This is a genomic window from Pseudarthrobacter cellobiosi (assembly GCF_023913755.1).
Lineage (GTDB): Bacteria > Actinomycetota > Actinomycetes > Actinomycetales > Micrococcaceae > Arthrobacter > Arthrobacter cellobiosi.
Map to the genome: position 1 here is coordinate 1 of NZ_JAMXBJ010000047.1, position 114030 is coordinate 114030.

104 protein-coding genes, 1 tRNA gene, 1 pseudogene and 2 riboswitches (1 of these 108 only partly in view) are annotated in these 114030 nt (G+C 66.0%); of the genes and pseudogenes, 60 read left to right on the forward strand and 46 right to left on the reverse strand.

What is annotated here, in order from left to right:
- Positions 1 to 308 precede the first annotated feature (308 nt).
- The 4 genes from NG696_RS13255 (at position 309) to NG696_RS13270 (ending at position 5417) form a co-directional block, all read left to right on the forward strand.
- Positions 309 to 596, forward strand: a complete 288-nt coding sequence (locus NG696_RS13255) for an HU family DNA-binding protein (RefSeq protein ID WP_056341443.1) — start codon at positions 309 to 311, stop codon at positions 594 to 596.
- Between the two features lie 114 nt (positions 597 to 710).
- A complete protein-coding gene (locus tag NG696_RS13260) occupies positions 711 to 2861 on the forward strand; it encodes a bifunctional copper resistance protein CopD/cytochrome c oxidase assembly protein (protein ID WP_252575751.1) in 2151 nt (716 codons plus the stop codon).
- Entirely contained in the window at positions 2861 to 4897 is a 2037-nt protein-coding gene (locus tag NG696_RS13265; RefSeq protein WP_252575754.1) for an NHL domain-containing thioredoxin family protein, read from the forward strand. The genes NG696_RS13260 and NG696_RS13265 overlap by 1 nt, the downstream gene beginning before the upstream one ends.
- A 214-nt stretch (positions 4898 to 5111) precedes the next feature.
- Positions 5112 to 5417: a hypothetical protein gene (locus tag NG696_RS13270; protein WP_252575755.1), complete on the forward strand. Its 306-nt coding sequence runs from the start codon at positions 5112 to 5114 to the stop codon at positions 5415 to 5417.
- A 494-nt stretch (positions 5418 to 5911) separates the two neighbouring features.
- On the opposite strand, the gene NG696_RS13275 is transcribed toward NG696_RS13270, so the two are convergent.
- The 3 genes from NG696_RS13275 to NG696_RS13285 all read right to left on the reverse strand — a co-directional run bounded on the left by NG696_RS13275 (position 5912) and on the right by NG696_RS13285 (position 8919).
- On the reverse strand, positions 5912 to 6904 hold the full coding sequence (locus tag NG696_RS13275; protein ID WP_252568678.1) for a hypothetical protein: 993 nt from the start codon (positions 6902 to 6904) through the stop codon (positions 5912 to 5914).
- Between the two features lie 130 nt (positions 6905 to 7034).
- Positions 7035 to 8741: a helicase HerA-like domain-containing protein gene (locus NG696_RS13280; RefSeq protein ID WP_252575758.1), complete on the reverse strand. Its 1707-nt coding sequence runs from the start codon at positions 8739 to 8741 to the stop codon at positions 7035 to 7037.
- A 4-nt stretch (positions 8742 to 8745) separates the two neighbouring features.
- Positions 8746 to 8919 (reverse strand): hypothetical protein, encoded by a 174-nt coding sequence (locus NG696_RS13285; RefSeq protein WP_374208698.1) that lies wholly within the window; start codon positions 8917 to 8919, stop codon positions 8746 to 8748.
- A gap of 204 nt (positions 8920 to 9123) precedes the next feature.
- On the opposite strand from NG696_RS13285, the gene NG696_RS13290 reads away from it, so the two are divergent.
- The 9 genes from NG696_RS13290 to NG696_RS13330 all read left to right on the forward strand — a co-directional run bounded on the left by NG696_RS13290 (position 9124) and on the right by NG696_RS13330 (position 23022).
- Complete coding sequence (locus tag NG696_RS13290; protein ID WP_252568676.1) at positions 9124 to 11163, forward strand: PxKF domain-containing protein; 2040 nt, start codon at positions 9124 to 9126, stop codon at positions 11161 to 11163.
- Positions 11164 to 11370: 207 nt separating this feature from the next.
- Positions 11371 to 12360 (forward strand): LLM class flavin-dependent oxidoreductase, encoded by a 990-nt coding sequence (locus NG696_RS13295; protein ID WP_252568675.1) that lies wholly within the window; start codon positions 11371 to 11373, stop codon positions 12358 to 12360.
- Positions 12361 to 12508: 148 nt separating this feature from the next.
- Positions 12509 to 13585: a LacI family DNA-binding transcriptional regulator gene (locus tag NG696_RS13300; protein WP_252568674.1), complete on the forward strand. Its 1077-nt coding sequence runs from the start codon at positions 12509 to 12511 to the stop codon at positions 13583 to 13585.
- A gap of 35 nt (positions 13586 to 13620) precedes the next feature.
- The gene (locus NG696_RS13305) at positions 13621 to 14928 is read left to right on the forward strand and encodes an extracellular solute-binding protein (RefSeq protein ID WP_252568673.1); all 1308 of its coding nucleotides are present in this window, start codon (positions 13621 to 13623) and stop codon (positions 14926 to 14928) included.
- 12 nt (positions 14929 to 14940) lie between these two features.
- Positions 14941 to 15906 carry a carbohydrate ABC transporter permease gene (locus tag NG696_RS13310; RefSeq protein WP_252568672.1) on the forward strand — a complete coding sequence of 322 codons (966 nt, stop codon included), beginning with the start codon at positions 14941 to 14943 and terminating at the stop codon, positions 15904 to 15906.
- 1 nt (position 15907) lies between these two features.
- Positions 15908 to 16840: a carbohydrate ABC transporter permease gene (locus NG696_RS13315; protein ID WP_374208697.1), complete on the forward strand. Its 933-nt coding sequence runs from the start codon at positions 15908 to 15910 to the stop codon at positions 16838 to 16840.
- A gap of 3 nt (positions 16841 to 16843) precedes the next feature.
- Positions 16844 to 17929: a glycoside hydrolase family 130 protein gene (locus NG696_RS13320; RefSeq protein WP_252568671.1), complete on the forward strand. Its 1086-nt coding sequence runs from the start codon at positions 16844 to 16846 to the stop codon at positions 17927 to 17929.
- Positions 17930 to 17934: 5 nt separating this feature from the next.
- Complete coding sequence (locus NG696_RS13325) at positions 17935 to 20049, forward strand: hypothetical protein (protein WP_252575960.1); 2115 nt, start codon at positions 17935 to 17937, stop codon at positions 20047 to 20049.
- A gap of 333 nt (positions 20050 to 20382) precedes the next feature.
- A complete protein-coding gene (locus NG696_RS13330; RefSeq protein WP_252568670.1) occupies positions 20383 to 23022 on the forward strand; it encodes a trehalase-like domain-containing protein in 2640 nt (879 codons plus the stop codon).
- A 211-nt stretch (positions 23023 to 23233) separates the two neighbouring features.
- Here the strand turns inward: NG696_RS13330 and NG696_RS13335 are convergent, their stop codons facing one another.
- The 3 genes from NG696_RS13335 to NG696_RS13345 form a co-directional block, all read right to left on the reverse strand.
- A complete protein-coding gene (locus NG696_RS13335; RefSeq protein WP_252575761.1) occupies positions 23234 to 24160 on the reverse strand; it encodes an AEC family transporter in 927 nt (308 codons plus the stop codon).
- Positions 24161 to 24211: 51 nt separating this feature from the next.
- A complete protein-coding gene (gene panD, locus NG696_RS13340) occupies positions 24212 to 24637 on the reverse strand; it encodes an aspartate 1-decarboxylase (RefSeq protein WP_252568668.1) in 426 nt (141 codons plus the stop codon).
- A 107-nt stretch (positions 24638 to 24744) separates the two neighbouring features.
- On the reverse strand, positions 24745 to 25671 hold the full coding sequence (locus NG696_RS13345) for a LysR substrate-binding domain-containing protein (RefSeq protein ID WP_252568667.1): 927 nt from the start codon (positions 25669 to 25671) through the stop codon (positions 24745 to 24747).
- A gap of 154 nt (positions 25672 to 25825) precedes the next feature.
- Here NG696_RS13345 and NG696_RS13350 point away from each other — a divergent pair, with 154 nt between their 5' ends.
- Together NG696_RS13350 and NG696_RS13355 are read left to right on the forward strand one after the other, a co-directional pair.
- The gene (locus tag NG696_RS13350) at positions 25826 to 27289 is read left to right on the forward strand and encodes an amino acid permease (RefSeq protein WP_252568666.1); all 1464 of its coding nucleotides are present in this window, start codon (positions 25826 to 25828) and stop codon (positions 27287 to 27289) included.
- A 391-nt stretch (positions 27290 to 27680) separates the two neighbouring features.
- Positions 27681 to 31160 carry a proline dehydrogenase family protein gene (locus NG696_RS13355; RefSeq protein ID WP_252568665.1) on the forward strand — a complete coding sequence of 1160 codons (3480 nt, stop codon included), beginning with the start codon at positions 27681 to 27683 and terminating at the stop codon, positions 31158 to 31160.
- A gap of 599 nt (positions 31161 to 31759) precedes the next feature.
- Here NG696_RS13355 and NG696_RS13360 read toward each other — a convergent pair.
- Complete coding sequence (locus tag NG696_RS13360; protein WP_056341377.1) at positions 31760 to 32614, reverse strand: LysR family transcriptional regulator; 855 nt, start codon at positions 32612 to 32614, stop codon at positions 31760 to 31762.
- A 162-nt stretch (positions 32615 to 32776) separates the two neighbouring features.
- Here NG696_RS13360 and NG696_RS13365 point away from each other — a divergent pair, with 162 nt between their 5' ends.
- Positions 32777 to 34165 carry an MFS transporter gene (locus NG696_RS13365; RefSeq protein ID WP_252568664.1) on the forward strand — a complete coding sequence of 463 codons (1389 nt, stop codon included), beginning with the start codon at positions 32777 to 32779 and terminating at the stop codon, positions 34163 to 34165.
- Positions 34166 to 34206: 41 nt separating this feature from the next.
- On the opposite strand, the gene NG696_RS13370 is transcribed toward NG696_RS13365, so the two are convergent.
- Both NG696_RS13370 and NG696_RS13375 read right to left on the reverse strand, forming a co-directional pair.
- A complete protein-coding gene (locus NG696_RS13370) occupies positions 34207 to 35361 on the reverse strand; it encodes a N(5)-(carboxyethyl)ornithine synthase (RefSeq protein WP_252568663.1) in 1155 nt (384 codons plus the stop codon).
- The gene (locus tag NG696_RS13375; protein ID WP_167349828.1) at positions 35358 to 35495 is read right to left on the reverse strand and encodes a hypothetical protein; all 138 of its coding nucleotides are present in this window, start codon (positions 35493 to 35495) and stop codon (positions 35358 to 35360) included. The genes NG696_RS13370 and NG696_RS13375 overlap by 4 nt, the downstream gene beginning before the upstream one ends.
- Before the next feature lie 199 nt (positions 35496 to 35694).
- Between NG696_RS13375 and NG696_RS13380 the strand changes: the two genes are divergently transcribed.
- A complete protein-coding gene (locus NG696_RS13380) occupies positions 35695 to 36072 on the forward strand; it encodes a hypothetical protein (protein ID WP_252568662.1) in 378 nt (125 codons plus the stop codon).
- A 25-nt stretch (positions 36073 to 36097) separates the two neighbouring features.
- On the opposite strand, the gene NG696_RS13385 is transcribed toward NG696_RS13380, so the two are convergent.
- Positions 36098 to 36171: transfer RNA gene (locus NG696_RS13385), tRNA-Gly, on the reverse strand.
- A gap of 252 nt (positions 36172 to 36423) precedes the next feature.
- Here NG696_RS13385 and NG696_RS13390 point away from each other — a divergent pair.
- Positions 36424 to 36867 (forward strand): SRPBCC family protein, encoded by a 444-nt coding sequence (locus NG696_RS13390; protein WP_252568661.1) that lies wholly within the window; start codon positions 36424 to 36426, stop codon positions 36865 to 36867.
- A 2-nt stretch (positions 36868 to 36869) separates the two neighbouring features.
- Here the strand turns inward: NG696_RS13390 and NG696_RS13395 are convergent, their stop codons facing one another.
- Positions 36870 to 38585 carry a CAP domain-containing protein gene (locus NG696_RS13395; protein WP_308291973.1) on the reverse strand — a complete coding sequence of 572 codons (1716 nt, stop codon included), beginning with the start codon at positions 38583 to 38585 and terminating at the stop codon, positions 36870 to 36872.
- Between the two features lie 138 nt (positions 38586 to 38723).
- Here NG696_RS13395 and dcd point away from each other — a divergent pair, with 138 nt between their 5' ends.
- Positions 38724 to 39299: a dCTP deaminase gene (gene dcd / locus NG696_RS13400; RefSeq protein WP_104063269.1), complete on the forward strand. Its 576-nt coding sequence runs from the start codon at positions 38724 to 38726 to the stop codon at positions 39297 to 39299.
- A 34-nt stretch (positions 39300 to 39333) separates the two neighbouring features.
- On the opposite strand, the gene NG696_RS13405 is transcribed toward dcd, so the two are convergent.
- The 3 genes from NG696_RS13405 to NG696_RS13415 all read right to left on the reverse strand — a co-directional run bounded on the left by NG696_RS13405 (position 39334) and on the right by NG696_RS13415 (position 42531).
- A complete protein-coding gene (locus NG696_RS13405; RefSeq protein WP_252575763.1) occupies positions 39334 to 40515 on the reverse strand; it encodes a cation:proton antiporter in 1182 nt (393 codons plus the stop codon).
- Positions 40516 to 40520: 5 nt separating this feature from the next.
- On the reverse strand, positions 40521 to 41003 hold the full coding sequence (locus NG696_RS13410) for a cation:proton antiporter regulatory subunit (RefSeq protein ID WP_056341364.1): 483 nt from the start codon (positions 41001 to 41003) through the stop codon (positions 40521 to 40523).
- 124 nt (positions 41004 to 41127) lie between these two features.
- Positions 41128 to 42531: an MFS transporter gene (locus NG696_RS13415; protein WP_252575764.1), complete on the reverse strand. Its 1404-nt coding sequence runs from the start codon at positions 42529 to 42531 to the stop codon at positions 41128 to 41130.
- Positions 42532 to 42724: 193 nt separating this feature from the next.
- On the opposite strand from NG696_RS13415, the gene NG696_RS13420 reads away from it, so the two are divergent.
- From NG696_RS13420 to mnhG, 6 genes are read left to right on the forward strand one after another with little or no spacing between them, the layout of a single operon-like run.
- Positions 42725 to 45769: a Na+/H+ antiporter subunit A gene (locus NG696_RS13420; RefSeq protein ID WP_252568657.1), complete on the forward strand. Its 3045-nt coding sequence runs from the start codon at positions 42725 to 42727 to the stop codon at positions 45767 to 45769.
- Complete coding sequence (locus tag NG696_RS13425; RefSeq protein ID WP_252575766.1) at positions 45766 to 46359, forward strand: Na(+)/H(+) antiporter subunit C; 594 nt, start codon at positions 45766 to 45768, stop codon at positions 46357 to 46359. The genes NG696_RS13420 and NG696_RS13425 overlap by 4 nt, the downstream gene beginning before the upstream one ends.
- Positions 46356 to 47963 (forward strand): Na+/H+ antiporter subunit D, encoded by a 1608-nt coding sequence (locus NG696_RS13430; RefSeq protein ID WP_252568655.1) that lies wholly within the window; start codon positions 46356 to 46358, stop codon positions 47961 to 47963. The genes NG696_RS13425 and NG696_RS13430 overlap by 4 nt, the downstream gene beginning before the upstream one ends.
- Positions 47960 to 48505 carry a Na+/H+ antiporter subunit E gene (locus NG696_RS13435; RefSeq protein ID WP_252568654.1) on the forward strand — a complete coding sequence of 182 codons (546 nt, stop codon included), beginning with the start codon at positions 47960 to 47962 and terminating at the stop codon, positions 48503 to 48505. The genes NG696_RS13430 and NG696_RS13435 overlap by 4 nt, the downstream gene beginning before the upstream one ends.
- A complete protein-coding gene (locus NG696_RS13440) occupies positions 48502 to 48780 on the forward strand; it encodes an MrpF/PhaF family protein (RefSeq protein ID WP_252568653.1) in 279 nt (92 codons plus the stop codon). Before NG696_RS13435 ends, NG696_RS13440 begins: the two co-directional genes overlap by 4 nt.
- Positions 48770 to 49192, forward strand: coding sequence for a monovalent cation/H(+) antiporter subunit G (mnhG, locus tag NG696_RS13445; protein WP_252568652.1), 423 nt, complete (start codon positions 48770 to 48772; stop codon positions 49190 to 49192). Before NG696_RS13440 ends, mnhG begins: the two co-directional genes overlap by 11 nt.
- Positions 49193 to 49220: 28 nt before the next feature.
- On the opposite strand, the gene NG696_RS13450 is transcribed toward mnhG, so the two are convergent.
- Positions 49221 to 49484, reverse strand: coding sequence for a DUF4235 domain-containing protein (locus NG696_RS13450; RefSeq protein ID WP_252568651.1), 264 nt, complete (start codon positions 49482 to 49484; stop codon positions 49221 to 49223).
- A 41-nt stretch (positions 49485 to 49525) separates the two neighbouring features.
- A complete protein-coding gene (locus tag NG696_RS13455; protein WP_252568650.1) occupies positions 49526 to 50068 on the reverse strand; it encodes a heme-degrading domain-containing protein in 543 nt (180 codons plus the stop codon).
- Positions 50069 to 50124: 56 nt separating this feature from the next.
- Positions 50125 to 50266: riboswitch (TPP riboswitch) on the forward strand.
- A 64-nt stretch (positions 50267 to 50330) separates the two neighbouring features.
- On the opposite strand from NG696_RS13455, the gene NG696_RS13460 reads away from it, so the two are divergent.
- The 3 genes from NG696_RS13460 to NG696_RS13470 are packed head-to-tail and all read left to right on the forward strand — an operon-like array spanning position 50331 to position 53412.
- Positions 50331 to 50981 (forward strand): ECF transporter S component, encoded by a 651-nt coding sequence (locus NG696_RS13460; RefSeq protein WP_252568649.1) that lies wholly within the window; start codon positions 50331 to 50333, stop codon positions 50979 to 50981.
- Entirely contained in the window at positions 50981 to 52621 is a 1641-nt protein-coding gene (locus tag NG696_RS13465; RefSeq protein ID WP_252575768.1) for an ABC transporter ATP-binding protein, read from the forward strand. Before NG696_RS13460 ends, NG696_RS13465 begins: the two co-directional genes overlap by 1 nt.
- Positions 52618 to 53412: an energy-coupling factor transporter transmembrane component T family protein gene (locus NG696_RS13470; protein WP_252568647.1), complete on the forward strand. Its 795-nt coding sequence runs from the start codon at positions 52618 to 52620 to the stop codon at positions 53410 to 53412. The genes NG696_RS13465 and NG696_RS13470 overlap by 4 nt, the downstream gene beginning before the upstream one ends.
- Positions 53413 to 53460: 48 nt before the next feature.
- Here the strand turns inward: NG696_RS13470 and NG696_RS13475 are convergent, their stop codons facing one another.
- Positions 53461 to 54234 carry a glycoside hydrolase family 25 domain-containing protein gene (locus NG696_RS13475; protein WP_374211233.1) on the reverse strand — a complete coding sequence of 258 codons (774 nt, stop codon included), beginning with the start codon at positions 54232 to 54234 and terminating at the stop codon, positions 53461 to 53463.
- 250 nt (positions 54235 to 54484) lie between these two features.
- Here NG696_RS13475 and NG696_RS13480 point away from each other — a divergent pair, with 250 nt between their 5' ends.
- Both NG696_RS13480 and NG696_RS13485 read left to right on the forward strand, forming a co-directional pair.
- A complete protein-coding gene (locus NG696_RS13480) occupies positions 54485 to 56008 on the forward strand; it encodes a UDP-N-acetylglucosamine 1-carboxyvinyltransferase (protein WP_252568645.1) in 1524 nt (507 codons plus the stop codon).
- 149 nt (positions 56009 to 56157) lie between these two features.
- Positions 56158 to 57384 carry a glutamate--cysteine ligase 2 gene (locus NG696_RS13485; RefSeq protein ID WP_252568644.1) on the forward strand — a complete coding sequence of 409 codons (1227 nt, stop codon included), beginning with the start codon at positions 56158 to 56160 and terminating at the stop codon, positions 57382 to 57384.
- A gap of 102 nt (positions 57385 to 57486) precedes the next feature.
- On the opposite strand, the gene NG696_RS13490 is transcribed toward NG696_RS13485, so the two are convergent.
- Positions 57487 to 58134, reverse strand: a complete 648-nt coding sequence (locus NG696_RS13490; RefSeq protein ID WP_252568643.1) for a hypothetical protein — start codon at positions 58132 to 58134, stop codon at positions 57487 to 57489.
- A gap of 171 nt (positions 58135 to 58305) precedes the next feature.
- Positions 58306 to 58929, reverse strand: coding sequence for a LysE/ArgO family amino acid transporter (locus NG696_RS13495; RefSeq protein ID WP_252568642.1), 624 nt, complete (start codon positions 58927 to 58929; stop codon positions 58306 to 58308).
- 69 nt (positions 58930 to 58998) lie between these two features.
- On the opposite strand from NG696_RS13495, the gene NG696_RS13500 reads away from it, so the two are divergent.
- The gene (locus tag NG696_RS13500) at positions 58999 to 59901 is read left to right on the forward strand and encodes a LysR family transcriptional regulator ArgP (protein ID WP_252568641.1); all 903 of its coding nucleotides are present in this window, start codon (positions 58999 to 59001) and stop codon (positions 59899 to 59901) included.
- An 84-nt stretch (positions 59902 to 59985) separates the two neighbouring features.
- Entirely contained in the window at positions 59986 to 60327 is a 342-nt protein-coding gene (locus NG696_RS13505; RefSeq protein WP_252568640.1) for a DUF1905 domain-containing protein, read from the forward strand.
- On the opposite strand, the gene NG696_RS21120 is transcribed toward NG696_RS13505, so the two are convergent.
- The 4 genes from NG696_RS21120 to NG696_RS13520 all read right to left on the reverse strand — a co-directional run bounded on the left by NG696_RS21120 (position 60239) and on the right by NG696_RS13520 (position 62718).
- The gene (locus NG696_RS21120; protein WP_374211226.1) at positions 60239 to 60748 is read right to left on the reverse strand and encodes a methyltransferase family protein; all 510 of its coding nucleotides are present in this window, start codon (positions 60746 to 60748) and stop codon (positions 60239 to 60241) included. The two genes, NG696_RS13505 and NG696_RS21120, sit on opposite strands and share 89 nt — an antisense overlap.
- Before the next feature lie 97 nt (positions 60749 to 60845).
- Entirely contained in the window at positions 60846 to 62054 is a 1209-nt protein-coding gene (locus tag NG696_RS13510) for an O-succinylhomoserine sulfhydrylase (protein ID WP_252568638.1), read from the reverse strand.
- Complete coding sequence (locus NG696_RS13515; protein WP_252568637.1) at positions 62051 to 62464, reverse strand: rhodanese-like domain-containing protein; 414 nt, start codon at positions 62462 to 62464, stop codon at positions 62051 to 62053. The genes NG696_RS13510 and NG696_RS13515 overlap by 4 nt, the downstream gene beginning before the upstream one ends.
- Positions 62461 to 62718, reverse strand: coding sequence for a DUF1737 domain-containing protein (locus NG696_RS13520; protein ID WP_252568636.1), 258 nt, complete (start codon positions 62716 to 62718; stop codon positions 62461 to 62463). Before NG696_RS13520 ends, NG696_RS13515 begins: the two co-directional genes overlap by 4 nt.
- Positions 62719 to 62731: 13 nt before the next feature.
- A riboswitch (SAM riboswitch) is annotated at positions 62732 to 62847 on the reverse strand.
- Between the two features lie 126 nt (positions 62848 to 62973).
- On the opposite strand from NG696_RS13520, the gene NG696_RS13525 reads away from it, so the two are divergent.
- Positions 62974 to 63552, forward strand: coding sequence for a hypothetical protein (locus NG696_RS13525; RefSeq protein WP_252575771.1), 579 nt, complete (start codon positions 62974 to 62976; stop codon positions 63550 to 63552).
- Positions 63553 to 63711: 159 nt separating this feature from the next.
- Here NG696_RS13525 and NG696_RS13530 read toward each other — a convergent pair whose 3' ends face one another.
- The 5 genes from NG696_RS13530 to NG696_RS13550 all read right to left on the reverse strand — a co-directional run bounded on the left by NG696_RS13530 (position 63712) and on the right by NG696_RS13550 (position 67577).
- On the reverse strand, positions 63712 to 64914 hold the full coding sequence (locus NG696_RS13530; RefSeq protein WP_252575773.1) for an acetyl-CoA C-acetyltransferase: 1203 nt from the start codon (positions 64912 to 64914) through the stop codon (positions 63712 to 63714).
- Between the two features lie 103 nt (positions 64915 to 65017).
- Complete coding sequence (locus tag NG696_RS13535) at positions 65018 to 65575, reverse strand: GNAT family N-acetyltransferase (protein ID WP_252575775.1); 558 nt, start codon at positions 65573 to 65575, stop codon at positions 65018 to 65020.
- Positions 65576 to 65588: 13 nt separating this feature from the next.
- Complete coding sequence (locus tag NG696_RS13540) at positions 65589 to 66053, reverse strand: pyridoxamine 5'-phosphate oxidase family protein (protein ID WP_141138681.1); 465 nt, start codon at positions 66051 to 66053, stop codon at positions 65589 to 65591.
- 82 nt (positions 66054 to 66135) lie between these two features.
- Positions 66136 to 66603: an NUDIX hydrolase gene (locus NG696_RS13545; RefSeq protein WP_252575776.1), complete on the reverse strand. Its 468-nt coding sequence runs from the start codon at positions 66601 to 66603 to the stop codon at positions 66136 to 66138.
- A 32-nt stretch (positions 66604 to 66635) separates the two neighbouring features.
- Positions 66636 to 67577, reverse strand: a complete 942-nt coding sequence (locus NG696_RS13550) for an aminodeoxychorismate lyase (protein WP_252575778.1) — start codon at positions 67575 to 67577, stop codon at positions 66636 to 66638.
- Positions 67578 to 67672: 95 nt separating this feature from the next.
- Here NG696_RS13550 and cls point away from each other — a divergent pair, with 95 nt between their 5' ends.
- Positions 67673 to 69145, forward strand: a complete 1473-nt coding sequence (cls, locus tag NG696_RS13555) for a cardiolipin synthase (RefSeq protein ID WP_252568692.1) — start codon at positions 67673 to 67675, stop codon at positions 69143 to 69145.
- Positions 69146 to 69582: 437 nt separating this feature from the next.
- Here cls and NG696_RS13560 read toward each other — a convergent pair whose 3' ends face one another.
- From NG696_RS13560 to NG696_RS13585, 6 genes and pseudogenes are all read right to left on the reverse strand, one after another.
- Positions 69583 to 71760, reverse strand: coding sequence for a chorismate-binding protein (locus NG696_RS13560; protein ID WP_252575780.1), 2178 nt, complete (start codon positions 71758 to 71760; stop codon positions 69583 to 69585).
- A 98-nt stretch (positions 71761 to 71858) separates the two neighbouring features.
- Positions 71859 to 72867, reverse strand: a pseudogene (locus NG696_RS13565) (bile acid:sodium symporter family protein).
- 132 nt (positions 72868 to 72999) lie between these two features.
- Positions 73000 to 73623 (reverse strand): LysE family transporter, encoded by a 624-nt coding sequence (locus NG696_RS13570; RefSeq protein WP_252575782.1) that lies wholly within the window; start codon positions 73621 to 73623, stop codon positions 73000 to 73002.
- 109 nt (positions 73624 to 73732) lie between these two features.
- Positions 73733 to 74212, reverse strand: coding sequence for a hypothetical protein (locus tag NG696_RS13575; RefSeq protein ID WP_252575783.1), 480 nt, complete (start codon positions 74210 to 74212; stop codon positions 73733 to 73735).
- 76 nt (positions 74213 to 74288) lie between these two features.
- Positions 74289 to 75110 carry a methyltransferase domain-containing protein gene (locus tag NG696_RS13580; RefSeq protein WP_252568627.1) on the reverse strand — a complete coding sequence of 274 codons (822 nt, stop codon included), beginning with the start codon at positions 75108 to 75110 and terminating at the stop codon, positions 74289 to 74291.
- Between the two features lie 45 nt (positions 75111 to 75155).
- The gene (locus NG696_RS13585) at positions 75156 to 75671 is read right to left on the reverse strand and encodes a MarR family winged helix-turn-helix transcriptional regulator (protein ID WP_252568626.1); all 516 of its coding nucleotides are present in this window, start codon (positions 75669 to 75671) and stop codon (positions 75156 to 75158) included.
- Positions 75672 to 75857: 186 nt separating this feature from the next.
- On the opposite strand from NG696_RS13585, the gene NG696_RS13590 reads away from it, so the two are divergent.
- The 14 genes from NG696_RS13590 to NG696_RS13655 all read left to right on the forward strand — a co-directional run bounded on the left by NG696_RS13590 (position 75858) and on the right by NG696_RS13655 (position 91471).
- Positions 75858 to 78080, forward strand: a complete 2223-nt coding sequence (locus NG696_RS13590) for an MMPL family transporter (RefSeq protein ID WP_252575784.1) — start codon at positions 75858 to 75860, stop codon at positions 78078 to 78080.
- A gap of 79 nt (positions 78081 to 78159) precedes the next feature.
- Complete coding sequence (locus tag NG696_RS13595; protein WP_252575785.1) at positions 78160 to 78939, forward strand: TetR/AcrR family transcriptional regulator; 780 nt, start codon at positions 78160 to 78162, stop codon at positions 78937 to 78939.
- 69 nt (positions 78940 to 79008) lie between these two features.
- A complete protein-coding gene (locus NG696_RS13600; RefSeq protein WP_252568622.1) occupies positions 79009 to 79236 on the forward strand; it encodes a hypothetical protein in 228 nt (75 codons plus the stop codon).
- Positions 79237 to 79456: 220 nt separating this feature from the next.
- Positions 79457 to 81337, forward strand: a complete 1881-nt coding sequence (dnaK, locus tag NG696_RS13605) for a molecular chaperone DnaK (RefSeq protein ID WP_252575786.1) — start codon at positions 79457 to 79459, stop codon at positions 81335 to 81337.
- 2 nt (positions 81338 to 81339) lie between these two features.
- Positions 81340 to 82026, forward strand: coding sequence for a nucleotide exchange factor GrpE (locus tag NG696_RS13610; RefSeq protein WP_252568620.1), 687 nt, complete (start codon positions 81340 to 81342; stop codon positions 82024 to 82026).
- Positions 82027 to 82120: 94 nt separating this feature from the next.
- Complete coding sequence (locus NG696_RS13615) at positions 82121 to 83101, forward strand: DnaJ C-terminal domain-containing protein (RefSeq protein ID WP_252568619.1); 981 nt, start codon at positions 82121 to 82123, stop codon at positions 83099 to 83101.
- Positions 83102 to 83116: 15 nt separating this feature from the next.
- On the forward strand, positions 83117 to 83542 hold the full coding sequence (locus NG696_RS13620; protein ID WP_308291974.1) for a heat shock protein transcriptional repressor HspR: 426 nt from the start codon (positions 83117 to 83119) through the stop codon (positions 83540 to 83542).
- 367 nt (positions 83543 to 83909) lie between these two features.
- The gene (gene urtA, locus NG696_RS13625) at positions 83910 to 85175 is read left to right on the forward strand and encodes an urea ABC transporter substrate-binding protein (RefSeq protein ID WP_252575787.1); all 1266 of its coding nucleotides are present in this window, start codon (positions 83910 to 83912) and stop codon (positions 85173 to 85175) included.
- Positions 85176 to 85210: 35 nt separating this feature from the next.
- Positions 85211 to 86095 carry an urea ABC transporter permease subunit UrtB gene (gene urtB / locus NG696_RS13630; protein WP_056341284.1) on the forward strand — a complete coding sequence of 295 codons (885 nt, stop codon included), beginning with the start codon at positions 85211 to 85213 and terminating at the stop codon, positions 86093 to 86095.
- Complete coding sequence (gene urtC, locus NG696_RS13635; RefSeq protein WP_252575788.1) at positions 86092 to 87315, forward strand: urea ABC transporter permease subunit UrtC; 1224 nt, start codon at positions 86092 to 86094, stop codon at positions 87313 to 87315. Before urtB ends, urtC begins: the two co-directional genes overlap by 4 nt.
- Positions 87312 to 88115 carry an urea ABC transporter ATP-binding protein UrtD gene (gene urtD / locus NG696_RS13640; protein ID WP_252568616.1) on the forward strand — a complete coding sequence of 268 codons (804 nt, stop codon included), beginning with the start codon at positions 87312 to 87314 and terminating at the stop codon, positions 88113 to 88115. The genes urtC and urtD overlap by 4 nt, the downstream gene beginning before the upstream one ends.
- Positions 88115 to 88807: an urea ABC transporter ATP-binding subunit UrtE gene (urtE, locus tag NG696_RS13645; RefSeq protein WP_252568615.1), complete on the forward strand. Its 693-nt coding sequence runs from the start codon at positions 88115 to 88117 to the stop codon at positions 88805 to 88807. The genes urtD and urtE overlap by 1 nt, the downstream gene beginning before the upstream one ends.
- Before the next feature lie 150 nt (positions 88808 to 88957).
- The gene (locus NG696_RS13650; RefSeq protein ID WP_252568690.1) at positions 88958 to 89329 is read left to right on the forward strand and encodes a hypothetical protein; all 372 of its coding nucleotides are present in this window, start codon (positions 88958 to 88960) and stop codon (positions 89327 to 89329) included.
- Between the two features lie 156 nt (positions 89330 to 89485).
- Entirely contained in the window at positions 89486 to 91471 is a 1986-nt protein-coding gene (locus NG696_RS13655) for an FAD-binding monooxygenase (protein ID WP_252575789.1), read from the forward strand.
- A gap of 65 nt (positions 91472 to 91536) precedes the next feature.
- Here NG696_RS13655 and NG696_RS13660 read toward each other — a convergent pair whose 3' ends face one another.
- The 4 genes from NG696_RS13660 to NG696_RS13675 form a co-directional block, all read right to left on the reverse strand.
- Entirely contained in the window at positions 91537 to 92394 is an 858-nt protein-coding gene (locus NG696_RS13660) for a prephenate dehydratase (protein ID WP_252575791.1), read from the reverse strand.
- Positions 92395 to 92553: 159 nt separating this feature from the next.
- Entirely contained in the window at positions 92554 to 93273 is a 720-nt protein-coding gene (locus tag NG696_RS13665) for a GntR family transcriptional regulator (RefSeq protein ID WP_252575793.1), read from the reverse strand.
- Between the two features lie 5 nt (positions 93274 to 93278).
- Complete coding sequence (locus tag NG696_RS13670; protein ID WP_252568611.1) at positions 93279 to 93764, reverse strand: PTS sugar transporter subunit IIA; 486 nt, start codon at positions 93762 to 93764, stop codon at positions 93279 to 93281.
- 26 nt (positions 93765 to 93790) lie between these two features.
- Positions 93791 to 94021, reverse strand: a complete 231-nt coding sequence (locus tag NG696_RS13675) for a PTS sugar transporter subunit IIB (protein WP_058930899.1) — start codon at positions 94019 to 94021, stop codon at positions 93791 to 93793.
- A 186-nt stretch (positions 94022 to 94207) separates the two neighbouring features.
- On the opposite strand from NG696_RS13675, the gene NG696_RS13680 reads away from it, so the two are divergent.
- The 4 genes from NG696_RS13680 to gdhA all read left to right on the forward strand — a co-directional run bounded on the left by NG696_RS13680 (position 94208) and on the right by gdhA (position 98969).
- Positions 94208 to 95482, forward strand: a complete 1275-nt coding sequence (locus tag NG696_RS13680; protein WP_252575795.1) for a PTS transporter subunit EIIC — start codon at positions 94208 to 94210, stop codon at positions 95480 to 95482.
- Entirely contained in the window at positions 95472 to 96752 is a 1281-nt protein-coding gene (locus NG696_RS13685) for an N-acetylglucosamine-6-phosphate deacetylase (RefSeq protein ID WP_252575797.1), read from the forward strand. The genes NG696_RS13680 and NG696_RS13685 overlap by 11 nt, the downstream gene beginning before the upstream one ends.
- On the forward strand, positions 96733 to 97545 hold the full coding sequence (gene nagB, locus NG696_RS13690; protein WP_252575799.1) for a glucosamine-6-phosphate deaminase: 813 nt from the start codon (positions 96733 to 96735) through the stop codon (positions 97543 to 97545). The genes NG696_RS13685 and nagB overlap by 20 nt, the downstream gene beginning before the upstream one ends.
- 86 nt (positions 97546 to 97631) lie before the next feature.
- The gene (gene gdhA, locus NG696_RS13695) at positions 97632 to 98969 is read left to right on the forward strand and encodes an NADP-specific glutamate dehydrogenase (RefSeq protein ID WP_104063221.1); all 1338 of its coding nucleotides are present in this window, start codon (positions 97632 to 97634) and stop codon (positions 98967 to 98969) included.
- Positions 98970 to 99038: 69 nt separating this feature from the next.
- Here the strand turns inward: gdhA and NG696_RS13700 are convergent, their stop codons facing one another.
- From NG696_RS13700 to NG696_RS13710, 3 genes are all read right to left on the reverse strand, one after another.
- Positions 99039 to 99248 carry a glycoside hydrolase family protein gene (locus NG696_RS13700; RefSeq protein ID WP_252575800.1) on the reverse strand — a complete coding sequence of 70 codons (210 nt, stop codon included), beginning with the start codon at positions 99246 to 99248 and terminating at the stop codon, positions 99039 to 99041.
- A 117-nt stretch (positions 99249 to 99365) separates the two neighbouring features.
- Positions 99366 to 99914, reverse strand: coding sequence for a glycoside hydrolase family protein (locus tag NG696_RS13705; protein WP_252575801.1), 549 nt, complete (start codon positions 99912 to 99914; stop codon positions 99366 to 99368).
- 92 nt (positions 99915 to 100006) lie between these two features.
- Complete coding sequence (locus NG696_RS13710; protein WP_252575802.1) at positions 100007 to 101593, reverse strand: HNH endonuclease signature motif containing protein; 1587 nt, start codon at positions 101591 to 101593, stop codon at positions 100007 to 100009.
- A 218-nt stretch (positions 101594 to 101811) separates the two neighbouring features.
- Here NG696_RS13710 and NG696_RS13715 point away from each other — a divergent pair, with 218 nt between their 5' ends.
- A complete protein-coding gene (locus NG696_RS13715; RefSeq protein WP_252575803.1) occupies positions 101812 to 102588 on the forward strand; it encodes an HNH endonuclease family protein in 777 nt (258 codons plus the stop codon).
- 13 nt (positions 102589 to 102601) lie between these two features.
- On the opposite strand, the gene NG696_RS13720 is transcribed toward NG696_RS13715, so the two are convergent.
- On the reverse strand, positions 102602 to 106126 hold the full coding sequence (locus NG696_RS13720; RefSeq protein ID WP_252575804.1) for a DEAD/DEAH box helicase: 3525 nt from the start codon (positions 106124 to 106126) through the stop codon (positions 102602 to 102604).
- Between the two features lie 191 nt (positions 106127 to 106317).
- On the opposite strand from NG696_RS13720, the gene NG696_RS13725 reads away from it, so the two are divergent.
- Positions 106318 to 107169 carry a DMP19 family protein gene (locus tag NG696_RS13725; RefSeq protein ID WP_252575811.1) on the forward strand — a complete coding sequence of 284 codons (852 nt, stop codon included), beginning with the start codon at positions 106318 to 106320 and terminating at the stop codon, positions 107167 to 107169.
- Positions 107170 to 107241: 72 nt separating this feature from the next.
- On the opposite strand, the gene NG696_RS13730 is transcribed toward NG696_RS13725, so the two are convergent.
- On the reverse strand, positions 107242 to 107625 hold the full coding sequence (locus NG696_RS13730; RefSeq protein ID WP_252568587.1) for a DUF5655 domain-containing protein: 384 nt from the start codon (positions 107623 to 107625) through the stop codon (positions 107242 to 107244).
- 153 nt (positions 107626 to 107778) lie between these two features.
- Here NG696_RS13730 and NG696_RS13735 point away from each other — a divergent pair, with 153 nt between their 5' ends.
- The 3 genes from NG696_RS13735 (at position 107779) to NG696_RS13745 (ending at position 109956) form a co-directional block, all read left to right on the forward strand.
- Complete coding sequence (locus tag NG696_RS13735; protein ID WP_252568586.1) at positions 107779 to 108414, forward strand: protein tyrosine phosphatase; 636 nt, start codon at positions 107779 to 107781, stop codon at positions 108412 to 108414.
- Between the two features lie 155 nt (positions 108415 to 108569).
- A complete protein-coding gene (locus NG696_RS13740) occupies positions 108570 to 109148 on the forward strand; it encodes an RNA polymerase sigma factor (RefSeq protein ID WP_252575813.1) in 579 nt (192 codons plus the stop codon).
- Positions 109141 to 109956, forward strand: a complete 816-nt coding sequence (locus tag NG696_RS13745; RefSeq protein WP_252575815.1) for a hypothetical protein — start codon at positions 109141 to 109143, stop codon at positions 109954 to 109956. The genes NG696_RS13740 and NG696_RS13745 overlap by 8 nt, the downstream gene beginning before the upstream one ends.
- A gap of 27 nt (positions 109957 to 109983) precedes the next feature.
- Here NG696_RS13745 and NG696_RS13750 read toward each other — a convergent pair whose 3' ends face one another.
- Positions 109984 to 110514 carry a COG4315 family predicted lipoprotein gene (locus tag NG696_RS13750; protein WP_252568584.1) on the reverse strand — a complete coding sequence of 177 codons (531 nt, stop codon included), beginning with the start codon at positions 110512 to 110514 and terminating at the stop codon, positions 109984 to 109986.
- 227 nt (positions 110515 to 110741) lie between these two features.
- Between NG696_RS13750 and NG696_RS13755 the strand changes: the two genes are divergently transcribed.
- Both NG696_RS13755 and NG696_RS13760 read left to right on the forward strand, forming a co-directional pair.
- A complete protein-coding gene (locus tag NG696_RS13755; protein ID WP_252575817.1) occupies positions 110742 to 111242 on the forward strand; it encodes a sigma-70 family RNA polymerase sigma factor in 501 nt (166 codons plus the stop codon).
- Complete coding sequence (locus NG696_RS13760) at positions 111239 to 111904, forward strand: anti-sigma factor family protein (protein WP_252575818.1); 666 nt, start codon at positions 111239 to 111241, stop codon at positions 111902 to 111904. The genes NG696_RS13755 and NG696_RS13760 overlap by 4 nt, the downstream gene beginning before the upstream one ends.
- 43 nt (positions 111905 to 111947) lie before the next feature.
- Here the strand turns inward: NG696_RS13760 and NG696_RS13765 are convergent, their stop codons facing one another.
- Together NG696_RS13765 and NG696_RS13770 are read right to left on the reverse strand one after the other, a co-directional pair.
- Entirely contained in the window at positions 111948 to 112430 is a 483-nt protein-coding gene (locus tag NG696_RS13765) for a type II toxin-antitoxin system RatA family toxin (RefSeq protein WP_252575819.1), read from the reverse strand.
- Between the two features lie 74 nt (positions 112431 to 112504).
- Entirely contained in the window at positions 112505 to 113383 is an 879-nt protein-coding gene (locus NG696_RS13770) for a DUF1206 domain-containing protein (protein WP_252568580.1), read from the reverse strand.
- Between the two features lie 188 nt (positions 113384 to 113571).
- Here NG696_RS13770 and NG696_RS13775 point away from each other — a divergent pair, with 188 nt between their 5' ends.
- Positions 113572 to 114030: the start of a hypothetical protein gene (locus NG696_RS13775; RefSeq protein WP_252575821.1), read on the forward strand. It continues 1131 nt past the right edge of the window; only the first 459 of its 1590 coding nucleotides appear in the window; its start codon is at positions 113572 to 113574; its stop codon lies beyond the right edge, outside the window.

Consider the following 114030-nt stretch of genomic DNA (forward strand, 5'->3'; position numbering starts at 1 on the left):
TGCGCACCCCAGGCACCCCGCCGCCGTCGGAAACCGCACCCCGAACACAGACCACTGCGAGAGCGTCACCCCGAAATGCGCAGGAAGTGCGAGAGCGTCCGCCGGAACACTGCAGGAACTGCAGGAGCGTCCGCTGTGGGCGCAATTCCCCCGCAATCCCCCTAAAATCCGGTGATTTGAGTCAAAAAGTGGCGGAAACACGCGGAATTTGCGGACCTCGCGGGCCCAAGCTGGTAAGTTTTCGAACAGTGGCTTGCACGCATGCCGCGTTCAGGCTCCAGAAATCGTGACCGTCCAGGAGGACATCAATGGCTAAGAACCGTAGTGAACTTGTTTCAGAGGTAGCAGGCAAGGCCGGCACCAGCCAGGCAGCCGTCAACTCCGTCCTCGATGCACTGTTCGAGGTATTCGAGACTTCCGTCGCCGCCGGCGAGAAGATCACCATCCCGGGCTGGCTCGCAGTTGAGCGCACCGACCGTGCAGCACGCACCGGCCGCAACCCGCAGACCGGCGAGACCATCCAGATCGCAGCAGGCCACAGCGTCAAGCTGACCGCCGGCTCCAAGCTGAAGGCTGCAGTCGCCAAGAAGAAGTAGTCTTCTTCAGCAACAGCAACAGCAACAGCAGCAAAGAAGCGGCAACCTCAGGGTTGCCGCTTCTTTGCTTTAAGCCGATTCGCCGCGTGGGCACCCGTAGCGGAGAATGGATAGGTGCCTTCTGCAGCAAAATCCCGTCCCACCGCACCCCAACCAGGCCCCGTCGGGGGCGCCTCGGCCCGGGGTGGCGGCGTCTTGGGGATTTCCCGGCCGTGGCAGTTCGCAGGCCTTGCAGCCCTCTTCTTGGGACTGACGGCGGCGCTCCTCTTCTCCGGCGCTTCTGCGGCCCGTGACGTCTCTGACCCGGGAGCCCTGGTCCGCTGGGGGCTTCCTGTCAGCAAGGCCATCCACAACGTGGCACTGGCGACGGTGATCGGCGGACTGATCTTCGCCGTCGGTATCCTCCCTAGATCCTCGGGTCCCCGGTCACGGAGCCACAACGGCGACGCTCCGGAACATCCGGCCTTCGCCCGGGCGCTGGCCATTGCTGCCGCTGCGGGTGCTGCCTGGACGCTGTCAGCGGTGGCCGTGCTGGTCCTCACCTACTCAGACGTCGCCGGCCAGGCCGTCGGTGGGGACGCCGAGTTCACCCGCGCCCTGGTGTACTTCATGACGGACATCGAGACCGGCCGGGCATGGCTGACAGTGACCATCATCGCGGCCGTGGTGACCACCGCGCTGTTCGGCGTCAGATCCCTGGGCGGCCTGGCGCTCACGCTGATATTGGCCCTGGCCGGGCTGGTTCCCGCCGCCCTGATCGGCCACTCCTCAAGCTCGTCGGACCACGAAGGCGCCATCAACTCCCTGGGCCTGCACCTTGTGGGCGTCAGTGCGTGGGTTGGCGGCATCGTCGTCCTGGCGTTGCTCTCCGGAATCCTGACCGGTTCGAAGCCCGGGACCGCCGCCGACATCACCGAACCGACGCTGCGGCGTTTTTCCTCCCTGGCCGGCTTTGCGTTTGTGCTCGTCTTTGCCTCCGGCGTCATCAATGCCAGCATCCGCATCACCAACTGGGGTGACCTCCTAGGCTCCCCCTACGGCCAACTGATCCTCGCAAAATCGGCAGCCACCCTGGTCCTTGGCGGCATCGGCTTAATGCACCGGCAATGGGTGATCCCCCAACTGGGCCGCAAAGGCTCGGCAATGTCCTCACGCCGCGTGCTGTGGCAGCTGGTGCTTGTGGAACTCGTCGTTATGGGAGCCACCTCCGGCATCGCCGTCGCCCTGAGCCGGTCGGCACCGCCGCAGCCCACCACGTTTGCACCGGACGCGTCGCCGGCCTTCATCCTCACCGGCTACGAGCTGCCGCCTGAACTGACGCCGGAACGCTGGCTGACGGAGTGGCGCTTTGACTGGCTCTGGGTCGCCGTGGTGCTCTTCGGGTTGGTGGCCTACTTCCTGGGCGTCGCTAAGGTGCTTCGACGCGGCGACAAGTGGCAGTGGTTCCGCGCCGTGAACTGGGTGATCGGCCTCCTGGTGCTGACGTACATCACGTCAGGGCCGCCGTCGGTATATGGCAGAATCCTCTTCTCCGCGCACATGGTGGACCACATGGCGCTGACCATGGTGGCCCCCATCTTCCTGGTGCTCGGCGCCCCGGTGACGCTGGCCCTGCGAGCGTTGCCTGCCCGCGGCGACGGCTCCCGTGGGACGCGCGAGTGGCTGCTCGTGTTTATCCACTCCAAGTTCTCCCAACTGGTCACGCACCCCATCTTCGCGGCGGCCAATTTCGCGGGCTCCATCGTGCTGTTCTACTACTCGGACGCGTTCGGCTTCGCCATGCGGGACCACGTGGGCCACGAGCTCATGATCCTTCACTTCTCGCTCACGGGTTACATCTTCATCCTGAGCATGATCGGCACGGACCCGTTGCCCCGCCGCGCACCGTACCCCATGCGCCTGCTCCTGCTGCTGGCGACCATGGGCTTCCACGCGTTCTTCGGCGTCGCCATCATGGGCGGCACCAGCCTGCTGGCGGCCGACTACTTCGGCAACCTTGGCCGCGCCTGGGGGCCGTCCGCTCTCCTGGACCAGCAAATGGGAGGGGCCGTGGCCTGGGGCATCGGCGAAGTCCCCACCCTCCTGGTGGCTCTTGGCGTGGCCATCATGTGGTCCCGGTCCGATCAACGGGAGACCAAGCGCGTGGATCGGGCGGCGGACAGGAATAACGACGCCGATCTCACCGCTTACAACGATATGTTTGCCAAATTGGCTGAACGCGATGCCAGATTGGCTGAACGCAACTCAAAGCTGGAAGGACGCTGATGAGCGAAACCGTACGCACCCAACACCGGGTCCGCGCCTCCGAACTGGTGGGCCGCAACTGGCTCAACACCGGCGGCAAATCGCTGGACCTCGCAGCCCTGCGAGGCAAGATCGTGTTGCTCGACTTCTGGACTTTCTGCTGCATCAACTGCCTGCACGTCCTCGATGAGCTGCGCCCGCTTGAGGAACAGTACTCCGACGTCCTGGTCACCGTGGGCGTGCACTCGCCCAAGTTTGAGCATGAAGCAGATCCCGTTGCCCTGGCCGCCGCCGTGGAACGCTACGAGATCCATCACCCCGTCCTGGACGATCCCGAGCTGGACACCTGGAAGGCCTACACGGCGCGCGCCTGGCCCACCCTGGTGGTCATCGACCCCGAGGGCTACATCGTGGCCCACCTGTCCGGTGAAGGCCACGCTGACGGCCTGGCCGTGCTCATCCCCGAGCTGATCGCCGAGCACGAGGCCAAGGGCACGCTGCACCGCGGCTCCGGCCCGTATGTGGCGCCGGAAGCCACCTCGGGCACGCTGCGCTTCCCCGGCAAGGCGCTGTTCCTGCCGACCGGGCGCGGTTCCGCCGGACCCGGTTCAGGCGCGCAGGGAACGTCCGACGGCGGGACTCCGGCTGCCGCGGATACCGCCACCGGGGGTTCCTGGCTGGTAACCGACACCGGCCACCACCGTCTCGTGGAGCTGGGCAACGACTTCCAGACGGTGCTGCGCACCTACGGCTCCGGGACCAAGGGACACGCTGACGGCCCGGCCGCCGCCGTCGACTCCGTCGAGCCCACCGCACGGTTCAACGAGCCGCAGGGCCTCGTGCTGCTTCCCGAAGAGGTGGCAGCGAAGGCGGGCTACGACGTCGTCATTGCAGACTCGGTCAACCACCGCCTCCGGGGACTCTCGCTGGCGGACGGCAAGGCCACGACGATTGTTGGCAACGGCGTGCAGCGCCTGCTGGAAACCGGCCCCGCCCGGGTGGACGAGGACGCTGCCGGTTTCACGGGCCAGCTCAGCGAGCACCCGCTGGAAGTGTCCCTCAGCTCGCCCTGGGACGTCGTCTGGTCCACCAAGCTCAACGCCGTGGTGATCGCCATGGCCGGCACGCACCAGATCTTCAGCTTCGAGCCCCTCACCGGCGCCGTGGCAATTATTGCCGGCAACGGCCTGGAAGGCCTGCTGGACGGCCCCGCCCACGAGGCTTGGTTCGCGCAGCCCTCCGGCCTTGCCGAGGACGCCGACGGCAACATCTGGGTGGCGGACTCCGAAACCTCCGCCCTCCGCAAGCTGGTCATTGACGGCGGCGGCACGGTCACCGTGGAGACTGCCGTGGGCAAGGGCCTGTTCGACTTCGGTTTCCGCGACGGCCCCGCGTCCGAGGCACGCCTCCAGCACCCCCTTGGCGTCACGGTCCTGCCTGACGGCTCCATTGCCATCGCCGACACCTACAACGGTGCTGTGCGGCGCTTCGACCCCGCCGCGGGGACCGTGTCCACGCTGGCCCGCGGACTTTCCGAACCCTCCGACGTGATTGTGGACCACACGCACGCCGCGGGCTCGGAGCCGCTGCTGGTGGTGGTTGAGGCCAACAAGCACCAGCTGGTCTACGTGCCCATCCCCAAGGAAGCCCAGCAGGTGGACGAGGGGGCCTCGCAGACCCACCGGCCCAAGAGCCCGGTTGCCCCCGGGCTGCTCGAGCTCACCGTGCGCTTCACCGCACCCACCGGGCAGAAGCTCGACGACCGCTGGGGCGATCCCACGCAGCTGAAGATCTCCTCCACCCCGCCGGAGCTGCTCGTGGCCGGCGGCGGAACCTCCGTAGGCCTGCTCCGGACACTGGAACTGGCTTCCGGGATTCCGGAGGGCGTCCTGCATATCACCGCCCGCGCCGCGGCCTGCGACGGACCGGAAGATGCGGACGGCGAGATTCCCGATCACGCCGCCTGCCACCTGTACCAGCAGGACTGGGGCATCCCCGTTCTCCTGACGGACGACGGCGACACCGAGTTGGTCCTGGACCTGCGCGGAATGGACTGATCACCGCCGCCGCTGCGGCTTTGCGGCGCCGGCTTGCTGAGCCGGTGAGGAGGCTGCCTTCTGTGACCTGATGTCACGGGAGGCAGCCTTTTGCGCGCCGCGGGCTGGCCCGAACGCGGATTTCCGGGGTTAAGGCCGCCGGCCGTGGCCAAAAGCGTGCTCGGACCGGGGACTCTATGCCCTCCCGACGGCGCCGTCAGAGCTTGTGGGCCTGTTGCGTAACCGCCAACTCCTGACGTGTGCCAGCGCCGCGCCCTTCCATGGGTTGTGGTCGCTGCCGTCCTCGGGCGCGCTGCATGTGCATCACCGCAGGGCCGAAGCGGTCACCGGCAACGGGATCCACCATGCCGGCCTGTTGCTGCCACCGCAGCCCGACAGGCCCGTGGCCGCACTGGCCGATGTCCTCATCCACGCGCTGCGGTGCCTGCGCTTTGCCGAGTCCTTGGTGATGGTGGGGCGAAATGACCGTGGACTTTCTGCGGGCCCGGCTGCCAGGAAAGCGGAACGGCCCTGCGCGTGAGGTCCTGAGGTGGGTGGACCGGGGTTCGGGCTCGCTCCTGGAAACCTTGGCCCGGACCTACTTCCGGCAGGCCGGGATCCGCGTGGAAACCCAGGCCCACCTTACGCGTGTGGGCCAGGTTGATCTCCTGTTGGAGGGCTGGCTGGTGGTGGAGCTGGACGGCCGGCAACATGCCGAGTGGACCCAGGTGAAGAAAGACCATCGCCGGAACAAACGAGTCGGTGGTCCAGGGCTACACCGCGCTGCGGTACTACTACGCGGACGTTGTTTACTCGCCGGCGGACATGGTGGGGCAGGTCTTGTCAGTGCTGGCCAGGCGCCGGTAACGGCTCCCGTCACGCAGCCTTCCCGTCACACCGCCTTTCTCGTCACGCAGAGCAGGCTTTTGGCTGGTCGGCGGAGGGGGAACCCCGGAAACTCAGGGGCTGGCGCACCCAGCAGCGGCAAAGGCGTGCTGTGCGTGACACGAGGCCCGTCGGTAGCCGGGGCTAGAGCTAGTAGCTCAGGAGCGGGGTGACCCTGATGGTGTCGCCGGCGACGTCCAGGCGGGTGGTGAAGCTGAAGTCCACCTCTTCGTTGAGCGGGGACCAGGCGCCCGTGAAGGAACTCTGCTGGACCGCCTCCACCTTGGCCTTCCCGTCGAGGGGAGCAACCACCCAGCGGCCGTCGAAGGGCTCGATGGATATCTCCGGGTACTCCGTGATGGTCCACTTGATGGTGCCGTCGTCCACGTTGTTGGTGCTGGCGAAGTAGAAGGGGCAGTCCGGCTGCAGCTTTTGCTGCTTCACGGCTTCGGCGGCGCAGGTGTCCAGGAACTCCTGTACCTTCGCGCCCACATCCTTCCGCAGCTGGTCGGTGGCCTCGGTCAGCAGGTTCAACGGAGCCGCCGGGACATCGCGGGATGTCACCGTGGCGCGTGTGGCGGACGCGGCGAAGTATTCACCGTTCAGGGAGGCTTCGTATTCGCCCGGATAGAACACGGCAAACGAATTTTTGCCTTGGGGCATGTTCACCGGGACGCCGTTGAGGTTGGCTTCGCTGGCGTTGACCACCGTCAGGCCCACCGTGGGCAGCCGCGACGGCACAAACGCCCACGTGTTGAAGAACAGCCATTCCGTGCCGGTCTTCTCCAGCAGGAACTCGGTGCGAAGCCTGCTGCCATCGATTGTGTACTGCACGGGCACCATGACCTGGTTGCCGGAGCGTTCCTCGGCATCGCCGATAGTGACGTTCGCCAGCCGGGAAGAGGCCGTCTGCAGCGCTGTGCCGTCGAGCATGGCGGCGTTGCTGGGCGGCACCGTGGCCCGCAAAAGGCCCAGCGCTTTGCCGCCGTCACCCTCGTGGAGGGCGTCCAGATACTCCCGGACAGGCTGCTGTGGACTCGCCACCGTATTGTTCACCACGTTGACCCCAACGATGGCCGCGGCCACGGCAAGCATGAGGCCAAGCAGCCACCCTGCTGCCATCCTCACCAACGCCTGACTCATCTGCACTTCCCTTACGTTACCTGCAAGCCCGCTGAACACAGGTGTTGCCGCCGCCCCATGTAGCGGGGTGCGGCGGCTTTCCTGATGCCCGAAGGCGGGAAGTCCAAGGCGGGACATCGTCCGGTTTTGCCTACCGGCGGCGCCGGGACGAGGTGCCGAAGACGCCGCGGAGCAGCTCCCGGCCAAGCTGGGTGCCCAGGGAACGGACCATACTTTTCAGCCCACCGCCCAGTGCCCCACCGAGTGCTCCGGCGATGTCGCCCCCTATCCCGCCGCCGGCCGGGGCCGCAGGCTCCGGTGCACGCCGCGCGGGCGCATCAGTGCCGGCACCACGATCCGGCGCGGGACGGCTGCTGGGCCGGCCCAGGATTTCCTCTTCGATCCTTCGGGCCTCGGCGTCGACGTCGGCCTGTCCCGAACCTGGCTGCCCGGAAGTCCCCGGAACCGGGGGCTCACCCGGCACGGCTCCGCCGGTGGGAGCCGCGGCCTTGCCGGTGAGTTTCTCGTAGGCGGAGACGTTGTCCACGGCGGTCCCGTACTTGGTGAGCAATGCGGACCCGCCGACGGTGCTCTTGATGAGCTCCTCAGTGCTGGGGCCCATGACGGATTCCGGGGCGCGCAGGCGCGTGTGAGCGACCGGCGTCGGGGCGCCCTTCTCATTCATGACGGTAATGACTGCCTCGCCGATCCCCGCGGACGTAAGGGTCTCCTCGAGGTCATAATCGCTCATCGGGAACGTGGACACGGTGGCTTTCAGGGCCTTGGCGTCCTCCGGGGTGAAGGCGCGGAGGGCGTGCTGGATGCGGTTGGCCAGCTGGCCCAGGACGTCGGCGGGGACGTCTTTGGGGGTCTGGGTGACGAAGAAGATCCCCACACCCTTGGAACGGATCAGCCGGACTGTGGTGGTGATGGCGTTCAGGAAGGCCTTGGATGCGCCGTTGAACAGCAGGTGGGCCTCATCGAGGAAGAACACCAGTTTGGGCTTGTCCAGGTCGCCGGCCTCGGGGAGGTCCTCGAACAGGTCAGCCAGCAGCCACATCAGGAAGGTCGAGAACAGCATCGGCTTGGTCTGCAGCGTCGGAAGCTCCAGGCAGGTGATAACGCCGCGCCCGTCCGGGGCGGTCCGGAGCAGCTCCGCGGTGTCGAACTCAGGCTCGCCGAAGAACCTTTCCAGGCCCTGCGCTTCCAGGTTCACCAGTTCGCGGAGGATGACGCCGGCGGTGGCCTTGGACAGGCCGCCCAGTTCCTCCAGCTCGTCCTTGCCCTCGTCCGAGGTGAGGAACTGGATGACCGCGCGGAGGTCCTTGAGGTCGATCAGCTCAAGGTTGTTCTTGTCCGCAAAGTGGAAGACCAGCTGCAGGCTGGATTCCTGGGTGTCGTTGAGCTCCATAACGCGCGAGAGCAGGATGGGACCAAACGAGGTGATGGTGGCACGGACGGGAATGCCGTTGCCGTCGCCGCCCAGGGCCAGGAACTCCACCGGGAACGTCTTGCCGGCCCAGGCCTGGCCGATGCTGTCGGTGCGCGCCTTCAGCTTCTCGCTGCCGGCGGCCGCTGTGGCCAGGCCTGAAAGATCACCCTTGATGTCCGCGAGGAACACGGGAACCCCGGCAGCGGACAGCTGCTCGGCCATCATGTGCAGCGTGACGGTCTTGCCGGTGCCGGTGGCGCCGGCCACCAGGCCATGCCTGTTCATCATTGCCAGCGGCAGGCGGACTTGGGCTTCCTTGTGGAGTTCGCTGTCCACAATGGCGGCACCCAACTCGATGGTGGCACCTTCCAGGGTGTAGCCCTTCTGGATGGTGGCGAGTTTTTCTGCAGTGGTTTTGTTGGCCATGCCGCTAGCTTAGCGGGGCCGCCGGGAGATTCTTGGTGAACGCGAGAGACCTAATGATCTCCGGATCCGCCTCAAGATCGAACTTGGCCTGATACCCGGTATTGAGGTACAGATGCTTAGCTGCGGGCTGGCGGGGACCGGGGTCCGAGCAGGCTGCCAGCGCCAGCAGGGAGGTCATATCGGCTGGCTGTAGGAACTCAAAGGCGTGATTCCGCGGCCTCGGCGGGCAAAACCAAGTAGTGCGCCGGAAGGACCTTCAGAAAACGAGTACTCGCGGCAGAAAGACGGGTGGCGATTACGCGTGTGCCCGGCGGATGGCCAACCTACGGTGAGACTACGTTGCGTCCAAGGCTGGCCGCACTGCCATGAGGGAGGGCATTCCATGAACTTTTCAGCGGTAAGTCAGGACGCGGGACCGGTGAAGAAGTTGCTACGGCATGCAGGGTTGAGGGCCGCGGCCGTTGTGGCCGCCGGAAGCCTGCTGCTGGCAAGTGCCGGCGTGGTGTATGCCGACGACATTTCCAACACGCTTGATGGAAGTATCGACCCCGTTGCGGAGGTGATGGCGCTGAATGTCGGTGTCAACGGAACCACCAGCCTTCAGATTCAGCCCAGAAACAGCGACGGCGAGAATGGCTGCAACGTCAAAAACGCCTATTCGGTCACGTTGAACCTGGTGTCGAGCGACCCGTCCGTTGCAACTGTCAGCCCCGCTAGCGTCGTGATACTGGATTGTGGGGCCCCGGGTGTGTCATTGACCCTCGCACCTCTCAAGGCCGGCTCAACCACGGTGACAGCTTCCGTCGCCACCAACAACTCGCCAGGCACGTTCAACCTGGCTCCGGCAACGTTCACTGTGAACGTAACGGCTCCCGCGCCTTCCAACGCTGCGCCCGTACTGAGCATCACCGGCGTTGAAAACGGCGGATCCTACGCCAAGGGTTCCGTCCCCGCTGCCGTCTGCAATGTGACCGATGCCGAAGACGGGCCCAGCTCCTTGCCCGTTACGCTCAGCGCCATCACGGGCCCTGACGCCGCCACCGGCGTCGGATCCCAGGAAGCCAGCTGTGATTACACAGACGGCGGCGGCATCTACGTCAAGAGCTCGGTGACCTACAGCATCGTTGATGCCTCCGCCCCCGAGATCAGCTACACGCTCAGCCCCGCCACACCGGACGGCTACGACGGCTGGTACCGGAGCGAGGTCTACCTTGACTGGACCGTCACCGAGTCCGATTCACCCACCACGCTGGGCCTCGTGGGCTGCGCGGACGAGCTCATCTCCTTGGACCAGCTGCCGGGGGACTACAGCTGCTCAGCCACCAGCAGCGGAGGCAGCGCCGGCCCGGTCACCGTAAGCATCAAGAAGGACGGGACCGCGCCAACGGTCAGCTACACCAGCGCAACGGGCACCGAGGGCAACGATGGCTGGTACACCTCTGACGTCCTGGCCCTGTTCACGGCAACCGACGCAACCTCGGGCCCGGCGTCTGCAACCGGGACTGTAAGCTCCGCCGGTGAGGGATCCGCCGTCGCCGTTCTCAGCCCGGAATTCCAGGACAACGCCGGAAACACCACCCTGGCCGGCAACGCGAGCCACTCGTTCAAGATCGACAAGACAGCACCGGAAGTTTCCTACACCGGCGTGACCGGAACGGCCGGCACCAATGGCTGGTTCAGGAGCGATGTGGTGGCCACCTTCACGGGAACCGATGATACGTCGGGCCCGCTTGCCGCGACGAAGACCGTGACCTCGGAGGGCGAAGGCGAGTCGGTGGTCGTCCAGAGCCCGGCGTTCGAGGACGTGGCCGGAAACGTGACCCCGGCTGGAGCGGACCAGAGCAGCTTCAAGATCGACAAGACTGCCCCGTCCGTTGCCTTCAGCTCCACCGTGAATACCGGCTACTACGGTGCGACGGCGCCCGCGCCAACGTGCATCGCTTCGGACGCACTGTCCGGGCTGGCGGGCTGCGTGGTCAGTGGTTATGGAACCTCGGTTGGCCCGCACACCGTCACCGCCACCGCAACAGACAACGCAGGGAACCGGACCACGGTAACGCAGGATTACACCGTGCTGGCCTGGACGCTCAAGGGCTTCTACCAGCCGGTGGACATGAACGGCGTGCTGAACACGGTCAAGGGCGGCAGTACGATCCCGGCCAAGTTCGAGGTGTTCGCGGGCACGAGGGAACTGACAGACCCCGGCCTGGTGTCCTTCGCCGCAGCCAAGATCCAGTGCACGCTGGAATTCATGGATGACATTGAAGTGACGGCCACCGGCAACACCTCCCTGCGCTACGACGCCACCGCTGGCCAGTTCATCTACAACTGGAAGACACCGACGGGTGCAGGCACCTGCTATCGGCTCACCATGACGGCGGCTGATGGCAGTTTCATCACCGCGAACTTCAAGTTGAAGTAAACCGGCACAACCACAGCACCACCGCGCAGGGGTCCGGCCGTCAGGCCGGGCCCCTGCGCGCGCCGCCAAGTCTCCCGCGTCACCAGTGTGGGGCACCCCACCGCCGCCTGCCGAAATAACCGGAGTGCCGCCGTCGTTGTCCACAGTGCGCCCGCCGCGACCCGGCCGGCTCACCACGACGCAACGCACTGAAAGGCCGGCACTGACGTGACTCTCCCCCTCTCCATTCTTGATCTGGCAATCATCGGCAAGGGCCAGACGGCGGCGGAGAGTTTCGCGGGCAGCGTGGCCATGGCGCAGCGGGCCGAGGAGCTGGGCTACCGGCGGATCTGGTACGCCGAGCACCACAACATGGCCTCCATCGCGTCGTCGGCCACCAGTGTGCTGATCGCTCACGTGGCGGCCCACACGCAGAGCATCAGGCTGGGCGCCGGCGGGATTATGCTGCCCAACCACTCGCCGCTGACCATCGCCGAGCAGTTCGGCACCCTGGAGACGCTGCACCCGGGCCGGATCGACCTTGGCCTGGGCCGCGCCCCCGGCAGTGACCAGAACACCATGCGCGCGCTGCGCCGGGACCCGATGTCAGCAGACAGCTTCCCGCAGGACGTGCTGGAGCTGCAGGGCTACCTCACCGGCCCCACGCGGATCCAGGCCGTCGAAGCCACTCCAGGCAAGGGCACCAACGTGCCGCTGTACATCCTGGGATCCTCGCTGTTCGGCGCCCGCCTGGCCGCCCAGCTGGGCCTGCCGTACGCCTTCGCGTCGCACTTCGCCCCCACCGCCCTGCAGGACGCCGTGGCCGTCTACCGCCGCGAGTTCAAGCCGTCGGCCCAACTGGATTCCCCGCATGTTATTGCCGGCGTCAACGTGATCGCGGCCGATTCCGCGTCCGAAGCGCAGGAGACCTTCCAGGCCACCAAACGCGCCCGCGTCTCGCTGTTTTTCGGCGGCGGGCGCGAGTTCACGGACGACGAGGCGGACATGATCCTGGACTCCCCGCAGGGCCAGCACGTGTCCCAGATGATGACGTACTCCGCCATCGGCACCCCGGACGTGGTGATCGATTACCTGGATGAGTTCGCCAAGCACTCCGACGCCGACGAACTCATCGTGGCGCACCAGAACACCGGCACCGAGGCCAGGATCCGCTCCGTGGAACTGCTGGCGGAGGTTGCCGGGCTGGCCCGGGTCTAGGTCCCGCGCCACCAGCAAGCGGGGCGCGATTCGCATCTTTAGGTACGCCGGGCCCTTGACATCCGTCAGCTGAACCGGTTAAGTTGAGTCTACTGAACCGGTTCAGTGGCGCGAGTCACCGGACTCGAAACCTAAAGGGCCCCACATCATGGCAGTAACCATCAGCGACGTCGCCAACGCGGCCGGCGTCAGCAAGGGTGCTGTCTCTTATGCGCTGAACAACCAGCCCGGCGTCAGCGACGCCACCCGGGGCCGGATCCTCCAGGTCGCCAAAGAGCTTGGCTGGAAGCCGAGCCTCCGCGCCAAGGGCCTGTCCTCCGCGAAGGCCTACGCCTTGGGCCTGGTGGTGGCCCGCGATCCGAAGCTCCTCGGCACGGACCCCTTCTTCCCGGCCTTTATTGCGGGCATCGAAACCACCCTCGCCGAGCACGACTACACCCTGGTCCTGAGCGTTGCCACCGCCCCCGGCGCCGAAGAGCGGGCCTACCGCAAACTGGCCGACGGCGGCCGCGTGGACGGTGTGATCCTCACCGATGTGCGGCACAACGATTCCCGGATCGGCCTGCTGCGCGAGCTCAAGCTCCCCGCCGTGACGCTCAACAGGCCGGATGCGGACTCACCGTTCCCGGCGGTGTCCATGGATGACACGGACGGCATCACGGCCGCCGTCGAACATCTTCTTGCCCTGGGGCACGTCCGGATCGGCCATGTGGGCGGCGCCCAGGAATACATCCACGGCCGCAGCCGCCGCCAGGCCTGGGAGTCGGCTATGGCCGCTGCTGGCCTGGCCGCAGATCTGTTCGCGGAGGCTGATTTCACGGCGCCCGGGGGAGTGGCCGCCACCGCGGAACTGCTCTGCCGGCCGGACCGCCCCACCGCGATTGTCTATGCGAACGACCTCATGGCGACGTCCGGCCAGTCCTTCGCCCAGTCTCAGGGCCTGAACGTCCCGGGTGACCTGTCAGTCACCGGCTACGACAACGCAGAGTTCACCCAGTACCTCAACCCGCCCCTCACCACTATCTCCACTGACCCCATGCGCTGGGGCAGAGTTGCCGCGCAGGCCCTCCTGGACCAGCTCAACGGCACCCACTCCGGTGAGGATACGGACCTGCAGGCACCCTCCCTGCTGATCCGCGCCTCCACCGGCCCCGTCCCATCCATAACCACCAAGCCAGCCCCCCAGCAATCCCCAAAGCAAGCAAAAAAGCACACCAACCAGTAGAAGTTCCCCACCGGGACCAGTACCAAGGAGTCGCAATGAAGCGCTTTACCAAAGCCACGCGAATATTGTCAGTGGCCGCCCTGACCGTAATAGGGGCGGGCCTGGCTGCCTGCGGCGGTGGTGGCGGGGGCGGAGGTGGCGGCGCTGACTCGGCGATCTCCGCAAAGGGCCCCATCAAGATCTGGTACTCGAACAACGAGTTCGAGGTGAAGTGGGGCAAGGCGATGGTGGAGTCCTGGAACTCTGCGCACCCGGACGAAAAGATCGACGCCCAGGAAATCCCTGCCGGCAAGAGCTCCGAGGAAGTCATCGGAGCGGCAATCACCGCCGGCAACGCGCCCTGCCTGGTGTTCAACACCGCTCCGGTGGCCGTCCCGCAGTTCCAGAAGCAGGGCGGCCTGGTTGCGCTGGACGAGTTCCCGGACGGTGCCCAGTACATCAAGGACCGCACCGGTGACCTTGCGGACCAGTACAAGTCCGCGGACGGCAAGATGTACCAGCTGCCCTGGAAGTCCAATCCGGTGGTCCTGTTCTACAACAAGGACATGTTCGCCAAGGCCGGGCTCGACCCGGAGAACCCCAAGCTGGGCACCCACCAGGAACTGCTGGACACCGCCCGGACCCTGGTGTCCGCTGGGGTTGCCCCCAACGCGATCTGGCCCTCACCGGCAAGCGACTTCTTCCAGGCCTGGTTCGATTTCTACTCCTTCTATGCCGCCAACTCCGACGGCACCCCGCTGGTGAAGGACGGCAAGGCCACGTTCGACAGCGAACAGGGCAAGCAGGTGGCCACCATGTTCCAGACGCTCTACAAGGAGAAGCTCGCCTCCAAGGAGGTCTACCAGGGTGACTCGTTCCTCGAGGGCAAGGCAGCCATGTCGCTGGCGGGTCCGTGGGCCATAGCCGCTTACAAGGACAAGCTGAACTGGGGAGCCGTACCGGTCCCGGCCGCCGAGGCAAAGTCTGACACGTTCACGTTCTCTGATGCCAAGAATGTGGCCCTGTACTCCGCGTGCAAGAACCAGGGCACGGCATGGGAGGTCATGAAGTTCGCCACCAGCAAGGAACAGGACGGCAAGCTGCTCACGGACACCGGCCAGATGCCCATGCGCAAGGACCTTCCCACCATCTACCCGGACTACTTCGCCAAGAACCCCGCATACACCCAGTTCGCCGAGCAGGCGGCGCGGACCGTTGAGGTCCCCAACGTGCCCAACTCGGTAGAGGTGTGGCAGACGTTCCGCACGGCCTACGCCAAGTCTGTGATCTTCGGCAACGAGAGCATCGACACCGCATTTAAGGGCGCCGCGGACAAGATCAACCAGCTGGTAGCCCAGAAGTAGCGGTGACCACCAATGTCACTCCGCTCCCCTGAAGGCAACCCCGTCACGGGGAAACCGGCTGGTGGGACGGCGGACCGGCGGCTGGTGCCCAGGAAGCGTAAGAACTTCCTGGGCCCCCAGCCGCTGGGCCTGCTGTTCAGCGCCCCCTACATCATCTACATCCTGGGTGTCCTGGCGTTTCCCCTCGGCTACGCCGTCTATATTTCGTTCCACGATTTCTTCTTCACCGCCCCTCGGGTCAAGGTGGACCGGCCGTTCGTTGGGCTGGAAAACTACATCACCATCCTGTCCGACCCCACCGTCCAGCGCTCCTTCCTGAACATCGGCGTCTTCCTCGTCATCAACGTCCCGCTCACCGTGGGCCTCTCGCTGCTGCTGGCGAACGCCCTGAACCGTGTCACACGGCTCAAGACGTTCTTCCGGCTCAGCTACTACGTTCCGTACGTGACGGCGAGTGTCGCCGTCGTCGGTGTCTGGCTTTTCCTCTTCCAGGAGAACGGCCTGCTGAACACCGTTCTGGGGCCGCTGGCACCCACGCCGTCCTGGCTGGTGAACTCGTGGCTGGCCATGCCCACCGTCGCGCTCTACGTGACGTGGAAACAGCTGGGGTTCTTCATCCTGCTGTACCTGGCGGCGCTGCAGAACATCCCCGATGAGCTATACGAATCGGCGGCCGTGGACGGCGGCAACAAATGGGTCCAGTTCTGGAACATCACCGTCCCCGGGGTCCGCCCGGCCAGCGTGCTGGTGACCCTGCTCGCCACCATCACCGGCGCGAACCTCTTCACCGAGCCGTACCTGCTGACCGGGGGCGGCGGCCCGGACGGTGCCTCGGCCTCGCCCGTGTTCATCATGTACCAGAAGGGGATCCTGCAAGGGAATCCCGACGTCGCCGCCGCGCTGGGCGTGGTGCTGGTGATCGGTGTCCTGCTGATTGCCCTGATCCAGAAACGCCTCGTGGGCGGGAAGGAGGACTGACATGTCAGTCACCAACGCGCAGAACGCCAAGAACGACGACGACGCCAGCCGGCATCCGGAACAACCAGAACCCGCCCTGCGTCCCGACTCGGGCGTGGAAAAGCGCCGCAACCTCGGCGTGGGCAGCTTCATCCTGCTGGCCTTGGGCGCCTTTGTCTTCCTTTTCCCCTTCTACTACATGCTCATCGGGTCCCTGCAGGCCTCCCCGGACACCTCCGTGTTCGGCGCCTTCCCCGATCCGGCCAACATCACCGGCCAGAACTACGCGGACATTAACGGCTCCATCAACCTCTTCCGGGGCCTGCTGAATTCGGGCATCTTCACTGGCGGCGTCATCTTCTTCACGGTGATTTTCGGGCTGCTGGTGGGGTACGCCCTGGCGCAGATGAAGTTCCGTGGCCGCGGCGTGGTGTTCGGGATGATGCTCCTGGTGCAGATGATCCCGTTCCAGCTGCTGCTCATCCCGCTGTACGTGATGATCGTCCGCGACTACGGGCTGGCGGACAGCTACCTGGGCATGATCCTGCCGTTCGCCATCAACTCCACCGCCGTTTTCGTCTTCCGCCAGTACTTCCTCCAGCTCCCGTCGACGCTGTTCGAGGCCGCCAGGATCGACGGCGCCTCGGAGCTGCGGATCCTGTGGCAGATCGCCATCCCGCTGGTCCGGCCCGCGATTGTCACGGCCGTGCTGCTGACCTTCATCGGTCCGTGGAATGAGTTCCTGTGGCCGTTCCTTGTCACCAAGGACCAGTCCCTGCAGCCGCTGGCCGTGTCCCTGGCCAATTTCATTTCCAACCTCGCAGGTCAGGCTGGCAACCCGTTCGGCGCCATCCTCGCCGGCGCCTGCGTCCTGGCGGCACCCGCCGTCGCGCTTTTCATCTTCTTCCAGCGACAGTTCATTTCGACCAATATCGGTTCCAGCGTAAAGGGCTAATCCATGACCTCCCCCCAGACCTCAGCACTGCCCACCGTCCCCTTCGCCCTCACCCGCGCCGGCGTCATCATGACGCCCGAGCCAGGCAACGACCTCGAAGCCGAGGGCGTCCTGAACCCCGCCAGCGGCCGCGGCCCCGACGGCGAGCTGTACCTGCTCCCGCGGCTGGTGGCCAGAGGGAACGTGTCCCGAGTGGGGCTTGCCAAGGTGATCATCAACGACGACGGCGTCCCCACCGGCGTGGAACGCGAGGGTGTGGTGCTGGCCCCGGATGAGGGCTGGGAACGCGGCATGAACAACGCCGGAACCGAGGATCCGCGCACCACCTGGGTGCCGGCCCTGGGCAAGCACCTCATGACCTACGTGGCGTACGGCCCGCTGGGCCCGCGGCTGGCGTTCGCCCACTCCGAGGACCTCAGGAACTGGGAGCGGCTGGGCCCGTGCTTCTTCGAGTATCAGGCTGATCTCTCCATGGACCTGAACCTGTTTCCCAACAAGGATGCGGTGTTCTTCCCGGAGCCGGTGAACGACCCCGACGGCGTGCCCTCCTACGCGATGCTGCACCGCCCCATGTGGGACCTGGGCTGGATCCGCCCCGGCGAAGGCGAGCACCTGCCCGCCGGCGTCACGGACAACCGCCCCGGCATCTGGATCTCCTACGTGGCCGTGGCCGACGTCGAGCGGGACCTCCGCAACCTGGTGCACATGGGCAAGCACCGGCTGGTGGCCCTCAGCGAGTTCCCCTTTGAGGAATTGAAGATCGGTGGCGGCCCGCCCCCCATCCGCGTGGACGAAGGCTGGCTCCTGATCCACCACGGCGTGGCCGGCAAGATGGCCGCCTCTGCCTTCGAGCAGCAGCAGAACGTCAACTACACCGCCGCGGCCATGATCCTGTCCGCGGATGACCCGTCCAGGGTCATCGCCCGCAGCGACAAGCCGTTGTTGGCGCCGGAAACCGAGGACGAGATTTCCGGGATCGTGCCGAACGTGGTGTTCCCTACCGCGATCGAAAAAATCGGCGACCAGCTGTTTGTGTTCTACGGGATGGCCGACTCCAAAATCGGTGTGGCCAAACTGGACCGGGTCTGACGGTGATGCTTTCACCGAAGGGCACGCGGCCGGTGGTGACGGCGGCGGCCGTTTCCCTGCTGGCTGTTTCGCTGCAGGCAGGTGCCATCACGGCGGCCCCTGCCGCGCCGCCGTCGTCTGCCAGCGCTGTCACCGCACCTGCGGCACCCGCGGCGCCTGTCCTGTCGCCCGCATTGGCTGACGGCGGCAGCCTGACCAACCTGGACCACCTGGACTTCCTGCTGGACACGGTTCCGCTGGCTCCGGTGGCCGGGCACACCACCTACCAGCTGGAGCAGGACCCGGAGGCCGAAGCGCCGTGGACCTACGCCGACAAGAACGACGACGGCAGCTACACCAGGGTGGGCGGCGGCGACCTGGACCCGGCCACGGGTGACTGGACCCAGGGTGCCTACAACGCTGACGATATTGCCCGCGCCGCCGTGGTGTACCTGCGGCACTGGAAGCAGACGGGGGACCTGGCGAGCAAGGAGCACGCCTTCCAGAACCTTCGTACGCTCACCTACCTGCAAACGGTGGACGGCCCGAACGCCGGCAACGTCATCCTCTGGCAGCAGGCGGACGGCAGCCTGAACCCCAGCGCCATTCCCGTGGAACTGCCGGATCCGTCCGACTCCGCGGAATCCTACTGGCTGGCCCGCACGGTCTGGGCCCTGGGCGAAGGCTTCGCAGGGCTTGCCGAGTCCGATCCGGAGTTCGCCGCGTTCCTGCAGGACCGGCTGCACCTCTCCCTGGGCGCACTGAACCGCCAGTCCCTCGCCAAGTACGGCACGTTCGACACCGCCGACGGCGTCCAGGTCCCGGCCTGGCTCATCGCCGGCGGCGCGGATGCCTCCGCCGAGGCCGTGCTGGGCCTGGCCGCCTATGTGCAGACCGTTCCGTCCGATGCCGTGGCCGCCACGGCGCTTTCCCAGCTGAGCGAGGGCGTGGCCGCGATGTCTTCCGGCTCGGCCACACAATGGCCGTTCGGCGCCATCATGCCGTGGAACAAGTCCCAAAGCCTCTGGCATGCGTGGGGCGGCATGGCTCCGGCCGCTGTTGCCACCGCATCCACTGTCCTGGACCGGCCCGACCTGTTGACGGCAGCCGTGAAGGACACCGCGCAGTTCACCCCGCAGCTGCTCGCAGCGGGTGGCCCGGACAACGCGTGGAGCCCCGCTCCCGGCGAGGCGCAGATCGCGTACGGCGTGGACTCGCGCGTCCAAAGCCTGGTGGCGACGGCGGAAGCCGCCGATGCCCCGGGCCTCCTGGACGTGGCCGCCATCGCCGCGGGCTGGTTCTTCGGCGCCAACCCCAACGGCGCTCCCGCCTACAACCCGGCCACCGGCACGGCCATCGACGGGATAGAAACGGACGGCCGGATCAACCCCAACTCCGGCGCCGAATCCACCATCCACGCCCTGCTCACCATGCTGGCCCTCGACGCCGACCCGGACCTCCGGGCCAAAGCCTTGGGGATCAGCGTGACCGAGGGGACCAACGGACTCAGCGTGGTGGAAGCCGAGGCCGGCACCATCACAGGCAGCGGCACCGTGGTGCGGCCGCCGTCGTCCTGGACCGGCGAAGCGAATATCTCCGGCGGGGCATATGTCGACCTGAACTCCGGCGGCAGTCTTTCCATCCCGCTGCCGGCAGCGGACCAGCCCAGCAATGTCTTCCCCATCGTGAACCAGGCAATTGCGCCCTCGGGCACCACCACCTGGACCTCGGCCAAGGGCCTGCTCGGCACCACGGCCAACGGCGGGGCAGGGGCGCAGGGCATCACCGATGCCCCCGGCATCCTCATCCCGTTCACCCTGCGGCGCGCCCTCGCTGCCGGCCTGACCTCGGTCACCGCCAGCACCGACGGCCAGGCGGCACTGGACGCACTCCTGATCCAGCCGCGGATCTCCACTGTCAGGGTCTCCGGGTCCGGCGGCGACTCCACGCTGTACGTCAGTGCGGCCAAGTCCGCTACCGTGCAGCAGGTGAGCGTGCCGGAAGGGTTTGTGCTGGTCCAGCGCCAGTACGACTCCGCCGGCCAGCCGGTCAAGGGCCCCAGGAACAATGCCGGCACCACGTCCGGACGCGTCACGGTGGCCCCGGGCGGCTTCACGCTGGTGACGCTGACCGCCGGCTGAGCGCCGGCTGAGCGCCGGACGGACCGGCTGACCGGCGTCACGCCCGGCACGGTTTTTGGCAGGCACGACGGCGGGTTCCCCGGAATCACGCGGGCGGAACCGCCGTCGTGGTCCAAAAGGATGCGCCGCGTGACGGCCGGACCGTCACCCGCGTCCGCGACTTTTACACAGCCGCAATCCGGGGGACTTTCGGGGGAAACCACACGGGCGGAGAATGACAATTGCCCCCTCTGGAATTCCGCATGGACTTCCGGGGAGGGGCACCACCCGGAAGTCCGCCAGATAATCCAGCGGCTGCCTTTCCGGGCCGGGTTCTGTTCTAAGGGGTTACACATGCCTACTCCGTTGAACCAGAGCGTGGCGGATTCCGCCCTGCTGACCAGATCGCTGCCGCTGGGCGTGCTGCGGACGTTCATCCAGTCGGACCTGGCGGACGAAGGTTTCACGCCCACCCTCCTGGCCGAACTGAAGGTCCTCGCCCGCGTCCCAGGGCTGCTGGTGGCCTGCAACTACGGCGGAACACTGTGCGACGCGGAGGGAATCTCCACGGAGACCCTTCCCCTGGGGAGCGCTGCGATCGCGCTTCGCGCCCTGGCCGCCCTGCCCAACACCCATGCCGCGGTCATCTCGGGGCGCTCGCTGCGTGACCTCGCCGCAGTGTCACGGCTGCCCGCGGAGGTGCATCTCATCGGCTCGCACGGCGCGGAGTCGGACATGGCCTTCGCCCACATCCAGGACCTCGCCACCGAAGCCACTCTCCACAAGGTAGGCACCGCGCTTTCAGAGGCCGTGGGTTTCCAGGAGGGCATCTGGATCGAGCGGAAGCCAGTGGCCGTGTCCGTGCATACCCGGCCCGCCTCGCCGGAGGTGGTGCAGGTGGTGACGGAAACGGCGCGGGAGATCGCCAAGGCACATGGGCTGTTCTTCATCGTGGACGGTTCGGTCCTGGACCTCTCGGTATTGGAACCGGCCAAGGCCGACGCGTTGGAAAACCTCCGGTCCCGGCTGGGCGCCAGTGCCGCGTTGTATGCCGGGGACGCCTACAGCGACGAACTGGCCATCGCCACGCTCCGCGGTCCGGACCTGGGGTTGCGCGTGGGGCCGGGGGAGACCCGTGCTTCGCACCGGCTGCGGGACCCGGAATCCTTCGCCCGCGTGCTGGCCCTCCTGTTTGAGCTGCGGCGGGCCTGGCTTTTCGGCGAGGACGCAGTAGGGCTCGAGCGGCACACGATGATCGGCAACGGATCCTCCACCGCGTTGGTCACTCCGGATGCCAAGGTCTGCTGGATGAGCCACCCGCTCCCGGATTCAGGGTCGCTGTTCGCCCACATCCTGGGCGGGGACGCCGCCGGGCACTTCTCCGTTGAGCCACTCAAGTCCTCGCAGGTTCTGGGCCAGCGCTACGTGGACAGCACCATGATCGTGGAGACGCGCTGGGCGGACGTGACCGTCACGGACTACCTGGAGCCGGCACCGGAAGGCATCACCAGCCTGGTCCGGGTACTCTCCGGCACCGGCGGCGCCAAGATCGTCTTCGCACCCAGGCCGGACTACGCCAACGCGCCGTTCAGCATGGAGGCCCGCGGCGATGAACTCCATGTGGTGGGAACCTCCGATCCCATTTTCCTTTTTGCCCCGGGCGTCAGTTTCACCATCACCTCGGACGGCCTCCACGCCACGGCCACCGCTTCGGTCAACCTCCAGGACGGACCGGTGGTCCTCAACCTGCGCTGCGGCGACACCGAGCCCGCGTTGGCGGACCCCGGTGGGGAGACGGACCGGCGGGCGGGGGTGGCGCTCCACGCCCGGCTCTGGGTGCAGGAACTGGAGCTGCCCTCGGTGAAGCCATCGCTGGTCCGCCGCTCAGCGCTGGTCCTCCGGGCCCTCGTGCACGAGCCCACGGGTGCCGTGCTGGCCGCGCCCACCACGTCCCTGCCCGAAGGAATCGGCGGCACACGGAACTGGGACTACCGGTACTGCTGGCTGCGGGACGGGTCCATGACGGTGAACGCGCTGGTGGACCTGGGCTCCACGGCGGAGGCGGCCGGGTTCCTCAGCTGGCTGGGCCGGATCCTTGAACATGCTCCGGGGCCGGAATGGCTGCATCCCCTGTACTCGGTGACGGGGGCACCGCTGTCCACGGAGGCCGTCATCGACAGCCTGCCCGGGTATGCGGGGTCCCGGCCGGTCCGGATCGGCAACGCCGCGGACCACCAGGTCCAGCTGGATGTCTTCGGGCCGGTGGCTGAACTGATCCACGGCGTCAGCTCACGGAATGGTGCCCTCGAGGATGAGCACTGGGACCTGCTGGTGCAGATGGCGGCCGCCGTCCTGGCCCGGTGGCACGAGCCGGACCACGGCATCTGGGAAGCCCGGCGCCCGCCGCGGCACCACGTCTACACCAAGGTGATGTGCTGGGTGACGCTGGACCGCGCCCTCCGGACCGCCGCCCGGCACGGCAGGGCGCCGGACCCGTCGTGGGAACCCACGGCCCGGACCATCCGGGAGGAAGTCCTGCGCGAAGGCTGGGATGACTCGGCCGCGTCCTATACGGTGGCCTACGACAGCCCGGACCTGGATGCAGCCGTCCTGCACATCGGGCTCTCCGGCCTGCTGGATGTCACGGACCAGCGGTTCCTGGACACCGTCACCGCCGTGGAAAGGGAACTGCGGGTGGGTCCCACCGTGTTCCGGTACAGGTACGACGACGGCCTGCCGGGTTTGGAGGGCGGCTTCCACATCTGCACCACCTGGCTGATTGAGGCGTACGTTGCGGTGGGCAGGATCGAGGAGGCCTGGGACCTGTTCGACCAGCTGGTGAACCTCTTCGGCCCCACCGGCCTGCTGCCCGAAGAATACGATCCCAGCACGGAGACACACCTGGGGAACCACCCGCAGGCCTACTCGCACCTGGGGTTCATCCGCTGTGCCAGGATCCTGGACCGGCACAAGCCAGAGGCCAAAAGGCCGTAGCCTGTAGGGTCCCGCCCGCGTCACCACGCCGGTTTGTCACGCACGGCACGTATTTGGGAAGCACGACGGCGGCCTGCCGCGGAACTTCGCGCTGGGCGCCGCCGTCGTGGGATTAAAGCCTGCCTGGCGTGACGCGGGAACCTACCGGAGGGCGCAAGCCGCTGGTCAGTTCAGCAGCCAAATCAGTTCAGCAGCAGGGTCAGCAGCCAAATCAGTTCAGCAGCAGGGCGACGCCGATCATGGCGGGCACCGCCACCACCGTGGTGATCAGGACGGTGTCCTTGGCCACGGTGAGGCCGGTCTGGTAGCGGCTGGCGGCTACAAAGACGTTCTGCGCGGTGGGGAGGGACGCCACGACGACGGCCGCGAACAGGGCCGGGCCGTCGAGCCCTACGGCAAAGCGGGCAAAAACATAGGCGATGGCCGGCTGGACCACAAGTTTGAAGGCGCTGGCCAGGAGGGTGTCCACGCGCCTGCCGGCGGCGGCCTGCAATGGCCGGCTGCCGTTCAGGCTCATGCCGAACGCGATCAGCATGGCCGGAATCGCGGCACCGCCAATGAGGTGGATCGGCTCCAGGAGCAGCGGCGGAACCTGCCAGCCCGTCCCCGCCACCAGCAGGCCCAGGCCGGAGCCAACAATCATCGGGTTCCGCAGGATCATAAGAATGAATCCCCAGGGCGTGGTGCGGTGTGAGCTTGTACTGGCGTCCAGAATCATCAGGAAAATCGGTGTGAAGAACGCCAGCTGGAAGATCAGCAGCGGCGCCACGTAACTGGCGTCGCCCAGGACGTAGACGGCGATGGGGATGCCAAGGTTCGCGGAGTTGGCCAAGGAAGCAGCCATCGAGGACATCAGTGCTTCCGGCAATTCGCGCTTCAGAACGAACTTCACGATGCTGAAGGAGACAAGGGCGGTGCAGACGGCGGACACCGCCGTGACCAGCAACGGTTCCGCGAAGACTTCCCGCAGCTGCGCCTTGCTGAGGGTCTCGAAGAGCAGGGCAGGGCTGGCCACAAAGAAGGTCAGGCCACTGAGGACCTGGCGGGCGTTGTCGCCCAGGATCCGTTGGCGGCCCACAAACCAGCCCACCATGATGATGAACCACACAACAAAGAAGCCCTGCAGCACACCTACCAAGAAGAGCCTCCGAGGCTGCGGCGGCGGTGTCTGCCCGGGCTCACGCTCCGGCTACAGGGCGGCGTTGTTAAGGGCGAACGGCGGGCGCATCAGGCCCGGCGTGAGGCCCTCGGCGGGATCGTTTCCGATCCGGACAATCTTGTTGTCCTTATCCACATGGATAACCTTCGGGTTGTAGGCCTTGGCCTCTTCCGTGGTCATCTGGGCATAGGTGATCAGGATGACAACGTCGTTCTCGTGCATCAGGTGCGCGGCTGCCCCGTTGATGCCAATGACACCGGAGCCGCGCTCGCCGGCGATGGTGTAGGTCTCCAGGCGCGCACCGTTGGTCACGTCCACGATGGCCACGAGCTCGCCGGGAAGGATGTCTGCAGCATCCAGGAGGTCCAGGTCAACAGTGACCGATCCTACGTAGTGCAGGTCGGCGTGAGTGACGGTGGCCCGGTGGATTTTGGACTTGAACATTGTGCGATTCATAACCCGCCTAGTCTAGCGTCGGCACCCGGATCGCGCTGTGACGCACTGAACATGGCGGCGGAGACTGTTTCCCCGACTGCCCGGCAAGTGGCCGGGCGATCCGGCACCTAACTGGATGCGCCGCCGTCGTCCGTCCTTGCTACTGAGGTGGCGGTGGCTGCCAGCGTCTCGCGGGCGGCGAGGATGGCCGGCCGCTGCGCGCTGGAGCGGCGCACCGATGTGAACACGGTGCGGTGCGGATTGCCCGGCAGGTCCAGCAACAGGGCGGTGGTACCGCGGCCGGTCCAGACGAGGTCCGGCATCAGCGCCACTGCATTTCCGGACTCGATCAGCCTGATCTGCGCCTGGAGGTCGGCTGTTTCGAAGCGCACATCGGGTTCGAACCCGGCACTCCGGCAGGCCTGCTCTGCCCAGTGCCGGGAGGCCGCGCCGCGGGGCTCCATAACCCAGGGCAGCGCGGCAGTATCCTCCAGCGACGTGATGGGCGGCCGGCCGGGAGCGGCCGGCGGAACGGCCAGCCGGATCGCGTCAGTGGTCAGCTTGATGCGGTCCAGCTCCGGGTACCGCGGGGCGGCGTGGCCCGGATACTGTTCGGCGATGACCAGGTCAAAATCGCGCGCCCACGTCTCATGAAGTGCCGTTTCGGGTTCGCGCTGGATCATTTCGATCCGGACCTCAGGGTACTCCGCCGTCATCCGCGAGAGCGTGTCCGGCATCAGCGCCAGGGCCGCGGACTGGAACACCGCAATCCGGACGGTTCCCGTGACAGTGGTAAGCGACGCCGCCAGGTCTGCTTCCGCCTGCTCCATGGTTTCGAGCAGCTGGGCGGTGTGGGCCACCAGGACTTCGGCCTGGGGCGTCAGCTGTACTCGCCGCCCCGTCTTCCGGAGCAGCTCCACGCCCACTTCCTTTTCCAGCAGGGCAAGCTGCTGGGAGACCGACGACGGGCTGTACTGCAGTGCCTCCGCCACCTCCGCCAGGGTGCCCCGGATCTTCAATTCGCGGAGCAGCCTGAGGCGCCGGACATCGAGCATGACCACATTCCTTGACGAATCTAATGAATACTAATTAGAAGTAGTCACTTTATCTAATGCAAGTGCGCTTGCATACTGATGAGGATGAGTTACCCCCGTCACAGTCCGTTCACAGGGCGCCGCGACGGGGTCGCACCCCAAGCAGGAGTTCCTGATGAGCACTAAAGACATGACCCAATCGATCATGAGGCGCAAGCCCATCGACGACATTGAAGTGGAGAACAAGCACAGCGGGCTTTTCAAGTCCCTCGGCCTCTGGCAGCTCACCGCCATCGGTGTCGGCGGCATTATCGGCGTCGGCATCTTCTCCCTGGCAGGGCTGGTGGCGGCAGGCAGCGAAGATGCACCGGGCGTGGGGCCCGCGGTGCTCTTCTCCTTCCTGATCGCCGGCCTGGCATCGGCGGCGGCAGCACTGTCCTACGCAGAGTTCGCCGGCATGATCCCCAGGGCTGGCTCCGCCTACACCTACGGCTACGTTGCTCTGGGTGAGGTGATTGGATGGTTCATCGGCTGGGACCTGCTGCTGGAGTACATCGCCATTGTTGCCGTGGTGGCCATCGGTATCTCGGGCTACTTCGACGCCTTCCTGTCCGGAATCGGCATCCATATGCCTATCTGGATGACGTCAACGCCGGATGAGGGCAAGGGCGGCATTGTGAACCTTCCCGCCATCCTGGTCTGTCTTCTGGTGACCTGGATCCTCTCCCGCGGGACGAAAGCATTCGGCCGGTTCGAACTGGTGGCCGTTGCCGTCAAGGTTGTCCTGATCCTGTTCATTATCGGCCTCGGTGTTTTCTACATCGACACCAACAACTACAACCCGTTTATGCCCAGCGGCTTTGGGCCGGTCCTGGCCGGTTCCGCCACCGTCTTCTTCGCGGTGTTCGGGTACGACGCCATGAGTACCGCGGCGGAAGAGGCAACCGACGGCAAGAAGCACATGCCGAAGGCCATCATCCTGTCGCTGATCATTGCCATGCTGCTCTACGTCGCGGCCACCCTCGTCCTGACCGGCATGCAGAACTACCAGGACATCGATCCCAAGGCCGGATTTGCTTCCGCCTTCACCAGTGTGGGCCTGCCCGTCATCGCCACCATCATTTCTGTTTTCGCCGTCCTCTCCATCCTCACGGTGATGCTGACCTTCCTCCTGGGCGTCACGCGTGTCTGGTTCTCCATGAGCCGCGATGGCCTGCTGCCAGGCTGGTTCGCCAAGACGGACCGGCACGGAACCCCGCAGCGCGTTACCTGGATTGCCGGCGTCGCCTCCGCCCTGCTGGCCGGCGTGTTCCCCATCAAGGCCGTCGCGGACCTCACGAACATTGGCATCCTGGCCGCGTTCGTCGTCGTCTGCTTCGCCGTGATCGTGTTCCGCTACAAGAAGCCGGACGCCCCGCGCACCTTCCGCCTGCCGCTGATGCCCGTTATTCCGGCCTTCGGTGTGCTGGCGTCCGCCTTCCTCATGTTCCAGCTGCACTGGGAGACCTGGGCGCGGTTCGGTGTCTGGCTCGTCATCGGCCTGGCCATCTACTTCTTCTACGGCCGCAAGCACTCCCTGATGAACCCGGACAGCCCGCGCCACGAGGAAGCCGTGGAGATGCACCGCCCCCTCAGCTGACCCCCGGCCTCCCGGGCGTCCACCCGCCCCACCCCGGACGCTCTCTCACTTCCTGCAGGTTTTTACCAAACGCTCTCTCACTTTCGGGGCGCGAATGACGAACCCTCTCTCACATCCTGTGGGGGAGGGTTCGTCCGTTACTGGACGTTTTTCATTGAGTGCGAGAGCGTGCCCAAGAACTGCAGGAATTGAGAGAGGGTCGTGGAAAAGTGCGCAGGAAGTGAGAGAGGGTTGCGCAAAAACAGGGGATTTCCTGACCGTTCGGACGGGATTTTGAACCGTTGGTTTTCCTAACCTGTATCGCTTAGAAAACATCGCTTTATCTTATGTGACTGCAAGCTCATACTGATGGATAAGACCCCTTCCACACCAAGGAAAGAACGAGCAAACCATGACTCACACTGCAACGGAAGCCACCGGACAGACAGACGTCCCGCAGGCCCGTGCCCTCGCGGCGGACACCATCACCTTGGTGCGCCGCTGGCTGACCGAGGCTTCGAAAGTTCCTGTTGATGCCTCGGCCGAGCAGCTCGCCGGTGTGCTGAAGGACCCGAACGGCCTGGACTTCACCGTTGGCTTTGTGGACGGCGTGGTTCGTCCCGAAGACCTGCACGTCGCTGCCCGCAACCTGACTGCCCTCGCGCCAAAGGTCCCGGCGTTCCTGCCCTGGTACATGCGCAGCGCCATCCGGCTCGGCGGCACCATGGCCCCGGTCCTGCCCCAGGTGGTCATCCCGATCGCCCGCCGCGTGCTCCGCGAAATGGTGGGCCACCTGATCGTCGACGCCACCGACGCCAAGCTGGGCCCGGCCATCGCCAAGATCCGCAAGGACGGCATCAAGCTCAACGTGAACCTCCTCGGCGAGGCCGTCCTGGGCGAGCACGAGGCATCCCGGCGGCTCGCGGGAACCCACACACTCCTGGCCCGCCCGGACGTGGACTACGTCTCCATCAAGGTTTCCTCCACCGTGGCCCCGCATTCCGCCTGGGCGTTCGACGAGGCCGTGGAGCACGTCGTCGAGAAGCTCACGCCGCTGTTCACCAAAGCCGCGTCCTTCGCCGGTGAGGGGAAGAACGCCAAGTTCATCAACCTGGACATGGAGGAATACAAGGACCTGGACATGACCATCGCGGTCTTCACCCGGATCCTGGACAAGCCCGAGTTCAAGAACCTGGAGGCCGGCATCGTGCTGCAGGCCTACCTGCCCGACGCCCTTTCCGCCATGATCCGCCTGCAGGACTGGGCCGCCGAACGCCGCGCCAACGGCGGCGCCGCGATCAAGGTCCGCGTGGTCAAGGGCGCCAACTTGCCCATGGAACAGGTGGAATCCTCGCTGCATGACTGGCCGCTGGCCACCTGGCACACCAAGCAGGACTCGGACACCAACTACAAGCGCGTCATCAACTACTCGCTGCACCCAGACCGGATCAACAACGTCCGGATCGGCGTGGCCGGCCACAACCTCTTCGACATCGCCTTCGCCTGGCTGCTCGCGAAGCAGCGCGGCGTGGAGTCCGGCATCGAATTCGAGATGCTGCTGGGCATGGCGCAGGGCCAGGCCGAAGCGGTCAAGAAGGACGTCGGCTCGCTCCTGCTCTACACGCCGGTGGTGCACCCGGCCGAGTTCGACGTCGCCATCGCCTACCTGATCCGCCGCCTCGAAGAGGGCGCCAGCCAGGACAACTTCATGTCCGCCGTGTTTGAGCTCAGTGAAAACGAAGTGCTGTTCGAGCGCGAGAAGCAGCGCTTCCTCGCCTCCCTGGACACGCTCGACGACGAGGTCCCCCCGGCCAACCGGCAGCAGAACCGCAGCCTCCCGCCGCAGCCCCTGCCGCGTGACACGTTCGCGAACACCCCGGACACCGACCCGTCGCTGCCCGCCAACCGCAACTGGGGCCGGGCCATCCTGGACCGCGTCCCGTCCTCCACTCTGGGCAACGCCGCCGTCGGGGCCGCAACCATCAGTGACGCGGACACCCTGAACGCCGTCATCGCCACCGCCGTCGAGAAGGGCAAGGCCTGGGGCGCCCTGACCGGCGACGAGCGCGCCGAGATCCTGCACCGCGCCGGCGACGTCCTCGAAGCCCGCCGCGCCGACCTCCTGGAGGTCATGGCCAGCGAAACCGGCAAAACCATCGACCAGGGCGATCCGGAGGTCAGCGAAGCGGTGGACTTCGCGCACTACTATGCCGAGTCTGCCCGGAAGCTGGAAAAGGTCGACGGCGCCACGTTCGTCCCGGCCAAACTCACCGTGGTGACCCCGCCGTGGAACTTCCCGGTGGCCATCCCGGCAGGGTCCACCCTCGCGGCACTCGCCGCCGGCTCCGCCGTCGTGATCAAACCCGCCAAGCAGGCCCGCCGCAGCGGTGCCGTGATGATCGAAGCGCTCTGGGAAGCCGGCGTGCCGCGCGACGTGCTGACCATGGTCCAGCTCGGCGAGCGTGAACTCGGCCAGCAGCTGATCTCCCACCCCGCCGTGGACCGCGTGATCCTGACGGGCGGCTACGAGACCGCCGAACTCTTCCGCTCCTTCCGGAAGGACCTGCCGCTGCTGGCCGAGACGAGCGGTAAAAACGCCATCATCGTCACCCCGAGTGCGGACCTGGACCTGGCCGCCAAGGACGTGGCGTACTCCGCGTTCGGCCACGCCGGCCAGAAGTGCTCCGCCGCGTCCCTGGTGATTCTGGTGGGATCGGTGGCCAAATCGAAGCGTTTCCACAACCAGCTGGTCGACGCCGTGACCTCGCTGAAGGTGGGTTACCCGCAGGACCCCACCAGCCAGATGGGCCCCATTATCGAGCCCGCCAACGGCAAGCTCCTGAACGCCCTCACCACCCTGGGCGAAGGCGAAACCTGGGCTGTGGAACCGAAGAAGCTCGACGAAACCGGCCGCCTGTGGAGCCCCGGCGTGCGCTACGGCGTCCGCCGCGGATCATACTTCCACCTCACCGAATTCTTCGGACCGGTCCTCGGCGTCATGGCCGCTGACACGCTCGAAGAGGCCATCGCCATCCAGAACCAGATCGAGTACGGACTCACCGCCGGCCTGCACTCCCTGAACCCGGACGAGCTCGGCACCTGGCTGGACTCCATCCAGGCCGGCAACCTGTACGTGAACCGCGGCATCACCGGCGCCATCGTGCAGCGCCAGCCCTTCGGCGGCTGGAAGAAATCCGCCGTCGGCGCCGGAACCAAGGCCGGCGGACCCAACTACCTCGCCGGTCTCGGCGACTGGGTCAGTGCCGAAGCGTCAGCCTCGGCCGCCGTCACAAACGCGGGCGTGGGCCGCATTCTGAACGCCGCCGCAGAGGCCCTGGATCCGATCGGGCTTGAGTGGCTGCAGCGCTCGCTGGGGTCTGACGCACAGGCCTGGGCCCACGAGTTCGGCACCGCCAAGGACGTTTCCGGCCTGAGCGCGGAACGGAACATCTTCCGCTATCGCGCGCTGCCGGTCACCGTGCGGCTCTCCGAAGGTGCCCCGCTGGCCCACCTCGCGCGGACCGTGGCGGCCGGTGTCCTGGCCGGCTCGGCACTGACCGTGTCCACCGCCGTCGAACTTCCCGCCCAGCTGCGCGCCGTGCTCACCGGGCTGGACATCACGGTCACTGTGGAGTCCGACGCCGGCTGGCTGGCTTCGGCGGCACGCCTCGCCGCGGCGGGCAAACTGTCCGGCGCGCGGATCCGGCTCATCGGCGGCGACGCCACCGCCCTCGCCGAGGCCACGGACGGGCGTCCTGACCTGGCGATCTACGCCCACGCGGTCACCGAAGCCGGACGGGTAGAGCTGCTGCCGTTCTTGCACGAGCAGGCCATCAGCATCACGGCCCACCGCTTCGGCACCCCGAACCATCTCTCCGATGAGCTGATCTAGGGCGGACCGGAACCCAACAAAACGAAAGGCCCGGTGGCCGCCATCGGGGCGGGTGCCGGGCCTTCGCTATTGAATAGTTGAGTAGTTATCCGGTGGCTGCGCTCGGCGAGCCTGGAGACCGTAGGTAATCAGCCCAGATACCAGCCTGGGGGAGTCCACGATGCCGGAACATTGTGGGCGGAGAAATCTTCGCAACGGGTGCAGGTGTAGGCGACTTCGCCCAGTGTCCTGACCGCCCCGTCACGCCGGTAAACCGGTGGAATGTAGGACTCGAGATAGATGAATTCATCCGTGCCACATTTGTCGCACGTGGGCTTGCCGATGTACTCGGCGGCCCGCGAAATACCGGCGTTATGGCTGGAATGATGCGTGACCAGCGGCCGTGCAGTGCTATGTCGCTGGGTATATACAGTGTGTAAATGGGTGTTCTCGGCTGTCGTCATTGGCTGCCTATCCCGAGTGCGGCCGCATCATGGGCTGCATGGCGCACTCGTAGTGTTGAACCGGCCACTGCTTGACCCATGGATATACCAGCATAGGCGAGGCGGGCTTTTACTTCAATGGTTCGTTTCCAGCCCTGATTCCTGCGGCAAATTCGGTCAAACCGACTTCTTGAGCGTCCGCCCGACGATGGTCTGGGTCAGCGCATCGATCACTTCGGCGTTGGCCAGCGGGTTACGGATCAGGGTGAAATCCACATCGCCCACTGGAGGCAGGTCGAACCGGCGGGTGATGATCTTGAGGTCTTCGGGAACCAGCGATGTCGGCATCACAGCCACGCCGATGCCTGCCCTGAGTGCCGCCAGGACGCCACTGATCTGCCGGGTAGTGCACGTGATCCGCCAGGTCCGGCCGCTTGATTCCAGTGCATCGATGGCCAATTTCCGGCTGAGGCTGGGGGAGGGGTAGGAGATCAGGGGTACGGGATGCCCGGGCTCCAGTGACGTCTGCTCCAGCCCCACCCAGGAAAAGGTATCGTGCTGGACCACGGTGCCGTCTTTGACGCCCGCCACCCACTTCACAAACACCAGGTCCAGCTGGCCAGCATTGAGTTTCTTATACAGCTGGTCGCTCTGGCCAACGGTGAGCTCAAGGTTGATCTGTGGATAGACCTGGCGGAACTCCCGAAGGATCCGGGGGAGACCGGTGATGGCCAGGTCGTCCGCCGTGCCGAACCGCAGCCGGCCCCGCATGGCCGAGCCGGAAAAGTAGCGTGTGGCGGCATCGTGGGCCGAAAGGATGGTGCGGGCGAAGCCGGCCATCGCGTCACCGTTGTCCGTGAGCCGGACATCACGGGTGTCCCTGCTGATGAGGATGCGCTTCGCCGCCGTCTCCAGCTTGCGGACATGCTGGCTGACGGTCGGCTGTGCCAGGCCCAGGCGCTCCGCGGCCTTGGTGAAGCTGAGCGTCTCGGCCACGGCCAGGAAGGAACGGAGCTGGGTGGGTTCGTACACAGTGGACTCCTTTGGCTGCGGGCTGACTGTCCACCCACGTCAGCGTGGGTGGACATTACGCTTTGCAATGGCAGTTATAGTCGCGATAGGGCTGCATAATCATCTGGAACCAGCCTAGCGTGGGAAGCATCCCAGTCCGCCCGCTTCCCTGAGGACATCCCTGTGGCACCCCCACCGCCAACGTCGGCAACCGTCAGCCAGCCCGTCATCGACTCCGCCTCCGCGTCCGCTACCGCCGCCTCCGCCCAGACCCAACCCATCGCCGTCGTCAGTGAACACCTCCCCTGGCGGCACACGTTTATCTCCCTGAAAGTCCCCAATTTCCGCATCTTCGCGATCGGGCACTTTGTCGCCGTCGTCGCCCTCTGGATGCAGCGGATCGCCCAGGACTGGCTGGTGCTGGAACTGTCCGGTTCCGTCACCGCCGTGGGCATCACCGTGGCCCTGCAGTTCATGCCGTCGCTGCTGTTGGGGCCGTGGGGCGGCATGATGGCGGACCGGTTCGCCAAGCGCCGGATCCTCATCCTGTGCCAGAGCCTCGCCGCGGTCCTCGCGGCAGCGCTCGCCGTGCTTGCCCTGACCGGCGCCATCGAAGTGTGGCACGTGTACGTCATCGCGCTGCTGCTGGGCCTGGTCACCGTACTGGATCAGCCCGCGCGCCAGGTGTTCGTCAACGAACTGGTGGGCCCCAGGTACCTCCGGAACGCCATCAGCGTCAACTCCACCACGTTCCAGCTGGGCGGGCTGATCGGTCCGGCACTGGCGGGACTGCTGCTCACCGCTGTCGGCGCCGGCTGGGCCTTCGCCGCGAATGCGCTGGCCTGCTGCTCCACGGTGGCCATGCTGCTGCTCCTGCGCAAGGACCAGCTGTTCGTCAGCGCTCCCGCGCCCAAGAAGAAGGGCATGCTGCGCGAAGGACTGCAGTACGCGCTCAGCAAGCCCACCATCTACTGGCCATGGCTGATGGCCGGCTTCATCTCCGTGTTCGCCATGAGCCTGCCGGTCCTGCTTGCCGCGTTCGCGGACCACGTGTTCGACGTCGGCGCCGGCGGCTATGGCCTGCTGAACGCCCTGGTGGCATTGGGGGCGTTGGCCGGTGCTGTCGCGTCCACGCGGCGCCGCCAGCTGCGGCTCCGCTCGGTGGTGTTCTGCGCCGGAATGTACGGCCTGATGCTGTGCCTGGCCGCGCTGGCGCCGTCCATGCTCTGGTTCAGCGTGGTGATGGTCCTGTCCGGATTCTGGTGCCTGATGTTCCTCACCGGCTCCAACCAGCTCGTCCAGATCAGCTCCAACATGGGCATCCGGGGCCGGGTCATGAGCCTGTACATCATGGTGCTGATCGGTGGCCAGGCCATCGGCGGGCCCATGCTCGGCTGGATCGCCGAGCACGTGGACCCGCACGTGGCACTCATGGTGTCCGGAGGGGTGCCGTCGCTCGCCGCGGTGACTGTCGCCGTCGTCCTGGCCCGAAAAGGCGCGCTGGCGCTCAGGGTGGACCTCAAGGACCGCCGCCACCCAATGCGGATCGTCAGCCGAGTGGCCGCGGCGTAAAGGGCCGCGGCGTAGTGGCCGCGGCCCCACGGGGGGGCTGGTTAAGAGGGCAGGTGCGGGTAGTCGGCCTCGCGCCGCTGGAACTCCAGCACGTCCTTGTTGAGGACCACGCCCTCGCGGATTTCGATGGCGCGGGAAATGGTTTCGTTCCCGTCCCACTCCGCGGGGCCGCCGATGACCGTCTCAAGGAACGGCAGCAGGGCCTGGCTGATCTCCCAGCTGGAGGAATTCCAGAGGTAGGACGGGCTGTGGTCCACCGCGTAATAGTTGATGTGGTCGCCGATGGTAAACATCGGTTCGGCGAACGTGGTGGACCGCGCCCAGCTGAAGCCCATGCCCTCGTCGCATGACACGTCGACCACGAGGCTGCCCGGGCTGAACGCCGCGAGGTCCTCAGCCCGCAAGTACGTCAGCGGATTGTTCGGGTCCTGCAGCGTGCAGTTGACCACGATGTCGCTTTCGGCCAGGAACGGCGCCAGCGGAACGCGGCCCCGCTCGGTGATGACCTGGCTCAGGAAGGGGGCCTTGTCGTCGTGATCAAACTGGACGATGTTCACCGAGTGGATCGGGGCGCCAACGGCCGCAACTCCGCGGTTGGTCAGCACCTGCACGTCATGGATGCCGTGCGCGTTCAGCGCGGTCACGGCGCCGCGGGCGGTCGCGCCGAAGCCGATCACCACGGCACTGAGCCGGCGGCCGTAGTCACCCGTGGAGCCGGTGAGCGAGAGCGCATGAAGCACCGAGCAGTAGCCGGCCAGCTCGTTGTTTTTGTGGAAGACGTGAAGCCCGAATCCGCCGTCGCTCGCCCAGTGGTTCATCGCTTCGAAGGCGATGAGCGTGAGCTTCTTGTCGATGGCCAGCTGGGTGATGGCGCGGTCCTGGACACAGTGCGGCCAGCCCCAAAGGATCTGGCCGTCGCGCAGTTCCGCGAGGTCCTCCGGCTGCGGTTTGGGCAGGAGTACGACGTCGGCCTCCGCCAGCAGCGCTTCCTTGGTGGCCATTTTGCCCACGAGGGTTGAGAGCTGGTCATCCGAGACGCCGAAGCGCTCACCATAGCCCTGCTCCAGGATGATGCGCTGGCGTAGTTCCGGAGCGATCCGCTCGAAATGCAGGGGGTGGATGGGGAGGCGGCGTTCGTCCGGTTTCCGGGTGGATGCCAGGACGCCCAAGGTCAGGTGGCTCTGTTGGCCACTCACTTCTTTTTTGCGGCCTTGGACGTGATGTCCAGGGAGGTGGCCGGCGCTCCGGCGGCCCGCTTGTCGGCGCGCTTTTCCTTGATGGACTTGCCGGCTTTTTTGGATGCTGCTTGACGCGGGGACTTGTCAGCCATGATTGCTCCTGTAGCGGAACCGAAGAGGTTCCTGACTTCTGACGATACACGGCTGGGCCTAACGGCCACCGGGTGATGGCCGTATGGAGTGGGAGTCGACGCGCCGGCGCGCCGGTCATTGTGCCGGCGCGTTGCCGGTGTGAAAATGACGCTCTGGGCACTGTGCCAGGCAAGCCTGCGGAGGTACGGGAACAGCATCATGGGAACCATCACGATTGAAAGCACCATCCTGATCCCCTGCGGACGGCCGGAGGTCTATGCGTTCTGTGTGGATGCGCAGGCCCGCTCGGCAGTTCCCGGCCAGGAGGGCGTGGCGCTGCATTTCGAGGACCTGGTGGCGGAGCGGTCCTGGACCGAAACACACGAAACGCGCACCGAAACCATCACCTGTTCCTGTGTGGTGTACCCGGTGGCGGACAGTACCCGGCTGACCGTGACCGCGCAGTACGCTCCAAGAGGAATGGGGCGCATGTTTTCCGGGGCCAAGGAGGGCGCCTACCGGAAACAGGAAGCGGCCCGGCTGGCGGCGCTGAAGAAGGCCGTGGAACGGGACGTCAGGAAAGCCCGCAGCAGCTAGGAATCGCTGCGGAGGCCAGAATCATTGGAGCGGCTGACGGGAATCGGACCCGCGTATCAAGCTTGGGAAGCTAGCGCTCTACCATTGAGCTACAGCCGCATCGCCCCATTTTGAACGGGGCAGAACTTAGCTTAGCGCAGATGCGATCCCGCGCCAGCAACCGTGACCACGCACTGGGCCCGTGTCCGCCGGGGTGGCTGCTACCCGCCGCGTCATCCAGTAACTCTTCAATAACGGCTCCGTCGGTGGCTAGGTCCGGGGCGGGCCGAGTGGCTACTCTGAACCCGTTAGCTGCGGTGTCATGGGGGTGGGGCGGGCTACCACCTGACCAGCCGCTAACTAAGGACTTCCATGGCATTTGCAGAGCACGAGGTGCTTATCCGGTGCGACGCAATGACCGTGTACGCGTTCCTGGTGGACGGAATGAACCTTCCCCTATGGCGCAAGGGCATCCGCAGCATCGGCTTGATGTCCGGTGCCGCCGGGACCAAGGGCGCTGTGTACCGGCAGACAACCACGGGCCGGTCAGGACGGACAATCCCCGCCGACTTCGAAATAACGCAGGCCAGGCCGGGCGCCGAGATCCAGTTCCGTGTGATCTCCGGACCGTCGCAGCCCACCGGCGGGTACTACCTCAGCAGCGAACCGGCCGGAACCCGGGTCAGGTTCGCCCTCGAATACCAGCCCAAAGGGCTCCTGGGCCTGATGAACACCGGCATCCAGCGCACCATTAAGGCCGAAGTGTCCCAGCTCGCACGGCTCAAAGATGTCCTGGAGGTACGGACGGCCGCCTGAGGCTACTGCGCCAGCCGCTGGCCCGCCCAGCTTCCGGTGATGTTCGACGGCGACGCCAGCGTTCCGGTGCTCAGGTTCCAGTACTGCACCACGTCATTGGCCCGGCGCAGTGCCACTCCCGTGGAGTTCAGGGCTGTCACATCCCGCAGCGGACGGATCCCGGTGACATCAGTCCAGCCGGTGGCGACGGTGAGCCGGGCTTCGACGCGTGGCGCCGGCGTGCCAGCTCCACGGTAAAGCTGTACACCGCCGTCGGACTTAATTGCGAGGATGTCCTGGAATCCGTCGGCGTCATAATCCACCATGCTCAGCTTCCTGGCCGTCATGTCGGTCGCCATGAGGGTGCGTGAGGACACGTCGGCCAGGCCGACGTTCGGGTAGAGATAGAGGTTGGTGCCCTCCAGGGCGACCAGCTGGGGGAGCCGGTTGTTGGCGCACCAGCCGCCGACGGCCAGCGTCAACGTCGCCCAGCCAGACTGACCCAGCGTGACGAGGGTTCCAAACCCTCCGCCGGCAGAGCCAGGATGAAGCGTCAGCCGGCCGTCGTTCCACTGCGTCAGGAGGTCATAGGCGCCGTCGCGGTCCCAGTCCGTGGTGAACACTTCCTTGGCCGTTCCGAAACCGGAGCCGATGACCTTGGCAGCACCAAAGGTCCTGTTCCCTGTGGAGGGGCGGTTGATGAGCTGGCCTGAGGCGTTGATGGTCACCAGATCAGCGGCACTGTTGATCGCCGCGCTGCTCAAATCCAGCGAGGGCGGCATGTGTTTGACGGCCGGATCGCAGAGGGTGGGCGCCGGGGCGGGGAAAGCGCCTCCGCCGGCGGAGCTGCCCCCGGGCGACGTGACGGTGCCGGCGGGCAGGGTGGTGTAGCCGAAGAAGTTCACCACGCCCCAGATGGTGTACAGGCTGTTCGTGTAGGAGATCCCGGCGCCCATGACGTTGAAGCGCGGATCGAGCAGCATGGCGTTATGGCCGGGCGAGGTTTTCCACCACTCCACCAGCTGCGCCGCGTTGCGGTCCGTGCGGATGGCAATGACCTCACCGGCGCTGGTCGGGTTCAGGGCACGGGGGTCGGTCCAGAAACTGGCGCGGTGCTCAATAACTTCCCGGGACGCGATGCTGTCGGACCATTCCTGCGCCATGCCGGCCACGGTGGGGTGGTACTTGACCGGGGCCAGGCTGTTGGCCGCCCTGTAATTGTTGATTTCGTTGAAAACCGTGAGGATGGCGGCCGTGTTGCTGTCCGGCACCAGGGCCTCGGTGCCAAGGGATTCGGTAGTGAGGGATTCCGTTGCGGGGGCTGGAGCGGTGGGAGCCGCGGTCTTGTTGTGGGCCAGTTCGGTTTCGGGGGCCCAAAGGGGTGGCAGGGAGGGCGGCTCGGGCGCGATTGGTTCGGACGTGGTGGTCTCGGGTGCAGCCACCGTCGTTGCCGGCGGCGCCGCTGCGGTCTCTGACGTGCCTTCTCCGGCGGGTGACGCCGGTGTGATCACCGGTTCCACGGCTGGGGCGAGCGGGGAACCCGTACCGGTATCCGCGTCGGCCCCGCCGCCGTCGTCCGCTGTTCCCGACGGTCCCAACGTGACCGTGCGCGGTCCAAAGGCACCTGCCTGGACTGACGGCGCATTCGCCGGCGGGCCGGAATACATGCCGGCGGCCGGGGACGCGAGGGCGAGCGCGCACAACATCGCCACAACGGCGGGCGCCGCAAATTTATTCAAAACCAACCCAAGATCAGTTCAGTTGTACCAACCGGGAGACCATCCGGCGGCTGACATACTGAGGCAACATTAGCCCCACTAGGTGACAGCAACAACGAAAAAGTGTGCGCTGTGGACAACGCATAGTAATTTGGGACGGTGCTGATCTCTGACCGCGACATTCGTGCCGAACTAGACACCCAACGGATCGTCCTCGAACCGTACGATCCCGCGATGGTCCAGCCATCCTCCGTGGACGTGCGGATCGACCGGTTTTTCCGACTTTTCGACAACCATAAGTACGCGCATATCGACCCCGCCGAAGAGCAGCCCGAGCTGACGCGGCTGGTGGAGGTGGAGAGCGGTGAGCCGTTCATCCTGCACCCTGGCGAGTTTGTCCTGGGTTCCACCTACGAGGCCGTCACGTTGCCGGACGACATTGCTGCGCGGTTGGAAGGCAAGTCCTCCCTGGGCCGTTTGGGCCTGCTGACGCACTCCACGGCCGGGTTCATTGATCCGGGATTTTCCGGCCACGTCACGCTGGAGCTGTCCAACATGGCCACGCTGCCCATCAAGCTCTGGCCCGGCATGAAGATCGGCCAGCTGTGCTTCTTCCGTCTGACCTCTGCTGCCGAGTTCCCTTACGGCTCCGGTGAATACGGCAACCGCTACCAGGGCCAGCGCGGGCCGACAGCCAGCCGCAGCCACCTGAACTTCCACCGCACCGAGGTCTGAGCCTTTTCCATCGAGGGGTGAGGAGCGTGGCTAGCTACGCCTTCGCGGCCAACCGGACCGGCCCGCCGAACGCCTTGAGCGCCGGTTCCACATAGCGCGCGGCCAGCGGCCCGAGGATGGCCATGATCAGCACGTAGGCGGTTGCCAGGGCGGCGAGCTCGTCCGGGACCACGCCTGACGCCACGGCCAGGCCGGCGATAACGATGGAGAACTCGCCGCGGGCTATCAGGGCGGCGCCTGCACGGAAGCGGCCCGGGCGTGCAATTCCGGCCCGCTTGGCAGCCCAGATGCCCGTGAGCATCTTGGTAGTGGCAGTGATGGCCGCCAGGATCAGAGCCCAGCCGAGTACCGGCGGGATGGTCGACGGGTCTGTGTTGAGCCCGAAGGCCACAAAGAAGATGGCCGCAAAGAGATCCCGCAGCGGTTCCAGGATCCGGGTGGCGCTGTGGGCGGTAGCCCCCGAGATCGCGATGCCCAACATAAACGCGCCCACTGCGGCCGAAACCTGCAGGGCGGACGCGACGCCGGCTACCAGCAGTGCGGCACCGAGCAGGTTGAGCAGGAATACTTCGGAGTTTTCGCTGTGCACCGCTTTTGATACACGGTGGCCGTGCCGCAGCGCCACCATTAAGACGACGGTGACCACCGCCAGCGAGATTGCTACCGTGGTGAGCCCGCCCAGGAAGCTCACACCCGCGAGGGTGGCGGTGAGGATGGGCAGGTACACAGCCATGGCCAGGTCCTCGAACACCAGGATGGACAGCACCACGGGGGTCTCGCGGTTACCGATCCGGCCCAGGTCCGTGATGACCTTGGCAGCGATCCCTGAGGACGATATGTACGTGACGCCGCCCATAACCATGGCGCCCACCGTTCCCCAGCCGAGCAGGAGCGCCAGTGCCGCGCCGGGGATGAAATTCAGCGCCAGGTCAAGAACACCGGCCTGCCAGGACCTGCGCAGACCGGTGAAAAGCTCGGCAGCCGTATATTCCAAACCGAGCATAAGCAGCAGCAGGATCACGCCGATTTCGCCGGAGAGATGTGCGAATTCCTGCATACCTTCGAGCTTGACCACGCCGCCTGCGCCGAAGGCGAGTCCGCCAACGAGGTAGAGCGGTATGGGTGACATTCCGATCCGTCCGGCCAGCCTGGCCAGGAGGCCGAGGCAGAACACAACGGCCCCCAGTTCAATGAGGGTCAGGGCCAGCGGGTCCATGACGCTCAGCCGTTGCGCAGGATGTCGGCCGCCGAATCGAGGCCTTCTTGCGTTCCAACTGCAACGAGGAGGTCACCGGAGTGAAGTACGACGTCGGGTCCCGGCGACGGGAGCACTTCGCCTTCACGCATGATCGCCACGATCGAGACTCCGCAGCGGGTGCGGATGCAGGCCTTCCCCATGGGCTGGTTCTGGAACGGGGATTCCGGAGCGATGGAGAACTGCCGGGTCACGATGCCCGGGATCTCCCGGTGCTCTTCAGTCAGCTTCATGGCAAGGTGCTGCCCGCCCAGGAGGTTACCCAGGGTGGCGGCCTCATCGCCGGTCAGGGGAATCGACGCCTGGCAGGTGTCGGGATCGTCCCAAGTGGAAACGATGAGTTCCATCGTGCCCTCGCGCAGCTCCACGACGCCGATGCGGCGGCCGGAAGTCGTCATGAAGTCCTTCCGCCGGCCCAGGCCGGGGAGGTCAGTCTCGTCCACGTTCATACCACCAGCCTAGTCTTTGCAGGCCGGTTTCGGGCGGGGGTGCGCAAGGCGGCGCGAGCGGACACTTGCGGCCCTCGGCGCACACACACGCTTCAAGGGGGTGGGGCTTAAGTGGCTGTTCGCGCTAGGAGACTGGAACGACGGCGATGGCGGTCTTGTCCGGCGACTTCACCGGCAGCAGGACCAGCAGGCCGGCGAGCAGCACCACCATGATGCCCAGGATTCCCCAGCGCTGGGCCTCGCCGGGCGCAACCAGGGGAGTGGCCAGCGTGATGCACAGGGTGAACAGCGCCGGAGCCAGGAAGCTGACGGCACGGCCGGTGGTGGCGTAGAGGCCAAACAGTTCACCGGACTCGCCGTGGGGTGCCAGCCGGGCCAGGTAAGCCCGCGACGAGGACTGGGCAGGCCCCACAAACAGGCACAAGAACAGCCCGAAGACCCAGAAAGTGGTGCTGCCGGCCCACGCCGTGCCAAAGAAGATGTAGTTTTCGTTGCCGAGGACCAGGATCATGGTCCCGGCGATCAGCAGCCCCACGAGGGAACCCATGATCACGGCCTTGGGCCCCACGCGGTCGTCCAGGAACCCGCCGATGACGGCGCCCACGGCCGCCACCACATTGCCGAAGATGGCAAAGAAGATGACCTCGGACAATTCGAAGCCAAACGTGCCAGCCGCGATGATCCCGCCGAAGGTGAACACGGCCGCGAGGCCGTCCCGGAACACTGCGCTGGCCAGGAGGAAGTAAATGGTGTGCGGGCTGGTGGCGTAGATGGCCTTGATCCGGCGGATCAGCAGGCGGTAGGAGGCCAGGAAACCCAAGGGTTGGGCCCGCTCCGGCCGCGGCAGTTCCGGGACGGCGAACAGTACCGGCAGGGCAAAGATGAAGAACCACAGGGCGGAGAACACGGCCACCAGCCGGATGTTCAGGCTGTCTTCGGTGGAGGCGCCGAACCAGTCGAAGCTCGGCTGCACAAACAGCTGCAGCACAATCAGCAGCGCCACGATGCCGCCCAGGTAGCCCATGCCCCAGCCGAATCCGCTGACCTTGCCGATGTTTTTCGGGGTGGAGATCTGGGCCAGCATGGCGTTGTAGTTGACGCCGGCGAACTCAAAGAACACATTCCCCAGCGCGATCAGGGAAACGCCCAGGAGCAGGAACTCCGGCCGCGGGAACACAAAGAAGCACAGGCCCGTCAGGATGGCGACGGCGGCCGTGTTGACCCCCAGCCACAGTTTGCGGCGCCCGCCGTTGTCCGAGCGCTGCCCGGTCACAGGAGCGAGCAGCGCGATGGCGATCCCCGCAATGGCCAGTGCACCGCCAAGAACGGCCGAAGCCTGGTCTTCGCCGCCGAAGGCATTGGAGGTGAGGTAGACGGTGAAAACGAAGGTGGTCATGACCGCGTTGAAGGCCGCAGATCCCCAGTCCCAGGCGGCCCAGGCGAGGACTCGGCCCTTGCCGGTGGCCTGGGTTCCGGACGCGAGTTCCGATGACGGCTGCATGGCCTCAGGAGCGCTGGCGGTGTTCATAGGCTGAATCGTATCCGCCCCTGGCGAACATCGCGGTGATGGTACGCCGGACACCCGGGAAATTCCAGGGACCCGCGGTCCGGGGCGGGAAAAGTGTCAGTGGTGCCTTGATAAACTGTGGCCACCGAACCTGACGAATGACCGCCTGCCCTAACTTTTTGACAATCGAATCCCTGACGTTGCGGAGATACCAGTGATCACAGTCCTTGCCGTGCATTTTGCGGTGGCTGCCGTGGCGCCGTTTCTCTTCAGGGCGTGGGGTCGCAACGCTTTTTATTCGCTGGCCGCTGTGCCCTCTGCTTCCTTTGTCTGGCTGCTCTTCCAGCACGGCGCCGTGTACTCGGACGCCGGCGCGGTCTCGGAGGTCTTCCCGTGGATTCCCGGGCTGGATCTTGAATTCGCCTTCCGGCTCGATCCCCTTGCCTGGGTGATGTCGCTCCTTATCCTGGGCATCGGCGCCTTGGTGCTCGTCTATTGCGCGCGATACTTCAGCCTCAAGGACCAGGACCTCGGAGGCTTCGGCGCCCAGTTGCTCGCCTTCGCGGGAGTGATGTTCGGCCTGGTGATCGCTGACGATCTTCTTCTGATGTTCATTTTCTGGGAACTCACCACCATCCTGTCCTACCTGCTGATCGGCTTCGCCCGCACCAGGCTGGCGGCCCGCCGTTCTGCGCTGCAAGCTTTGATGGTAACCACAGCGGGCGGGCTGGCCATGCTGGTGGGCCTGATTATGCTGGGCCACAGTGCCGGCACGTACCGGATCTCGGCGATCCTGGCTCAGGCTCCCACGCTGATAAGCGGACCTTCCGGCGCAATCGTTGCCGCCGCCGTCGTACTTATCCTGGCGGGCGCCATCAGCAAGTCCGCGCTGGTTCCTTTCCACTTCTGGCTTCCGGGAGCCATGGCGGCCCCCACTCCGGTGAGCGCGTACCTCCACGCCGCGGCTATGGTGAAGGCCGGGATCTACCTGGTGGCGCGGCTTGCCCCGGGATTTTCCGACACCGCCTACTGGCAGTCCATTGTGCTGGGCCTGGGCCTGGCCACCATGCTGGTTGGCGGCTACCGGGCGCTCCGGCAGACCGACATCAAACTCATCCTGGCCTACGGCACCGTCAGCCAGCTGGGTTTCCTGACCATGGTGGTGGGGCTGGGCACTCCGGACGCGGCCCTCGCCGGCCTCGCGATGCTTCTCGCCCACGGATTGTTCAAGGCCACCCTGTTCCTGGTGGTGGGCATCATCGACCACCAGGCCGGTACCCGCGATGTGCGCCAGCTGTCCGGCGTGTTCCGGCAGTCCCGGGCGCTCGGAATTGTGGCCGGCATCGGTGCCGCCTCGATGGCCGGCGTCCCGCTGCTCGCCGGATTTGTGGCCAAGGAATCAGTCCTGGAAGCCTTTGTCCACCACGCTTCCGGCGGCGATGCCTGGAGCATGGTGGTGCTCGTGGGCATCGTCCTCGGGTCCATTCTCACGTTCGCCTACAGCGCACGCTTTATGTGGGGAGCGTTCGCGGTGAAGCCCGGGATTGAGCGGACAACGTTCAAGGCGGTCAAGCCTTCCTTCCTGGCGGCCCCGGCCGTCCTCAGCGTCCTCAGCATCGTCTACGGCCTCTGGCCGGCGTCGGTGGACGCCTGGGTCCAGCCCTACGCCGCGCTGTTCGCCTCCACCGCGTCCGACGCCGGCACACCGGCCGAGCAGGCCGGCCACCTTGCGCTGTGGCACGGTTTCACCCCCGCCCTGGGACTGACCGCCCTCACGTTTGCCCTGGGCCTGGCGATGTACTTCGGACGGAACCTGGTGGCCCGCGTACAGTCCCGCGTTCCCGGCTGGATCGACGGCGACCGCATGTACCAGCTCACCATCGGCGCCCTGGACGACACCGCGGTCTGGATTACGGGCCGCACCCAGCGTGGTTCCCTGTACTTCTACCTCGCCGTGATCCTCACGATGGCGTTTGCGCTGCCGCTGACAGCCATGGTGCTGGCGGGCAAGCCGCTTCCGGACAACCTGTACTTCATCGATCCCTACTCGCCGCTGCAGCCCGTGGTCGGGGCGGGAATTGTGATCGGCGCGCTGGCCGCGGTCAAGGCCAACAAGCGGTTCCTGGCCGTGCTGATGGTGTCGGTGACCGGCTATGGGATCGCCCTGATGTTCGCGCTCCAGGGCGCACCGGACCTGGCTCTCACGCAGGTACTCGTGGAAACCATTATCCTGGTGGCCTTTGTCCTGGCCATGCGCAGCCTGCCGGCCGAACTCCGGGACCGCACCGGCGGCAAGTACCGTGTGATCCGCGTGATCATCGGGGCGGCTTTCGGAGTCACCATGGTCTTCGCCGCCATCCACGCCATGGGCGCCCGGGTGGCCGTCCCGGTGTCCCTGGAGTTCCCGCGCCTCGCCTATGAAGGCGGCGGCGGGCTGAACATCGTCAACGTGACCCTGGTGGACATCCGGGCCTGGGACACCTTCGGTGAAATATCCGTCCTGGCCCTGGCCGCCACAGGTGTTGCCAGCCTCATCTTCGTCCGCGGCCGCGGCGACCGGACCCGGGTCTCTGAAACCATTGCCGAGGGCAGCGTCGGCCGGCAGGTCGCAGTGGATCCCGGGTCGCGGGAAGCCGCGGCCCTGGCCATCAGCCGCAAATTCGCCGCCTCCGCCCGGGATGCCTGGATCGTGGCGGGGCGCACACTGGCACCGGAACGGCGTTCCATCATCTTTGAAGTGGTCACGCGGCTGATCTTCCACTCCCTGATCATCTTCTCGCTTTACCTCCTCCTAGCTGGCCACAACCTGCCCGGCGGCGGCTTCGCCGGCGGCCTGACTGCCGGACTTGCCCTGGCCATCCGCTACCTGGCCGGCGGCCGGTTCGAACTGCGCGAGGCCACGCCCGTCGGCGCCGGAACGCTGCTGGGGATCGGGCTCGCTACTGCGGCGGCGTCCGGTGTGGTGCCGCTGCTGCTGGGCGGCCAGGTATTCCAGACCGCCATCATTGAACTCTGGCTTCCGGTGTTCGGGGACATCAAGTTCGTCACGTCCACCATCTTCGACATCGGCGTGTACATCGTGGTGATCGGCCTGGTGCTGGACGTCCTCCGCAGCCTGGGCTCCGAGATCGACGAACACTTCGAAGAGCAGAGAACTGCGCCTGCCGAAGACTCGCCAGACGACGACGCCCCTGCGACTGCCCAGGTGCAGGAACTTGTGGGCGTCCCCGCCGAAAGCACCGCGAAGGGCCAAGGATGAGCGTCAACCTGACCCTGCTGACCGTGATGGGTGCACTTTATGCGTGCGGCATCTACCTGATCCTGGAACGCAGCCTCACCCGGGTGCTGCTCGGGCTGATGCTGCTGGCCAACGCCACCAACCTACTGATCCTGGCCACCGGCGGCTATGCCGGCCTGGCGCCCCTGTACAACAAGGACACCGGCGCGCACGAGTACGCGGACCCGCTGCCGCAGGCTCTGATCCTCACGTCGATCGTGATCTCCTTCGCCGTGACGGCCTTTATGCTCGGCATCATCTACCGCACGTGGGTCCTGGCCCGCCAGGACGAGATCCAGGACGACGTCGAGGACCTCCGCGTCGCCGAGACCCCCCGCTTCGACGCGGAGGACGACGCGCCGATCCCGGCCGAGACTTCCGAGTTTCCCCTGACCATGCTTGGCGGCGACGGAAGCACCGTCTCGGACCACCCCTCGACGGCGGACGGCCCGGAAGGGGCCGGTGATTCCGTCACGGCCGGTGCCAAGGAGATTCCTGCCGCGGATGCCGCCGCTGAAGAGCAACCCGGCTCGCGGAACGTAACCCCTGGTCCCGAAGGAGGTGTGAAGTGAACATCGCAAGCTTTGCCCCGCTCGCCGTCGTACTTCCCATCCTCGGTGCCGCCCTGGCCTTCCTGCTGATCCGGCGCTCCCGCGCCCAGCGCGCGGTCAGCATCGGCGTGCTGTCCCTGACGCTTCTGCTGGAGTGCCTGCTGCTGGCCTCCATGTGGGACGGCGGAACGGCCGCCGTGACCATCGGTGGCTGGCTGCCGCCGTGGGGCATCACGATGGTAGTGGACCAGTTCTCGTCCCTCATGCTCGTGGTGTCGTCGGCTATCAGCCTCGCTGTGCTGGTCTACGCCACCGGGCAGGGCATGGCCGACGGCGACCAGGACGCGCCGGTGTCAATCTTCCACCCCACCTACCTGATCCTGGTGGCCGGCGTGTCCAACGCGTTCCTGTCCGGGGACCTGTTCAACCTGTACGTCGGCTTCGAGATCCTGCTGACGGCAAGCTATGTGCTGATGACACTTGGCGGAACCGGCCCCCGCATCCGCGCTGGCGTCACCTACGTGGTGGTTTCCGTGGTGTCCTCGGTGCTGTTCCTGATCTCCATCGCGATGGTCTACGGCGCCACCGGAACCGTGAACATGGCCGACCTCGCCATCAAGCTCGCGGACCTGGACGAGGGAACCCAGACCCTGCTGCACGTGATGCTGCTGGTGGCCTTCGGCATCAAGGCGGCCGTGTTCCCGCTCTCGTTCTGGCTGCCTGACTCCTACCCCACGGCGCCGGCGCCGGTCACTGCCGTGTTCGCCGGACTGCTGACCAAAGTCGGTGTGTACGCAATGGTGCGCACTGAAACCCTGCTCTTCCCCGGGGACAGCCTGAACACTCCGCTGATGGTGGCGGCGCTGCTGACCATGGTGGTGGGAATCCTTGGCGCCCTGGCCCAGAGCGACATCAAACGTCTGTTGTCCTTCACCCTGGTCAGCCACATCGGCTACATGGTGTTCGGCCTGGCGATGTCCTCGGTGGCCGGGCTGGGAGCCGCCGTGTTCTACGTGGCCCACCACATCACCATCCAGACCAGCCTCTTCCTGGTCACGGGCCTGATCGAGCGCCGCGGCGGCAGCTCCTCCGTGGACCGGCTGGCAGGCCTCGCCAAGCTGTCACCCATCCTGGCCCTGCTCTTCTTTATCCCCGCAATGAACCTTGCCGGGATCCCGCCGTTCTCCGGTTTCCTGGGGAAAGTGGGGCTCATCCAGGCGGGCATCGAACTGGGCACGCCCCTGGCCTACGCCCTGGTGATCGGCGGCGTGGTCACCAGCCTCCTGACCCTGCTGGCCGTCGCGAGGGTCTGGAACCGCGCATTCTGGCGCAAGCCCTCGGACGCAGAGCACCCGGACCCCGTCCTGCTGGCTGAGCCCGAGGATTCGGATACCGGCAGCCGTGCCGGCCGCAAAAACGTCACGCTGCTGCCCCGCACCATGGTGGGCTCAACCCTGGGCCTGGTGGTCCTGGGCGTGTCACTCACGGTCTTCGCCGGCCCGCTGTTCAAAGTCGCGGACCAGGCCGCCCAAGAAATGCTGGACCGGTCCGCCTACATCCAGGCCGTGCTGGGCGAGGACACGCAGGTTCCCCCGCTCGCATTGAAAAACGGAGGGGGCAAATGAGCCGCCGGCGGATTTCCCTGCGCCAGGAACTGCCCCTGCTGGTATGGCTGGTGATTGTCTGGGCCGCCCTGTGGCAGGACTTCAGCCCCGGCAACCTGCTCTTCGGCGCGTTGCTGGCTGTGCTCGTGGCCCGGATGTTCTACCTGCCGCCGGTAGAGCTCAGCGGCCGCTTCAACATTCTTCACGCCGTGCCATTTGCCCTGCGTTTCCTGGGCAGGGTGGTGGCAGCCAGCGTCGAGGTCATGTATCTGGCGGCTGTCCGCGGCCCGCGGGTCATCAACGCCGTCGTGGCTGTCCCGCTGCGCAGCCATCAGGACCTGATGGTCACCGCCGTGGGGCACGTGATCTCACTGATCCCGGGCTCCCTGGTGGTGGAAGTGGACCGTTCAACGTCCACCCTGTATCTCCACGCGCTCAACGTCAGCAGTGCCGAGGACGTGGAAAGCCTGCGCAAGGAAGTCCGCTCCATCGAAGCGGGCCTGATCAGGATCATGGGCACCCGCGAAGAACTCGAAGCAATCCGGCAGGAGGCCGCAGCATGATGCAGACCGTCCTGGCTGTCACGGCAGTCATTCTTTCGCTGGCTGCGGCGGGCGCCATCATCAGGATTGCCCGCGGCCCCTCGCTGCTGGACAGGGTGCTGGCCTCCGACGTCCTGCTTGCGATCCTCGGTGCGGCCCTGTGCATCGACATGGCCGTCAACCGGCACCTGAACAACCTGATGCTGCTGGTGGCGCTGTCCATCGTCGGTTTCATCGGCTCGGTGACCGTTGCGCGCTTCGTGGCCGACCGGCGAGAGCAAGCCAATGAATCCTGAGGCCAGCGTGGTTGATAACGTCATCGATACCGTGTCGGCGGTGTTCCTGGTGCTGGGTGCCCTGATGTCGCTCGCCGCCGCCGTAGGCCTGCTCCGCTTCCCGGACCTGCTGAGCCGCATGCATGCAGCCACCAAGCCCCAGGTGCTGGGGCTGTTCCTGCTCCTGGCGGCCATCGGCCTGCAGCTGCGCACCTGGTGGGTGTGGCCGGTGCTGCTGGTGGCCTGGATTTTCCAGCTGCTGACGGTGCCGGTTTCCGCCCATATGGTGGGCCGCGCCGGTTACCGGACCAAACACCTGCACCGGGAGCTGCTCAGCTCCGATGAACTCGATGCCGTGGTTCAGCAGGCGGCGCGATCCGCCCGGGATGAGTCCTCCAGGGATGAAGCGTCCGACGGCGGCCGGCGGGACTGAGCGTCAGCCGCCGGCCTGCTCGCCAGGGTTAGACGATGTCCTGGGACTTGGCGAAGCGGGTGATGGCCCGCTGCGTGCCGCGGTTGGCGAGCACCTGAATGATGGTGCTGACCGAGGCCGAAATGAGCGCGAAGGTGAGTGCCGAGCGAAGGCTCGTGGGGGTGTCTTCATCCTTGCCGGTGGGAGGCTTCCGGCCGGTGGACTTTTCCCACACGGTATTGACCATCTTGGTGCCGACGAACCCGGCGCCGATGCTGATTGCAGTGCCGAGCAGCTTGATGAACAGGTTCATTCGTTGAACTCCTTGTGAGCGGATCCGGGACTGTCTTTAGCCTAACCCGGCTGCATGGACTCCAGAATCTCCCGCAGGGCTTCCACCACCAGATCGTGGTCCTGCTGCTGGGGCAGGCCTGAGACCGTCACCGTGGCCACTGCACCCACGCCTGTGACGTAGACCGGGAAGCAGCCGCCGTGCGGGGCGTAGGTGGACTCGTCGAACCAGCCGTGGTCCTCGATCCGGCCGCCATGCAGCCTGCCGCGCAGGCCCACCAGCAGCGACGGGATCTCATACCTGGCGGCGGTGCGCTGCTTGGCCCGGATCCAGCGCTCGTTGTCCGGGGTGGCGCCGTCCAGGGCCACGTGGAACAGGACCTGGTCACCCTTGGTGATGTCGATCGCGATGGGCAGCTTCCGGCTCTTGCCCAGCTCCACCAGGAGCAGCCCGAGGTTGAGGGAGTCGTCCTTGCTGAAATGCGGAAACTGCAGCTCGTTGATCTCGGCTTCGACCCGGGCTATCAGGGCCTCAAGCAGCCCCGCCGGCTGGGGCACTGTCGAATCGGGATTGAACGCAGTCACAGTCGGGTTGTTGGCAGTCATGGCCCACAATCTACCCCGCCCGCGGTGTAAACTGGAGCACGCCCATCAGGGCAGATTTATTACGACAGGGGAGCGCCGCCGTCGGGCATCACTGGCATTGCCAGGGAACCGCAGCTAGGCGCTGAGAGTGCGGACAGCCGCAGACCCTCGAACCTGATCCGGTTAGTACCGGCGCAAGGGAGTCGAGTTCTCGAAGTGTCCGGAAACGGCGGCAGCGCCGCACGCCGGGGCACTTTCCCCTCCTGTTCCTCAGGAGGACCAAATGACAACTGCAGCAATCAAAAAGACCGGCAATACCTGGCGTGTTGTGGACATCGTGGTGGCGGCGCTCATCGCCATCACCGGCGGTGTGATCTTCTGGGCCTGGTCCCAGGGCGCCGGCATCATTTCCGCCCCCATGAACGCCGTTTACCCCCCGCTGACCGGCCTGATCGCCGGCGGCTGGATGATCCCGGCAGTGCTGGGCATGCTCATCATCCGCAAGCCCGGCGCGGCGCTCTTCTGCGAAGCGGTGGCCGCCACCGGCGAACTCATCATGGGCTCGCAGTACGGCGCCACGGTGCTGATCTCCGGACTCCTCCAGGGCCTGGGCGCCGAACTGGTGTTCTTCCTGCTGGTGTACGGCAACTTCCGGTTCAAGTCCTTCCTGCACCAGAAGTACAACCTGATCGCCGCACTGCTGGCCGGTGCCGGCGCGGGCCTGTTCTGCGGCCTCAATGACTCCTTCCTGCCGTGGGGCTGGAACATCGCCTACGAGCCCGGCGACAAGCTCGCGTACATCGTGTTCTGCACCATCTCCGGCGCGGTCATTGCGGGTGCGCTGTCCTGGATCGCCACCCGCGGCCTGGCCAAGACCGGCGTGCTGAGCTCGTTCGCGTCCCGGAAGGCAGCGTCGGAGCCCGTCTTCAACTGATGACCGCTTCCGACGCCGGCGCCTCCGCAGTGCGCCCCGCCGCGGTGTCCGCCCGTGGCTGGGGCTGGCGGCATGCCGGACGTTCCGCGCCCGCCGTCCACGGGCTCGACCTCGACATCGCTCCTGGCGAGCGGGTGCTGCTGCTGGGCCCCTCGGGCGCCGGCAAGTCAACGCTGCTGCACGCGCTCGCAGGGGTGCTGGGGGACGAAGGGGACGACGCCGACGAAACCGGTTCGTTGCTGATCGACGGCGTGGTGCCCCGCGGGCAGCGCGGCCGCTCGGGCCTGATGCAGCAGGATCCGGAAACGCAGGTGGTGCTTTCGCGTCTGGGCGACGACGTCGCCTTCGGCGCCGAGAACCTCGCCGTTCCGCGGGACGAGATCTGGCGGCGCGTCCATGAAGCGCTCGACGACGTCGGGCTGCGAAGTGCCGGGGGCGGCGGTTTGAACGCCGGTGCCGGCGCCGGTTTGAACGCCGACGGCGGCGCTGGCGCCGGCGGGCTCCCACTGGACCACCCGACGTCGGCCCTTTCCGGCGGGCAGAAGCAGCGCCTGGCATTGGCCGGGATACTCGCGATGCGGCCCGGGCTGATCCTGCTGGACGAGCCCACCGCGAACCTGGATCCCGCCGGCGTGCTGGAAGTCCGGGACGCCGTGGGCCGCTGCCTGGACAAAACCGGCGCCACCCTCGTTGTGGTGGAGCATCGCGTGTCCGTCTGGAAGGACCTGGTGGACCGGATTGTGGTGCTCCAGCCGGGCACCGCAGCGGGCTCCGCTGGAGGTTCCGCCAGCACGTCCGCGGTCCTGCTGGACGGGCCGCCGGACCAGGTGCTGGCGGAGGCACGGGACATGCTGATCGGCGCGGGCGTCTGGGTGCCGGGCTATGTTCCGGCAACCCGCCGCCGCGTATCCGCAGGCTCCGGTGACCTGCTGCTGGCTGCCGAGGACCTTGCCGTCTCCCGCGAGCGTCCGCGGCGCCGCGGCTTCCGGACGATCCCGCCCGTTCCAGTGCAGCTGGGCATCACGGCTCAGGTCCGTTCCGGCCAGGCACTGACCGTCACGGGCCTCAATGGCGCCGGCAAGTCAACGTTTGCGCTGACGCTCGCCGGACTGCTGGCGCCGGTGGCGGGGAAGGTGTCCGCCGCCGTCGAGCTTTCCGAGGGGGCGGGGATCGACCCCTTCAAATGGAAAGCCAACCAGCTGATTTCCCGCATCGGAACCGTGTTCCAGGAGCCCGAGCACCAGTTCGTTGCCGGCCGCGTGCTGGACGAACTGATGTTCGGACCGCGGCACCTGGGGCATGGCGAGGAGCGGGTTGATGAGCTGCTGGAACGGCTGCGCCTGACGCACCTGGTGGACGCCAATCCGTACACACTGTCCGGCGGCGAAAAAAGGCGCCTGTCGGTGGCCACTGTCCTCGCGGCCCACCCGCGTGTGCTGGTGCTCGACGAGCCGACCTTCGGCCAGGACGCCAACACGTGGGCCGAGCTCGCATCGTTCCTCTCAGAACTGCTCGACGCCGGAACCTCCGTGGTTTCCGTGACCCACGACCAGGAATTCAGCGCCGTCCTCGGCGGGGCCGAACTGCGGCTTGGCCCGGCCTCACGCGGCGGCGCCCGCCAGGAAGCGGGTGCGGCATGAGGGATGCCCTGACCCTCAGCGGCAACCACGCGCTGCTGACCCGCGCCAACCCGCTGGCCAAGTTCGCCGTCGTTTTCCTCATCACGCTGGTGCTGGCGCTCTCCATCGACTGGGTGTCCGCCTCGGTGGCGCTTGCGGCCGAGCTGGCGCTCTTTCCGCTGGCCGGCCTCACCCTGCGCCTGCTGTGGCAGCGCGGCTGGCCGCTCATCATCGCGGCAGCCCTGGGCGGCTGGAGCACAGCGATCGTCGCGGCGGACAGCGGTGCTGTACTGCTCGACGTCGGGATCTGGTCCATCAGCGAGGGTTCCCTGCAGCTGGGAATCGGTTTTATGCTGCGCGGCCTCGCGATTGCCCTGCCGGCGATCCTGCTTATGACCTGCACAGACCCCACCGACCTCGCCGATGCGCTGGCCCAGAAAGCCCGGCTGCCGCACCGGTTTGTCCTTGGCACGCTGGCCGCGATGCGGCTGGTGGGACTTATGGCCGAGGAGTGGCAGACCATCGGCATGGCGCGGCGGGCCCGCGGAGTCGGCTCGCAGGGCAGCCCGCTGCAACGGCTGCGGGCTACGCTCGGGCAGAGCTTCGGGCTCCTGGTCCAGGCCATCCGCCGCGCGTCCCGGCTGGCCATCACCATGGAAGCCCGCGGTTTTGGCACCGGGCAGCGGACGTGGGCCCGGGAATCCACATATTCGCCGCTGGATGCCTGGGTGCTGGCGGGCGGCGTGCTGATCGCGGCGGCTGCTGTGGTTGCCGCGGCTGTTATGGGGACCTGGAACTTCGTCTGGCGTTAGTCCGGGCGGCCCATGCTTCTGGATTCGGGCTACGCCGCGCTGTGCTTGCTAAATGCACGAGTGGTCGTAGTCGAAGCCCCTGGAGACGAACTGGGTCAGGGTGACTGTGCCGCCGGGGGTTAGCGGCGCATTCGAGCAGTTGGCCGTGGCTCCGAAGGCCGTGCGGGCGCCTGCCAGCCAGCTGGGCAGGGCATAAAGGTTGCTGGAGTTGCTGACGGTGCCCACGATCTGTCCCCATTGATAGGCCGAGGAGTAGATGCCGACGTCGGCGCCGATGCTGTGAAATAAGTCGGTCATACCTTCCAGGACGGCACGGTTGGCGCTCTTGTCGAGGGACCAGCTGTTGCCTGTTTCAACATCGAGCCACCACAGGTAGTCCGAGGGGCTGCTGATGCCGCGGATGTAGGCGTCGTCGTACGCCTTGGCGTAGCCGTACATGTATGCGCACGCCGGGGCAACGTCCTTGTCCTTGCAGATGCCGTAGGGGTTGGTTACAGCTTGGGCTGCGGGGTAGTTGTTACTGGTGGGCCACCAGGAGCCAGCGTGCCCCGGGTTGGCGGTGTTGACGTAAAGGGCCACGGACGGCTGGTCGGTCGGGTTCACCGTGATGGATTTGGCCCAGCGGAGCAGTTCGGCGAGGCAGGGGTTAGTGGTGCTGGCCAGGCCATTGTTGACGCCCACGATCCCGAAAGCTGGAGCGGCGGGAAGCGCCTTGTTGCACTGAGGCCACGAGACATCGTTACCCAGTGCCTGCTCGGCGCCCTCGCCCGGTGAAGGGGCGGCCGCGGACGCCGGCGCCACGATAATCCCGCAAAGGGCCATGAGCAGGCACAAGATGGCACACGCTAAAGCACGGGATGCTGTAGCCGCATTCCCATACATGGCAGGCCTCCTGCAGGGCATTCTTCCGTTTATCGGGTGAACCCGATGTTTCAGTCTCCCGCCGAGCGAGTGGCGGGTCAAGGACAAGCATCAAGGAGCGGCTATCTCATGAATCGGGTATTTGCTGGGATTTCAGTCGCCACTCCGATTCACATCCCATAAAATAGCTCATTTGTGATATTTTTTTGTTATGACTCAGGAAACTGCCGAGCACATCGCCGCCACGCTCAAGGATGCCCGGACTGAGAAGGGCTGGACCCAAGGTCAGCTCGCGTCAGCGCTGGGAACCAGCCAAAGCGCCGTCGCCCGGATGGAACAGGGCAAGCAGAACCTCAGCCTCAAGATGATCCAGCGGCTCGAAACGATCTTCGACCGCAGCATCGTCAAAGTAGGCAAACCGCAGATGACACACCTGCGGATCGAAGGCGGCCGCACGCTTTCCGGGGCGGTGGATGTCAACAGCAGCAAAAACGCCGGTGTGGCGCTGCTGTGCGCCAGCCTGATCAACCGAGGCACCACCGTCCTGCGTCGCCTCGCCCGGATCGAAGAGGTCAATCGGATCGTGGAGGTCCTGACCAGCATCGGCGTCGAATGCACGTGGCTCAACGACACTGACCTCCAGCTCCGCCGCCCCGCCGTCCTGGACCTTGAAGCCATGGATGTGGACGCCGCGCGCCGCACGCGCAGCGTGATCATGCTCCTGGGCCCGCTCCTGGACGAATCCGCGGAATACCGCCTGCCGTATGCCGGCGGTTGCGATCTGGGTACGCGCACCGTGGAGCCCCACATGCAGGCGTTGCGCCAGTTCGGGCTCTCCGTGGAAGCCGCTGCCGGTTTCTACGCCGTGCAGGCTCCGCCGCCGGACACTCACGACCGGTCCTTTGTGCTGACCGAGCGCGGGGACACTGTCACCGAGAACGCGATCATGGCGGCGGCGCACCGCCGCGGCACCACCGTCATCCGCAATGCCAGCCCCAACTATATGGTCCAGGACCTATGCTTCTACCTCGAGATGCTGGGCGTGAAGATCGACGGTGTGGGCACCACCACGCTGAAGATCACCGGGCAGCCGCTCGTCGACGTCGACATTGAGTACTTCCCGTCCGAAGACCCCATTGAGGCGATGAGCCTCATCACCGCCGGGATCGTCACCAACTCAGAGGTGACCATCCGCCGCGTCCCCATCGAGTTCATGGAGATCGAGCTGGCCACGCTGGAGCAGATGGGCCAGCAGCTGGAGATTTCCGGCGAGTACGTGGCGCGCAACGGCCGCACCCGGCTGGTGGATGTGACCACCAAACCGTCCGAGCTGCGGGCGCCCGAGGACAAGATCCACCCGATGCCGTTCCCCGGACTGAACATCGACAACCTGCCGTTTTTCGCGGTCATCGCCGCCAACGCCCACGGCCAGACCATGATCCACGACTGGGTCTATGAGAACCGGGCCATCTACCTCACGGAACTCAACCGGCTCGGCGCTCAGGTGCAGCTGCTGGACCCGCACCGGATCTACGTCAACGGCCCCACGAAGTGGCGAGCCGCCGAGGTGGGCTGCCCGCCGGCACTCCGCCCCGCCGCCTGCCTGCTGCTGGCCATGCTCGCGGCGCGGGGTGTTTCGGAGCTGCGGAACATCTACGTGATCGAGCGCGGCTACGAGGACCTGGCGGAACGGCTCAACACCATCGGCGCCAAGGTGGAGTACTTCCAGGACTAACGCGAACGTACACTTGCGGCCCTCCGCCCGGCGCGAACTGGCAGATAACGACCCCTAGAGGGATTTGAGCGCTCTATCTGCCGGTTCGCGCTTCGTCATGATGGGCAGTAACCGGGTCAACCTGGCGGGCGTTGCAGCACAATATAAGCATGCGTACATTCGGCGTCGAGGAAGAGCTCCTGATCGTTGATCCGGACACGGGGGAGCCGCTTGCCCTCGCGGACGCGATGCTGTCCGGCCGCCGGATGGCAGCCGACGATGCCCCGGAACGTCCCTATGCGCTGGCAGCCAAGGAAAAAGCGGCTCACGACGACGGGACTGGCCTGACTGCCGAGCTGAAGCTTGAGCAGATCGAGACCCAGACCCGTCCCTGCCTCGAGTACGCAGAACTGCTGCAGCAGATCCGGGCCGGCCGGCTGCTGGCGGACCAAGCGGCCACCAAAAACGGTGCAAGGGTCGCCGCGCTGGCCACGTCTCCGTTTGGCCTTGCGAGCCACACCACCCCGGACGCCCGCTATGCCCGGATGCTCGAACGCTTCGGTCTGACCGCGCAGGAGCAGCTGACCTGCGGCTTCCACGTCCACACGTTCATCGAATCCAAGGACGAGGGCGTGGCGGTTCTGGACAGGATCCGGGACAAGCTGGCAGTCATCACGGCACTGAGCGCGAATTCGCCGTTCTGGAACGGGATGCCCACAGGATTCGAGAGCTACCGCACCCAGGCCTGGAACCGCTGGCCCATGTCCGGCCCTTCGGCCATTTTCAGCACGTACTCTGCATACAGAAGGGTGGTAACGCGTCTACTGGACAGTGGCGTGCTGCTGGATGAAGGCATGATCTACTTTGACGCCCGCCTGTCCCGGAACCACCCCACGGTTGAGGTCCGGGTGGCCGACGTCTGCCTCCGCGCCGAGGACGCTGCCCTGATCGCGGTGCTGGTGCGGGCCTTGGTCGAATCGGCCAGCCGTGAATGGCGCGACGGCGTGGAGCCGGCCCCGGTGCCCACGGTGCTGCTGCGGATGGCGGCATGGCAGGCGAGCAGCAGTGGCCTGAGCGGTGAGTTGCTGGATTTTGGCACGTTCAGGCCGGCGCCCGCCGTCGACGTAGTGCGATCCTTGGTGGACTACCTGGCTCCGGTCCTCGCCGAGCAGGACGAACTTTCCCTGGCCCGGCAGGGCGTCGAGGACATCATTGCCCGCGGCACCGGCTCCACCGAACAGCGCAGGGTGTGGGACGCGGTGATGGAAGAATCAGCGCCCGACGACGGCGGGATGGGGGCCGTGGTTGCCCACGCCGTGCGTGTCACGATGCGCGGCACCTCCGGGTTGCGTGAGGCGGACGAAGTCCCGGAGCTGTTGCGCGTGCGCCTGTCCTGAGTTCTCCCTGAGGCTTGTAGGAACCTTTGCGCGAACTGGCAGATAACGCCCTGTTTTTCGTGTTCTGGGGTCGTTATCTGCCCGTTCGCACCAGCTCCAGCGTCAACGCCTAGGGTGTGCATCCGTATGGTCCTCGGAGGGAGCCATGGGTTCCTCGTAGCGCATCAGCTGGACACCCACCGCGGTTTCCACCAGGTAGAAAACGAACGGCGGAATGTCTTTGGTGCCGGCCAGGATTGCAGCAAAGACGGGAGCGCTGGCGGCCGCCGTAATGCCGGTCCAGGGCTTCAACGGAGTCAGCAGCAGCCCCGCCCCCAGGGCCGCGAGCCCGCCGATATGCAGCCCTGAGTATGTAAGGAACGGCCAGTTTGCACCCCGCCGATAGGCGAACCTCTCCAGGTCCGAGGCGCGGTCAGCGAGAGCCACCACGAACAAGGGCGCGCCCACTAGCAGGGCGGCGGCTGCGCCGGCGGCCAGCGTCTTGGCGGGGCCGGAGCCGGAACGGATGGATTGGGCGAACCGGGCAAATCCGACGGGAACGGCCATGGTCCCGGCGGCTGCCAGGAATTGTCCGGCAACCCAGAGGCCGCGGTGGCGCTCCAGCATGGCCAGCCTGGCGGCAGGGTCGCGGGTGGCGTGCACGTTCCCCACGAAGGAAATTCCGAGCCCCCAGCACGCGCCGGCCGCGACGATGACTGCTCCGGCCTTTTGAAAAGGCTTGCTGCCCTGCACTGCCTGGTTTCCGTTCATGCCTGGCTTTCGGTCCGGCGGATGCGTTGGCCCAGCAACATCGCGGTGGTGACCATGAAGCTACGCCGCACTGCCGCCGAGGTCAACGGCAGGGCTCGAACGGGCAGATAATGCCCTGGTTTTCGCTGTGGGAGTGCCCCAAGTGTCCGTTCGCGCCAGGAAGCGACGACGTCATGCACCGACTGCCAGGCGCACACCCAGGGTGAGCATGACCGCAGCGACGAGCCCGTCCAGGATGCGCCACGAGGAGGGCCGCGCGAAGAAGGGCCGGAGGACCCTGGCCCCGAATCCCAGCGCACTGAACCAGGCGATGCTGGCGGCGATGGCTCCGCCCCCGAACCACCAACGCAAATCCTGCGCCTGCTGGTTGGCCACGGATCCAAGCAGCAGCACGGTGTCCAGGTAGACGTGCGGGTTCAGCCACGTCAGGGCCAGTACGGTGCTGAGTGCGGCGCCGAGACCGACGGCGGGCTGCCGCCCCGACGCCGTTAGTGCTCCAGGACGAATCGCCCGGCGCGCCGCCATGACGCCGTAGCCCACCAGGAAGGCGGCGCCGGCAAACCGGACCACGTCCACGATTACGGGACTCGACTGGAGCAGCGCCCCCACTCCGGCGATGCCCGCTGCGATGAGCAGCGCATCGGAGACGCTGCAGACCAGGACGACTGCGGCCACATGCTCACCGCGGATGCCCTGCCGGAGGACGAAGGCGTTCTGGCTGCCGATGGCCACGATGAGGGCGAGGCCCGTGCCGAAGCCCAGTGCGGTGGGGCCTAGAAATGCAGTCAGATCCATATCCTCCAACGTACGGCCGGACTTATGATTACTCCAGCTAAATATTCTTAGCTCTATTAAGGAAATCTAATGTTAACGTTCCAGTTTGAGCAGCTGCGTACCTTCGCGGCCGTCGTGGACGAAGGCACCCTTGAGGCGGCGGCCCGCAGCCTGTACGTCACGCCGTCGGCCATTTCCCAGCGTCTCAAGGCGATGGAGGACGCGGCCGGCCAGATCCTGTTGCAGCGAACGAACCCCGTCCGCCCCACAACAGCCGGAGAAGCCATCCTGCGGTTCGCCCGGCAGGTCCGGCAGCTCGAATGGGACGCCCAGCAGGAGCTCGGCGAGAGCCGGGACCGCCCGACGGCGCCCATCCCCTTGGTGGTGAACGCGGACTCACTCTCCACTTGGTTCATGCCTGCGCTGGCAAGTCTTCCGCCGGACCTCGGCGCTTGCTTCGAACTGCGCAGGGAGGACGAGCAGCATTCCACCCAGCTTCTGCGGACCGGTTCGGTGATGGCCGCGGTAACCGCAACGCCGGAACCGGTCCAGGGCTGCAGTGTGGAACCGCTGGGTTCCCTGCGGTACCGTGCAGTGGCAAGTCCCACGTATCTGCATCGGTGGTGGCCGGACGGGCCGGAGCTCGTTGCAGGAAGCCAGGCCCCCGTGGTTGATTTTGACCGCAAGGATGACCTGCAGGACGGGTTCTTCCGCACGGTGACGGGCGCGGAACTGACCGCGCCGCGGCACTATGTGCCGTCGTCGGCCGAATTCGCCCAGGCTATCCGGCTGGGACTGGGATGGGGGCTGCTCCCGGAGCAGCAGTGCCTGCCAGACCTCCGCAGCGGTGCCCTCGTGGAGTTGGCCCCCGGGAGCCCCGTTGACGTGTCCTTGTACTGGCAACGCTGGAAGGTCGACTCGCCGGTGCTCAACCAACTGACCGCCGCGGTCCGGGAGACGGCCTCCCGGCAGCTGCGCCAGCCAGGCGCCTGAGGCGGCGTTCCGCTGTCGCACCATTCGCCGGACCCGTCCATGACAGGGGATGCGTCCGGCAACGCGGCATGCCATACTCAGGCCGTGACGTCGTCGTACTCATTCCGGGCCGAATTGTGGCACTATCCCGAAGAAGCCGGGTGGCACTTCATTACCCTCCCCGTGGACGTTGCCGACGACCTCCGGGAACAGGCAGCGGCGTTCCGGAAAGGCTTCGGCTCGGTCAAAGTGACGGCGGAAATCTCCGGCTACACCTGGCAGACCTCGGTCTTCCCGGACAGCAAAAGCCGCTCCTACCTACTGCCCGTCAAGAAGGCCGCCAGGGACGCGGCGGGCATCAGCGTCGGGGATGAAGTGGCAGTCCGGCTCGCCATCCAAGGCGAAGGCGAGGCACGTACCGGGGCACGGACAAGCGGTACTGGCTGAACTCCGCCGGGAACGACGCCGCCAGGACCTCTTCTTCTCGAAGCACCCCGCAGTGCACTGCGCCCGAAGCCACCGGGAGGGCCGCCACCGTCCAGGCATCATCACGCAGCAGTCCCGCTCCCAGGTGCAGCAGCGCCCAGCCCACGTACATCGGGTTCCGCGAAAGCGCATAGGGCCCGGCGGTCACCAACGCATCGGGGCGGGCTAATCGTGTGTTCCGGGCAGCTAACCACGCCCAGGTGACTATTGCGCCACCCACCGCCAGCGATGCCACGCCGACGGTCCGTACCAAAAAGTATGGCCCGCCGAGCCGGAGCGGCATCAAACGCTGAAGGACAACGCCGACGGCGATTCCCGCCAGGTTCTGCTCCGGCAGCGGGATGTTGGACAGCAGCCGGCCCCAGGCCCGGGGTGCATTCATACGGTCCTCCCAGCGCGAACGTGCAGATAAGCCCCTCAAAACGCCTGAAACAGGGCATTATCTGCCAGTTCGCGCCACCAGTTTGCGCCAATCAGAGCTAGATGTGCTTGAGGGCTTGCTCCAGGTCGCCGATGAGGTCGTCCACGTCCTCCAGGCCCACGGACAGCCGCACCACGCCGTCGCTGAGCCCGATGGCTGCGCGGCCCTCGGGACCCATGGCGCGGTGCGTGGTGGTGGCCGGATGGGTGATGAGGGACTTGGCGTCGCCCAGGTTGTTGGAGATGTCGATGATCCGCAAGGCGTCCAGCAGCGCAAAAGCGGCGTCCTTGCCCGAGCGGTCACTCGTCGTCGCAAGTTCCAACGTGAGGACGGTGCCGCCGGCCTTCATCTGCTTGGCGGCGAGCTCGTACTGCGGGTGCGACTTGAGGAGCGGGTACTTGACCCAGCTGACGGCCGGCTGCTGTTCGAGCCATTCGGCCAGCCGCAGCGCGGAGGCGGAGGAGTGGTTCACACGCAGGGACATGGTCTCCAGGCCCTTGGTGAGCACCCAGGCGTTGAACGCGGAGAGGGCCGGGCCGGTGTGCCGCATGAGCTGCTTGACCGGGCCGTCGATGAACTCCTTGGTGCCCAGGATGGCGCCGCCCAGGACGCGTCCCTGGCCGTCGATATGCTTGGTGCCGGAGTACACAATCACGTCCGCGCCCAGCTGGCCGCAGCGCTGCAGCAGGGGAGTGGCAAAGACATTGTCGACGACGACGGTGGCCCCGGCGGCGTGCGCCAGCTCGCTGACCGCGGCGATGTCCACGATTTCCTGCATCGGGTTGGACGGCGATTCGAAGAACACTGCGGTGGTGGGCTCCGACAGGGCAGCGCGCCACTGCTCGAGGTCCGGGCCGTCAACAAACACGGTTTCCACGCCCCAGCGCGGCAGGATCTCGTTCAGGATCACAAAGCAGGAGCCGAACAGAGAGCGCGCGGCAACCACCCGGTCACCGGCCGCCAACAGGGCACCCAGGGCGGTGAACACCGCTGACATGCCCGACGCCGTCGCAAAGCACGCTTCGGTGCCTTCGAGCAGGCGGAGGCGTTCCTGGAAGGTGGCCACGGACGGGTTGCCGTACCGGGAGTAGACGAAGCGTTCGTCCTCGCCGGTGAAGGCGCGCTCGGCGGCGGCAGCGGACTCGTAGACGAAGCCCGAGTTCAGGAAGACCGGCTCGGTGGTCTCCTGGAAGTTGGTGCGGTCCAGCCCGCCGCGGACCGCCTGCGTCTCGGCGCTCCAGCCGCCGGCGTCTGCGTTGAAGGTCACTTGGCTATTCCCAGGTTGGTGGGCAGGCCGCGGTTCTTCCAGCCGTTGACGGTGCGCTCGCCGTAGCGGTCCGGCTCGCCTTCGAAACCCTCCAGGACGTTGTAGGAGGTGAAGCCGGCCTGCGTCGCGGCGATAGCGGCGGCGATGGAGCGCTGGCCCGAGCGGCAGAGGAATACCAGCTCCGCACTGTCGTCGTCCGGGGCCTGCTGTGTCAGGTCGGTGATGAAATCTGGGTTCGGGATGCCACCCGGGAACGTCCACGGGATGAACAGGGGATCGTTATCAGTGGCCTTCGTGTCCGGGATGCCGATGTGGGCCCATTCGCCTTCGGTCCGGACATCCACCAGGATGGCGCCCTGCTCCAGCTTGGCCCAGGCTTCCTGCGGGGTGAGGTCTCCGGCGTAGCTCATGCGTGGCCCTCGCCGTCGAAATCGAGGTCATCCACGGCGGTGGCGACGGCGGCATCAGCGGTGGCGATGGCCGACGGGAGGATGAGTGCCTGCGCAACTATCACCTTGCCGCCGTTGGACGTTGCGGCCGGGCTGCCGTGCAGGACATACCCTTCGGCCAGGGCAGTGGAAATCCGTTCACAGAAAGACCTGTCATCCGGCCCGGTGACAAGCCGGTACGACAGTTTCTCTTCAGGGGCGGGTGCGTCAGACACGACGGAACTCCTTCTTTCACGCTTGCAGCTCGAATGGGTCGATATGCCGAGTATTCACCTGAGGCACCCCGCCGCGAAAGGGAGGGTTGCCGACCGGCCAGTCAGGGCTTGGCGCCGGTTCTCATTACTCCCCAAAAACGTAACACTCGCCCCGCCCCGCCGCACCGCCGCCGTCGTCATCTTCCGTAACCAACGCGTGCTTCCGTAACCCCAACCGTGCTTCCGTAACACCGGCGCCGACGGGACAATCGGGTCATGGGGAACTTTCGGGGGCGTTCAGTGACCGGCGCCTGGGCACGCGGTTTGGCCGTGGGGCTGTGCGCCGTGCCGGTGCTGGTGGGGGTGACAAGCTGCCGGAACATTTTCGCGCCGCCGCCCTGCATGCCGCCGGAGTTTTCCGTCTCGCCTGCCGCCGCTAAACCCGGCGACCAGGTCACCGTCAGCGCCCCTGACGCCACCTGCGACGCCCGCTACGGCACCGACGCACGGGTCCAGGTGACGGTCAGGGATGCGGCCGGCATCACCGTGCTGGAGGATCTCGCTCCCATGTCCGACGACGGCGCATTCACTTTTGTGTTCACCGTCCCGGCTGGCGTGGCTCCCGGGAAGGCCGGGGTCACCGCTTACCCGTATGGCGTGGACTGGTGCGACGATACCGGAGTGAACAACCGGGCGGCGCAGGGGCCGACGGAACTGGTCCGGGTTTCGTGTGCGGAACGCCTGGTGCCCTTGATAATCCTGGGGGCTGATCCGCCTGGTCAACGCAGTTCATGGGTCAGGAGCTCCTGGAAAGCCGTATTGGGTTCGCTGGGTTTGCCGGAGCCGCTCAGGTAGAGCCCCATCTGCATGCCGTGGTACTCCCAATAGGCGAAGCCTATTAGCTCAGACAGCGCCTGTCTTGACCGTTCCCATGACGATTCCTAATTCAGGTATCGGGCCCCGGAGAAGTCGACTAAATGCCACGCTGGCGCCGGCGCTGCTCTCCCGGTCGCCCTAGCCGCGGGCTTTGAGGATCAGGGCGTCGCCCTGGCCACCGCCGCCGCACAAGGCAACCACGCCTGTTCCGCCGCCGCGCCGTTTCAGCGCGAGTGCCTGATGCAGCACAAGGCGCGCCCCGGAGGCGCCCACCGGGTGGCCCAGGGCGATGGCGCCGCCGTCGGCGTTGATCTTGTCCGCGTCGATCCCCAGGTCGGTGGCGGACTGCAGCACCACCGATGCGAAGGCTTCGTTGATCTCAATGAGGTCCACGTCGTCAATGGTCAGCCCTTCAAGTTTCAGGGCTCGCTCAATGGCGCGGGACGGCTGGGAATGCAGGGACCCGTCCGGTCCGGCGGTCTGGCCGTGGCTGCCGATCTCCGCGATCCAGCTGAGGCCGGCCGCTTCCGCTGCTGCCTTGCTGGCCACCACGACGGCGGCGGCGCCGTCGGACAGCGGGGAGGCCGAGCCGGCGGTGATGGTGGCGGCCGGGTCCTTGGAGAAGGCGGGTTTCAGCGCCGCGAGCGTCTCGATGGTGGTGCCGGCGCGGATGCCCTCGTCGGCATCAATCACGACGGCGGGTCCCCGGCGCTGCGGGACCTCCACCGGAGCGATCTCCTCAGCCAGGATGCCGGCCGCCCGGGCGGCCTCCGCCCGCTGGTGTGAAAGGGCGGCCACGGCGTCCTGGTCCTCGCGGCTGATGCCCAGGCGGACGTTCCCGGCGTCGGTGGCGGAGCCCATCAGTTCACCTGAGACGGGATCCTGCAGGCCGTCAAAGTTCAGGGAATCCAGCAGTGGTGCATCGCCGATCGCCACACCCCCGCGAAGCCGGGGCAGCAGGTGCGGGGCGTTGGTCATGGATTCCTGGCCTGCCGCCACAATGAAATCAGCCTCGCCGGCGCGGATCATCCGGGCGGCATCGATCACGGCAGTCAGGCCGGACAGGCACAGTTTGTTGATGGTCACGGTGGGCACATCCCAGCCGATGCCAGCGGCAAGGCTGGCCTGCCGGGCGGGTCCCTGGCCGGCGCCCGCCTGGATAACCTGGCCCACGATGACGGCCTGGATCTGTTCCGGCGCCACCCCGGACCGTTCCAGTGCGTTCCGGATGGCGTGGGCACCCAGTTCGCTGGAGGTGAGCCCGGAGAGGCCGCCGCGGAACTTGCCGAAGGGGGTGCGTGCGCCGCCCAGGATGACGGGGACGTGAGCGTCGTTGCCCATGGGGTGCCTTTCGATTGCGGATTCAAGAGTGCTTGGGGCCAGCTTAGGCGAACCCCGAGGGCGGTGAGGTGGCGCAGGCGCTGTGGATTCGCCCGCGATGGCGTCAGCCGTGGAGGAGCAGTTGGTGGAGCAGGTGGTCCTGCCAGCGGCCGGCGATCTTCAGGTACTGCGGCGCCACGCCGATTTCCCGAAACCCGGCGCGTTTGAGGATCTTGCGTGAGCGCTCATTGTCGAGCAGCGTTGCCGCCTGGACCCGGTGGAGGCCCAGTTCTGTCCGGGCATGGTCCGTGGCGAAGCGGACCGCCGCAGATCCGATGCCTCGCCGGTTGAGGGTGGAATCAACCCAGTACCCGAGGTTGGCGTTGAGGAACGGCCCGCGGACGATGCCGGTGAGGGTGACGGCGCCGACGATGCAAGCGGGATCGTTGTGGTCCACCAGCACCCACGGAACCTCCTGGCCCACGGAATGCTGGGCGAGCTTGGCCCGGATGATGTCCAGTTGATGCCTGGGAGCGAAGAAGGCTTCGTCCCGCTCCGGTTCCCAAGCCTCGAGGTGCTGGCGGTTCCGTAGGTAGGCCTCGCTCAGGCCGGCTGCGTCGCTCCGCCGCAGCAGCCGGATCCGGACCCCCGGGACGAGAAAGGCCGGCGCATCGCTAAGCAAGAACTCTCCCGCGCTATTCGAAGGAAGCACGACGGCGGTCCGACAACCGGGTGTTCCAGACGTCCGGTTTGGTGACCTGGAAGCGGCGGCCGGTCAGTGCAAGTGGGGTTAGCCGGATGTAGTAATTCTTGGGTCCAGACTGCCAGGGCTCCAGATGCAGGGCGTCGACGGCGTCCTTGTCAGCCTGGGCCTCGATCACTTCGGTGTCTCCGCGCGCCACCACACTCCAGGCCACCTCCGTGCGGGGATCGTATCCATCGATCTCCAGCGCCGCGGGACGGTCCGCCTGGGCGCCCCACAGTTTGGAGCCACCGGCGCTGCGGAAGACGATGCTCCTGCGGTCCAGGACGTAGTTGACCGGAAAGATCTCCGGATGGCCGTCCACTACAAGGGCCAGCCGCCCCAAGGTGTCGTCGGCCAGTAATTCCCAGCATTCGTCAAATGTCAATTTGTTGATCGGCTGCGCGTAAGAGTTCATGCACCAAACCATACGGACCTATGCGACGGACCAACAGGGCAGTGCCACCGCAATCCCCGGGCCCGGGCTTCGGTAGTTCAACTTAGGGCAGCTCAACATGCTCCCTGAGGGCGTCCAGGACCGGAAGCTGGCCCTTGACCAGCTTGCCGCGGGCCTCGGCTTCCGTGACCCACCGGGCATCGTCCACCTCGGGAAAGTCCTTGATGGTGCCGGATCCTTTGGGCCATTCCAGCGGAAACGTGTTGCTCACAATCCGTTCGGGCTGGAAGTCAGACTCCGCTGCGAACACCGTGATGATCTTTCCCGACGGTTGCCTGAAGACACCCAGCTCAAAGTAGTCAACGGCTGGCGGCGGCGTGCCGATCTCTTCGGCAAACTCACGCCGGGCGGCTACCAGGGGTTCCTCGTCGGGAAGGTGCTCGCCCTTGGGAACTGACCAGGACTGGGTTTGTTTGCGAGCCCAGAACGGTCCGCCCATGTGCGCTATCCACACTTCCAGCCCGCCTGCTCCCCGCCGGTACAGCAGGATCCCTGCACTGCGAACCACCATGGCGTAAGGCCTCCCTGCTGAATCCTGGAGAACTACTGAATTCCGGCAAACAATGCATTGAGTTCGGCCGTCAGCTGCTTCTGCACGGCAGGCGTCCCGACTTCCTTGCCGTCAATGTGGTTCACCGGCGCGAGCAGCCTGATGCTGGATATCAGCCACACGGCGTCGGCGTCCAGCAGGTCCTGCGGTTCCAGCGGCCCATAGCCGAGCTCCCAGCCGGCTGCCTTGGCCGCCGCGAACAGGGCACCCTGGGAGGTCCCGGGGAGGATCCCGCTGTCCAGCTGCGGCGTGATGAGCCGGCGCACCGTGCTGGTGGCGCCGGCGCCGTCGTCGGAGGTTTCCAGATGTGCCAGCAGTACCGTGGACGTGGGGCCTTCCAGGACCCGGCCGTCGGAGGATGTGAAGATGACGTCGTCGGCGCCCTGTTTGTGGGCGTACCGCAGGGCGGCCATGTTCGTGGCGTAGGACAGGGTCTTGGCGCCGAGCAGCAGCCACGGGGCACGCTCGGCCACGTCGCTGTCGTAGCCGCGGTCCAGGAGGATGACGTCGATCCCTGTTTCGCGCTGGCGGCGTCCGAGGGCGCCGACCGGGGAGACCTGAACCCAGCACGTGGGGGACTCTGCGCCTTCCGGGCCGCGGGTGACCACGAGTTTCACCACCAGCTCGTCCTCGGCGGGCGACGGAGCGGGATGCTGGTTGCGGTGCTCCGCGACGCCTGCTGCGATGGCCGCCCGCCACGCATCCTGCGCCGGGATCACCAGGTCAAGGGCCTGGGCCGACCCGACCAGCCGGTCCAGATGCGCCTGCAGTTTCCGGACTGCGCCGCCCACCGCGAGCATGGATTCGAACACTCCGTCGCCGCGGGTGGCGCCCTGGTCCGTGGCCATCAGCTGGGGCCGCGAAGCGTCGGCCGGCCGGCCGTCCGGGAACGCGGGGTCAAGGAAAACGAGCACCACGGGCGCAGGAGAAGTCATGGCTCCAGCTTAGTAGGGCCCGCCGCGGCTAAGCTGTGGTCATTGCCCCGCCGGAACCGGTCCGCGGGTGCGCGCAATCCGGGGGTATTCCAGTGCTGTGGCCAATTTCGCTTGCCGGTACCGCGCCGACGTGGGTGGTGGTGGTGCTTAGCATTGCAGACCTGGTGATCCGGGTTCTGGCCATCGGTATCATCCCCGGCAACAGGCGCCCCACCACGGCCATGGCCTGGCTGCTGGGCATCTTCTTTGTGCCGTTCCTGGGCCTGATCCTGTTCCTGCTGTTCGGAAATTTCAAGCTCTCCAGCCGCCGCCGGCAGCAGCAGGAGGTCATCAACACCCGGGTGCGGTCCGGCATCTCGGCGCTCGCCGACGTCGTCAGTGAATACACAGGGCCCGAATGGGTGAAGTCCGCGGGCGAACTGAACCAGCGGCTCGGCTCCCTCCCCATGGTGGACGGCAATTCAGTGGACCTCATTCCCGGCTATCCGGACTCGATCCTGGCCATGACCGAGGCCGTGCGCAAAGCCAAGAAGTTCGTTAACGCCGAGTTCTATATCATGAGCACGGACCACATCACCGATGACCTGTTGACCGCCCTGGAGGAGGCGGCCGAGCGCGGAGTGGAAGTCAGGGTGCTGTTCGACCACATCGGCACACTCCGGGTCAAGGGTTACCGCAACCTCCTCAAGCGGCTCCAGGCCGGGAAGATGCAGTGGCGGCGTATGCTCCCGCTGCTGCCCACCCAAGGCCAGTGGCGCCGCCCGGACCTCCGGAACCACCGCAAGATCATGGTGATCGACGGCGAAATGGCCTTCACGGGCTCGCAGAACCTGATCGAGCCCTCCTACAACAACCCCAAACACCGCAAAGCCGGCCGCGAATGGGTGGAGCTGATGGCCTGCCTCCGCGGACCGATCGTCACTACCCTCAACGTGGTGTTCGCCACGGACTGGCTGAGCGAAACCGACGAGTCCCTGGAACACCAGCTGCAGCTCCCGGCCAACCCTCACCCGGGCAATGTCACGGCCCAGGTGGTGCCCAGCGGTCCCGGGTTCATCACGGAAAACAACCTGCGGCTCTTCAACACCCTGATCTACTCTGCCCAGCACCGGATCTCCATCTGCAGCCCGTATTTCGTGCCCGATGACTCCCTGCTCTACGCCATCACCACCGCGGCCCAGCGGGGCGTCGACGTGGAGCTGTTCGTCTCCGAAAAAGGCGATCAGTTCCTGGTCCACCACGCCCAGCGATCCTATTACGAGGCGCTGCTGGAGGCCGGCGTCCGGATCTACCTCTACAAAGCGCCCCTTGTGCTCCACGCCAAGCACTTCACCATCGACGACGAAGTGGCCGTCCTGGGCTCCAGCAACATGGACATGCGCTCCTTCTCGCTGAACATGGAGGTCTCGGTGATGCTGCTCGGCGCGGAAATCGTGAACAACATGCGCGCGGTCGAAGACACGTACCGCGACATTTCCAACGAACTCATACTTGAGGACTGGCTGCAGCGCCCGCTCGCTGCCCGCTATGTCGATAACGTGGCCAGGCTGACGGCTACCGTCCAGTAAGGCCGCCAATCCCGGCGCATGCAGCTGATTGCGCAGACCAGTCTGTGCCGCCGCGATCGAGCCTCACACCGATCTTGCCCAAAATTAAGCCGATCCGGACTGGAGCGCCGCAGAGAGGGCGACTACTCAGGGAACACTGACCGTAGTGTCCTTTACCCCTGCTGACCACCGTCACCCTCATCCAGGCCTCCGCTTTTGCCCAGGCCCTCGATGGAACATGTGCGGTCGCCGGCCGGAGCTGGACATCAACTACCGCCTTCGACATGAGCGCGACGGGACCCTGTACTTCCCGTTGCATAACAGATGCAACCACCTGTATGACACGGTTCCGGACTGGGTCAATCCTGTCCTGGCCATCCTCGCAGCAGCGCTGGCCATTGCCCTGACCGGTGCGCTGGTCACCTACGGCGGGAAGCCGTCGCCGTCATCGGGCCTGCCTAGCCGCCAGGAAAGTCCGCACCCAGCGCGGAAAGCACACCGTGCGCCTTCACGCGGATTTCGTCGTACTCCTCGTCAGGTACCGAGTCGGCAGTGATGGCGCCGCCGACGCCGAGCGTGAGTTCCGCCGTCGCCGCTTGTTCGCTGCCGTCCCCGGCCTCCGCCGTGGTTACCAGGGTGCGAATCGCCACCGCCAGGTCCGTGGCCCCGTTGAGGGAAAAATAGCCGATCGCGCCTGAATACAGGCCACGCGGGCCTTCCTCCAGTCGGTCCAGGATTGCCATGGTGCTGATTTTCGGGGCGCCGGTCATGGAACCGGCTGGGAAACATGCGGCCACCGCCTCGGCCCGCGGCGAGCCGGGCAGGAGCCGCGCGTCGATGGTGCTGACCATCTGGTGCACCGTGGCGTAGCTTTCGATCTCGCACAGCCTGCTGACCGTCACCGACCCGGGCTCCGCGAAGTGGCTGAGATCGTTCCGCAGCAGGTCCACAATCATGATATTCTCCGCCCGGTCCTTCAGCGAGGCCGCCAAGTCCTCCCGCAGCTGCCTGTCACGCTCCGGATCAGCACCCCGGCGGCGGGTCCCCTTGATCGGTTCGGCGCGCATGCCGCCGTCGGACGTTATCCTCAGGAACCGCTCCGGCGACGTGCTGGCCACCGTCAGCCCGCCAAACCGCAGGTAGCTGGCGAACGGTGCCGGATTCTTCCGCCGCAGCGCGAGGTACGTGGGCCAGGGGGCCGCCTCGGCGGCAGACAGGCGGGCCGTGAGCGTGGTGGTCAGGCACACCTCGTACGAGTTCCCCTCACGGATTTCGTGCTGGGCGGCCGCGATTTTGGCCAGGTAGGAGGGCTCCGTGTCGCGGCTGCTGAACGCGGGCCCAACGGGACGTACGACGCCGTTGCTAGCGCCGGCGTGCGTGGTTGTCTCACCGATGGTTTGTGAGCCGAAGCTTGGCGTGCTGTGGGTTGTCGCGGCGACGGCGGCACGGGCGTCGGTCAGCCAACTGTCGGCGTCGGGCGCTTCCAGGGCAAGGAGCCAGGCCGTTCCTTCAACGTGGTCCAAAACGACGGCTCGGCCCGCGAAGATCAGGGCCGCGTCGGGAGTCGGCGCCGCCACGTCCGTTCCGCCGGTTTCGCGTTTGAGCTCATAGCCCAGGCAGCCCAGCCAGCCCAGGGTGAAGTCGCCCGGGTAGCCGTCCGGCGTGCGGACAGCCCTGCGTCCCCAGACTGTGTCCAGCCAGCGGAAAAACGGTCCCGGCACGCGCGCCGTGGCGGAGCCTGCCGTGATGACGCTTTCGCCGGACCGGTGCGTGACCGCCTGGCCGTACGTCCCGCCGTCGTCCGCGAGGATGCTGAAGCGGCTGCGCTCGGTGGCGGGCGACGGCGCGAGCGACTGCTCCGCGGGCGGCCCGGCGGGTGTGTTGGCGAGTGCGCCGGTGGACGCGCTGGAGGAGTCCGAGTTGGTGATGTCTGCGTTGGAGGAGTCCAGCCAGACGGTGTTCGCTGATCCGCCGTAGAGGTTCTCGAAGAGGGCGGCGGCGTCCGGCCTGGCGTCCAGCCGTTCTGCGCGTAGCCTGATGCCGCGGCGGGCGGCAAGCTCGGGAACAAGCGCCGGTCCGAGCGCGGGCAGGTACGCGAGGGCCTGCAGCACGTCCGCGGGCGCGGAACCGTCGGCATTGTTGAGTACGCGGATATCGGCTTCGTGGGGGACGTCGTCGGCTGCGAGCCACGCGTCTTCCTGCTCAGCCCACTGGTCCCAAAACGGTTCATAGGTGCCGCCGTCGCGGTCCAAGGCCCGCTTCCGTCGGATGTCGTCTGGCGAGTCGGCCCAGATGACAGCGCTGAGCAGGGGCCTGGCGTCGGCGGCGGCCGCCCCCACTCCCTCAATGACCACGATCTCGGCGGGCAGCGTGACCCGGGTGTCGCCGTCGTAATGCCTGTCCCAGTCCCAGCTGGTCCAGGTGGCGGGCTCGGCGCGGCTCAACGGCGTGAGCACGGTGGAAACGTAGCGTTCGATGCCCGCGGTGAGGCCGTTCCAGCCCGGGTAGATGTCCTCAAGGTGGAAGAGCGCGACTTTGTGATGGTTCCGTAGCCGCGCGGCGAGTTCGATGGCCAGAGTGGTCTTGCCTGCGCCGGATCGCCCGTCAATGGCGATGATCACAGGTGCGGGGGTCATGAAATAGAGCGTACCTGCTGCTGCGTCAGCTGCTGTCGCGGCGCAGCCTGGCCGAGGACGGTGCGGACATGCGCGACGATGCCTCAAGGCAGTCCTTGCTAGGAGTCCCGCAGCGGGCGCCGCGCCAGCCACGCTGCCACGATCGCGCCGGAGATGTTGTGCCAGAGTGAGAAAACGGCGGACGGCAATGCGGCAAGCGGGGTGAAGTGCGCGGTGGCCAGCTTGGCTGCCAGGCCGGAGTTCTGCATGCCGACCTCAAAGGCGAGGGCCCGGCGTGCCTTATCGTCCAGCCGGCCCAGTTTGCCGGCCGGGTAGCCCAGGCCCAGGCCGAAGCCGTTGTGGAGAGCCACTGCGAGGAACACAATGCCGCCCGCGGCCACGATCTTGGAGGCGCTGCCCGCCACAACAATCGCAACAATGAAGGAAATTACGACGGCGGATGCCCACGGCAGTGGAGGCAGCAGCTTGGCGATGAGGTTCTTGAAGAACAGCCGCGCCAGCAGCCCCGCGATGACGGGCAGGAGAACCGTCTTGACGATGTCCAGAACCATGCTCCCGGCGTCGATTTCCAGGAACGATCCGGCCAGGAAGAGGACCAGCAGCGGCGTAACCCCGGTGCGATCAAGGTGGATACCGAGGCCACGGCTACGGACAGCGCCACGTCCCCCTTGGCCAGGAATGCCATCACGTTGGAGGCTGTGCCGGATGGTGCGCAGCCCACCAGGATCAGGCCTACGGCAAGCTCCGGCGAAAGCTGGAGCGCCACGGCAATCAGCCATCCAGCGCCGGGCATGATCACGTAGTGCGCCACGATGCCCAGAACCACTGCCCATGGGCGCTTCGCCACCGAGGCAAAATCCGGCGGGGTCAGGGTCAGGCCCATGCAGAACATGATGATGCCCAGCAGGTAGGGGACGCTGGGCCCCAGCGGCTGGAACGCTGCCGGCATAAGGAAGCCGGCGACGCCTGCCACAACCACCAGCGCCGGGAAGATCGTGACGGCAAGCCGCGCGATTTTCGCTTCGGCGGCCAGCGCCGGGTTGGTGGTACCGGGGCGTGATCAGTGCCGGATTCTGTCGATGTGGGGGATTTGGTTGCCTCAAGCATTTATTGATCGAGGCATTTATGTCCGGCAGGTGGCCACTTCGTGACCATGTGCCGGGCAAAATGTCAGACAGGTGAGGTGAGTGGGGCTTTCTGGCGGATCAGGCCCAGTAGGTCAGGCCCGGTGGATCAGGCCTAGTGGATCAGGGCGAGGAGAATTCCCACCGCCACAAAGAGCACTCCGAAGATCCGGCTAAGAATCTTTTGGCCGCGGGCGTTGTGCGTGAAGCGCTGGAAGGACTTGGCGGCAAAGGCGAAGAAGAACCACATGACCAGGATGTCGATGACCACCACGGTAGCTGTGAGCACAAGGTACTGCGGCAGGAGCGGCTGTTCCGGGCGGATGAACTGTGGCATAAACGCGAGGAAGAAAACGATCGCCTTCGGATTGAGCAGGTTGACCCACAGGCCGCGCCGGAACATTGACCAGGCAGGCTCGTTCCGGAGGGCGGCGGCCTGTTCCTGGTCCTGCTTCGGTTTGCTCAGGAACTGGCGGATGCCCAGGTACACCAGGTAGGCGGCTCCGGCATAGCGGATCACGTTGAAGGCCGCCGGAGAGCTTGCCACCAGGACGCCAACGCCCAACGCCACGATCACTACGTGGACAACCAGGGCTGCCTGCTGGCCAAGGATGCCCCAGATGGAGCGGCGGAACCCGGACGTCAGCGAGTTGCTCATGGTGTTGATGGCACCGGCGCCCGGCGTGAAACTGATCAGGACACCGGCGCCCGCGAGGGCGAGCCAAAGGGAGAATTGCACCTGCCAAGTTTAGTGCCGTCATCAAGGTGGTCGCTGGAATGGCCACGCGGTGGGTGGGACCAGCAAATACTTCAGTTCGCATCTCAACCTCGTCTTCAAACTAAAGGTCTCATTGAGTTTCGGGCATGTTGGCACACTTGCCGTACTTTGAATTCACCCAGTGGGACCTGGTGGGTGGGAGATCCTCGCTGAGTCCGTACTGGTCGAAGTACGAGTGTGGCCCGTCAGACATATACCCGGTTTCGTTGAGGCCAAAATGCCCGATCATTCGGAGTCCGCGCTGAGCCGCAGCTGCCTTCAATGTTTTGGCCTCTTGGAGGATCGGAGACTCGGAGTAGTAGTCGTTTTCAGGCCAGATTCCTGCATGGGCAATAGCAAAATATCTGGTCCAGTCGAGATCCATCCAGTCCAGAATCGCATCGTGATGCGGTTCCAATGATCCTGCAAACTCGTCACTGACGACGTTGATGCCGTCCAGCTGCATGTCGGCATCGAGGCCGATCACCACAAGTTTGGGGAGGACCCTTCCCTCCTGAATAATGAGCGGGCGGACAAGAATCTGGAGGTCGAAGCCTGCTTGAATGATCATGGTTCGAGGCTATTTGCGGCTTGCTGCCGGCCGGAACAGGGCAATTGCCGTGTGTGGACAACGGCGGCCCATGCTCCTACGCCCGGGCGATGACCTCACCGTTCGGGATCAGGAACCAGCCGTCGTCTGTGGATCCCCAGCGGTGCCAGCCAGCCGAAATCCGGGCCAAGTCTGCTGGATTTGCGAAGCCGTATTCAAGGGCCTGCTCCGCGAAGGCCGAGTGCAGCACCCGCTCACCCCAGACCCGGGCCTGCCATCTCCGTTGCTGCCCGGTGGCATACAGCCAGTTGCTGCTGGTGGGGGCCACGTCGCCGAAGCCTGCGGATTGGACCCAGGACACGAGCCGGCGGCCGGCGTCGGGCTCGGCTCCGTTGCGGCGGGCGATCCGCTGGTACAGGTCCATCCATTCGTCCAGCTCAGGGATGGCGGGGTACCAGCTCATGCCGTGGAAATCAGCATCGCGCACTGCCACAATGCCGCCCGGCTTCGCCACCCGGCGCATCTCGCGCAACGCTTCCACCGGGTCGGTGAGGTGCTGGAGCACCTGGTGGGCATGGACGACGTCGAACGTTTCGTCCTCGAAGTCGAGGTCGTAGATGTTGCCGGCCAGGAACTCGGCATTGGCCACGCCGCGCTCGGCGGCCAGTGCCGTGGCCTGGGCGATGATGTCCGGTGACCGGTCCAGGCCGGTGACCTTTCCGGGCGACACCAGCCCCGCGAAATCGCAGGTGATGCTCCCAGGGCCGCAGCCGACGTCGAGCACTGAAACCCCGGGCGTGAGGTGGGGAATGACAAAGGCCGCGGAGTTCTCCGCGGTCCTGGAGGCGTGGGCGCGGACCACCGACTCGTGGTGGCCGTGGGTGTACACATCGTCGTCGTCAGGCTGCTGCGTACTCATAATGAGACGCTACCCCTCCGCAGTGAAAAACGGACGGAACCCGACCTACTTGGGCGGGGGAGGGGAGGCGGGGCCGTCGTCGGCGGCTTCCTCGCGGGCCGCGACGGTGGCGTCCACCATGGCGGTCATAAACCGGCTGACGAGCTCCAGCTCTTCGGGGGAGAAGCCCGCCATTGCAGAACCCATGTGGAGGGAAAGTGGCATGAACATGGCTCTGCCGTCCTGGAAGGCCTTGGGTGTCATGCGCAGCTGGACCTGTCGCCGGTCCGCGCCGAGGCGTTCCCTGACCACGTGCCCTGAACTGTCCAGCCGGTCGATGAGGGCGGTGGTGGCGGGCGAGCTGAGGTTGAGTTCCTTGCGCAGGATGCCCGGCGTGACCACCAGGCCCTTGGCGGTGTGCCGCATGATCACCGCGAGCGCATTGAGGTCCGTGCGGTGCATGTCGTTGCGGCCGCCGGCGGTGTCCACGTAGCGGTTGGCCTCCAGTGTGAAGTCCTGCAGCAGGCGGACCAGGGCGAAGGGTGCGGAGTCCGGTGGGCGCTGGAACGCTTCGTCCGTCATGTCCGACCTCCTCCACTCGCTTGCCTGGTGCCCGTGATCGGGCCTGGTGCCCTGACGGATATTACGGCAGCGATGCCTGAAACGGAGTCCCGAACAGGAATCTCGGTCAGAGTATTTATCTCCATGGTAGAGATACTCTAGGATGGAATAAAGTCTACCGCGGCCACCCCGAGCGAAGCAGGAATCATGAAATCCCGTCCCCAACACAGTGCGAGGGTTCCGTTCTGGCTTCGCTGGCTCCTTCCCGTTTTGTTGGTGCTCATTTGGCTGGCCATCGCCGGGGTGGGCGGACCCACGTTCGGCCGGCTCGACGAGGTCTCCTCGAATGACCAGGCTTCCTTCCTTCCGGCCAGCGCCGAAGCCACCGCTGCGCAGGACTGGCAGACGAAGTTCCGCGATTCAGGCGAAGTGCCGGCGGTCATCGTCGTCGAGAACCACGCTGCCATCAGCCCCGCGGAGCTTGGCGAACTGGCATCCCTGAAGAGTGGGCTGGAGGGCCTGGAGCTGGGCAGCGCGGTGATCGGCCCCATCCCGTCCGAGGACGGGAAAGCGGTCCAGTTCATCGCCCCGATCGGGTCCTCCGACGAGCTGAAGGAATCCGTCCAGGAGTTGCGGGACTTCCTGGCTAATTCCGCACCTGAACATATGCAGAGTTTCGTCACCGGACCTGCTGGCCTGACCGCAGACCTGGTCAGCGCCTTCGCCGGCATAGACGGCATCCTGCTCCTGGTGGCACTCGGTGCGGTCTTCCTTATCCTGCTGATCGTCTACCGCTCACTCCTCCTGCCCATCGCCGTGCTGCTGACATCGGTCTTTGCGTTGTGCGCCGCCATCCTGCTGGTGTTCGGCATGGCCAAGCTCGGCTGGATCCAGCTGAGCGGGCAGAGCCAGGGCATCCTGTCCATCCTGGTGATCGGCGCGGCCACGGACTATGCCCTGCTGTACGTGGCGCGGTTCCGCGAGGCCCTGACCCACACCCGCAACCGGACCGAAGCCGTGCTGACTGCGTGGAAAGCGTCGTTCGAACCCATCCTGGCTTCCGGCGCCACCGTCATCATCGCCTTGCTCTGCCTGCTGTTCTCCGACCTGAACTCCAACAAGGCGTTGGGCCCTGTTGCGGCTGCTGGCATTCTCTGCGCGCTTTTCGCCGCGCTGACGCTGTTGCCCGCTCTGATGGCGCTCTTGGGCCGGGCCGCGTTCTGGCCGTTCCGCCCCAGGCTGGTTCTGGCAGGCGAGCGTGAGCCCGAGCTGGTCACCGGCCTGGAGGGGCAGAAGGGCATCTGGCGGGCCACGGGTTCGCTGGTCTCCCGCCGCCCGCGCACGGTCTGGGTCGCGTCGGTCCTCCTCTTGCTGGTGGCTTCGGCCGGGGTGCTTCAGCTGAAGGCCAACGGCGTGCCGCAGACCGACGTCATCCTCACCGCGTCCAATGCGGTGGACGGACAGGACGCGCTGGCGCGGCATTTCGACGCCGGCAGCGGCAGCCCCGCCGTCGTAATTGCGGACGAAAGCAAAGCCGATGAAGTGCTGGCAAAAGTCAAAGCGGCCGACGGGGTGGGGGACGCCTATCTCCTGGCTGAAGGCGGGGTACCGATTATTTCCAGCGAACCAGCAGCCCCCGGCGCTCCAAGCACTCCCGGCGCACCGGACGTCCACGACGGCAAGGTGCTGATCAACGCCACGCTTAACTACGCCGCGGATTCCATTGAGGCAGAGGATGCAGTCAAGGCGCTGCGCGAGGAGGTAAAAACGGTCGACGCCGGCGCGCTGGTTGGCGGCGTGACCGCCACTGCGCTGGACACCAACACCACCGCCCAGCGCGACCTGGCGATCATCATCCCCATCGTGCTGGCGGTCATCCTGCTCATCCTGATGCTGCTGCTGCGATCTGTCTTGGCGCCGGTCCTGTTGGTGCTTTCGGTGGTGCTGTCCTACGGGGCGGCCATGGGCGTCTCGGCGCTGGTCTTCAACAACATCCTCGGCTTCCCGGGTGCCGACGCCACCGTCCCGTTGTTCGGGTTTGTGTTCCTGGTGGCCCTGGGCGTGGACTACAACATCTTCCTAATGAGCCGTGTGCGGGAAGAGTCGCTGAAACACGGGACCCGGCCGGGCATCCTGCGCGGACTCGGCGTGACCGGCGGAGTGATTACCTCGGCCGGCGTGGTGCTGGCTGCCACGTTCGCAGCACTGGGCGTCATCCCCATCATGTTCCTGGTGCAGCTGGCCTTCATTGTGGCGTTCGGCGTCCTGCTGGACACCGTGCTGGTCCGCTCGCTGCTGGTCCCCGCCCTGGCGCACGACATCGGCCCGCGCATCTGGTGGCCGGGCAAGCTCGGCAGGCCGGAGCTGGATGTTGCGGTGCGGCGGGCTTCCCCTTCAGGATTCGCAATTGAGAGCACTGCTCTCCAATAGCGTGCACCCCCGGCTGACAGTTGTCAAGAGCAGTGTTCTCAATTGTTGACACTGCTCTGCTTTGTGCGATGCTGGACCAATGAATGACCCTGCCGCGGACGCGGAAACCATCCTTCGGACGCCGCGGGAGCGCGCCCGGGCCCAGACCATTGCTGACATCGTCAGGCTGGGCAGGGGCCACCTGGCAACGCACGGCGCGGCAGCCCTGTCCCTCCGTGCCGTTGCAAGGGATCTTGGCGTGGTCTCCTCCGCGGTCTACCGGTACGTGGCCAACCGCGACGAGCTTCTCACGCTGCTTCTGGTGGACGCCTACAGCGAGCTCGGCGACGCCGTGGATGCCGCGGTGAACGCGTTGCCGGAGCGCGACTTCGATGGCAGGTTCAAGGCGCTCGGCCGGGCTGTCAGGACATGGGCGCTACGGGAACCGGCCCGGTACGGTCTCCTTTTCGGGAGTCCGGTCCCCGGCTACCAGGCTCCCTCGGTCCAGACCACACCCCCGGGAACGCGCGTGATCTACCGCCTGATCGGCATTCTCGACGGCGCCTACCGGGCAGGTGCCCTGACCGTGACGACGGCGCGCACCGCCGTCGTACCTTCTGCCCTGTCCGCCGACCTGGAAGCGATCCGCAGCGAACTTGGGCTCGCCATGCCGGAAGAACTCCAGGCGAACGGTGCCCTCGTGTGGACGTCGCTCTTCGGGGCCGTGAGTTTCGAGGTCTTTGGCCAATATGGGGCGGATACGTTCCGTGCCCGGGACGAACTCTTTGAACACCACCTCACCGTCCTCGCGGGGATGGCCGGGCTCGTGCCTGACAGAAACCCGCGGGACGCCCTGAAGTCTGCGGCCACCCCTGTTTAGCCCGCCTCCGGATGGGTAGACTCCAAATGCGCCCGGATGGACGCGGAAACTCAAAGGAGAGATCACGTCATGAGTGAGAACACCGCACCTGAAGAAGATCGCCGCAAGGGCAGCACCGAGCCCGGGTTGGAGGGTGAGGGTGGCCAGTATGAGGAAGGCGACTACGGCGAGGCCGGCGTCGTAGGCGGCGCGGAGAACCAGCCCGAGGAGGGCGACTATCCCGAAGGCGACTACGGCGAGGCCGGCTCTGTTGACAGCGCCCGCGAGGTGGAAGTGGACGAGGACAAGAACCGGTAGCGGCCGTTCACGCACAGCGAACTACTGCCAGGGAAGCGGATTTCCCGCCTGAAAACCCCGGGATTCCGGGGGCTCGCTGAAGATGCCGTGACCCAAAAATCCAAAGTTGAGCGCACTCCGCTCAACTTTGGATTGACATCGCTTGTGCCTTGAGTAAAGTTGAGTGCAGAACGCTCAACACGAGCGCCAGCAAGTTTCCAAGGAAAGAAGGAAGCAACACATGTCACGTGCAGTAGGTATCGACCTCGGAACCACCAACTCCGTCGTCTCCGTTCTCGAAGGTGGCGAGCCCACCGTTATTGCCAACGCCGAGGGCGGCCGCACCACGCCGTCCGTCGTTGCATTCTCCAAGTCCGGCGAAGTCCTGGTTGGCGAGATCGCCAAGCGCCAGGCCGTCAACAACATCGACCGCACCATTCATTCCGTCAAGCGCCACATGGGCACTGACTGGAACGTCGCCATCGATGACAAAAAGTACACGGCGCAGGAAATCTCCGCACGCATCCTGATGAAGCTGAAGAACGACGCCGAGTCCTACCTCGGCGAAAAGGTCACCGACGCCGTCGTCACCGTTCCCGCGTACTTCAACGACGCCCAGCGCCAGGCCACCAAGGAGGCCGGCGAAATCGCAGGCCTCAACGTCCTGCGCATCGTCAACGAGCCCACCGCGGCCGCTCTGGCGTACGGCCTGGACAAGGGCAAGGAAGACGAGCTCATCCTGGTCTTCGACCTCGGCGGCGGAACCTTCGATGTCTCCCTGCTGGAAGTCGGCAAGGATGAAGACAACTTCTCCACCATCCAGGTCCGCTCCACCGCCGGTGACAACCACCTTGGCGGCGACGACTGGGACCAGCGCGTTGTTGATTACCTGCTGAACCAGCTCAAGGTCAAGGGCATTGACCTGTCCAAGGACAAGATCGCCCTGCAGCGCCTGCGTGAAGCCTCGGAGCAGGCCAAGAAGGAACTCTCTTCTTCCAGCAGCACCAACGTTTCGCTCCAGTACCTCTCCGTCACCCCCGATGGCCCGGTCCACCTGGACGAGCAGCTGACCCGCGCCAAGTTCCAGGACCTCACCAAGGACCTGCTGGACCGCACCAAGAAGCCGTTCCAGGACGTCATCAAGGAAGCCGGCATCAAGCTCTCCGAGATCGACCACATCGTCCTCGTGGGCGGTTCCACCCGTATGCCCGCTGTCTACGACCTGGTCAAGGAACTGGCCGGCGGCAAGGAACCGAACAAGGGCGTCAACCCGGATGAAGTTGTAGCCGTTGGCGCAGCACTCCAGGCCGGCGTTCTGAAGGGTGAGCGCAAGGACGTCCTGCTGATCGACGTCACCCCGCTGTCCCTGGGCATCGAAACCAAGGGTGGCGTGATGACGCACCTGATCGAGCGCAACACCGCCATCCCCACGAAGCGGTCCGAGACCTTCACCACGGCTGATGACAACCAGCCGTCCGTGGCCATCCAGGTCTTCCAGGGCGAGCGCGAGTTCACCCGCGACAACAAGCCGCTGGGCACGTTTGAGCTGACCGGCATCGCGCCGGCTCCGCGCGGCGTCCCGCAGGTCGAGGTCACGTTCGACATCGACGCCAACGGCATCGTCCACGTCTCCGCGAAGGACAAGGGCACCGGCAAGGAACAGTCCATGACCATCACCGGTGGCACCGCGCTCTCCAAGGAAGACATTGAGCGCATGGTCAAGGACGCCGAGGAGCACGCAGCCGAGGACAAGGCCCGCCGTGAGGCGACCGACACCCGCAACACCGCCGAGCAGCTCGCCTACTCCGTGGACAAGCTGATCGCCGACAACGCCGACAAGCTGCCCGAAGAGGTCAAGACCGAGGTCCAGGCCGACGTCGACGAGCTCAAGAAGGCCCTCGAAGGCACCGATGACGCAGCCGTGAAGACCGCGTTCGAGAAGCTCCAGGCTTCCCAGTCGAAGCTCGGCGAAGCCATCTACGCCCAGGCCGGTTCGCCGGACGGTGCCACCGGTGCCGCCGGTGCCGAAGGCACCGCTGGTGGCGCCCCCGCCGGCGACAAGGCTGCTGATGAGGACATCGTCGACGCCGAGATCATCGACGAAGACGAAGCGAAGAAGTAGCCATGCCGCACCACGGTAACGAGGACGAGCACAACTCATCCGCGAACCAGGAGCCGGTCATCCGGGACAACCGCAAGGTTGACCCGGTGACAGGGCAGGCCCGGCACCCGGAGGGCGAGCAGCCCGCTGACGCTCCGGTCGGCGAGTCTCCGGTGGGCGAGCCCCCGGTTGGCGAGCCTGTGGACAGCGACGGCGATGCACTCGCCCAGGCCGAGGAAATCCTGAACGGCATCGAGGTGCCCGCCGAGGAATCGGTGGCACAGGGTGCAGGACACGCTGAAGCTGCCGAGCTGAAGAACGATCTCCTCCGCCTCCAGGCTGAATACGTCAACTACCGCAAGCGCGTTGAGCGCGACCGGGCCGTGGCAGGGGAGATGGCCGTTATCGGCGTCCTGAACTCCCTGCTTCCGGTGCTTGACGACGTCGATGCTGCCCGCCAGCACGGTGACCTGACCGACGGCCCGTTCGCCGCGATCGCCACCAAGCTGGAGAATGCGCTGAAGACGTACGGCCTGGTCCGCATTGACGAGACCGGAGTGGAGTTCGATCCCACGATCCACGAGGCCCTCATCCAGCAGCCGGGCGAGGACATCGAGGTTGACACCGTCAGCCAGGTCCTCCGCTCCGGCTACCGGTCAGGCGAACGCGTCCTCCGCGCAGCGCAGGTCATCGTCGCAGTCCCGGCCTAGCATTACCCCATCAAGATGGCAGTTCGCGGCAGTGTTTCGCAAGAACATTGCCGCGAACTGCCATCTCGGCACAGAGATTTGAAAGGAAACGCCATTGGCTAGCCAGGATTGGGTGGACAAGGACTTTTACGCGATCCTTGGTATCGCCAAGGACGCTTCCGACGCCGACATCAAGAAGGCCTACCGGAAACTTGCCCGCCAGCACCACCCGGACACCAACTCGGGAGACGTTGCGTCGGAGAAGAAGTTCAAGGACATCTCCGAAGCCTATTCAGTGCTGTCTGATCCGGACGAGCGCCAGCAGTATGACGCCATCCGGGCTATGGGTGGCGGCGCGCGCTTTGCCCCCGGCGGTGCCGGTGCCGGTGCCGGTAACGGCGGCTTCGAGGACATGTTCGGCGGCCTGTTCACCGGCGGCGCGCGGCGTCAGCCCGGCGGGTTCAACACCTCAGGCGGCATCCCGCCCGAGTTTGCTGACCTGTTTGGCGGCGGCGGCTTCGGCGGCCAGACGGGCTTCCAGCGTCCGCCTTCGAAAGGTGCCGACCGTACAGCTACCACCAGCATTTCCTTCTCCGGGTCCATCCGCGGCACCACTATCGGCCTGCGCGAACCCAGCGGTGACGTCATCGACGTCCGCGTTCCCGCCGGCATCAAGGACGGCCAGAAAGTGCGCGTCCGCGGCAAGGGCCAGCCAGGACCCGCCGGCAACGGCGACCTCATGGTGGCCGTGTCCGTCAAGCCCCACGAGTTTTACACGCGCGACGGCGACAACCTCCGCATCCATGTCCCGGTCACCTTCCCGGAAGCTGCCTTGGGCGCCGACATCCAGGTCCCCACCATCGACGGCGAGACCGTCAAGGTCCGCGTTCCGGCCGGCACGCCCTCGGGGCGTACGCTCCGGGTCAAAGGCCACGGCGTGAAGACCTCCAAGGTCACCGGCGATCTCCTGGTGACCATCGACGTCGCAGTTCCGAAGAACCTGAACAAGGAAGCCGAAGCGGCCGTGAAGGCCTTTGCCGAAGCCACCGCCGACGCCGATGTCCGTGAAGGCCTGGCCGCCAAGGCCCGGCTCTAAGCAACGGAGCAGACCGTGGACATCAGCGCAGACCAGCCGATCTTCGTGATCTCCGTCGCGGCTGAACTGGCGGATATGCACCCGCAGACGCTCCGGCAGTATGACCGGCTGGGCATTGTCTCGCCCAGCCGGGCGCCGGGGAAGTCGCGCCGCTATTCGCAGCGGGACATCAACATGCTGCGTGCAGTCCAGCGGCTGTCCCACGAAGGCGTCTCCCTCGAAGGCATCAAACGGATCCTTGAGCTTGAGAACCAGGTGGCCGCGCTGCAGCGCAGGGTGGGCGAGCTGACCGAGGAGCTGGGCCGCCGTCGTGATCCCCTTGATTCGCGGATCTTCGCGGCCGGTGCCGCCGGCGATGTTGTGAGCCTGGCCCGCGGCCAGCGCCCCCGCGCGCGGTCCCAGGCCGTGGTGGTCTGGAGGCCCAGGGCGCTCGGCGAATAAGCGCCGGGGGAAGCCCCACCGGTGCCCGGACAGCCTTCCCGCTTCTGGGATCTGCGTATAGCCACAGGTCAGGGCCGGTTATACGTGCCCAGACCGGATTGTGTCCGGCTGCCGGGCGAAAGTTACGCCGCGGCAGGTTTCCCGCAGGTTAACTCTCTGCCCCGTGCTTTCCCGCGGTTTTCTCCCGCCCAGCTGTCGTGCGCCTCAACTCCCGGCCGGCCCGGCGAGCCGCCCCGAAACGGTCTCGAAACCAACCGGGCAGGCGCCGAAACAATTCGCTCCTACGTTCATCGCAAGGGGTCACTTCTGACGGACCTCGGAGGCGAGCCGCTGCCCAGCGCAGCGGCGGAGTGAGAAGCAGGTACACATGAGTTTTTCGGTCACCAAACGCGCTTTCCTTCCTCTGGCGGCAGCCGCCATGGCCACTGTCCTGGCAGGTTGCGGCAGCCAGATAGCCGATCCGGCGTCCGCCGGCTCCACCGCGAGCAGCGGCAGTTCCTGTGTCAACACCTCAGGCAGCAGCATCAAGGTGGGGTTCATCAACTCGCTCTCAGGCACCATGGCCATCAGCGAGAGCACCGTCTTCGACTCCCTGACCCTGGCCGCCGAGGAGATCAACGCTTCCGGCGGTGTCCTGGGCAAACAGCTTGAGGTCATCAGTGAGGACGGCGCCAGCGAACCGACCAAGTTCGCGGAGCGCGCCGGGAAACTGATCCAGCAGGACTGCACCGCCGCGGTGTTCGGCGGCTGGACCTCGTCAAGCCGCAAGGCGATGCTCCCCGTGTTTGAGGCCAACGACGCGCTGCTGTTCTATCCGGTGCAGTACGAGGGCCTGGAGTCGTCGAAGAACATCTTCTACACCGGGGCCACCACCAACCAGCAGATCATTCCTGCCTTGGACTACCTGGCGGAGCAGGGAACCAAGTCCCTTTTCCTGGTTGGCAGTGACTACGTCTTCCCGCGAACAGCCAACAAAATCATCCAAGCCTACGCGGCGGCCAAGGGCATCGAAGTCCTCGGCGAAGAGTACGCCCCGCTCGGCTCCACGGAATTTTCCACCATCGTCAACAAAGTCCGGGACTCCAAGGCCGATGCGATCTTCAACACCCTCAACGGCGACAGCAACGTGGCCTTCTTCCGCCAGTACAAGAGCGTTGGCCTGACGGCGGACAGCATGCCCGTGGTCTCTGTTTCCATCGCCGAAGAGGAAGTCCCCGGCGTCGGCCTGGACAACGTCGAAGGCCAACTGACGGCCTGGGATTACTACCAGACCCTGGACACCCCGGCCAACAAGAAGTTCGTGGCAGCGTTCAAGGCGAAGTTCGGCGCCGAGCGGGTCACGAGCGACCCCATGGAAGCTGCCTACACCTCGCTGTACCTGTGGAAAGCCATGGTGGAGAAGGCAGCTTCATTTGAAGTGGACAAGGTGCAGGCCGCCGCGGACGGTGTGACCTTCGAAGCGCCTGAAGGCCTGGTCACGGTCAACGGGGAGAACAACCACATCACCAAGACACCCCGCATCGGCAAGATCAATTCAGCGGGCCTGATCGACACGGTGTGGTCATCGCCCGCGGCCGTTGAACCGGATCCTTATCTGTCCACCTACGACTGGGCCAAGAGCCTGGCCAAGTAGCGGCCGCGGAAAACATCGACGAAAGGCCTGCTGGAATGGAACTCCTAATAGGGCAGATGTTCGCCGGACTCAGCCTCGGCTCGGTGCTGCTCCTGGCGGCACTGGGACTGTCGTTGACCTTCGGCCAGATGGGGGTCATCAACATGGCCCACGGCGAGTTCATGATGGCCGGGGCCTACACGGCCTTTGTGGTCCAGCAGGCCATCTCCGACGCCGGCGTATCGCTGCTGGTTTCCATTCCCGCAGGCTTCCTGGTGGGAGGTGTCCTGGGGCTGGTGCTCGAGGCGGTGCTGTTGCGCCGCATGTACCACCGGCCCCTGGACACCCTCCTGGTAACTTTCGGGGTGGCCCTCATCCTGCAGCAGGCCGCACGTGACATTTTCGGCGCACCCAGCGTCGATGTCCGCGCACCGGGGTGGCTGCAGGGGAACATCGAGTTGCTGGGCGCTCCCATCCCGCTGACCCGGCTCTTTATCCTGGGGCTCTCGCTGCTGTGCCTCGCCGGCCTGGTCCTCCTCCTGAAGGCCACGCCGCTCGGGCGCCGTATCCGGGCCGTTGTGCTGAACCGGGACCTCGCGGAAACGAGTGGGGTGTCAACCCGGCGCAGCGACCAACTGACGTTCTTCATCGGTTCGGGCCTGGCCGGCATCGCCGGCGTCGCGGTCACTCTCATAGGTTCAACAAGCCCGTACCTCGGCACCAACTACATAGTGGATGCCTTCCTGGTGGTGGTGGCCGGGGGGATCGGCCAGATCAAGGGGGCCGTCATCGCTGCCTTTGCCCTGGGAGTGCTGCAGTCCGTCTTCGAGTACTCGACGACGGCCAGCATCGGCAAGGTCCTGATCCTGATCGTGATTGTGGTGTTCCTCCAGCTTCGGCCGCAGGGCATCTTCAGCCTCAAAACAAGGAGTCTGGCATGAAAATCCTGTTGCGCGGGCGGTTGGGAACCTCGGCTGGATTCACCCTTGGCGCAGTCCTGCTCCTGGGCGTTGCACCCGCGGTGCTTCCGGCGTTCAACCTGAGCCTGCTGGGGAAGTTCCTCTGCTTTGCGATCGTGGCAGTCGGCATCGGCCTGGCTTGGGGACGCGGCGGCATGCTGACCCTGGGCCAGGGCGTGTTTTTCGGGCTTGGCGCCTACATTATGGCCATGCACATGAAGCTGGCCGACGCGTCGCTCTTCGGCGGCTCCGGGGTGCCGGACTTTATGTCACTGTACGGCAGCGGCGAGGTGCCCGGCTGGTGGGAACCGTTCCGGAGCCCCGCAGTGACGCTCCTGGCCGTTGTCCTGGTTCCGGGGCTGGTGGCACTTGTCCTGGGCCTGGCGATTTTCAAGCGCCGCGTCAAAGGTGCCTATTTCGCAATTCTCAGCCAGGCCCTGGCGGCCGCCTTCGCCGTGTTCCTGATCGGCCAGCAGGCAACAACCGGCGGTTCCAACGGACTCAACGGGTTCCGGTCTTTCTTCGGTTTTGACCTGAAGGACCCGAACAACAAGCTCATGCTGTACATGATCGCGGCGGTGGTCCTACTGCTTTCGCTCGCCATCGCCCGGCAGCTGATGCGCAGCCGTTTCGGCGAGCTGCTGGTGGCGGTCCGGGACCAGGAGGAGCGCGTCCGTTTCCTGGGCTACGATCCGGCGACCGTCAAAACCGTCATCTACGTTGTTGCAGCTGTCCTGGCAGGCGTTGCCGGGGCGCTGTTCGTCCCGCTGGTCGGGATAATCTCACCGGCGGATGTGGGCGTGATCCCGTCCATCGCATTCCTTATCGGCGTCGCAATCGGCGGCCGCGGCACCCTCCTGGGGCCGGTTCTCGGCGCTGTCTGCGTCGCCACCGCCCAGTCCAGCCTGTCCTCGACTTTCCCATCCTTCTGGGTGTACTTCCAGGGCCTGCTGTTTGTCCTGGTCATCGGGTTTATGCCTGGCGGGCTTGCCTCATTGCCGGCGCTGCTGGGCAGGCGGCGCAGAACGTCGCCCGACGCGCCAGATCCCCTAGCGTCGCCCGACGCGCCAGATCCCCTAGCGCCGCCCGACGCGTCAGATCCCGTAGGGCCGCCCGACGCGTCAGATCCCGTAGGGCCGCCCGACGCGCCAGATCCCGACGTTGAAGAGCGAGCCACCAAGCCTGAGGAGATCAGCAGATGACGACGCCTACGCTGCTCCCTGACGGGGAGCCGCAGGCCGGGGGACTGCGCCACGGCCGGCCTAAATACCTTGAAGTCCGTAATCTCTCGGTTTCCTTTGACGGATTCCTGGCGGTGGACAACGTCAACCTTGATGTGATCCAGGGCGACCTGCGGTTCCTGATCGGACCCAATGGTGCCGGGAAAACGACGGTAATTGATGCCATCACCGGGCTGGTGCCGGCTACGGGATCGGTGAACCACACCGGCACGGAGATCCTCGGCCGCAAAGTGCACAAGATCGCCCGGCTGGGTGTGGGGCGCACCTTCCAGACCGCAAGCGTGTTTGAGAACCTCTCCGTACTCCAGAACCTCGACATCGCTGCGGGCTCCGGCCGCAGCCCGCTTCAGATGCTCCGCCGCCGGAAGACCGTGGACCCGGCCGTCGAAGAAGCATTGGACATCATCGGCCTGGCAGGCGCGGCGGACAAGAAGGCAGGCATCCTCGCCCACGGACAGAAGCAGTGGCTGGAAATCGGCATGCTCCTGGTGCAGAACTCGGACGTGCTCCTCCTGGACGAGCCAATCGCGGGGATGAGCCAGGATGAGCGCGGGGAAACCGGCGAGCTGCTGCGCCGCATCGCAGCCAACCGGATCACCCTGGTTATTGAGCACGATATGGACTTCGTCCGTGAGTTCGCCACATCGGTCTCTGTCCTTGCCGCGGGCAAGGTCCTCAGCGAGGGGAGCGTAGCGCAGGTGCAGGCAGACAGGAAGGTGCAGGACGTGTACCTGGGGACCTCGGGAACGGAAGGCCACTGATGCTGGAAATCGAAGATCTGCAGACCGGTTACGGCCGTACCCAGGTGGTCTCCGGAGTGAGCATGACCGTCCGGGAGGGAGCCGTCGTCTCGGTTCTGGGGCACAACGGTGCCGGCAAAACGACACTGCTGCGCGCCGTCGTCGGGCTCCTCAAACCCATGGCCGGACGCATCACCTTGGACGGGGAGGACATCTCGGCCCTCCGCCCACACCAGCGGGTGGCGCGTGGGATGGCCTATGTACCGCAGGGCCAGCAATCATTTGGGCAGCTCTCTGTCATGGAGAATCTGCAGGTCGTCGCTGACGGGCGCAGGAACGGCACTGTACGGGTGGCGGAGGTCCTCGAGATGTTTCCCGCGCTCCGGCCACTGCTGGCACGGCGGGCCGGGCTGTTGTCGGGTGGCCAGCGGCAGCAGCTTGCCATTGCCCGGGCGTTGATCACCGAGCCGCGCCTTCTGATCCTGGACGAACCAACCGAGGGCATCCAGCCCAACGTTGTGGCCGAGATCGAAGCGACCATCGTCAAGCTGTCCCGGCGCAACGGCATGAGTATCCTCCTGGTGGAGCAGCACATCGGTTTTGCCCTCCATGCTGCGGACAGCTACTACGTCCTTTCGGCCGGAAGGGTCTCGTCCTCAGGAGCCGGCGGCGCCGGATCGGCGGCCAATGTGCGGCAGGCAATGCTCATCTGAGGCAAGAACAACGCTTGTCCGATGCCGGAAAAGCGAGTACTCACTACTCGTGACCGGACCGCCCCCACTGGCTTGAATGGAACTTCAGCTGGGTCTCACAGCGCAGGTTCGAGCCTTTGGGGGTTTCTCGTGTTTGGTTCTTCAGTCGTTATGTTCGCAGGGTCCAGTGTTGGGCTGATCCTGCTTGCCGTCGGTCAGGCCGTCGTGGTGGTGTGCATGTGCTTTGACATGGTGCGGGCGCTGTCCGTACCGAGGTCGCACCGGCGCTACGTGGCCAGTACGGTCTTCCGAACGCTGGCCATTCCGTCCATCATCGCTGCCGGCATGAGCGTGCTGATCGACGCGCTGGCCTGGTCCTGGATGGAGGTTGGCATGTCGATGTTCGTGATGGTGGCGATCATCTTCCGCCTGCACCACGACAAGGACGAAGACAACTGGTGGAAGGGCAAGGGCAAAAAACTCGCCCGCTGGGCCAGGCGCCAGTTCAGCTCCGGAACGTCGGTAGCGCCGGCGATGGGGTAGGACCCGGCGACCCGGGCTCACGGTCGCAGGGGGCTGGTTGTGGCTTGCATCACGGCCGCGTAGAATTCCACTTCAGGGCGTGATTCATATATGGAACGTTGAGTTCTATTATCGAACTCGATGTCTCCCAGCCACACAACGAAGTGAGGAAAGCCCGTGCAGTTCCACCACCACGGTTACGTATCCGGTGACCCTCGGGTCCAGCCAGCCGCCGGCGTCGGCATTAATCGGCCCGCCGAGCTCCCCGACGAAGTGGACGTGCTCATCGTGGGCACCGGCCCTGCGGGCATGCTCGCCGCGGCCCAGCTCTCCCGGTTCCCCGGCGTCACCACGCGCATCGTGGAGCGCCGCCCAGGGCGGCTCGTCATCGGCCAGGCGGACGGCATCCAGGCCCGCAGCGTCGAGACCTTCCAGGCTTTCGGTTTCGCCGAGCGCATCATCGCCGAGGCGTACCGCATCACCGAAATGGCGTTCTGGAAACCGGACCCCGCCGACCATTCCCGGATCGCCCGCGCCGCCCGCACGCCGGACGACCCCACGGGCATCAGCGAGTTCCCGCACCTCATCGTCAACCAGGCCCGCGTGCTGGACTACTTCGCCGAGTACATGGCCAACGCGCCAGCGCGGATGTCGCCCGACTACGGCTATGAGTTCCGCAGCCTCGATATAGGCGACGGCGACTACCCCGTCACTGTGAGGCTCGTCCACACTTCAGGACCTGAGGAGGGCCAGGTGCGGGTGGTCCGCGCCAGGTACGTCGTCGGCGCGGACGGCGCACGCAGCAAGGTGCGCGAATCGATCGGCTGCACCATGGCCGGCGACCAGGCCCATCACGCGTGGGGAGTCATGGACGTCCTCGCCGTCACAGACTTCCCCGACATCCGCACAAAATGCGCCATCCAGTCCGGTGCGGGCGGCAGCATCCTGCTGATCCCGCGCGAAGGCGGGCACCTCTTCCGCATGTACGTTGACCTCGGTGAGGTCGCGCCGGAGGACCACGGGGCCGTGCGCAGCACTACCATCGAGCAAATCATCGGCCACGCGAACACCATCCTGCACCCCTACACCCTGGACGTCCGCAACGTCGCCTGGCACAGCGTGTATGAGGTTGCCCACCGCCTCACGGACAGGTTCGACGACGTCCTTCCGAACCAGCGCGGGACGCGCACACCCCGCGTGTTCATCACCGGCGATGCCTGCCACACGCACAGCGCCAAGGCTGGCCAGGGCATGAACGTCTCGCTGCAGGACGGTTTCAATCTGGGCTGGAAGCTCGGCCATGTGCTCGAGGGCCGCAGCCCGGCAAGCCTGCTGGCCACGTACTCGGCCGAGCGCCAGGTGGTGGCGAAGAACCTGATCGACTTCGACAAAGAGTGGTCCACCATGATGGCGAAGAAGCCCGAGGAGTTTGCGAACCCCTCCGAGCTTGAGGACTTCTACGTCAGCACCGCCGAGTTCCCCGCGGGCTTCATGACCCAGTACACGCCGTCCATGATTACCGCAGAACCGGTGCACCAGCACCTGGCCGCCGGTTTCCCCATCGGCAAACGGTTCAAGTCCGCGCCCGTGGTGCGGGTGTGCGACGGCAACCCGATGCATCTCGGCCACCACGCCACGGCGGACGGCCGGTGGCGAATCTACGTCTTCGCCGACGCGGCAGCACCCCAGACGGCGTCGCCGCCCACAGAACGGCCGACGGCGGAACAACAGGATGCCGGACAGCCGACGGCGGGACAGCACGCGTCGCCGTCGTCCGTCGCCGACTTCGCCGAGTGGATCGCGAACTCGGCGGAATCGCCGCTGGCCGCAACGCCGTCGGGCGCTGACCGGGACGCGTGGTTCGACGTGAAGGTCATCTACCAGCAGGACCACACAAACGTTGATATCGGGTCTGTTCCGGCGGCGTTCAAGCCGTCAGTCGGGCCGTTCCAGCTGACTGACTACGAGAAGGTTTACGCCACCGATCCCGCAGCTGACATCTTCGAGCTCCGCGGCCTGGACCGCGGCGGCGTGGTGGTGGTGGTGCGGCCGGACCAGTACGTGGCCAATGTCCTGCCAGTGGGCGCGACGGCGGAACTCGCCGCGTTTTTCGCTCCCCTCCTAGTGCTCCATGAGAAGGGCAAGCTGCCCAAGGAGGCCTGACCGGCGGGGCATCGGTCCGCGGTCCCGACTTCGAGAATCCCCCTCCCGTTTCCAGCGGCCAGCGATCAGGTAGTGACTGTCTGCGCGGTCCGGAACTCGGCAGCGGGATAGACACCCAGGATGCGGACTTCGGTGGTAAAGAAATCCAGTTCCTCAAGGGCCAGGCGCAACGGCAGGTCCTCGGGGTGTCCTTCGACGTCCACCATGAACATCGTGGCGGCGAATTCGTCGCCCACCATGTAGCTCTCCAGCCGCGTCATGTTCACGCCGTTCGTGGCAAATCCGCCCAGCGCCTTGAACAGCGCCGACGGGACGTTCCTGACGCGGAACACAAAGCTGGTCACCGCCGGTCCGGGCAGCTCTTCGCGGGTGGGCAGTTCCTTTTCCCGCGCCAGGACCACAAAACGGGTGGTGTTGGACGGGTCGTCCTCGACCCGCGACGCCAGCACCTCAAGGCCGTAGATCTCGGCGGCGAGCGGGGGAGCGAGGGACAGTTTGGTGGGGTCGTTCCACTCGCGGACCTCCCGGGCGGAACCGGCGGTATCCCCGGCAATGACCGGACGCAGTCCGGCCTCCCGGATCAGGCGGCGGCACTGGCCGAGGGCGTGGATGTGGCTGTGGACCTCCGTGGCCGCCTCGATGGTGCTGCCCGGAATGCCCAGCAGGTCAAAGTGGATGGGCAGGAAGAACTCGCCCACGATCTGCAGGTTCGACTGGGGGAGCAGGATGTGGATGTCCGCCACCCGGCCGGCGATCGAGTTCTCAATCGGAATCATCGCCAGCTCCGCCTCGCCGCCGGAGACAAGCTCGAAGGCGTCCTCGAAGCTGGCGCAGGGAATGCTTTCCAGCTGGGGGAACATCTGCATGCACGCGATATTGGAGTTGGCGCCGGGCTCACCCTGGTACGCAATCTTCTGGGCCATGGTCCGTATGGTTTCACGGCAGGTGCCCGCCCACCCAACTGAGTAGCGTCAAGTGCCGTTTTGAGGGTCCAAAACGGCTGATACCGCTACTCAGTTGGGGCATCAGAGGGCGGGGAGCCATGGAGCCAGAGGCATTGGTGCGACGCCAGCAGTGTTGGCTTAGCCCGCGCCCAGCCGCATGGACACCTGGTACCGGTCGGAGCGGTACGTTGAGACGGCGTATTCGATGGGCGTGCCGGGGTCCTCCTGGCCGGTGAACGAACGGCGCCGGAAGAGCAGGACAGGTGCCCCCGGTTCGATGTCCAGCAGCGCGGCGGTCTCGTCAGGGGCGGCGGCGGCCTCGACGGTCTGTTCCGCATGCTGCACCGGGTGCCCTGCGGCGCCAAGGGCCCGGTAAAGGGACCCCGTCAGGTCTTCCGAGAGCAGCCCGGGGACCAGCGCGGGCGGCAGCCACGATTCGTCCACACTGACGGGAGCGCCGTTCGCGAGCCGCAGCCTGCGGACGCGATAGGCAGCTTCCCCGGGCGCCAGGCCGAGGTGATCGGCGGCCGCCGCCGGCGGCACTGCCGTGCAGGCGTTGATGACCCGTGTGCTGGGTTCGAATCCGGCTGCCCGCATGTCCTCGTTGAACGAGGCCAGGTGCAGGGTGGAACGCACCAGCCCGTGGGAGACGAACGTGCCTTTCCCCTTGATCCGCACCAATGCGCCGTCCTGGACCAGGTCCGAAATGGCACGGCGCACCGTGATCCGGGAGACTCCGAACTGCTCCTCCAGCTGGCGCTCACCCAGCAGGGCATCGCCGGGCCGCATTGTGGTGGCCACCAGTTGCTGGAGTTGCCTGCGGACCCAGACGTGTTTTAGTTCCCCTGCCGTATCCATGTCTCCTATTTTCCGGGAATTTTGAACAGGTGGCCGCCTGATTCCACCCGGCCACCGGAGGCCGGAGGTTCGATGGCGTCCGCCGCGCTGTCCAGGATCACCACGGGACTGCACATGCTCAGGTCCTTTGAGCGGACCAGTGTGACGTCCACGGTGATCATGGGGTCGCCGGCGCGGACCTGGTCCCCCTTTTGCGCGAGCACGGTGAAGCCCTCGCCCTTCAGGCCGACGGTGTCGATGCCGACGTGGACCAGCACGGCGGGCCCGGACGCGTGCTGGACGATGTAGGCGTGGGGCATGACCTTGATGACCCGGCCGTCCAGCGGTGCGACGGCGGTGAGGACGCCGGCGTCGTCGTCGGGAACTACGGCGGCGCCGCCACCTACAAGCCCCTTGGCGAATACGGGGTCCGGCACCTCGTTCAGGGGAATGAGCCGGCCCGGCAGGGGGGAGACAACGCTGATGACCTGGGCTGGTGCTTCCGTGCTCACGTCAGGCGTGCTCACCTCAGGACTGCTCACATCAGGTCCTGGATGTCTTCGGCGAGGCTTTCGGCTTCGGGACCCACAACCACCTGGACCACCGTGCCGGACATCATGACGCCGTGGGCACCCGCGGCCTTGAGGGCGGCCTCGTCAACCCGGGAGGAGTCCACCACCTCGGTGCGAAGGCGGGTGATGCACCCTTCGATTTCTTCGACGTTGTCGGCGCCGCCAAGGGCGGCGAGGATGATTTCTGCTTTGGACATGTCCACTCCTGAGTTCGTTTCGCGGTGAATGACGCCGGGTCCGGAAGCTTTTTTACGGCTTGAGGTTGACAACTGAGGTCGGCGCCCTTCACAGTGATGGTTGTCACTGGTTATAACCAGTTAGCTAGACTCTACTGAATCAAGCATCCACGCACAAGCACCACCCTCTTCGAGACGAGGAACATCATGACCACGGAAAACCCATCAGCTTCCGCCGGGGCCGGCCCGCTGGCCGCTCCGGCCCCGAGCAAGGGCAAGGGCAGCGGAAAAGCGCTGCAGAACATGCAGCGCTTCGGCCGCAGCCTTATGCTCCCCATCGCCGCCCTCCCCGCCGCGGCGCTGCTTTTGCGCCTGGGCCAAGACGACCTGCTGGGCAGGTTCGAATCCCTGACCACCGTCGCCCAGGTCATCGGCGCCGCCGGCGGCGCCCTGTTCGAGAACCTGCCGCTGCTCTTCGCCGTCGGTATCTCCTTCGGTTTCGCCAAAAAGGGTGACGGTTCCACGGCCCTTGCCGCCGTCGTCGGATACCTGGTCCTGACCAACGTCTTCAAGGTCATGGCCCCGCTAGTGCTGGGAGCCGCCCCGGAGGGCGGCAAGGATCCCGTCATCAATTACGGCGTGCTGGCCGGCATTGTGATGGGCCTGACGACGGCGTTGCTTTGGCAGCGTTTCCACCGCACCACCCTGCCGGACTGGCTGGGCTTCTTTGCGGGCCGCCGCCTTGTGCCCATCCTGACGTCCTTCGCCGCGATCGTGATCGGCGTGGCCATGGCGCTGCTGTATCCGCTGTTCAATAACGGGCTGACAGCGGTGGGCAACACGGTTGCGGACAACACCGTGGTGGGCAGCGGGGTCTATGGCACACTCAACCGGCTGCTCATTCCGCTGGGCCTGCACCACATCCTGAACTCCATCGTCTGGTTCATCATCGGCGACTACAACGGCGCCCACGGCGACCTGAACCGGTTCTTCGCCGGGGACCCCACCGCTGGCGTCTTTATGACCGGATTCTTCCCCATCATGATGTTCGCCCTGCCCGCAGCCGCCCTCGCCATCTGGCAGGAAGCAAAGCCGTCGCAGAAGAAGATCGTGGGCGGCGTGATGCTCTCCACCGGTCTCACGGCCTTCCTCACCGGGATCACTGAACCGCTGGAATTCTCGTTTATGTTTGTGGCCTGGCCGCTGTACGTCGTCCACGCCTTCCTGACCGGGACGTCCATGATGCTGGTCAACTTCCTCGGCATCCATCACGGGTTCGGCTTCTCAGCAGGAGCGATCGACTATGTCCTGAACTTCGGCATCGCACAGAATCCGCTGTGGCTGATCCCCATCGGGCTGGTCTACGCCGCGGTGTACTACGTGGTGTTCCGCTTTGTGATCCGTCGCTGGAACCTGCGCACCATGGGCCGCGAAGATGAAAACGACGAGAACGGCTCAATGGCCAAAGCCGATGCCAGCTGACCGGCCGGTGACCCTGGACGCCGACGGCGGGGTGGGGCTGCGGGGCCGTCTCGTTACCGGCCGCCCGGGTGACGAAGTTATCGACGACGGCGCCGTGGTGATAGCCAGAGGGAACATCGTGTGGTGCGGCCCGACGGCGGACCTGCCGGCCGGTATGGGCGTCGCCATCCGGCAAGTGCCGCTGATCCTGCCCGGGCTCGTGGACGTGCACTGCCACGGTGCCGTGGGGCACACTTTCTCCGCGGATGCGGATGGTGCACGCCTGGCTGCCGGCCACCACGCAGCGCAGGGCACGACGTCGGTACTCGCCTCGCTCGTCTCGGCGCCGTCGCAGGTGCTACTGGAACAGATCGCTGTGCTGCGGGACCTGGTGCAGGACGGCACCCTGGCCGGCCTGCACCTGGAAGGGCCGTTCATCACCACAAGCATGTGTGGGGCCCAGGACCCGGCAGCCATCATCGACGGCGACCCGGCGCTCCTGCAGCAGTGGCTTGAGGCGGGACGAGGGACCGTGCGGTCACTGACTCTTGCTCCGGAAACCCCGCACTTTGCCGAGCTGGTGCAGCTCTGCCGGGATCACGGCGTCGTGCCTTCCCTGGGCCACACCGCCGCCACGGCTTCCCGCACCAGGGAAGTCCTGGGCGGCGCAAACGGTGGGGTTGGCGGCCCGTGGTCGGCCACGCATCTGTTCAACCGGATGCCCCCGCTGGGCCACCGAACGCCCGGGCCCATTGCGGTCCTGCTGCAGGCGGCCGAACAGTCACCCGGGCAGATGGTGCTGGAACTGATTGCCGACGGCGTGCACCTGGACCCGGAGATCGTCCGCATGGTCTTCGGGCTGGTGGGACCCCGCTCCATTGCGCTCATTACGGATGCGATGGCAGCGGCGGGCATGTCCGACGGCCACTACACTCTCGGCAGCCTGGACGTGCTGGTCCAGGACCGTGTGGCACGGCTGGCCGGCACCGCCGACGCCGGTCCCGACGCCGGTCCCGGGGCGATCGCCGGGGCGACGAGCCTGCTGCTGGAAAACGTGCGCCGCTGCGTTGAATGGGGCGTTCCCCTGGCCGATGCCGTCATGGCGGCTACCTCAACCCCGGCGCGGCTGATGGGCCTGGATCGGCCTGGCCCCAACCGGGTGGGAGCCATTGCCCAGGGTTTCCGGGCGGACGTGCTGGTGACCACCGAAGAACTTGAACTCGTGCAGGCCTACCGCGCCGGCACACCACAAACGCAGGAAAGGAATGACCGTGCAGATAGTTCTGTGTGAGTCCGCCGATCACGTAGGAGCCCGGGCGGCCGACATCATCGAGGCCAGGGTCCGCCAGGGTCCTGCCGTGCTGGGGCTGGCCACCGGCGGCTCCCCGCGATCCACCTACCAGGAGCTCATCCGGCGGCACCGCGAAGAGCAACTCAGCTTCAGCCAGGTCACCGGCTTCACGCTGGACGAATACGCGGGCCTGCCGCCGGAACGCGGCCAGTCGTACTACTCCACCATCCGGCGGGAGTTCGTCGACCAGGTGGACCTGCCCCTGGAACGGCTCTTTACCCCGCAGGGGGACGCGCCGGACCTGGTGGCCGAAGCTGACCGTTATGACGCAGCCATTGCCGGCGGCGGGGGTGTGGACATTCAGATCCTGGGCATCGGCGCCAACGGCCACATAGGCTTCAACGAGCCCACGTCGTCACTGGCTTCCCGCACAAGGGTGAAGACCCTCGCCGGGGCCACGCGGGCTGACAACGCGCGGTTCTTTTCCGACGGCGATGTTCCGCGGCTGTGCCTGACGCAGGGTCTCGGGACCATCCGCGACGCCAAACTGGCAGTGCTGGTGGCGATGGGCGAGAACAAGGCCGCCGCTGTCCGGGCCATGGTGGAAGGGCCGGTCAGCGCCCACTGCCCCGCGTCGGTGCTCCAGCTGCACCGCCGGGCAGTTGTCATCCTGGACCCGGGAGCCGCTTCCCAGCTGAGCCTGCTGGACTACTACCGGGAAGCCCAGGAATTCAACGACAGGCTGGGCCAAACACCCACGAGGCCCTGGCTTCAGCAGCCGGTCAGCCGTTGAGGTGTGTGACGCTCGTCGCCCAAAATTCCGCAAAATGAAATTTTGCTATCATGACATGGAATAACTGCTGAACTAGAGGAGAAGGCGTGGACGCTCGGCTTGAGGCCATCCGGAATACGGTACTGGCGCGGAACCCAGGTGAAGCTGAATTCCACCAGGCAGTGACCGAGGTCTTTGAGAGCCTTGGCCCCGTCCACGACCGGCACCCCGAGTTGCTTGAAGCCGCGATCCTGGAGCGGCTCTGCGAGCCCGAACGCCAGATCATCTTCCGCGTCCCGTGGACCGACGATTCTGGCCGCGTGCAGATCAACCGTGGCTTCCGGGTCGAATTCAACTCCGCCCTTGGCCCCTACAAGGGCGGCCTGCGCTTCCACCCCTCTGTCTACCTGGGCATTGTGAAGTTCCTGGGCTTTGAGCAGATCTTCAAGAACGCCCTCACCGGCATGCCCATCGGCGGCGGCAAGGGCGGCTCGGACTTCGACCCTCGCGGCCGCAGCGATGCCGAAGTGATGCGGTTCTGCCAGTCGTTCATGACCGAGCTCTACCGGCACATCGGCGAGTACACCGATGTACCCGCCGGTGATATCGGCGTCGGCGGCCGTGAGATCGGTTACCTCTTCGGGCAGTACAAGCGCATCACCAACCGCTACGAATCCGGCGTCCTCACCGGGAAAGGCATGTCCTGGGGCGGCTCCCTGGTGCGGCCGGAAGCCACCGGCTTTGGCACCGTCATCTTCACCCAGGAGATGCTGAAAACCCGTGGGTCCTCCTTCGACGGGCAGCGGGTGGTGGTGTCGGGTTCCGGCAACGTGGCCATCAACGCCATTGCCAAGGCGCAGACGCTCGGTGCCAGCGTGGTGGCCTGCTCCGACTCCTCCGGATACATCGTCGATGAGGCGGGAATCGACGTCGCGCTCCTCCGCGAGGTCAAGGAAGTTGAACGCGGGCGCCTCAAGGATTACGCAGTGCGCCGTCCCGGCGTTTCCTATGTGGAAGCCGGATCGGTGTGGGATGTCGACGCAACGGTGGCGCTGCCGTGCGCCACGCAGAACGAGCTCGACGGCGATGCTGCCGCGCGTTTGGTCCGCAACGGCCTGGTCGCCGTCGGCGAAGGCGCCAACATGCCGTCCACCCGCGACGCCGTCTCGGTGTTCCAGGATGCCGGTGTGCTGTTCGGGCCGGGCAAGGCCGCGAACGCAGGCGGCGTGGCGACGTCGGCGCTCGAGATGCAGCAGAACGCCAGCCGCGATTCCTGGTCCTTCGAGCACACAGAACAGCGGCTCACCGAGATCATGGTGGGCATCCACCACCGCTGCGCTTCAACCGCGGACGAGTACGGCGACCCGGGCAACTACGTGCTGGGCGCCAACATCGGCGGCTTCGTCAAGGTGGCTGACGCCATGCTCGCGCAGGGGCTCATCTGACGGCATGCCGGCAGTTTCTTGACCACGCATTTGCGGCGGTCGAGACATCGCCGCCCTGCACGAGACTGGTCAGCTGTGTGAGTAGAGCAAGGTGCCGTCCTGCACTTCCAGCACTGCGGCCCGAATGTGGCTGAGGTGGCTCTTGGGGTCCGCTGTCAGGATGAGGCCGTCAAGGTACTCCTGTCGGGTCCAGCCACCAGAGGCATCCTCAGAACGGTAGACCGCCTGCCCGCGCCATTCGTCCACGATCATCCAAAACTGGCCTCCAAGCTTGAACACCTTGGGTCCCTCGTGGGGGCGCCCCGGAAGCGCCAGCCCTTCAAGAACCCACGACGTCGGATCGGCAGGCGTGCTGGTTACCGCACTGTACGTGTTAGATCTGCGGGCCTCGTCCTTTTACCAGAGCCGATGCAGACCGTCTCCGCAATGGGCCACGGCCGCATCGATGACGCGAGGGGAGTCCAGATCGATAGGCCCCAGGTGTTCCCAGGTAACCAGGTCCCGGCTGGCGAGCTGGACAATGGATGCGGTGCCGGTCCAGTCCGTACGGACGCCGCCGAGTACTGTCAGGTACATGATCCACTGGTCGCCGATCCGGACGACGTCGGGCGCCCACAAGGTGGCAGGCAGTTCGGTTCTCGGCGGAACCAGTCCGTCCAGGGTTCCTTGATACGCCCAAGTGAGTCCGCCGTCGGATGAGCGGGCCACTCCAATGGCCGTGCCGTGGACCCACTCGACGCCGGTCAGCCCGGTTTCCATGGCCCGTCGCTGCGTGTAGAAAAGCACCCACTCGCCGGTCAGGTGGTCGGGTACCAGGACGGGATCTGTGGGGCCGTCCCAGATGGGATCCCGGTAGGGAATCCTGAAGGCATCAGCGCTGAGTGGCGAGACGCTGGATGCTGCAGGTTCACGGATTGAATCTGAAGCGGCGGCTTCGGTGCGCACGGGAATCTCCAGGTGGATGCGAAGTCAGAATTCCCTACAGCATATGCGGGAAAGTGCTTTCCCACAGCTGCTTCCCGGCTGCGTGACAGGGCTCAGCCAGTGTTAGCGCAGGGGACTGGAGGTGCCGCACCGGCCCCAGGCTGTTGTGTCAGCCAGAGGAAGTCGGGTGCGCATGGGAAAGGTGCCGGCTCTGCTTCTTGGAGGCGGCGCAGCCATTTCCGCTCCGGCTCTGGGTCTGCCGGCAGATGGCTTTCGGGCAGGGCGGGGCCAGGTTCCTTACTGGGGAGTTGGTTCACTATCTGGTTTGGCCAGATGGGTGGTTCCCAGTCGGGGTGTTCGCTGGCGTAGTGGCGGCCTGTGGGTGAAATCCAGCCGGGTGGTTCGGAGGAACTCGCCGTGGTGGGTTTCCAGGGTGTGGTGTGTTTGAGCCGGTGGTGCTTTGGGCAAGGCTGACCGAGATTGCTGACCCCGGTGGTTCCGCCCTGGTGCCAGGCGAGGAGGTGGTCGGCTTCGTTGTCCAGGGACTGGTTGCTGCAGCCGGGGAACGGGCACTTCCCATCCCGCAATCTAAGCCATTGGCGCATCGCTTTGGGGATCCGGTAGCTGTCACGGCCGATTTCCAGCGGTGCTCCGTCGCGGGGGTCGGTCAGGACGCGGTGGAGCGAATCGGCGCCGTCGGCGACGAGGGCGCGGGCCAAGGACGGCGGGATGGGCCCGTACCCATCGAGCATCGCGGGTTCATCAGTCAGGCCCATCAGCGCAAACACCGGCACGGTCACGAGGACCTGGGCTTTGGGTGACGGGATCAGATCGGCATGCCCGCCCAGAAGCCAAGCCGCGGCGCTGTCGGCGCGGAGCTGAGCGAGGGTCCTGGACTCGGTGGGGCCCTGCAAGGCTCGGGCGGCGGTGGTGGCGCGGCCCCAGATCCCGGAGGCCTGATCGGCCGGGAGGTAGGCGGAGAGCCAGGCCATGCCGCCCCGGTCCGGAGAGTACTCAAGCCGCCGGTCCGCCGCGCTGCGGGTGTGGCGTTTTTCGATGCTGTCCGGGTGGTGGCGTTCGCGCCAGGTCCGGGCTTTGGCGCGGAACCGGGACGGGATCATCTCCCCGGCCGGGCCACCCCTCGCCGTGCTGGGCGCGTCCGGGTCCAGGAAATGCGCTTCCAACGCCCGGGCACCCACGGGGTCCAGGTTGAGGGTTTCGTCGGCCATGATCCGGGCGTGCTGCCACGAAATGGTCCCTGCTTCCAGGGCGGCGAGGGTCAATGGCAGAGCGGTGGTCAGGCGGTGTGCTTCGCCCAGCAGCGCGTCACCCGTGCGTTCACTGACGGTCAGGGCGCAGGCGACCTCGGCCACGATGCCCATGTCCTGGGCGGTCTGCTCCTGAGGGGAAGTGATGGGCGCCGCGATGGTCTGGGCGGCCTCGTCGTAACCGCTGGCGGCATGGACCTTCACGGCAGCGAACATGGCTTCCATCCCCACGGTCCCCGACAAGACGGTCAGGCAAAGCTCAGCCTGCCAGCGAGCCTGGTCCCCACCCGTCGCGGACGGACCAGTCACTGAAGGGGCATCAGCGGGACCAGATGCAGCTGGGCAGGCGGCCGTCCCACGAAGCATGCCGGCCATCTGCAGAGCAGAGGCCGCGATGGTCTCCAGAATCTCTGCCGCTGCGGTGTTGTCCATACCTCCATCATGTCGAGGGGGTACGACATTTTAGGTTGGCAGCGTGACCACCCGAAAGGAATTTCGGAATCTTCCCCAAACGCAGGGCCTTCCGGCTCTCAAGCGCCCCGGCGAGGCTTCCGAGTCCCAGCCGGCCCAGGCATGCGGGCCAGCGTGACGGGTCGGGTGACAGACTCCACACCCCGGCATGAGAGGTGAGAACGTCCCGCGCCAGTAGCGTGTTCACCTCCGCCGCACTCCTGAAGGACATAACCATCAACCGCTCCGCCGCCACCAAGGCACTGACGCTGTTCACCACTCTGCTTCTCTCCAGCGCCCTCACCGGTTGTGACGCCGCAGCCCAGGCCGCAACGCAGGCCGCAAACAAGGCGGCCGAAGCTGTCAGGGAAGCACCGCCGTCGGGCAACGCCGGCGAATTATCTGTGAGCCCAGCCGACGTGGCAACGGCCCTCGCCCAGCTGGAGACTATCCCGGTGAAGGGGCGCGCACCCAAGACCGGCTACACCCGCGAGGAATTCGGCCCCCCGTGGGCGGACGTCGACCGGAACGGCTGCGATACCCGAAACGACATCCTCGCCAGGGACCTCGACGGCGAGACGTTCAAGCCCGGTACACAGAACTGCGTCGTTGCCACCGGTACGCTGGCCGACAAGTACACCGGCACAACCATCAACTTCGTCCGCGGCAACACCACCAGCTCCGCCGTCCAGATCGACCACCTCATCGCCCTCAGCGACGCCTGGCAAAAGGGCGCCCAGCAGCTCAGCGCCGAACAGCGCAGGCAGCTGGCCAACGATCCCCTGAACCTCCTGGCTGCCAACGGGGCAACCAACAGCGCCAAGGGCGACAAGGATGCGGCCACCTGGCTCCCGCCAAACAAGGCGTTCCGGTGCGAATACGTAGCCCGCCAGACCGCCGTGAAGGCCAACTACAGCCTGTGGGTCACCCAGGCCGAGCACGACGCGATCGCCGGTATCCTGACAGCCTGCAGTTAGGCCTTGATCGCGCTCAGTCCTTGAACAGCCCCGCGAGGTCCTCGGCCGTGATCGACCCGCTGGACAGGGCGTCGCCCTCCATCACATCCGCGAACAGCTGCGACTTCCGGGCCTTCAGCGCCATGACCTTTTCCTCGATCGTGTCCTTGGCCACCAGCCGGTAGACCATGACATTCCGAGCTTGCCCGATCCGGTGCGTCCGGTCCACGGCCTGCGCCTCGGACGCGGGGTTCCACCAGGGATCGAGTAGGAAAACGTAGTCGGCCTCGGTCAGGTTGAGCCCAAATCCGCCGGCCTTCAAAGAAATCAGGAACACCGGCGCGCTGCCGTTCTTGAATTCGTTGACGACGTCGGTTCGGTTCCGGGTGCCGCCGTCGAGATAGCAGAACTCGATCTTCTCCTCCACAAGCCGCTCGCGGACCTTGCCCAGGAACCCGGTGAACTGGCTGAAGATCAGCGCCCGGTGGCCCTCGGCCACCAGGTCCTCCAGCTGCTCGAACAGCACGTCCAGTTTGCTGGAGCGGACGCCGGACAGCGACGGATCCACCAGCGACGCGTCCAGGCTGAGCTGGCGGAGCAGGGTCAGGGACTGGAAGATGGTGAACCGGTTCTTGTTCACGTCCTCGATCAGGCCCAGGATCTTCTGCCGTTCCCTCTGCAGATGCGTCTGGTAGACCTTCTGGTGGCGCGGGTTCAGCACCACCTCCAGGATCTGCTCCTGCTTGGGCGGCAGGTCCTTGATGACCTGGTCCTTGGTGCGGCGCATCATCAGCGGGCGGACCCGACGGCGGAGCTTGTCCAGCTGCCCCTTGTCGCCGTTCTTTTCCACCGGCTTCTGGTAGTACTCAGCGAACCGCTTGGGGCTTGAAAACAGGCCCGGCGCCACGATGGAGGTCAGCGCCCAGAACTCCATGAGGTTGTTCTCCAACGGCGTGCCGGTGATGGCCAGCTTGAACGCCGCGGGCAGCTTCCGCGCGCATTGGTAGGCCTTGGACTGGTGGTTCTTCACGAACTGGGCTTCGTCGAGCACCAGACCCGCCCAGGTCTTGGAGGCATAGGAATCGTAGTCGATCCGGAACAGCGCGTAGGACGTGATCACGATGTCCGCGCCGGCGAGTTCAACGGCCGCGTCCTGGCTGTTTTTGGCGAACGTTTCGCTCACGATACGGACCGTGAGGCCGGGAGCGAAGCGTGCGGCTTCCGCCGCCCAGTTGCCCACGACGCTGGTGGGGGCAACCACCAAAAAGGGAGTCCCGCCGTCGGACGCCGGAACGTCGGACGCTGCTACTTGAGCCGGCGCGCCCGCTGCTGAACCCGGAGCCGTGCCAGCCGCCGCAAGCTCAGCAGCCTGTTCCTTCGCGGCGCACATCAGGGCGAGTGCCTGCACGGTCTTGCCCAGGCCCATGTCGTCGGCGAGGATCCCGCCCAGGCTGTGCCGATACAGGAAGCTGAGCCAGTTGTAGCCTTCCAGCTGGTACGGCCGGAGCTCCGCATTGAGCGAGGCAGGCAGCGGCAGCCCGTTGATCCCGCCTTCAAGCAGCCCGCCCACGGCCTCACGCCAGGCTGCTGCCTGCTCGTCCACGATGCCCAGCTGCGCGAGCTCGTCCCAGAGCCCGGCCTGGAAACGGCTGATCTGCAGCGGGGCATCCTTGTTGTCCTGCAGCGAGCGGGCCTCCTCGATCAGGGCGCGCAGCTGGTGCAGTTCGGGGAGGTCCAGCGAGAAGTAGGCGCCGCTGGGCAGCAGCATCTTGGTCTGGCCTGCGGCAAGCGCGGAGAATACGGCGGCAAAAGAAACCGGCTGCCCCTCCAAAGAGATCTGGATGCCAAGGTCGAACCAGTCGCGCTGTTCGGTGGCCTTCGTGGAGATGGAAACGACCGGCGCTTCCTCGGCCTCGCGGTAGTCGGCGATGTCGCCGGCAGTGTCCACCGATACGTCCGGCGCGTTGCGGAGCTCGGGCAGGACGTCCTCGGTGAACGCCAGCGTGTCCAGGCCGTTCAGTTCGGCGGACGCGGACAGGCGGGGCGTGCCCCAGCCGCCGGTGGCCGATTCGCCCAGGGCTGGAACAACGTTCCACGGCTGGCCGATGCCCTCCAGGATGCGGGCCTCGGCGGTGTCGTCGCGGTAGCCGTGGTCGCCGGGGTGCCGCCACAGCGGTTGGGCCGTGACCAGGTTTCCGGACTTGTAGTGCCATTCCCAGTGCAGCCGGACCCGGTGGTCCGCGCCGTAGTTGGCCAGCAGGGAAAGGGTCGGGAGGGCCAGGGCGGGCAGAGCCACCGACTCGTCCGTCGCCGTGACCCGGGCTGCCTGCTTGAGCTTCGGGTAGAAGCCGGTGAGGAAGCGCGTCTCGTCCTTCGCCGGAATGTGCAGCGTGCTGCCGGCCGTGACGAAGGTCAGCAGCTCCTCGCTCAGCCCGCTCTCCAGCGGGGCCAGCGTGATCACATTCTCCGCGGACACACCGGGCAAAGCCTCCCCGCCCGTGGTCAGGAAAATGCCGTGCGCGGGGCGGCCAATGGTCCCCACCGACGCCGGATCAACGTCTTCCCCCTCAACGGTGATGGTGGGCGCGAGCTCCAGCCCGCCGTCGTCGGCCCCTGTGCCGGGAGCTACTGTGCCGGGAGCGACCTCCGGGGTGGCAGTGGCGGGATTGCCGGCGTCACTGGAAGGCGAGCCGTATCGGCTCAAATTAAGCCCGACGGCGGCGGGAGACTCCGCGAGCCGCACGGGCTCAGTGCCGCGGCTGTGAACCAAGGCGAGGCCGATCTTTTTGGCGTCGACGAGCAGGCCCCACATGTTCTTCCCGGCGAACGTGTTCAGGCCCAGCCACAGCGCGGAGGAGTTATGAACCCGGTTGGCGGCGGCGGTGTGTGCGGCCAGGAATGCCTGCATCCACTCGATGTGCGCCTCGTTGCATTCGCGGCGGAAGTTCAGGTAGCTCAGGGTGTTCCAGGAGACGTCGCCGCGGATCCACTTGCCCTTGGCGCCCATGATCACGGGCCGGGCCTTGAGCTGGCGGACGCTGCGGAGCGGGTCGCGGCGGCCTGTGTAGGAGAAGTGCGGCGCCGGTTCCTCGATCTCGAACTGGAGGGCCAGCGGGATGCCGCTGATGGACTGGGTGATGCCCGGCTGCGAAATGAGCGGGCTGAGGGCCTGCTCCCAGTCGGCCAGGTCCAGGTTGGCGGGTTGGCGGGAAAGCCGGGAAACTTCAGCCGGGGCCAGGAGCTGGACGCGGATGGCCGGGTTGTCCTCGGCGGCGAACAGCAGCGCGGCCACGTGCTTGCAGTCCTTGCGGACGGGGCAGCTGCAGACACCCACGGTGCAGCTCCAGCCGCCCGATTTCCGCACCAGCTTGGCCGTGGTGGAGTAGGGGACATCGGCACCTCCCCGGACCTTGCCCAGCATCAGCCCGGTGGCGGCGTCGAACGACATTCCGGCAACCCGGCTGCCCATGGCATACGCCAACCCGGCCGCGAGGGAGCGGTCGTTAATGGCGGGGGTCTGTATTGCCAGTGCCGCACTCTCGTCCGGTTGGGATGGCATGGTGCGCGCTACTTTCAGCTGGCCACGGGGGTGCCGTGTCCGATCGGAGGTTATCTGCTTCATCTTAGTTCGCCCGGCGGGAGCCTGAAACTTCGCCTGACGTTCACTTCCGCCTCAACACGGCGCCGCCCCCGCCGACGTAGCGTGAAAGTGTCCCTAGCAGCACCCGGCATTCAGCAGTGAGGAATCCCATGACCATGAGCCAGAACCCCGTCGTCCTGACGAAGGCCAGCATCGATGCAGGCAGCGAGGAGGTTGTAGATGCCAACGTTCACGTGGTGAACGCCATGTACGGGAAACTGCTCGACGCCGGCGAGATCGCGCCCGCGGCGCTCGGCAGCTACTACGTTGACTTCTACGTCACGCAGTCCTTGGAGGGCGGTTTCGCCCAGTACGTGTTCACCGCGGACCGGGACGAAGTGGACCCGCTCATCCGCGAGGGCCTCGCCGGGATGGGCGCAACCGCCCACCTGGAGCTCTTCAACCGGACCGTTGCGGCGTTTGATGCCTTGTCCGAGGAAGACGAAGAGCGCTACCTCGACGGCGACCTGGACACCGAGGAAGAGTCCACCGACGCCGTGCGCACCATTGAAGAGCTCGACGGCGAGTTCGAGGAGGCGTTCGAAACCGAAAACATCACGGCCCTCAACGCCGCCTGGCTACTGTCCCAGGAGGGCCTGCTGGTGCTCGACGACGAGGAGCTCGACGCCTACATCGAGCGTCAGGTTGCGCTCATCCCCAACCTCGAGGAGCGCCAGGCCGCGGCCGATGAGGAAGCACTGGAGGACGCCCCGGATTTCGAGGTCATCATCCGCGAACTGTGCGACATCGCCGGCTACACGCTGCAGAAAATCACCATGGGTGACCCCAACTACATGCACGACGGCGAGAAGACGCTGGCCTGGCACTTCACCACGGACCACGGCGACTTCATCATGGTGGAGGACGACGAAGAGGCGTTCATGATCAACCCGGAGACCCAGGAAATCGTCGCCGCCGTTGAGTTCGAGGAAGCGGACGACGACGAGATGATCGACGCGTAGGACCCTCACCACGGTCCCGGGCCGGGTTCGTCGGAAGTTTTCCGGCGACCCGGCCCGCCGTCGTTCCAGCTGTCAGGTGTTCTGGTCCAGCGCCCTGGCGAGGACTTCCAGCAGTTCCTCATCCACCTGGTCCACAGACGTGAGCCGGACGCGGCGGTCGAAGCGATCATCGGTCCGGGCCTTCAAGGCTTCCAAACGCCCTCCGGCGGCTGCGTCGAGGCGGAGCGCGACGTCCACGGCGGTGTTGGTGGTCCGGGTGACCTGGGCGAACTTCCGGCGCGGGCTGTGCAGCGAGACGTAGCCCTTCCGCATCTGGATCTCCACGCCCTCGGGGGCCGCCGCCCACGCCAGGAGCGCATCGCGATGGGCCGCAGCTCCGGGTGGTTGATGTACTGGCCATCGATAAGCTCGTCGGCGTGGCGCAGCATGAATTCCGGATTCCGGAGTGATCGCCATGCCTCGATGCTAGTGCGGTCCATGGGTCCGCAGCCGGGCCACGAAAGAAGATTGGGAGGCGCCGTAACTTTCCCGGTCCGGCCAGCGATGTAGGGGGTGAAGGGCTCCTCACGGAGCCGGATCTGAATTGTTCTCTAGGTTTTGGAGTGTCATATGTCGTTGTTCACTGTTCTCGCCACCAGCAAAATCGCCGCCGGAGTACTCGCCGCGGGCACCCTGGCCGTCGGTGGAACCGGCGTCGCAGCTGCTTCCGGTGCCCTCCCGGCCGACGCACAGCAGACCGCCCACGAACTGCTCGGCGCCCCGGCCCCGAAGCTGGCCGCTGACTCTGCTGAGTCAGCCTCCGCAAGCGCCTCCGGTGATGCAGCAGTAACCGGCGAAGCAGCCGTCTCCGACGATGAGGTCGCAGCCGAGGCCAACGCCTCCGCCGCCGCCGGCACCGCAGTGGACGCTGCAGGTGCCGCAGCCTTTGGCCTCTGCACCGCCTTCGCCAACGGTGGACTGAACGAAGCCTCCGAGGGCTTCTCGTCGCTGGTCATTGCCGCCGAGGGCGAAGGCAACGTTGACGCTTTCTGCACGGACGTCGTTGCACAGGGTGCCGCCTCGGCCGACGCCGACGCTGCTGGCGAGGGTTCTGCCGCCGCCAAGGCTGAGCGCCCCGAGCTGCCCGCTGTTCCTGCCGTGCCGGCAGTTCCGGGTGTCGACGGCGAGCCTTCCGTTCCCGCCGTTCCTGCTGTTCCCGCCGTGCCGGGCGAGGTTGTAGACGTTCCGGCCGTTTCGGGCCACTAGGACCTGCTCAGCTAGTGTGGACTGCGGGAACCGGCTCCGGACGGACCGGATTCCCGCAGTCCACATGGCAGCCAGATAGCTGACCGACCGCAGCTGACCGACAGCAGCGGAGCACGCCGCGCCGAATACCGGGATGAGCGACTACGCTGCCCGGGATGGAGGAGCCACTGGTGCTAGACACTTTGGCCGAAGAAGACATAGATACATTTGCAGACACGGCCTGTGCTGATCCGGCTGTGCTCTTTGGCGCTGTCTATCGAACCTTGTCCGGAGCGGTCCTGGGTTATCTCAAGGCCCGTGGCGTGGATGATCCCGAAGCTGTCACCCAGGATGTGTTCCTGGCGTTTTTCCCCAAGATTGGTGAGTTGACCGGCGGCCTTCAGGGCGCCAAGTCGTTGGTTTTTTCCATCGCCCACGCCCGGATGGTGGACTACTACCGGCGGGTTGAACGCCGGCCGGACTTCACTCCGTACGACCCTCTGCAGGACGGGCGGAGCACGGCGTCCGCGGAGGACCACGCCTTGGGCCACAGCGGCGGCGCGGCTGCCCTGCTTGAAGGCCTCGCCGATGAACACCGCGAGGTTCTGGCCCTGCGGGTGGTGGCGGACTTATCCATCGAACAGGTGGCCGGCATCATGGGCAAGTCCCAGGGTGCCATCAAGCAGCTCCAACGCAGGGCGCTGCAAAACCTCAAGGACCAGACTCTTAGAAGAAACCAGGCAGATCATGAGTGACACCGCAGGCTCACGCAAAGGTTTCCGCGACGACGCGTCTGTTGACCGGCTGCTGCTGGAGGCAGGGCTGGACGACGACGGCGTCCTCCACCCCGTTCTGCTGGAGCTCCAGGCGCTCGCAGCCGAGCGGCCGGTACCTTCCGATGCGGTTGCCGCGCTTATGAGGCCTGCCGTGACACAGACTCCTGCCGTGACACAGACTGTTGTCCCGACGCCTGCACCGAGCCACGCGGCAGCGACCCGTCACCTGGCGGTGGCGGCTTCCCCTCAGTCAGAGCCCGCCGTAGCCCTCGCCGAGGCAACCGGCCAGCTCACAGCGGCCACCGACGAGCTTGCCGCCCGCCGTCGTGCCAAGCGCAGGATCACCCTCACCACGCTGTCCGTGGCCGTTTCGCTGGCGGCCGGCGGCGCCGTTGCCGTGGCCTCCGACCAGGGGATCCGGGATTCCATCGGCCAGGTCAACCACGCAGTAACATCCTTCGTGTCCACCGTTGGCGGCGGGTCTGCCCCCGCGCCGGTGGAGACCCCGGCTCCGGGACCGGGCCAGCCCGCCGTCCCTGCCGTAGGACCCGCCGGGACGGCTGACACTGTGCCGGTTCCGGCCGCTCCGGGATCCGGTTCCAGCCAAGCCACGCAGCCCGCTCAGGCCCCATCGGTTTCAGCGCCGGCAGTGCCCCTGCCAGACCTTCCGCTAACTGAAAACGTCACGCCGGGTGTACCGGGGGCGCCGCTGAACGGCGAGGGACAGCCCCCGGCTCTGCCCCTGCCGCCCACGCCTCCAGTCCCGCTGCCCGGCATCCATCCGTAGGCGGTTCGTCAGTGAGCGCCTGAACTGTCAGTAGCCTGACGCCGCTGTCCGGATTTCCCCGGCCGGCGTGGCCAGGTACCAGACGTCGTTGACGCCCTGCCCCAGGACGTCGCCGGGATTCTTGTCCTTCGCGAAGTAGTACAGCGGCAGTCCATTCAGGGTCACCTGCTTGGCCCCGTCCGGCGTCGTGATTGTCCCGAGCGTGCCGGTGACGCCTTCTGCGGCAGGCTTGGCCGCGGTGGTGAGGAGCGGTGGCCACGCGGTCAGGCACGCTCCCGTGCAGGCGCTGGTGCCGGAATCCTTCACGTCCTTGGTGAAGAAATAGACGCTCATGCCCGCGGAATCCACCACGATGTTGCCAGCGCTGGAGGATGCTGTCTTGAGGTCGACGGCGGCTGAGGTGGCTGATGGAGTGGCGGCGGACGTGGCGGCCGGGCTGGTGGCCGCCGGAGTGGTGGGAGCGGCGGTTGTGGTGGTGGTTCCCGGGCTGCCGCCGCAGCCTGCAAGTGCGGCTATGAGAGCCGCTGCGGCAAGTCCTGTGCCCAAATGCTGTTTCATGGGGATCCTCCTCGGCTGGGGCCCGGCGTCGGATCGCCGGACGCTAACCGGTACGACGCACCAGGGTGAAGAATGGTTCAAAGTGAACCGTTTTCCGTCCGCCGACGTTATATCGCATGTACGCGGAGCTGCAGCGTCGCTGTGGATGCACGTAATCGTGTGGACGAACAGCTGTGTGCCCGCATTTGTAACCGCAGACCAGACCGGATCAGGGACAGGAGGGCGGCATGCCGCTGGACGAGGACGTGGTGGCCGCGATCTACCGCGAACACGGCTCCGCCCTGCGCCGTTTTGTGCTCAGCGCCTCCCGCGACCCGCAGCTGGCAGAGGACGTGGTCCAGGAGACCGTGCTGCGGGTCTGGCAGCAGGCCCCGGACATCACCGGAAGCCTCCGCAGCTACCTGTTCCGGACCGCGCGGAACATCATGATCGACAACTACCGCAAAGCCCAAAGGCGCCCGGCCGAAGTGATGGAACGCGAACTCGCCGATCCCTCCGAGGCCGTGGAACGCGTGGATGAACTCCTGAACCGTGTGCTGATGGAAGAGGCGCTGCTGCGGCTCAGTACCGAACACCGCGATGTCCTCGTCGCGCTCCACTACCGCCGTTTCACCGTCAACGAGGCCGCCGTGCAGCTGAACATCCCCAGCGGAACCGTGAAGTCCCGCGCCTTTTACGCAGTCCGGGCGCTGCGGACCATCCTGGACGAGATGGGGGTGGAGCCGTGAACGCCTCTGAGCTGCACCAGCTGCTGGGCGCCTACGTGCTCGGCGGGCTTGACCCCGCGGATTCGCAACGTTTCGAAGCCCACCTTGAGGACTGCGCGGACTGCCGGACCGAACTCGCCGAGCTTGAAAGCCTGCCGGCCCTGCTGGACGCGCTTCCCGTCCCGGACGCGGTGGCGCTCACCGGGAGCGCCCGCCCCGCGGTGGCCCCCGAGCCAGCCAGCTCCGTGCCGCGCAGGGTCCTCGACGAACTGGCCACCCGGCGTCGTAAACTACGACGGCGGTGGGCGGCCGTGGTGGGCGCCGTCGCCGCGGCGTCCCTCGCCTTGGGGGTGGCCGCGGCCCCGCTGCTGAGCCGGCCGCCGGAGCCGGACGCCAGCTACTCGGTTCAGTCCGGCAATGGCCTGCAGTTCAGCATTGACCTTGCCCGGAAAACCTGGGGCACCGAGCTGGCCGTGAACGGCAGCAAACTGCCGCTGGACGGGACCCTCTCGCTCTGGGTCCGGGACCGCGACGGCGGCGAAGACCGGGCGTGCGCCTGGACCGCCACGCCCAGCGGGAGAGTGAAGGTCATGGGCGCCACGCCCCTACAGCTGGCCAGCATCGCCAGCCTGGAACTGCGGGACGAAACCCAGCGCGCCGTTGCTGTGATTACGGTGCCCTGATCCCTGTGCCGGCGAACACGGTCCGGTGTTCACGGCGCTGTGGTTACGGCCTTTGGAGGGCGCGTAACTCGGCTACCAGAGCTGGGTTTTCGCAGGCGCGGGCAAACGCGTCGATCCTCTTAGTGATCTCACGGCCCAGGAGCCAGGCGCCCATCCGTTCAGCCACCGGCCGCAACCATGCCGGGCGGCACGAAAAGGTGTACTTCCAGACGGCGCGCGTGCCGCCGTCGTCCGCGGTGAAACGCCAGCCGCCGCCGAAATTCGTGAAGAACCACGGTCCGGACACCATGGTCATACCCACGTTCCTGGGTGGCGCATAGGAAACGTACTCGCTCACCATCGCCAGGCCCAGGCGGGACACGGTCCGAGTCCGGACGCCCTTTCCGGCGGACGTTGCGCCGTCCAGGAAACCTTGGGCAGAGATGAACGGGTCCCACTGTAGCCGGAACGCACCCGTGGTCTGGGAGAGGGCAAAGACTGTCTCCGGATCGAGGCGGATGAGGCGTTCGGCGCGTACCTGGGGCATGGACCCACCCTAACCGGAGGCCGGGTGGGCCGGGTGGGGCGGGTAGACCGGGGCCCCGGAGATGGCGCCCCACCCTACATTTTGGCCAGGCGAGCCCGCACCACCATGAACACGCCGTAGCAGATGAGGCCGGCGCCCACGGCGGCCAGCAGGTACACGCCGAAGGGCTGGTCGCGGAGGGCCCTGAGTCCGCCGTCCAGGCCCGTGGATTCATCCGGATGGGCGCCCAGGGTGGCGATGGTGATGAGCATCCCGGTCAGCAGCAGGACGATGCCCTTGGCGATGTAGCCGGTGACGCCCAGTACTGTGACGGCTGTCCGGGCGGAGGGAGAGACGGGCATCGTCAGCTGTTTCTCGAAGGTCTTCTTGATTCCGCGGATGCCGTAGATGATCCCGGTGATGGCCATGCCGAGCCCCACGAGGACAAGCAGTGCTATGCCGCCGGGGGCTTTCATGACGGCGACGGTGAGGTCGCTCGCTGATTGCTGGTTGTCGCCTCCGGACCCTGTGCCCATGGCGAAGCTGGCCAGGGTCACGGCGAGCCCGGCAAACACCACGGTCTGCGCTGCCGCTTTGGCCTTCTTACCGACTTTGTCCTTGGTGGGCAGCCGGTTGTAATCGAAGACGGCGTCGCTGGCCTGCCAGACGGCAAGGGCGGCGCAGGCGGCAAAGCTTGCCCACAGGAGGAACGGCCCGGCGGGCTGGCTGGCCAGTTCGGAAACAGCACCGCTGAAGTCAGCATTCCCCGAACCGCCCATGGCGAGGCGGATGGCTATGGCGCCCACCAGGAAGTGCAGTAGGCCGCTTACCGCGAAACCCACCCTCGCCAGCAACTCCAGTGCGCGTGAGTTGGTGACGTCCTCCGCCGCGTCTGCGGCGTCTTTGAGTTCTCTTTTGATGGCGCTTCCTTCGGGCCAGCGCCGCGGGGGCGCAGATTTGCGTGCCCCCCGCACAACCCCATCGTGCCACGCGAAACCGGCCGCGAATAGTACCAACTTTTGCGCACCGCGGACCGACAATAACTGCGTGTCCGCTGGTGTGCCCGGCGATGGGGAGTGTTCCCCATCGCGGGAGAATTGCCACCATGCGACGATATGTCCAGCGATAGATCTAACTCTTAATACTCTCCGGGGGAGACACCATGACTTTTTACGGCGCGGACGTCAGCCAGCTGCGGGAGCTGGCGAAGGCCGTGGACAAGGCGGCCGCGCTGCTCAGCAGCCGGGCCAGCTCCCTGCAGGGCCAGATCCAGTCCGCGCCATGGAAGGGCACCGACGGCGAGCTGTTCCGGCAGGACTGGTCCGGCAACCACCGCCCCAGCCTGGAGCGGGTGGCATCCAGCCTCCGCCACAACTCCAAGCTGCTCCTGCAGCACGCAAACGAACAGGAACAGTCCTCTGCCGCGACCGGCGGCGGCGGTGGCGGTGGCGGGACCAGTGTGCTGGACAGACTCAAGGACCTGGGCAGCCGCGCGCAGAACTGGCTGGAGGAACAGGTAGCGAAGGCGGCAGCGGCTGAGGCCCACCGCCATGAGCTGAAGGGGGACATGGATGGCATGCTCAAGGCCAGCCCGGAAGAGCAAGCCAAGTGGTGGGCCAGC

Excerpts from the sequence above, each read along its gene's own strand:
- NG696_RS13255 (WP_056341443.1), top strand. The coding sequence starts at position 309 with ATGGCTAAGAACCGTAGTGAACTTGTTTCAGAGGTAGCAGGCAAGGCC.
- NG696_RS13265 (WP_252575754.1), top strand. The coding sequence starts at position 2,861 with ATGAGCGAAACCGTACGCACCCAACACCGGGTCCGCGCCTCCGAACTG.
- NG696_RS13275 (WP_252568678.1), bottom strand. The coding sequence starts at position 6,904 with ATGAGTCAGGCGTTGGTGAGGATGGCAGCAGGGTGGCTGCTTGGCCTC.
- NG696_RS13280 (WP_252575758.1), bottom strand. The coding sequence starts at position 8,741 with ATGGCCAACAAAACCACTGCAGAAAAACTCGCCACCATCCAGAAGGGC.
- NG696_RS13285 (WP_374208698.1), bottom strand. The coding sequence starts at position 8,919 with ATGACCTCCCTGCTGGCGCTGGCAGCCTGCTCGGACCCCGGTCCCCGC.
- NG696_RS13290 (WP_252568676.1), top strand. The coding sequence starts at position 9,124 with ATGAACTTTTCAGCGGTAAGTCAGGACGCGGGACCGGTGAAGAAGTTG.
- NG696_RS13300 (WP_252568674.1), top strand. The coding sequence starts at position 12,509 with ATGGCAGTAACCATCAGCGACGTCGCCAACGCGGCCGGCGTCAGCAAG.
- NG696_RS13305 (WP_252568673.1), top strand. The coding sequence starts at position 13,621 with ATGAAGCGCTTTACCAAAGCCACGCGAATATTGTCAGTGGCCGCCCTG.
- NG696_RS13310 (WP_252568672.1), top strand. The coding sequence starts at position 14,941 with ATGTCACTCCGCTCCCCTGAAGGCAACCCCGTCACGGGGAAACCGGCT.
- NG696_RS13315 (WP_374208697.1), top strand. The coding sequence starts at position 15,908 with ATGTCAGTCACCAACGCGCAGAACGCCAAGAACGACGACGACGCCAGC.
- NG696_RS13320 (WP_252568671.1), top strand. The coding sequence starts at position 16,844 with ATGACCTCCCCCCAGACCTCAGCACTGCCCACCGTCCCCTTCGCCCTC.
- NG696_RS13325 (WP_252575960.1), top strand. The coding sequence starts at position 17,935 with ATGCTTTCACCGAAGGGCACGCGGCCGGTGGTGACGGCGGCGGCCGTT.
- NG696_RS13330 (WP_252568670.1), top strand. The coding sequence starts at position 20,383 with ATGCCTACTCCGTTGAACCAGAGCGTGGCGGATTCCGCCCTGCTGACC.
- panD (WP_252568668.1), bottom strand. The coding sequence starts at position 24,637 with ATGAATCGCACAATGTTCAAGTCCAAAATCCACCGGGCCACCGTCACT.
- NG696_RS13345 (WP_252568667.1), bottom strand. The coding sequence starts at position 25,671 with ATGCTCGATGTCCGGCGCCTCAGGCTGCTCCGCGAATTGAAGATCCGG.
- NG696_RS13350 (WP_252568666.1), top strand. The coding sequence starts at position 25,826 with ATGAGCACTAAAGACATGACCCAATCGATCATGAGGCGCAAGCCCATC.
- NG696_RS13355 (WP_252568665.1), top strand. The coding sequence starts at position 27,681 with ATGACTCACACTGCAACGGAAGCCACCGGACAGACAGACGTCCCGCAG.
- NG696_RS13375 (WP_167349828.1), bottom strand. The coding sequence starts at position 35,495 with ATGGCTGACAAGTCCCCGCGTCAAGCAGCATCCAAAAAAGCCGGCAAG.
- NG696_RS13380 (WP_252568662.1), top strand. The coding sequence starts at position 35,695 with ATGGGAACCATCACGATTGAAAGCACCATCCTGATCCCCTGCGGACGG.
- NG696_RS13390 (WP_252568661.1), top strand. The coding sequence starts at position 36,424 with ATGGCATTTGCAGAGCACGAGGTGCTTATCCGGTGCGACGCAATGACC.
- NG696_RS13405 (WP_252575763.1), bottom strand. The coding sequence starts at position 40,515 with ATGGACCCGCTGGCCCTGACCCTCATTGAACTGGGGGCCGTTGTGTTC.
- NG696_RS13410 (WP_056341364.1), bottom strand. The coding sequence starts at position 41,003 with ATGAACGTGGACGAGACTGACCTCCCCGGCCTGGGCCGGCGGAAGGAC.
- NG696_RS13415 (WP_252575764.1), bottom strand. The coding sequence starts at position 42,531 with ATGAACACCGCCAGCGCTCCTGAGGCCATGCAGCCGTCATCGGAACTC.
- NG696_RS13425 (WP_252575766.1), top strand. The coding sequence starts at position 45,766 with ATGAGCGTCAACCTGACCCTGCTGACCGTGATGGGTGCACTTTATGCG.
- NG696_RS13435 (WP_252568654.1), top strand. The coding sequence starts at position 47,960 with ATGAGCCGCCGGCGGATTTCCCTGCGCCAGGAACTGCCCCTGCTGGTA.
- NG696_RS13440 (WP_252568653.1), top strand. The coding sequence starts at position 48,502 with ATGATGCAGACCGTCCTGGCTGTCACGGCAGTCATTCTTTCGCTGGCT.
- mnhG (WP_252568652.1), top strand. The coding sequence starts at position 48,770 with ATGAATCCTGAGGCCAGCGTGGTTGATAACGTCATCGATACCGTGTCG.
- NG696_RS13450 (WP_252568651.1), bottom strand. The coding sequence starts at position 49,484 with ATGAACCTGTTCATCAAGCTGCTCGGCACTGCAATCAGCATCGGCGCC.
- NG696_RS13455 (WP_252568650.1), bottom strand. The coding sequence starts at position 50,068 with ATGACTGCCAACAACCCGACTGTGACTGCGTTCAATCCCGATTCGACA.
- NG696_RS13460 (WP_252568649.1), top strand. The coding sequence starts at position 50,331 with ATGACAACTGCAGCAATCAAAAAGACCGGCAATACCTGGCGTGTTGTG.
- NG696_RS13465 (WP_252575768.1), top strand. The coding sequence starts at position 50,981 with ATGACCGCTTCCGACGCCGGCGCCTCCGCAGTGCGCCCCGCCGCGGTG.
- NG696_RS13470 (WP_252568647.1), top strand. The coding sequence starts at position 52,618 with ATGAGGGATGCCCTGACCCTCAGCGGCAACCACGCGCTGCTGACCCGC.
- NG696_RS13475 (WP_374211233.1), bottom strand. The coding sequence starts at position 54,234 with ATGGCCCTTTGCGGGATTATCGTGGCGCCGGCGTCCGCGGCCGCCCCT.
- NG696_RS13480 (WP_252568645.1), top strand. The coding sequence starts at position 54,485 with ATGACTCAGGAAACTGCCGAGCACATCGCCGCCACGCTCAAGGATGCC.
- NG696_RS13485 (WP_252568644.1), top strand. The coding sequence starts at position 56,158 with ATGCGTACATTCGGCGTCGAGGAAGAGCTCCTGATCGTTGATCCGGAC.
- NG696_RS13490 (WP_252568643.1), bottom strand. The coding sequence starts at position 58,134 with ATGAACGGAAACCAGGCAGTGCAGGGCAGCAAGCCTTTTCAAAAGGCC.
- NG696_RS13495 (WP_252568642.1), bottom strand. The coding sequence starts at position 58,929 with ATGGATCTGACTGCATTTCTAGGCCCCACCGCACTGGGCTTCGGCACG.
- NG696_RS13500 (WP_252568641.1), top strand. The coding sequence starts at position 58,999 with ATGTTAACGTTCCAGTTTGAGCAGCTGCGTACCTTCGCGGCCGTCGTG.
- NG696_RS21120 (WP_374211226.1), bottom strand. The coding sequence starts at position 60,748 with ATGAATGCACCCCGGGCCTGGGGCCGGCTGCTGTCCAACATCCCGCTG.
- NG696_RS13515 (WP_252568637.1), bottom strand. The coding sequence starts at position 62,464 with ATGAGCTACGCCGGAGACCTCACCCCGCAGGAAGCCTGGGCCAAGCTG.
- NG696_RS13525 (WP_252575771.1), top strand. The coding sequence starts at position 62,974 with ATGGGGAACTTTCGGGGGCGTTCAGTGACCGGCGCCTGGGCACGCGGT.
- NG696_RS13530 (WP_252575773.1), bottom strand. The coding sequence starts at position 64,914 with ATGGGCAACGACGCTCACGTCCCCGTCATCCTGGGCGGCGCACGCACC.
- NG696_RS13540 (WP_141138681.1), bottom strand. The coding sequence starts at position 66,053 with ATGAACTCTTACGCGCAGCCGATCAACAAATTGACATTTGACGAATGC.
- NG696_RS13545 (WP_252575776.1), bottom strand. The coding sequence starts at position 66,603 with ATGGTGGTTCGCAGTGCAGGGATCCTGCTGTACCGGCGGGGAGCAGGC.
- NG696_RS13550 (WP_252575778.1), bottom strand. The coding sequence starts at position 67,577 with ATGACTTCTCCTGCGCCCGTGGTGCTCGTTTTCCTTGACCCCGCGTTC.
- NG696_RS13560 (WP_252575780.1), bottom strand. The coding sequence starts at position 71,760 with ATGACCCCCGCACCTGTGATCATCGCCATTGACGGGCGATCCGGCGCA.
- NG696_RS13575 (WP_252575783.1), bottom strand. The coding sequence starts at position 74,212 with ATGATCATTCAAGCAGGCTTCGACCTCCAGATTCTTGTCCGCCCGCTC.
- NG696_RS13580 (WP_252568627.1), bottom strand. The coding sequence starts at position 75,110 with ATGAGTACGCAGCAGCCTGACGACGACGATGTGTACACCCACGGCCAC.
- NG696_RS13585 (WP_252568626.1), bottom strand. The coding sequence starts at position 75,671 with ATGACGGACGAAGCGTTCCAGCGCCCACCGGACTCCGCACCCTTCGCC.
- NG696_RS13590 (WP_252575784.1), top strand. The coding sequence starts at position 75,858 with ATGAAATCCCGTCCCCAACACAGTGCGAGGGTTCCGTTCTGGCTTCGC.
- NG696_RS13595 (WP_252575785.1), top strand. The coding sequence starts at position 78,160 with ATGAATGACCCTGCCGCGGACGCGGAAACCATCCTTCGGACGCCGCGG.
- NG696_RS13600 (WP_252568622.1), top strand. The coding sequence starts at position 79,009 with ATGAGTGAGAACACCGCACCTGAAGAAGATCGCCGCAAGGGCAGCACC.
- dnaK (WP_252575786.1), top strand. The coding sequence starts at position 79,457 with ATGTCACGTGCAGTAGGTATCGACCTCGGAACCACCAACTCCGTCGTC.
- NG696_RS13610 (WP_252568620.1), top strand. The coding sequence starts at position 81,340 with ATGCCGCACCACGGTAACGAGGACGAGCACAACTCATCCGCGAACCAG.
- urtA (WP_252575787.1), top strand. The coding sequence starts at position 83,910 with ATGAGTTTTTCGGTCACCAAACGCGCTTTCCTTCCTCTGGCGGCAGCC.
- urtB (WP_056341284.1), top strand. The coding sequence starts at position 85,211 with ATGGAACTCCTAATAGGGCAGATGTTCGCCGGACTCAGCCTCGGCTCG.
- urtC (WP_252575788.1), top strand. The coding sequence starts at position 86,092 with ATGAAAATCCTGTTGCGCGGGCGGTTGGGAACCTCGGCTGGATTCACC.
- urtD (WP_252568616.1), top strand. The coding sequence starts at position 87,312 with ATGACGACGCCTACGCTGCTCCCTGACGGGGAGCCGCAGGCCGGGGGA.
- urtE (WP_252568615.1), top strand. The coding sequence starts at position 88,115 with ATGCTGGAAATCGAAGATCTGCAGACCGGTTACGGCCGTACCCAGGTG.
- NG696_RS13650 (WP_252568690.1), top strand. The coding sequence starts at position 88,958 with ATGTTCGCAGGGTCCAGTGTTGGGCTGATCCTGCTTGCCGTCGGTCAG.
- NG696_RS13660 (WP_252575791.1), bottom strand. The coding sequence starts at position 92,394 with ATGGCCCAGAAGATTGCGTACCAGGGTGAGCCCGGCGCCAACTCCAAT.
- NG696_RS13665 (WP_252575793.1), bottom strand. The coding sequence starts at position 93,273 with ATGGATACGGCAGGGGAACTAAAACACGTCTGGGTCCGCAGGCAACTC.
- NG696_RS13675 (WP_058930899.1), bottom strand. The coding sequence starts at position 94,021 with ATGTCCAAAGCAGAAATCATCCTCGCCGCCCTTGGCGGCGCCGACAAC.
- NG696_RS13680 (WP_252575795.1), top strand. The coding sequence starts at position 94,208 with ATGACCACGGAAAACCCATCAGCTTCCGCCGGGGCCGGCCCGCTGGCC.
- NG696_RS13685 (WP_252575797.1), top strand. The coding sequence starts at position 95,472 with ATGCCAGCTGACCGGCCGGTGACCCTGGACGCCGACGGCGGGGTGGGG.
- NG696_RS13710 (WP_252575802.1), bottom strand. The coding sequence starts at position 101,593 with ATGGACAACACCGCAGCGGCAGAGATTCTGGAGACCATCGCGGCCTCT.
- NG696_RS13720 (WP_252575804.1), bottom strand. The coding sequence starts at position 106,126 with ATGCCATCCCAACCGGACGAGAGTGCGGCACTGGCAATACAGACCCCC.
- NG696_RS13725 (WP_252575811.1), top strand. The coding sequence starts at position 106,318 with ATGACCATGAGCCAGAACCCCGTCGTCCTGACGAAGGCCAGCATCGAT.
- NG696_RS13730 (WP_252568587.1), bottom strand. The coding sequence starts at position 107,625 with ATGGCGATCACTCCGGAATCCGGAATTCATGCTGCGCCACGCCGACGA.
- NG696_RS13735 (WP_252568586.1), top strand. The coding sequence starts at position 107,779 with ATGTCGTTGTTCACTGTTCTCGCCACCAGCAAAATCGCCGCCGGAGTA.
- NG696_RS13740 (WP_252575813.1), top strand. The coding sequence starts at position 108,570 with ATGGAGGAGCCACTGGTGCTAGACACTTTGGCCGAAGAAGACATAGAT.
- NG696_RS13745 (WP_252575815.1), top strand. The coding sequence starts at position 109,141 with ATGAGTGACACCGCAGGCTCACGCAAAGGTTTCCGCGACGACGCGTCT.
- NG696_RS13750 (WP_252568584.1), bottom strand. The coding sequence starts at position 110,514 with ATGAAACAGCATTTGGGCACAGGACTTGCCGCAGCGGCTCTCATAGCC.
- NG696_RS13755 (WP_252575817.1), top strand. The coding sequence starts at position 110,742 with ATGCCGCTGGACGAGGACGTGGTGGCCGCGATCTACCGCGAACACGGC.
- NG696_RS13765 (WP_252575819.1), bottom strand. The coding sequence starts at position 112,430 with ATGCCCCAGGTACGCGCCGAACGCCTCATCCGCCTCGATCCGGAGACA.